The organism is Williamsia muralis, from assembly GCF_051487485.1.
In the GTDB taxonomy this organism is placed as follows: domain Bacteria; phylum Actinomycetota; class Actinomycetes; order Mycobacteriales; family Mycobacteriaceae; genus Williamsia; species Williamsia muralis_B.
The window spans coordinates 57672-173014 of record NZ_JAHVCV010000008.1 but is presented as its reverse complement, the minus strand read 5'-3'; the positions used below and the strand labels follow the sequence as shown (position 1 = coordinate 173014).

103 protein-coding genes and 1 pseudogene (2 of these 104 cut by a window edge) are annotated in these 115343 nt (G+C 65.4%); 44 read left to right on the top strand and 60 right to left on the bottom strand.

Features of this window, described 5'->3' with window-relative positions:
• Positions 1-975: the 5' portion of a DUF445 domain-containing protein gene (locus tag KXR83_RS21220; RefSeq protein ID WP_437426610.1), read on the bottom strand. Its footprint begins 243 nt before the window's first position; the window shows 975 of its 1218 coding nt (coding positions 1-975); the start codon lies at positions 973-975; its stop codon lies beyond the left edge, outside the window.
• A 304-nt stretch (positions 976-1279) separates the two neighbouring features.
• On the opposite strand from KXR83_RS21220, the gene KXR83_RS21215 reads away from it, so the two are divergent.
• From KXR83_RS21215 to KXR83_RS21205, 3 genes are read left to right on the top strand one after another with little or no spacing between them, the layout of a single operon-like run.
• Positions 1280-2068 carry a TetR/AcrR family transcriptional regulator gene (locus KXR83_RS21215; RefSeq protein ID WP_437426526.1) on the top strand — a complete coding sequence of 263 codons (789 nt, stop codon included), beginning with the start codon at positions 1280-1282 and terminating at the stop codon, positions 2066-2068.
• A 54-nt stretch (positions 2069-2122) separates the two neighbouring features.
• Positions 2123-2515 carry a DUF4873 domain-containing protein gene (locus KXR83_RS21210; protein WP_437426525.1) on the top strand — a complete coding sequence of 131 codons (393 nt, stop codon included), beginning with the start codon at positions 2123-2125 and terminating at the stop codon, positions 2513-2515.
• On the top strand, positions 2512-3345 hold the full coding sequence (locus tag KXR83_RS21205) for an SDR family NAD(P)-dependent oxidoreductase (protein WP_437426524.1): 834 nt from the start codon (positions 2512-2514) through the stop codon (positions 3343-3345). The genes KXR83_RS21210 and KXR83_RS21205 overlap by 4 nt, the downstream gene beginning before the upstream one ends.
• A gap of 578 nt (positions 3346-3923) precedes the next feature.
• Here the strand turns inward: KXR83_RS21205 and KXR83_RS21200 are convergent.
• The 3 genes from KXR83_RS21200 to KXR83_RS21190 all read right to left on the bottom strand — a co-directional run bounded on the left by KXR83_RS21200 (position 3924) and on the right by KXR83_RS21190 (position 7440).
• The gene (locus KXR83_RS21200) at positions 3924-4811 is read right to left on the bottom strand and encodes a 3-hydroxybutyryl-CoA dehydrogenase (RefSeq protein ID WP_437426523.1); all 888 of its coding nucleotides are present in this window, start codon (positions 4809-4811) and stop codon (positions 3924-3926) included.
• A 203-nt stretch (positions 4812-5014) separates the two neighbouring features.
• Positions 5015-6310, bottom strand: a complete 1296-nt coding sequence (gene aceA / locus KXR83_RS21195) for an isocitrate lyase (RefSeq protein ID WP_437426522.1) — start codon at positions 6308-6310, stop codon at positions 5015-5017.
• A gap of 419 nt (positions 6311-6729) precedes the next feature.
• Positions 6730-7440, bottom strand: coding sequence for a hypothetical protein (locus KXR83_RS21190; RefSeq protein ID WP_437426521.1), 711 nt, complete (start codon positions 7438-7440; stop codon positions 6730-6732).
• A 131-nt stretch (positions 7441-7571) separates the two neighbouring features.
• Here KXR83_RS21190 and ramB point away from each other — a divergent pair, with 131 nt between their 5' ends.
• Positions 7572-8981, top strand: coding sequence for an acetate metabolism transcriptional regulator RamB (gene ramB / locus KXR83_RS21185; protein ID WP_437426520.1), 1410 nt, complete (start codon positions 7572-7574; stop codon positions 8979-8981).
• Between the two features lie 17 nt (positions 8982-8998).
• Here ramB and KXR83_RS21180 read toward each other — a convergent pair whose 3' ends face one another.
• Positions 8999-9778: an amino acid ABC transporter ATP-binding protein gene (locus tag KXR83_RS21180; protein WP_437426519.1), complete on the bottom strand. Its 780-nt coding sequence runs from the start codon at positions 9776-9778 to the stop codon at positions 8999-9001.
• Complete coding sequence (locus KXR83_RS21175) at positions 9775-11193, bottom strand: ABC transporter permease subunit (RefSeq protein ID WP_437426609.1); 1419 nt, start codon at positions 11191-11193, stop codon at positions 9775-9777. Before KXR83_RS21175 ends, KXR83_RS21180 begins: the two co-directional genes overlap by 4 nt.
• 200 nt (positions 11194-11393) lie before the next feature.
• On the opposite strand from KXR83_RS21175, the gene KXR83_RS21170 reads away from it, so the two are divergent.
• Positions 11394-11924 (top strand): carboxymuconolactone decarboxylase family protein, encoded by a 531-nt coding sequence (locus KXR83_RS21170; RefSeq protein ID WP_437426518.1) that lies wholly within the window; start codon positions 11394-11396, stop codon positions 11922-11924.
• A gap of 26 nt (positions 11925-11950) precedes the next feature.
• Entirely contained in the window at positions 11951-12670 is a 720-nt protein-coding gene (locus KXR83_RS21165) for a class I SAM-dependent methyltransferase (RefSeq protein ID WP_437426608.1), read from the top strand.
• A gap of 26 nt (positions 12671-12696) precedes the next feature.
• Here the strand turns inward: KXR83_RS21165 and KXR83_RS21160 are convergent, their stop codons facing one another.
• Positions 12697-13275: a sterol desaturase family protein gene (locus tag KXR83_RS21160; RefSeq protein WP_437426607.1), complete on the bottom strand. Its 579-nt coding sequence runs from the start codon at positions 13273-13275 to the stop codon at positions 12697-12699.
• 112 nt (positions 13276-13387) lie between these two features.
• Positions 13388-14149: a FadR/GntR family transcriptional regulator gene (locus tag KXR83_RS21155; RefSeq protein ID WP_437426517.1), complete on the bottom strand. Its 762-nt coding sequence runs from the start codon at positions 14147-14149 to the stop codon at positions 13388-13390.
• A gap of 72 nt (positions 14150-14221) precedes the next feature.
• On the opposite strand from KXR83_RS21155, the gene KXR83_RS21150 reads away from it, so the two are divergent.
• Positions 14222-15664 carry an amidase gene (locus KXR83_RS21150; protein WP_437426516.1) on the top strand — a complete coding sequence of 481 codons (1443 nt, stop codon included), beginning with the start codon at positions 14222-14224 and terminating at the stop codon, positions 15662-15664.
• A gap of 24 nt (positions 15665-15688) precedes the next feature.
• Here KXR83_RS21150 and KXR83_RS21145 read toward each other — a convergent pair whose 3' ends face one another.
• The 4 genes from KXR83_RS21145 to KXR83_RS21130 all read right to left on the bottom strand — a co-directional run bounded on the left by KXR83_RS21145 (position 15689) and on the right by KXR83_RS21130 (position 20745).
• On the bottom strand, positions 15689-17797 hold the full coding sequence (locus tag KXR83_RS21145) for a RecQ family ATP-dependent DNA helicase (protein WP_437426515.1): 2109 nt from the start codon (positions 17795-17797) through the stop codon (positions 15689-15691).
• Positions 17798-18171: 374 nt separating this feature from the next.
• Positions 18172-19080 carry a DNA-3-methyladenine glycosylase family protein gene (locus KXR83_RS21140; RefSeq protein ID WP_437426514.1) on the bottom strand — a complete coding sequence of 303 codons (909 nt, stop codon included), beginning with the start codon at positions 19078-19080 and terminating at the stop codon, positions 18172-18174.
• A gap of 7 nt (positions 19081-19087) precedes the next feature.
• Entirely contained in the window at positions 19088-20473 is a 1386-nt protein-coding gene (lpdA, locus tag KXR83_RS21135; RefSeq protein ID WP_437426513.1) for a dihydrolipoyl dehydrogenase, read from the bottom strand.
• Positions 20474-20571: 98 nt separating this feature from the next.
• Positions 20572-20745: a hypothetical protein gene (locus tag KXR83_RS21130; RefSeq protein ID WP_437426512.1), complete on the bottom strand. Its 174-nt coding sequence runs from the start codon at positions 20743-20745 to the stop codon at positions 20572-20574.
• A gap of 178 nt (positions 20746-20923) precedes the next feature.
• Here KXR83_RS21130 and KXR83_RS21125 point away from each other — a divergent pair, with 178 nt between their 5' ends.
• Positions 20924-22126, top strand: coding sequence for an NADH:flavin oxidoreductase (locus tag KXR83_RS21125; protein WP_437426511.1), 1203 nt, complete (start codon positions 20924-20926; stop codon positions 22124-22126).
• A 3-nt stretch (positions 22127-22129) separates the two neighbouring features.
• On the opposite strand, the gene KXR83_RS21120 is transcribed toward KXR83_RS21125, so the two are convergent.
• On the bottom strand, positions 22130-23359 hold the full coding sequence (locus tag KXR83_RS21120; protein ID WP_437426510.1) for an RNA polymerase sigma factor: 1230 nt from the start codon (positions 23357-23359) through the stop codon (positions 22130-22132).
• Positions 23350-23718 carry a YciI family protein gene (locus tag KXR83_RS21115; RefSeq protein WP_437426509.1) on the bottom strand — a complete coding sequence of 123 codons (369 nt, stop codon included), beginning with the start codon at positions 23716-23718 and terminating at the stop codon, positions 23350-23352. The genes KXR83_RS21120 and KXR83_RS21115 overlap by 10 nt, the downstream gene beginning before the upstream one ends.
• Positions 23719-23828: 110 nt before the next feature.
• Between KXR83_RS21115 and KXR83_RS21110 the strand changes: the two genes are divergently transcribed.
• On the top strand, positions 23829-25910 hold the full coding sequence (locus KXR83_RS21110; protein WP_437426606.1) for a prolyl oligopeptidase family serine peptidase: 2082 nt from the start codon (positions 23829-23831) through the stop codon (positions 25908-25910).
• Positions 25911-25924: 14 nt separating this feature from the next.
• On the opposite strand, the gene KXR83_RS21105 is transcribed toward KXR83_RS21110, so the two are convergent.
• The 5 genes from KXR83_RS21105 to KXR83_RS21085 all read right to left on the bottom strand — a co-directional run bounded on the left by KXR83_RS21105 (position 25925) and on the right by KXR83_RS21085 (position 31389).
• Positions 25925-27445: a DUF2079 domain-containing protein gene (locus KXR83_RS21105; protein WP_437426508.1), complete on the bottom strand. Its 1521-nt coding sequence runs from the start codon at positions 27443-27445 to the stop codon at positions 25925-25927.
• A gap of 96 nt (positions 27446-27541) precedes the next feature.
• Positions 27542-28753, bottom strand: coding sequence for a DNA polymerase IV (dinB, locus tag KXR83_RS21100; RefSeq protein ID WP_437426507.1), 1212 nt, complete (start codon positions 28751-28753; stop codon positions 27542-27544).
• Positions 28754-28807: 54 nt separating this feature from the next.
• Complete coding sequence (locus KXR83_RS21095; RefSeq protein WP_437426506.1) at positions 28808-29632, bottom strand: hypothetical protein; 825 nt, start codon at positions 29630-29632, stop codon at positions 28808-28810.
• Between the two features lie 85 nt (positions 29633-29717).
• The gene (gene ppk2 / locus KXR83_RS21090; RefSeq protein WP_437426505.1) at positions 29718-30686 is read right to left on the bottom strand and encodes a polyphosphate kinase 2; all 969 of its coding nucleotides are present in this window, start codon (positions 30684-30686) and stop codon (positions 29718-29720) included.
• Between the two features lie 184 nt (positions 30687-30870).
• A complete protein-coding gene (locus tag KXR83_RS21085) occupies positions 30871-31389 on the bottom strand; it encodes a DUF6764 family protein (RefSeq protein WP_437426504.1) in 519 nt (172 codons plus the stop codon).
• A gap of 286 nt (positions 31390-31675) precedes the next feature.
• On the opposite strand from KXR83_RS21085, the gene KXR83_RS21080 reads away from it, so the two are divergent.
• Positions 31676-32113, top strand: coding sequence for an SRPBCC family protein (locus KXR83_RS21080; RefSeq protein WP_437426503.1), 438 nt, complete (start codon positions 31676-31678; stop codon positions 32111-32113).
• Positions 32114-32125: 12 nt separating this feature from the next.
• Here KXR83_RS21080 and KXR83_RS21075 read toward each other — a convergent pair whose 3' ends face one another.
• Complete coding sequence (locus KXR83_RS21075) at positions 32126-32557, bottom strand: PPOX class F420-dependent oxidoreductase (protein ID WP_437426502.1); 432 nt, start codon at positions 32555-32557, stop codon at positions 32126-32128.
• Positions 32558-32731: 174 nt separating this feature from the next.
• Between KXR83_RS21075 and KXR83_RS21070 the strand changes: the two genes are divergently transcribed.
• Both KXR83_RS21070 and KXR83_RS21065 read left to right on the top strand, forming a co-directional pair.
• Complete coding sequence (locus tag KXR83_RS21070; RefSeq protein WP_437426501.1) at positions 32732-34324, top strand: FAD-binding protein; 1593 nt, start codon at positions 32732-32734, stop codon at positions 34322-34324.
• Positions 34321-34668, top strand: coding sequence for a 4Fe-4S binding protein (locus tag KXR83_RS21065; protein WP_437426500.1), 348 nt, complete (start codon positions 34321-34323; stop codon positions 34666-34668). The genes KXR83_RS21070 and KXR83_RS21065 overlap by 4 nt, the downstream gene beginning before the upstream one ends.
• Positions 34669-34702: 34 nt before the next feature.
• Here KXR83_RS21065 and KXR83_RS21060 read toward each other — a convergent pair whose 3' ends face one another.
• The 3 genes from KXR83_RS21060 to KXR83_RS21050 form a co-directional block, all read right to left on the bottom strand.
• Positions 34703-35584: an aldo/keto reductase gene (locus KXR83_RS21060; RefSeq protein WP_437426499.1), complete on the bottom strand. Its 882-nt coding sequence runs from the start codon at positions 35582-35584 to the stop codon at positions 34703-34705.
• Between the two features lie 52 nt (positions 35585-35636).
• Positions 35637-35933 carry a WhiB family transcriptional regulator gene (locus KXR83_RS21055; protein WP_023957568.1) on the bottom strand — a complete coding sequence of 99 codons (297 nt, stop codon included), beginning with the start codon at positions 35931-35933 and terminating at the stop codon, positions 35637-35639.
• Between the two features lie 111 nt (positions 35934-36044).
• Positions 36045-36311 carry a hypothetical protein gene (locus KXR83_RS21050; protein WP_437426498.1) on the bottom strand — a complete coding sequence of 89 codons (267 nt, stop codon included), beginning with the start codon at positions 36309-36311 and terminating at the stop codon, positions 36045-36047.
• Positions 36312-36487: 176 nt separating this feature from the next.
• On the opposite strand from KXR83_RS21050, the gene KXR83_RS21045 reads away from it, so the two are divergent.
• Positions 36488-37708 (top strand): LLM class flavin-dependent oxidoreductase, encoded by a 1221-nt coding sequence (locus tag KXR83_RS21045; protein WP_437426497.1) that lies wholly within the window; start codon positions 36488-36490, stop codon positions 37706-37708.
• Positions 37705-39045: an NtaA/DmoA family FMN-dependent monooxygenase gene (locus KXR83_RS21040; protein ID WP_437426496.1), complete on the top strand. Its 1341-nt coding sequence runs from the start codon at positions 37705-37707 to the stop codon at positions 39043-39045. The genes KXR83_RS21045 and KXR83_RS21040 overlap by 4 nt, the downstream gene beginning before the upstream one ends.
• A gap of 11 nt (positions 39046-39056) precedes the next feature.
• Here the strand turns inward: KXR83_RS21040 and KXR83_RS21035 are convergent, their stop codons facing one another.
• Entirely contained in the window at positions 39057-39728 is a 672-nt protein-coding gene (locus KXR83_RS21035; RefSeq protein ID WP_437426495.1) for a DUF4166 domain-containing protein, read from the bottom strand.
• A gap of 145 nt (positions 39729-39873) precedes the next feature.
• Here KXR83_RS21035 and htpG point away from each other — a divergent pair, with 145 nt between their 5' ends.
• Together htpG and KXR83_RS21025 are read left to right on the top strand one after the other, a co-directional pair.
• Positions 39874-41853 (top strand): molecular chaperone HtpG, encoded by a 1980-nt coding sequence (gene htpG / locus KXR83_RS21030; protein ID WP_437426494.1) that lies wholly within the window; start codon positions 39874-39876, stop codon positions 41851-41853.
• 239 nt (positions 41854-42092) lie between these two features.
• Positions 42093-43256: an LLM class flavin-dependent oxidoreductase gene (locus KXR83_RS21025; protein WP_437426493.1), complete on the top strand. Its 1164-nt coding sequence runs from the start codon at positions 42093-42095 to the stop codon at positions 43254-43256.
• A 114-nt stretch (positions 43257-43370) separates the two neighbouring features.
• Here the strand turns inward: KXR83_RS21025 and KXR83_RS21020 are convergent, their stop codons facing one another.
• From KXR83_RS21020 to KXR83_RS21010, 3 genes are all read right to left on the bottom strand, one after another.
• Positions 43371-44036, bottom strand: coding sequence for a DsbA family oxidoreductase (locus KXR83_RS21020; RefSeq protein ID WP_437426492.1), 666 nt, complete (start codon positions 44034-44036; stop codon positions 43371-43373).
• A gap of 57 nt (positions 44037-44093) precedes the next feature.
• Complete coding sequence (locus KXR83_RS21015) at positions 44094-44489, bottom strand: hypothetical protein (protein ID WP_437426491.1); 396 nt, start codon at positions 44487-44489, stop codon at positions 44094-44096.
• Between the two features lie 113 nt (positions 44490-44602).
• The gene (locus KXR83_RS21010) at positions 44603-45499 is read right to left on the bottom strand and encodes an MSMEG_6728 family protein (protein WP_437426490.1); all 897 of its coding nucleotides are present in this window, start codon (positions 45497-45499) and stop codon (positions 44603-44605) included.
• A gap of 683 nt (positions 45500-46182) precedes the next feature.
• On the opposite strand from KXR83_RS21010, the gene KXR83_RS21005 reads away from it, so the two are divergent.
• The gene (locus KXR83_RS21005; RefSeq protein WP_437426489.1) at positions 46183-46797 is read left to right on the top strand and encodes an endonuclease domain-containing protein; all 615 of its coding nucleotides are present in this window, start codon (positions 46183-46185) and stop codon (positions 46795-46797) included.
• A 221-nt stretch (positions 46798-47018) separates the two neighbouring features.
• Here KXR83_RS21005 and groL read toward each other — a convergent pair whose 3' ends face one another.
• The 3 genes from groL to KXR83_RS20990 all read right to left on the bottom strand — a co-directional run bounded on the left by groL (position 47019) and on the right by KXR83_RS20990 (position 51600).
• Entirely contained in the window at positions 47019-48644 is a 1626-nt protein-coding gene (gene groL / locus KXR83_RS21000) for a chaperonin GroEL (RefSeq protein WP_062795225.1), read from the bottom strand.
• Positions 48645-48903: 259 nt separating this feature from the next.
• Positions 48904-50853 (bottom strand): acyl-CoA thioesterase/BAAT N-terminal domain-containing protein, encoded by a 1950-nt coding sequence (locus KXR83_RS20995; protein ID WP_437426488.1) that lies wholly within the window; start codon positions 50851-50853, stop codon positions 48904-48906.
• Between the two features lie 174 nt (positions 50854-51027).
• A complete protein-coding gene (locus tag KXR83_RS20990) occupies positions 51028-51600 on the bottom strand; it encodes a TetR/AcrR family transcriptional regulator (RefSeq protein ID WP_437426487.1) in 573 nt (190 codons plus the stop codon).
• Between the two features lie 94 nt (positions 51601-51694).
• Here KXR83_RS20990 and KXR83_RS20985 point away from each other — a divergent pair, with 94 nt between their 5' ends.
• Positions 51695-52972: an MFS transporter gene (locus KXR83_RS20985; protein WP_437426486.1), complete on the top strand. Its 1278-nt coding sequence runs from the start codon at positions 51695-51697 to the stop codon at positions 52970-52972.
• Here the strand turns inward: KXR83_RS20985 and KXR83_RS20980 are convergent.
• On the bottom strand, positions 52935-53717 hold the full coding sequence (locus KXR83_RS20980; RefSeq protein ID WP_437426485.1) for a DNA-formamidopyrimidine glycosylase family protein: 783 nt from the start codon (positions 53715-53717) through the stop codon (positions 52935-52937). The two genes, KXR83_RS20985 and KXR83_RS20980, sit on opposite strands and share 38 nt — an antisense overlap.
• 124 nt (positions 53718-53841) lie before the next feature.
• Here KXR83_RS20980 and KXR83_RS20975 point away from each other — a divergent pair.
• Positions 53842-55051 (top strand): annotated as a pseudogene (locus tag KXR83_RS20975) (benzoate/H(+) symporter BenE family transporter).
• Here KXR83_RS20975 and KXR83_RS20970 read toward each other — a convergent pair.
• Positions 54955-56565 carry an ABC-F family ATP-binding cassette domain-containing protein gene (locus KXR83_RS20970; protein ID WP_437426484.1) on the bottom strand — a complete coding sequence of 537 codons (1611 nt, stop codon included), beginning with the start codon at positions 56563-56565 and terminating at the stop codon, positions 54955-54957. The pseudogene KXR83_RS20975 and the gene KXR83_RS20970 sit on opposite strands and share 97 nt — an antisense overlap.
• 208 nt (positions 56566-56773) lie before the next feature.
• Here KXR83_RS20970 and KXR83_RS20965 point away from each other — a divergent pair, with 208 nt between their 5' ends.
• Positions 56774-57220 carry a GNAT family N-acetyltransferase gene (locus KXR83_RS20965; RefSeq protein WP_437426483.1) on the top strand — a complete coding sequence of 149 codons (447 nt, stop codon included), beginning with the start codon at positions 56774-56776 and terminating at the stop codon, positions 57218-57220.
• Between the two features lie 51 nt (positions 57221-57271).
• Positions 57272-57598 (top strand): hypothetical protein, encoded by a 327-nt coding sequence (locus KXR83_RS20960; protein WP_437426482.1) that lies wholly within the window; start codon positions 57272-57274, stop codon positions 57596-57598.
• Between the two features lie 46 nt (positions 57599-57644).
• Here the strand turns inward: KXR83_RS20960 and KXR83_RS20955 are convergent, their stop codons facing one another.
• The 7 genes from KXR83_RS20955 to KXR83_RS20925 form a co-directional block, all read right to left on the bottom strand.
• A complete protein-coding gene (locus KXR83_RS20955; RefSeq protein ID WP_437426481.1) occupies positions 57645-58718 on the bottom strand; it encodes an MSMEG_0565 family glycosyltransferase in 1074 nt (357 codons plus the stop codon).
• Positions 58719-58759: 41 nt separating this feature from the next.
• Entirely contained in the window at positions 58760-59596 is an 837-nt protein-coding gene (locus tag KXR83_RS20950) for a carbon-nitrogen hydrolase family protein (RefSeq protein WP_437426480.1), read from the bottom strand.
• 50 nt (positions 59597-59646) lie between these two features.
• Positions 59647-59958, bottom strand: coding sequence for an MSMEG_0570 family nitrogen starvation response protein (locus KXR83_RS20945; RefSeq protein WP_437426479.1), 312 nt, complete (start codon positions 59956-59958; stop codon positions 59647-59649).
• A 44-nt stretch (positions 59959-60002) separates the two neighbouring features.
• On the bottom strand, positions 60003-61412 hold the full coding sequence (locus KXR83_RS20940) for an MSMEG_0567/sll0787 family protein (protein ID WP_437426478.1): 1410 nt from the start codon (positions 61410-61412) through the stop codon (positions 60003-60005).
• Between the two features lie 2 nt (positions 61413-61414).
• Positions 61415-62482, bottom strand: a complete 1068-nt coding sequence (locus KXR83_RS20935) for an MSMEG_0568 family radical SAM protein (protein WP_437426477.1) — start codon at positions 62480-62482, stop codon at positions 61415-61417.
• Between the two features lie 48 nt (positions 62483-62530).
• Positions 62531-63055 (bottom strand): MSMEG_0572/Sll0783 family nitrogen starvation response protein, encoded by a 525-nt coding sequence (locus KXR83_RS20930; RefSeq protein WP_437426476.1) that lies wholly within the window; start codon positions 63053-63055, stop codon positions 62531-62533.
• 183 nt (positions 63056-63238) lie between these two features.
• On the bottom strand, positions 63239-63910 hold the full coding sequence (locus KXR83_RS20925; protein WP_437426475.1) for a TetR/AcrR family transcriptional regulator: 672 nt from the start codon (positions 63908-63910) through the stop codon (positions 63239-63241).
• Between the two features lie 188 nt (positions 63911-64098).
• Between KXR83_RS20925 and KXR83_RS20920 the strand changes: the two genes are divergently transcribed.
• The 3 genes from KXR83_RS20920 to KXR83_RS20910 all read left to right on the top strand — a co-directional run bounded on the left by KXR83_RS20920 (position 64099) and on the right by KXR83_RS20910 (position 66980).
• Positions 64099-65271, top strand: coding sequence for an acyl-CoA dehydrogenase family protein (locus KXR83_RS20920; RefSeq protein ID WP_437426474.1), 1173 nt, complete (start codon positions 64099-64101; stop codon positions 65269-65271).
• Positions 65272-65355: 84 nt separating this feature from the next.
• On the top strand, positions 65356-66498 hold the full coding sequence (locus tag KXR83_RS20915; protein ID WP_437426473.1) for an acyl-CoA dehydrogenase family protein: 1143 nt from the start codon (positions 65356-65358) through the stop codon (positions 66496-66498).
• A gap of 26 nt (positions 66499-66524) precedes the next feature.
• Entirely contained in the window at positions 66525-66980 is a 456-nt protein-coding gene (locus tag KXR83_RS20910) for an SRPBCC family protein (protein ID WP_437426472.1), read from the top strand.
• A gap of 4 nt (positions 66981-66984) precedes the next feature.
• On the opposite strand, the gene KXR83_RS20905 is transcribed toward KXR83_RS20910, so the two are convergent.
• Complete coding sequence (locus KXR83_RS20905) at positions 66985-67773, bottom strand: HAD-IIA family hydrolase (RefSeq protein ID WP_437426471.1); 789 nt, start codon at positions 67771-67773, stop codon at positions 66985-66987.
• Positions 67774-67910: 137 nt separating this feature from the next.
• Here KXR83_RS20905 and KXR83_RS20900 point away from each other — a divergent pair, with 137 nt between their 5' ends.
• Genes KXR83_RS20900 through KXR83_RS20880 form a run of 5 tightly spaced genes read left to right on the top strand, consistent with a single transcriptional unit; the run spans position 67911 to position 74501 of the window.
• Complete coding sequence (locus tag KXR83_RS20900; RefSeq protein ID WP_437426470.1) at positions 67911-69272, top strand: dipeptidase; 1362 nt, start codon at positions 67911-67913, stop codon at positions 69270-69272.
• The gene (gene moeA / locus KXR83_RS20895) at positions 69272-70507 is read left to right on the top strand and encodes a molybdopterin molybdotransferase MoeA (protein ID WP_437426469.1); all 1236 of its coding nucleotides are present in this window, start codon (positions 69272-69274) and stop codon (positions 70505-70507) included. The genes KXR83_RS20900 and moeA overlap by 1 nt, the downstream gene beginning before the upstream one ends.
• 28 nt (positions 70508-70535) lie before the next feature.
• Positions 70536-71249 carry a phosphatidylserine decarboxylase gene (locus tag KXR83_RS20890; RefSeq protein WP_437426468.1) on the top strand — a complete coding sequence of 238 codons (714 nt, stop codon included), beginning with the start codon at positions 70536-70538 and terminating at the stop codon, positions 71247-71249.
• Complete coding sequence (locus KXR83_RS20885; protein WP_437426467.1) at positions 71246-72217, top strand: CDP-alcohol phosphatidyltransferase family protein; 972 nt, start codon at positions 71246-71248, stop codon at positions 72215-72217. Before KXR83_RS20890 ends, KXR83_RS20885 begins: the two co-directional genes overlap by 4 nt.
• Positions 72218-72269: 52 nt before the next feature.
• Positions 72270-74501 (top strand): AAA family ATPase, encoded by a 2232-nt coding sequence (locus tag KXR83_RS20880; RefSeq protein ID WP_437426466.1) that lies wholly within the window; start codon positions 72270-72272, stop codon positions 74499-74501.
• A gap of 15 nt (positions 74502-74516) precedes the next feature.
• Here KXR83_RS20880 and KXR83_RS20875 read toward each other — a convergent pair whose 3' ends face one another.
• Positions 74517-75038 (bottom strand): hypothetical protein, encoded by a 522-nt coding sequence (locus KXR83_RS20875; protein ID WP_437426465.1) that lies wholly within the window; start codon positions 75036-75038, stop codon positions 74517-74519.
• Positions 75039-75231: 193 nt separating this feature from the next.
• Between KXR83_RS20875 and KXR83_RS20870 the strand changes: the two genes are divergently transcribed.
• Complete coding sequence (locus tag KXR83_RS20870) at positions 75232-75795, top strand: dihydrofolate reductase family protein (protein WP_437426464.1); 564 nt, start codon at positions 75232-75234, stop codon at positions 75793-75795.
• Positions 75796-75919: 124 nt separating this feature from the next.
• On the opposite strand, the gene aroQ is transcribed toward KXR83_RS20870, so the two are convergent.
• The gene (aroQ, locus tag KXR83_RS20865; protein WP_437426463.1) at positions 75920-76522 is read right to left on the bottom strand and encodes a gamma subclass chorismate mutase AroQ; all 603 of its coding nucleotides are present in this window, start codon (positions 76520-76522) and stop codon (positions 75920-75922) included.
• 69 nt (positions 76523-76591) lie between these two features.
• A complete protein-coding gene (locus KXR83_RS20860; RefSeq protein ID WP_437426462.1) occupies positions 76592-77014 on the bottom strand; it encodes a hypothetical protein in 423 nt (140 codons plus the stop codon).
• A gap of 277 nt (positions 77015-77291) precedes the next feature.
• Here KXR83_RS20860 and KXR83_RS20855 point away from each other — a divergent pair, with 277 nt between their 5' ends.
• From KXR83_RS20855 to KXR83_RS20825, 7 genes are read left to right on the top strand one after another with little or no spacing between them, the layout of a single operon-like run.
• Entirely contained in the window at positions 77292-80189 is a 2898-nt protein-coding gene (locus KXR83_RS20855; protein WP_437426461.1) for a Na+/H+ antiporter subunit A, read from the top strand.
• Positions 80186-80752: a Na(+)/H(+) antiporter subunit C gene (locus tag KXR83_RS20850; protein WP_437426460.1), complete on the top strand. Its 567-nt coding sequence runs from the start codon at positions 80186-80188 to the stop codon at positions 80750-80752. Before KXR83_RS20855 ends, KXR83_RS20850 begins: the two co-directional genes overlap by 4 nt.
• Entirely contained in the window at positions 80749-82362 is a 1614-nt protein-coding gene (locus KXR83_RS20845; RefSeq protein WP_437426459.1) for a Na+/H+ antiporter subunit D, read from the top strand. The genes KXR83_RS20850 and KXR83_RS20845 overlap by 4 nt, the downstream gene beginning before the upstream one ends.
• Positions 82359-83120, top strand: a complete 762-nt coding sequence (locus tag KXR83_RS20840) for a Na+/H+ antiporter subunit E (RefSeq protein WP_437426458.1) — start codon at positions 82359-82361, stop codon at positions 83118-83120. The genes KXR83_RS20845 and KXR83_RS20840 overlap by 4 nt, the downstream gene beginning before the upstream one ends.
• A complete protein-coding gene (locus KXR83_RS20835; RefSeq protein WP_023955466.1) occupies positions 83117-83380 on the top strand; it encodes a monovalent cation/H+ antiporter complex subunit F in 264 nt (87 codons plus the stop codon). The genes KXR83_RS20840 and KXR83_RS20835 overlap by 4 nt, the downstream gene beginning before the upstream one ends.
• Positions 83381-83382: 2 nt before the next feature.
• On the top strand, positions 83383-83715 hold the full coding sequence (gene mnhG / locus KXR83_RS20830; protein ID WP_023955468.1) for a monovalent cation/H(+) antiporter subunit G: 333 nt from the start codon (positions 83383-83385) through the stop codon (positions 83713-83715).
• On the top strand, positions 83715-85103 hold the full coding sequence (locus KXR83_RS20825; RefSeq protein ID WP_437426457.1) for an ABC1 kinase family protein: 1389 nt from the start codon (positions 83715-83717) through the stop codon (positions 85101-85103). Before mnhG ends, KXR83_RS20825 begins: the two co-directional genes overlap by 1 nt.
• Here KXR83_RS20825 and KXR83_RS20820 read toward each other — a convergent pair.
• The 4 genes from KXR83_RS20820 to KXR83_RS20805 all read right to left on the bottom strand — a co-directional run bounded on the left by KXR83_RS20820 (position 85093) and on the right by KXR83_RS20805 (position 88060).
• Positions 85093-86175 carry a glutamate--cysteine ligase gene (locus KXR83_RS20820; protein ID WP_023955470.1) on the bottom strand — a complete coding sequence of 361 codons (1083 nt, stop codon included), beginning with the start codon at positions 86173-86175 and terminating at the stop codon, positions 85093-85095. The genes KXR83_RS20825 and KXR83_RS20820 overlap by 11 nt on opposite strands.
• A 56-nt stretch (positions 86176-86231) precedes the next feature.
• Positions 86232-86912 carry a superoxide dismutase[Cu-Zn] gene (gene sodC, locus KXR83_RS20815; protein WP_437426456.1) on the bottom strand — a complete coding sequence of 227 codons (681 nt, stop codon included), beginning with the start codon at positions 86910-86912 and terminating at the stop codon, positions 86232-86234.
• A 104-nt stretch (positions 86913-87016) separates the two neighbouring features.
• Positions 87017-87637 carry a LytR C-terminal domain-containing protein gene (locus KXR83_RS20810; RefSeq protein ID WP_437426455.1) on the bottom strand — a complete coding sequence of 207 codons (621 nt, stop codon included), beginning with the start codon at positions 87635-87637 and terminating at the stop codon, positions 87017-87019.
• A gap of 75 nt (positions 87638-87712) precedes the next feature.
• On the bottom strand, positions 87713-88060 hold the full coding sequence (locus KXR83_RS20805) for a DUF3263 domain-containing protein (protein ID WP_023955476.1): 348 nt from the start codon (positions 88058-88060) through the stop codon (positions 87713-87715).
• Between the two features lie 153 nt (positions 88061-88213).
• Here KXR83_RS20805 and KXR83_RS20800 point away from each other — a divergent pair, with 153 nt between their 5' ends.
• Together KXR83_RS20800 and KXR83_RS20795 are read left to right on the top strand one after the other, a co-directional pair.
• Complete coding sequence (locus KXR83_RS20800; protein WP_116916496.1) at positions 88214-88822, top strand: peptide deformylase; 609 nt, start codon at positions 88214-88216, stop codon at positions 88820-88822.
• Between the two features lie 39 nt (positions 88823-88861).
• Complete coding sequence (locus KXR83_RS20795) at positions 88862-89824, top strand: N-acetylglutamate synthase, CG3035 family (protein WP_437426454.1); 963 nt, start codon at positions 88862-88864, stop codon at positions 89822-89824.
• A gap of 16 nt (positions 89825-89840) precedes the next feature.
• Here KXR83_RS20795 and KXR83_RS20790 read toward each other — a convergent pair whose 3' ends face one another.
• Positions 89841-90272, bottom strand: coding sequence for a protein-tyrosine phosphatase family protein (locus KXR83_RS20790; RefSeq protein ID WP_437426453.1), 432 nt, complete (start codon positions 90270-90272; stop codon positions 89841-89843).
• Between the two features lie 89 nt (positions 90273-90361).
• Here KXR83_RS20790 and KXR83_RS20785 point away from each other — a divergent pair, with 89 nt between their 5' ends.
• Entirely contained in the window at positions 90362-90934 is a 573-nt protein-coding gene (locus KXR83_RS20785; RefSeq protein ID WP_437426452.1) for a hypothetical protein, read from the top strand.
• Between the two features lie 100 nt (positions 90935-91034).
• On the opposite strand, the gene eutC is transcribed toward KXR83_RS20785, so the two are convergent.
• The 5 genes from eutC to KXR83_RS20760 are packed head-to-tail and all read right to left on the bottom strand — an operon-like array spanning position 91035 to position 95943.
• The gene (eutC, locus tag KXR83_RS20780; RefSeq protein WP_437426451.1) at positions 91035-91757 is read right to left on the bottom strand and encodes an ethanolamine ammonia-lyase subunit EutC; all 723 of its coding nucleotides are present in this window, start codon (positions 91755-91757) and stop codon (positions 91035-91037) included.
• Positions 91757-93178, bottom strand: coding sequence for an ethanolamine ammonia-lyase subunit EutB (locus KXR83_RS20775; RefSeq protein ID WP_437426450.1), 1422 nt, complete (start codon positions 93176-93178; stop codon positions 91757-91759). Before KXR83_RS20775 ends, eutC begins: the two co-directional genes overlap by 1 nt.
• Positions 93179-93182: 4 nt before the next feature.
• Positions 93183-94592: an ethanolamine permease gene (gene eat / locus KXR83_RS20770; RefSeq protein ID WP_437426449.1), complete on the bottom strand. Its 1410-nt coding sequence runs from the start codon at positions 94590-94592 to the stop codon at positions 93183-93185.
• 33 nt (positions 94593-94625) lie between these two features.
• Complete coding sequence (locus KXR83_RS20765; protein ID WP_437426448.1) at positions 94626-95807, bottom strand: N(5)-(carboxyethyl)ornithine synthase; 1182 nt, start codon at positions 95805-95807, stop codon at positions 94626-94628.
• Between the two features lies 1 nt (position 95808).
• On the bottom strand, positions 95809-95943 hold the full coding sequence (locus tag KXR83_RS20760; RefSeq protein ID WP_023955493.1) for a hypothetical protein: 135 nt from the start codon (positions 95941-95943) through the stop codon (positions 95809-95811).
• Between the two features lie 77 nt (positions 95944-96020).
• Between KXR83_RS20760 and KXR83_RS20755 the strand changes: the two genes are divergently transcribed.
• Positions 96021-96821, top strand: a complete 801-nt coding sequence (locus KXR83_RS20755) for an exodeoxyribonuclease III (protein ID WP_437426447.1) — start codon at positions 96021-96023, stop codon at positions 96819-96821.
• Between the two features lie 10 nt (positions 96822-96831).
• Here the strand turns inward: KXR83_RS20755 and KXR83_RS20750 are convergent, their stop codons facing one another.
• Together KXR83_RS20750 and KXR83_RS20745 are read right to left on the bottom strand one after the other, a co-directional pair.
• The gene (locus KXR83_RS20750) at positions 96832-97269 is read right to left on the bottom strand and encodes a MarR family winged helix-turn-helix transcriptional regulator (RefSeq protein ID WP_023955497.1); all 438 of its coding nucleotides are present in this window, start codon (positions 97267-97269) and stop codon (positions 96832-96834) included.
• 181 nt (positions 97270-97450) lie between these two features.
• Complete coding sequence (locus tag KXR83_RS20745; protein WP_156045404.1) at positions 97451-97615, bottom strand: hypothetical protein; 165 nt, start codon at positions 97613-97615, stop codon at positions 97451-97453.
• A gap of 56 nt (positions 97616-97671) precedes the next feature.
• Between KXR83_RS20745 and KXR83_RS20740 the strand changes: the two genes are divergently transcribed.
• The 3 genes from KXR83_RS20740 (at position 97672) to KXR83_RS20730 (ending at position 100738) form a co-directional block, all read left to right on the top strand.
• The gene (locus KXR83_RS20740; protein ID WP_437426446.1) at positions 97672-98373 is read left to right on the top strand and encodes a siderophore-interacting protein; all 702 of its coding nucleotides are present in this window, start codon (positions 97672-97674) and stop codon (positions 98371-98373) included.
• A 20-nt stretch (positions 98374-98393) separates the two neighbouring features.
• Positions 98394-99377 carry an ABC transporter substrate-binding protein gene (locus KXR83_RS20735; RefSeq protein ID WP_437426445.1) on the top strand — a complete coding sequence of 328 codons (984 nt, stop codon included), beginning with the start codon at positions 98394-98396 and terminating at the stop codon, positions 99375-99377.
• 68 nt (positions 99378-99445) lie between these two features.
• Positions 99446-100738, top strand: a complete 1293-nt coding sequence (locus tag KXR83_RS20730) for a SagB family peptide dehydrogenase (protein WP_437426444.1) — start codon at positions 99446-99448, stop codon at positions 100736-100738.
• 32 nt (positions 100739-100770) lie between these two features.
• Here the strand turns inward: KXR83_RS20730 and KXR83_RS20725 are convergent, their stop codons facing one another.
• The 5 genes from KXR83_RS20725 to KXR83_RS20705 form a co-directional block, all read right to left on the bottom strand.
• Complete coding sequence (locus KXR83_RS20725) at positions 100771-105330, bottom strand: amino acid adenylation domain-containing protein (RefSeq protein WP_437426443.1); 4560 nt, start codon at positions 105328-105330, stop codon at positions 100771-100773.
• Complete coding sequence (locus KXR83_RS20720) at positions 105327-111245, bottom strand: amino acid adenylation domain-containing protein (protein ID WP_437426442.1); 5919 nt, start codon at positions 111243-111245, stop codon at positions 105327-105329. The genes KXR83_RS20725 and KXR83_RS20720 overlap by 4 nt, the downstream gene beginning before the upstream one ends.
• Before the next feature lie 45 nt (positions 111246-111290).
• Positions 111291-112016, bottom strand: a complete 726-nt coding sequence (locus KXR83_RS20715; protein ID WP_437426441.1) for a hypothetical protein — start codon at positions 112014-112016, stop codon at positions 111291-111293.
• 113 nt (positions 112017-112129) lie between these two features.
• Positions 112130-115327 (bottom strand): nocobactin polyketide synthase NbtC, encoded by a 3198-nt coding sequence (gene nbtC, locus KXR83_RS20710; protein ID WP_437426440.1) that lies wholly within the window; start codon positions 115325-115327, stop codon positions 112130-112132.
• On the bottom strand, positions 115320-115343 hold the 3' portion of the coding sequence (locus KXR83_RS20705; protein WP_437426439.1) for a polyketide synthase. The gene runs 1311 nt beyond the window's last position; the window shows 24 of its 1335 coding nt (coding positions 1312-1335); its start codon lies off the right edge, out of view — the gene reads right to left on this strand; its stop codon occupies positions 115320-115322. The genes nbtC and KXR83_RS20705 overlap by 8 nt, the downstream gene beginning before the upstream one ends.

Sequence of the window (115343 nt, the reverse complement as noted above, 5' to 3'; positions counted from 1 at the left end):
CTCGTCGTCCCGGATGCGGACGGCCACCTGGATGATCGAATCGGTCAGTGTGGCGCGCAACGTCCCGTTGGGGTCGGCCAGCAACTGCTCGATGAGTGCCTTGCCCGCATTCCAGGCGGTCGAGGCCGCGCCGGTGACCTCGTCCCGTTCGAGCATCTCGGTCTTGATCGCCTCGAGCCTCGCGATGGTCGCCGGGTCGTTCTGCAGGTCGGTCGCGAGTTGGACGAGCATGGCGGTCATCGCTTGCCGCACCTGATGATCCGGATCCGACCTCACCTTGAAGGTGAACTCGACCAGCTCACGGTAGAGACGGTCGCCCACCAGGGAGTTCACGAACTTCGGGGCCCACGCGGGCCCGTCCTTGTCGATCACCCGGTCGATCAGATCCTGGCTGCCCAGAGCGAAGTCGTGGGCCCGGTCGCAGACCATCTGGATCACCGGCTCCAGCCGGTTCTCCGCGATCAACTGTTCCAGCACGCGCCCGGCCGGCGGTCCCCATTCAGGTTCGGCGGCCCAGCGCATGCCCGCCATGATGAGCTGCTCGATGTCCTCGTCGTCGAGCATCTCGGCAGCGAAAGCGATACCCCGCGCCGCTTCGGCCCCCACCCGAGGTGCGTTCTTCGGATCGGCGAGCCACGACGAAACCCGGGTGGGCAAAGCCAGTTGCGACACCTTGTCTTCGATGACCTCAGGGGTCATGAAGTTGTCCTCGATGAAGTCGCCGAGCTGTTCGCCGATCTGGTCCTTCTTCTTCCGGATCAACGCGGTGTGCGGAATCGGGATCCCCAGTGGGTGTTTGAACAGCGCGGTCACCGCGAACCAGTCGGCGAGCGCACCCACCATCCCGGCCTCCGACGCCGCGCGTACGTAGCCCACCCAGGCAGCGACGTTGTCGCCGTCCCGATCCTCGATCCAGCGACAGAAGAAGTAGACGGCAGCGGCGAACAGAAGGAACCCGGTGGCCACCATCTTCATCCGGCGAAGCGCGGCCTTGCGTTCGGCGTCGGCTCCGCTGAGCCCGGCGATGGTCCGTTTCGGGGCCTCACCGGACGGCAAGGACGAAGGCCGGCCGGACGGCAGCTCACCGGGCAGCCGGTGGCGTCCACCCGAGTCGATGGCCGGCGGCGTCGCTTGAGTCGGATTCATTCATCCAGTCTTACCCAAAGTCGGGGTACAGAATCGCGCCGGCGAAGGTGACTCGGCTCTCTTTGGGTGTTGCGCAGTGCCAGGGAACATAAGCTGGACGCGACCACCCACGACCAGAAACGACTCTGCACCGATGTCACCACGTCCCAACCCGGCCGCCGCCGCCCGCGCGGCCGTTGCTGCCGCCGCCGTCGCGGCCAGCAAAGGTGTTGCGTTGCCTCAGGCGATCCGCCACCAGGTGGGCGCCGACGACGTCAAACCCGACGGCCGCAAACGCCGATGGGAAAGTCACAAGGAAGCCCGGCGCAGCGAACTGGTCGACGGCACCCTCGCTGCGGTACGCACTCTCGGCGCCGATGCCGGGATGGACGAGATCGCCCAGGAGATAGGCGTTTCCAAAACCGTCCTCTATCGGTACTTCACTGACAAGAGTGACCTCACCACTGCCGCGATGATGCGATTCATCGAGACCGTCCTGGTGCCACGCCTCGGCAGTGCGATCAACGAGGATGTCGGCGAGTTCGAACTGACGCGGATGGTCATCTCGGTCTACGTGCAGACCGTCGCCGACGAACCGCAGATCTATTCGTTTGTGATGTCGGGCGGATCGGGCTCGGAGGTGGTGGCGGACTCCCAGAAGCTGATCGCCCAGATGCTCACGTTTGTCATGATCAACCGGCTCGTGGAGCAGGGCTCGCAAACCGGTGGTGTCGAGACCTGGGCCTACAGCCTCGTCGGGGCCATCCAGCTCGCAGTGCACTGGTGGATGGTCGAGCACCGGCTGGGCAAAGAACAGCTGATCGATTACCTCACGATGATGGTGTGGTCCTCGATCGCCGGCATCACCGCAGCCGGGGGCTCGGCCGAGTACTTCAACTCCCTGGACCATCCCCTTCCGAAGGCGCCGGGCGCTTCGGAGTGACCGCTGTCGGCGATCGTTGTCGGGCGCCGGTGGCCGCGGGATAGGTTTGTCCGCATGGCTGAGCACGAGGACAACGGGGCGCACGAGGACGACGGGGCCGGGTCCTACTCGGGTCCGGCGACGGTGACGATCGACGGGAACGAGCCCGTGCAGGTTCAGGTGGCTTTGTCGGGGCATTTCGATCCGCTGGCAGGTCGTTACGTCTGGGCCGGACGCATCCGCGGGCTCGCGCAGGCACTGCCCGCCGACGTGGTGATAGCCGCCGGAACCCGGGCCATCGTCGAGACTCCGGAAGGGGCGGGCGAGGGTGAGCTGTCCGCGGTGGACCTGTTCGGCGGTTTCACCATCGCGGGCGTCACCGCTCCCCCGTTTGCCCAGCTACCCGACGACGTCGATCGCGACGACATCCACGTCCCGGGGACGTCGACCGGAGAGGACATCCGGTGACCGAACGCGTGGCGCTGGTGACCGGCGCGAGCCGTGGCGTCGGCAAGGGTGTGGCGACGGCATTGGGTGCCTCCGGCTGGACCGTCTACGTGACCGCACGCGGTGGTGTAACGCCGGATGAGCCACTGGGACAGACGGTGTCGGAGATCAACGCGTCCGGCGGCGCCGCGGTCGGCGTGAGCTGCGACCACTCCGACGACGCCTCGGTGTCCGCCTTGTTCGACCAGATCTCGGCCGACCATGGTCGACTCGACCTGCTGGTCAACAATGTCTGGGCGGCCCCGAAAGGGTTCGGCGGATTCAGCGACAAGTTCTGGGAGCGGCCGGTCGGTGATTGGGACACCCTGATCACGGTTGGTTTGCGGGCACACTACGTCGCCTGCGTCGAGGCCGCGAAGATCATGGTTCCGCAGGGCAGCGGGCTGATGGTCAACATCTCGTCGTTCGGGACCCGCGGACACCTGCATTCGGTGCTGTACGGCATGAGCAAAGCCGCCCTCGACAAGATGGCCTTCGACATGGGCCACGAACTCTCCGGCACCGGAGTGTCCGCGATCTCGTTGTGGCTGGGCCTGATTCAGACCGAGCTGCTGATGTCGCTGGGCATCGAAGAGTTCGCCGGTTTTCGTCTCGACGAGGCAGAACATCCGCAGTTCGTCGGCCGCGTCATCGACCGTCTGTGGCAGGACCCCTCGTTGCCCGAGCGCAATGGCCACACCCTGGTGACCGCGGAACTCGGCGCGCAGTACGGGTTGGTGAACAACGACGGGACGCCACCGAAATCCCACCGCGAACCGTTCGGTGGCGGACCACTGTTCCCACCCGCCTGAGCCGCGCACCGAGGACTCACACAGGCCGTCAGACGGCCCGCGTGCTCTGGACAGAGGAGCGAGGGAGCGCTGCGACCGAGTCGACGAAGGAAGTGCACGCGACACAGGCCGTCAGCCCGCGAGCGAAGCGAGCCAACAAGCACAGCCGGCTTGACAGGCCGAGCATCCCCGCAAACCCACCACAAACGTCCCCCTCAACGTGCATGGACGGGAATGCGCCCTCGATGCAAGGTCTTGGGGACGATGTTGGTGGAGAACCCCAACCGCGTCCCGACTGTCGCTTCCCGCATCTACTCCCGCACCTGTCTGTGCCTCACGCCCATGTTTGGACACGGGCGCGAGGCACAAACGCGTGCGTCGGCAAGCACTGCTGTCACCGATGGCTCACACCGCCCGGCAGACGGCCCGCGTGCTCTGGACAGAGGAGCGAGGGAGCGCAGCGACCGAGTCGACGAAGGAAGAGCACGCGACACAGGCCGTCAGCCCGCGAGCGAAGCGAGCCAATTACACAGCAGCCGCCGCCTTCACCGCGTGACTGACCTCCGACCGCAATGCGTTGTACTCGGGCGTCCAGCCTGTCAGTTCTTGACGCCGGTCTTCGTGGACTCGTACTTGTAGAACCCGTGGCCGGACTTCTTGCCGAGCCGGCCCGCCTCCACCATGCGCAGCAACACCGGGGGTGGGGCGTACAGCGGTTCCTTGAACTCTTCGTACATCTTGTCGGCGATCGCCTTGACCGTGTCGAGACCGACGAGGTCACTCAGTTTGAGCGGTCCCATCGGGTGGGCACAGCCGAGCACCATGGCCTTGTCGATGTCTTCCACCGTGGCAAATCCGCTCTCCACCATGCGAATTGCGGAGAGTAGGTAGGGAACCAGGAGTGCGTTCACAACAAATCCGGAGCGATCTGCCGATCGGACCACTTCTTTGCCCAGGATGTCGCGTGCGAATTGTTCTGCGCGCGTGGTCACCTCGGGCGAGGTCATCAACGTGGTCACCAGTTCCACGAGTGGGAGTACCGGAACCGGGTTGAAGAAGTGCATGCCGATCACGCGGTCGGCATTGGCTGTGGCCATGCCGAGCTTCATGATCGGGATCGAGGAGGTGTTGGAAGCGAGCACGGCATTCGGGTCGGTGACCACTTTGTCGAGTTGCTTGAAGATCTCGGTCTTGATCGATTCGTCTTCGATCACTGCCTCACACACCATCTGCCGGTCAGCGAAGTCGCCCAGATCGGTGGTGAACCGCAGCCGCGCGGAGGCCTGCTCCCGTTCGCGTTCGGTGAGCTTTCCGCTGCTCACACCGCGATCAAGGGATCGCAGGATGCGGGATCTTCCGGCGGCTGCGAGCTCGCGGGTCGTCTCGTACACCAACACGTCGGCGTGCGCCCGGGCACAGACCTCGGCAATGCCTGCGCCCATCTGACCGGCACCGATCACGCCGACCCGCGAAATCTTCTCGCTCACAACAAGCTCCTCAAACTACTTGCAAAACAACATCTTTGACTGCGCAGTGGATCTCTGCACATTCAGAATCAACACCAAAGGCGAGAGGAGGGTAACCCTTGTGGGGCATGCCCAGAACTCACCCGAAAACCAGCAGGCGGCCCGCAACGGTAGTCGCGAGCCGCCTGACTAGTTCGCCAAAGTCCCAGAGAGGTGGTCCAGCTCTAGTGGAATTGGCCTTCTTCGGTGCTTCCTGCCAGCGCGGTGGTGCTGCTGGTGGGATCGACGGTGGTGGCGATGTTGTCGAAGTAGCCGGCGCCGACCTCACGCTGGTGCTTGACGGCGGTGAAGCCACGCTCGTCGGCGGCCTTGAACTCGCGGTTCTGCAGGTCGACGAACGCCGTCATCTGCTCGCGGGCGTAACCGTAGGCGAGATCGAACATGCCGTAGTTGAGCGAGTGGAAGCCGGCCAGGGTGATGAACTGGAACGTGAATCCCATGGCGCCGAGCTCGTTCTGGAACTTCGCGATCGTGGAATCGTCGAGGTGCTTGCTCCAGTTGAACGACGGGCTGCAGTTGTAGGACAGCAGCTGGTCCGGGAACTCGCTCTTGACGGCCTCGGCGAACTTGCGAGCCAGTTCGAGGTCGGGGGTACCGGTCTCCATCCAGATCATGTCGGCGTACGGCGCGTACGACTTGGCGCGCTCGATGCACGGCTCGATGCCGTTCTTGACGTGGTAGTAGCCCTCGGCGGTGCGCTCGCCGGTGACGAACTTCTTGTCCCGATCGTCGACGTCGGAGGTGATCAGTGTTGCGGCCTCGGCGTCGGTGCGGGCGATGACCACGGTCGGGACGTTGGCGACGTCTGCAGCCAGGCGCGCGGCGCTCAGGGTGCGGATGTGCTGCTGGGTCGGGATGAGCACCTTGCCACCGAGGTGGCCGCACTTCTTCTCCGAAGCCAGCTGGTCTTCCCAGTGGGTGCCGGCGGCACCAGCGGCGATCATGGCCTTCTGCAGCTCGTAGACGTTCAGCGCGCCACCGAAGCCGGCTTCACCGTCGGCGACGATGGGGACAACCCAGTTGTCGACGGTGTTGTCACCCTCGACGCGGGCGATCTCGTCGGCGCGCAGCAGAGCGTTGTTGATGCGACGGACGACCGAGGGAACCGAGTTCGCGGGGTACAGCGACTGGTCCGGGTAGGTGTGGCCCGAGAGGTTGGCGTCGCCGGCGACCTGCCAGCCGGAGAGGTACACGGCCTTGAGGCCGGCGCGAACCTGCTGCACAGCCTGGTTACCGGTCAGGGCACCGAGTGCGTTGATGTAGCTGCCGTCACCCTGGGTGACACCCTCCCAGAGGATCTCGGCGCCACGGCGCGCGAGGGTCTGCTCTTCGACCACAGAACCCTGGAGGTTCGCGACCGACTCCGCGGTGTAGTCGCGGGTGATGCCCTTCCAACGAGGATTGGTGTCCCAGTCCTGCTGGATCTCTTCGGCAGTCCTTGGTTTTCCGACGGTGCTCATATCTCGCACTCCATTTTCGTTAGCTTGCTGGTGTAGTGGCCCGCTCCGGTGGGTCCGGAGCCCAGCCGAACCTGATCGGGGCAAATTAACAACTTCTTCACCCTGGCGAGGCGGTGCCTTAACCGAGAGTGCCACACACAAATCCGCAGGTCCACAGGTTGTCTCGTGTGAATTCGGGCCAGCTTTTCCCACTGTTTTGCAAACTTTGCGAAGATCCGGCTGTGAACCGGCCGCAATTAACTACTCTCCAGTACACAAAAAGTACGCGCGTACTGGGATTTTGCAGCAGGGCCTCCCACTCGATTCCTGTGACCGTGAGCAACACTCAACCGGCGCCGACGACCGGCCGCAGAGCAACTGGGGTGACCATAATCACACACAGAATCAGACACCAGCAGTGCCCGGCCGATGCCAGAGAGTCAGGCCGCAGCGCGGAGGACCGCGCGCTTGAACAAGTCCGAGAAGCCGAGGTCGCTCATCCCACCTTCGGACGAGATGGCCACCACTTGCACCGTGGTCCCGTCGACGACCGCGTAGCCGGCCAAGGTCTGCTGGACGTCGGTACGGCCACCGGGATACGTCGTCGTCGCGGTCGACTTCACCAACAACGACACTGACGTCGGCAACGGCGGCGGGCTCAGCCGCTGATTGTCGGTCACCACCGTGGTGCCCGCAGTGCTCCCCTGCGTGATCGTGACGGTGACCCTGGCGCACGCGCCGGTACTCGTCCGGACATCCGCGTCGATGTCCCTGACCGCAGTGGTCACGAGCTCGGTAATCGTGTTCCCGACCGGGGATTGGCGTGCCGACACGGCCGCGTTGGACCCATCGAGTTGTTCGTTGAGATCGGCGTCGGCGGTGGGCCGGCACTGCGCCAGTTCGAACACGGCGGTCTGCGCCGCGGCCAGGGCGGCCGCGTTCTGATCGCGGAGATCGATGATTCCCAACTCCGTCGGCTGATATCCGTCCGGGAACTCACGGGCCGGCAGCAACTTGTCCGCAAGACTTGTCGGTTCCTCCGACGAGGACGATGCGGGATCGTCATCTGTGGAATCGTCGCCGCATGCGGCACTGATCAGGGCCAGCACCGTCAGGACGATGACGCCTGCACCTGCTCGTCTGCGCAACACCCCCACAGGTTAGACAGTCCCGCCGGCGACCACGTCAGCACAGCCACCGCAGCGCATCCGTTCGGGCAACTCGCTGGTCGACCTCGTTGCGGCACACCTGGCGTCGATCGCGAGCCGCCTACGCTAGAAGGATGCCCAAGACCTACGTCGGCGCCCGACTGCGACAGCTGCGCTCCGAGCGCGGCATCTCCCAGGTTGCCCTGGCGCAGTCACTGGACATCTCCCCGTCGTATCTCAACCAGATCGAGCACGACGCACGACCTCTGACGTCTCCCGTGCTTCTCAAGATCAGCGAGGTGTTCGGCGTCGACACCTCATTCTTCGATTCTCAGGACAATGCGCGACTGATCGCCGAGGTGCGTGAGGTGGTGATGGACGAGGACGTGGGCGCCAACGCCGACGCTCAAGAGATCACGGATCTGGTCGCCAGCCATCCCGAGCTCGCCAAGGCCATGGTGAACCTGCACCGCAGGTATCGGAACGCCACCGATCAGCTCGCAGCCGCAACCGACGACCGGGGCGACGGCAGCATGCGCGGTTCGATCAGCGCACCGCACGAAGAGGTGCGCGACTACTTCTATCAGCGCCACAACTACCTCCATGAGCTCGACACCGCTGCCGAGGAGCTCACCACCCGCATGCGGATGCACTCCGGCGACGTCCGGCACGAGATCACCGACCGACTGCAGACGGTGCACGGGGTACAGATCGTGCGACGCGTCGACCTGGGTGACACCGTGCTGCACCGATTCGACCCGGACACACGACGTCTGGAGATCTCGGGGCACCTCTCCCAGGGACAGCGGGTGTTCAAGCTGGCGGCCGAACTCGGGCACCTCGAGTGCGGCGACCTCATGCGTCAGATGGTCGACGAGGGCAACTTCACCTCCGACGAGGCCCGGCGGCTGGCCCTGCTCGGGATGGCCAACTACTACGCTGCCGCCGCGGTGCTGCCCTATTCTCAGTTCCACGGTGCCGCAGAGGATTATCGCTACGACATCGAGCGACTCTCGGCGTTCTTCTCGGTGTCGTACGAGACGATCTGCCATCGGCTGTCCACCCTGCAACGTCCCAACCTGCGCGGTGTGCCGTTCACGTTTGTGCGCGTCGACCGCGCCGGCAACATGTCGAAACGGCAGTCCGCCACCGGTTTCCACTTCTCGAATAGCGGCGGGACGTGCCCGCTGTGGAACGTGTACGAGACGTTCGGCTCACCAGGCAAGATTCAGATCCAGATCGCCCAGATGCCCGACGGTCGCAACTACCTCTGGGTGGCGCGCACCGTCGAGCGGCGGGCGGCCCGGTTCGGCCAGCCCGGCAAGACTTTTGCTATCGGGCTGGGTTGCGAGCAACGTCATGCGGCGCGGCTCGTGTACTCCGACGGTCTCGAGATCGGTCCGCAGGCCAACGTGACCCCGATCGGTGCCGGGTGCCGGGTCTGTGAACGGGTCAATTGCCCGCAGCGAGCCTTTCCTGCGCTCGGCGTCAAGCTGGACATCGACGAGCACCGCAGCACCGTCTCGCCGTACCTGGTGCGCTGAACCCGAGCCGTCAGGACCTAGACCGGATCGAGGATCCGCCGCAGGAACTGCTTGGTCCGTTGGTGTTTGGGTGCGCCGATGACCTCAGCAGGTGGTCCCTTCTCCAACACCACCCCGCCGTCGGCGAACAGCACCTGGTCGGCGACCTTCTGCGCGAAGTGGATTTCGTGGGTCACCACGATCATCGTCCAACCCTGTGCGGCAAGGTCTTTCATCACCCCGAGCACCTCCCCCACCAGCTCGGGGTCCAGGGATGACGTGGGCTCGTCGAACAGCATCAGTTTGGGCTTGAGTGCGAGCGCCCGGGCGATTCCCACGCGCTGCTGCTGGCCACCGGACAGTTGGTGCGGGTACTGGTCCCGCTTGTCGGTGAGGCCGACTTGCTCCAGCAATGCCTTGGCCTCGGTGATGACCTCGTCGCGCGGGCGCTTCTGCACGATCGTCGGGCCCTCGATGATGTTCTCCAGCACCGTCTTGTGCGGAAACAGATTGTGTCCCTGGAACACCATGCCCGACTGCGCGCGGTAACGAACCAGCAGAGGCTTGGCGACCGGTGCGTCGAAGTCGACCGCGACGTCGGCGATGGAGACCTGGCCGCCGTCGGGGATGTCGAGTGCGTTGAGCGAGCGCAGGATGGTCGTCTTGCCTGATCCGGAAGGGCCGATCAGCGTGGTGACCGATCCGGTCGCAACGGTGAAGTCGATGCCCCGGAGTACGTGGTTGTCGCCGAATGATTTGGAGAGACCGGTGACGGTGACCAGGTCGCCGGTGGGCTGGGATTTACGGAGATCGGTCATTTGGCCACAAACCTGTCCAGTCGGAACTCGAGGCGTCCCTGCACAAAGGACAGTGCAAGGCACACAATCCAGTAATACAGGGCGGCGGTGCCGTAGAGGGCGAAGTACTCGAAGGCGGGGGCTGCCGCGATCTGTGCGGTCCGTAGAAGCTCGGTCACCAGGATCGTCGAGGCCAGCGAAGTGTCTTTCACCAACGAGATCAGAGTGTTGGAGAGGGGCGGAACAGCCGTGCGCAGAGCCTGAGGCAAGATGATGCGCCGGAGGGCGGTGGTGTAGCCCATCCCGATCGTCTCCGCGGCCTCCCACTGGCCCTTGGGAATGCTGCCGATGGCCGCCCTGATGATCTCAGCCGCGTAGCCACCGACGTTGAGGCTGAACGCGATTGCCGCGGCCGGGAACGGATTGATGAGGATGTTCAGTTCGGGCAGTGCGTAGAAGATGATGAATAGCTGCACCAGCAACGGGGTGCCTCGGATCAGGGATATGTAGATCCGGGCCACCGAGGAGATGGCACGGTTCCTCGACATCCTGGCCAGGGCGACACCGAGCGCGATGACCAATCCGAAGAAGAAGCTGATCGCCGTCAGCGGGATGGTGACGGTGATGGTGGCCTTGGCCATCGGCCAGAGGTTGTCGGCGATGAGTTCCCACGTGCTCGGTGCCGTCTTCTCCTCGGACGTGCCGGCTGCGTTGGCGTCGAGATAGGTCTGCGAGATCTCCTCGAGGGTTCCGTCCGCCCGGAGCTCGTCCAGCGCGCCGTTGATGTTGTCGAGCAGTCCGCTGTCCTTGCGGGCGGCAAACGCCTGTTCAGAGCGCTCCCCGATGTTCGCGGCGATCTTGATGCTGGTGTCGCCGGTGGTGGCCTGGTAGGCGAGCACCGAGAGACTGTCGTTGACCGTGGCCTGCACCCGGCCCTGGTTGAGCAGTTTGATCGCGGGAGTGAAACCGTCCACCGACTCGACGGTCGCCCCGGCGTCTCGCGCCACCCCGGCCCAGTTGCTGGTCTCCGTCTGCGCGGTGGTCTTGCCTCGGAGGTCGGCCAGCGACGTGATGGACGTGTCGTCGGCCTTGGTGACGATCACGCCCTCTCCGATCGCGTAGGGCTCCGACAGGTCGTATTTCGCCTTGCGCTCATCGGTGATGGTGACCTGATTGGCCACCACATCGAAGCGGTCGGCCTCGAGAGCGGCGAAGATCGAGTCGAAGGGCACCTCGACGAACTCCACCCGCAGACCGAGCTTGTCGCCCACAGCCTTTGCGACGTCGACGTCGTAGCCGACCAGTTCGCCGGTCTGGGAGTCGTGGTAGCTGAAGGGCGCATACGTGCCCTCGGTCCCCACCCGCAGCACACCTGATTTCTCGAGTTCGGCAAAACCACCGACATCGCCGCCGCCGCACCCGGCAAGAACGGCCATGGCCGCCAACGCGGCCCCGACCACGATCAGTATCCGACGCACGAGTTGCTCCACTCCTCGATCATCAAGCCGCCCCGATCAACTCTGCCCGAATCCCCCGCTCGGCGACATTCAGGTACACCGAATGCCGGCGACGCTGTTCAGGATCTCAAATGATTGTGTGCGACTCCGGGTCGGCGGCACTCCGATAGGTTGGCCTGGTGAGTTCACAACGGATCGACCCCGGAAACCTTCGTCAGCTCGGACCGGTCAACTGGGTGATCAGCAAGGGTGCCGCGCGCACCCTCGGCCTGTCCGACATGCACCTGTTCTCCACGCTGGGCCGCGGCAAGGGCCTCTTTCGTGGATGGCTGCACTATTCGTCGAAGATGATGCCTTTCGGCTCAATGGCTCGGCACGACACCGAAATGGTGATCATCAGAACCGCTCATCTGCGCACCTGCGAGTACGAACTCGACCACCACAAGCGTCTCGGTAAGCGAGCAGGCATCGACGAGGCGGAATTCTCGCGGATCCTCCAGGGGCCCGAGGCGGGATGGTCAGGCAAAGAATTGGCGTTGCTGCGCGCGGTCGACGAGCTGGTGGGTACCAAGGATCTGAGCGACGTGACGTGGAAAGAGCTGTCGGCGCATCTCGACGACCGCCGGCTCATCGAGTTCGTCCTGCTCGTCGGTCAATACGATTCGCTGGCCACCACGATCGGAACGTTGCGCATCGAGCGTGACCATTGAGCGCCGCCACCGACAAGATTCGCGACATGCTCGACCCGGCGCGGGTGCCCGGGCCCATCGACGACAGCCGGGGTTACCTCGACCTGCTGGGACCACCCGAGCCCGCTGCGAGCACCAGCTTGTCGATCATGCAGAACCCGGTGTTCGCCACCATCTATGAGCGGGCATGGCGGCCGGTGTTCACCCGACTGTTCAGCCTCGGCGGCACATCCACAAAAGAGTTCGACCGGCAACTGGTCGCGCGTCTGGGCCGCGCCGGCGACCGCACCATCCTCGACGTGGCATGCGGCCCCGGCAATTACACCCGCACACTGTCCGATCAGCTGACCGGGGAGGGAGTGTGCGTGGGTCTGGACTTCTCGGTTCCGATGATCGAACGGGCGGTGCGCACCAACAGCGGTCCACGAGTGGCATACATCCGCGCCGACGCACACGAAATACCGTTTCCCGACGGCACATTCGACACCGTCTGCTGCCTCGCCGCCCTCTACCTCGTTCCCGACCCCGGTGTGGTGCTCGATGAGCTCGCCCGGGTGACGGCGCCGCAGGGCGAGGTTGCGGTCTTCACCTCACTGCGCACCCCACTCACATCGCTTCCGGGCGTGTCGTTTGTCGCCGGCCGGAGCGGCTACCACCTCTTCGAACAGAACGAGGTGACCGACCGACTGCGGGCAGCCGGTCTTGTCGACATCGAACAGACCGTCACGGGCCAGGCCCAGTACGTCACTGCGCGCAAACCCGGCTGAACACCTCGAGCGCCGGAGCAACGGGGTCAACTCAGGGCGTGAAGGTTTTTCGCCGTCGGTGATTTCTCGACCGATTCGGGATCAGGGTCCGTTCCCAATAGCCGGTCGGCGGTACCGGAGGTGGTCACGGTGAACCAGTAGTGCTCGTTCTTGTAGTGATGAAACCGGTGATTGCGCCACGTCGCCTTGTACAGACGGCTTTTCGGCTTGTAGTCGGTATGGATCAGATAGTGCGTCCACTCGTAGACGAGCCCCAGCGCACCCAGCGTGGTCAGGAATGTCAGTCCCAGCCCGAGCGGTCCGAACGCGAAGACGCCGATCAGGACTGCGACCGGGATCACGACGCAGAGCACCTGCCACGGGATGAAGATCAGCGGTATGTTCCGCGGATCTCGGTGGTGTTCGCGGTGTTTGCGCGAGAGCAGTGAATCGACCTTCAGCGAACCGACCGATCTTGGGCGCCAGTGGAGAACACCGATGTGAATGATCCACTCCGCCAACGGGAATGACGCGACCATCACCGCCGGTATCACTGCATCGGTCCACTGCCAATCGGCCACCAGCACGCGGGCTGTACCGGAACCGGCGAACAGCACCGCGATCATCCACGGGGTGGGATGTCGCACGAACTCGCCGAACGCGGCCCCGAGGGTCAGTCCACGGCGAGTGCTCGATCGCCCCTGCTCGTCTTTACGAACCCGATCATGGGCTCGACGGTCAGATGTCATCGGTGTCCTCCGTATCGACTGTCCCCTCGCGCAGCAAGGTCTCCATGTCTCCGAACGCCGACATCAAGATCGATGTGGCGGGTTCGAGCAGAGTGGCGGCCGCCTTGGTGGCCGCCGCAGGATCGCGATCCGCGATCGCCTCGACGATCGCGCGGTAACCGTCGGCGTTGCCGACTTCGTCAGCCAGCGCCACCGCGAACGCTGACAACGCCGGCTCGTAAGCGGCCCGCATGGTGTTGTACAAGAGCCGGAAGGTGATCGAGTCGGCACCGTCGACCACCGCGTCCCAGAAGTCAAGCGCGGCAACCTGTTGCGCTACGGGCTCTGCAGTGTCGGCGAGCTTCTGCGCCGCCGACCGCGCGGCGCCTATCTGGGTGTCGTTCGCACGCTGTGCAGCCAGTTCGGCCACTTTGGGTCCGATGTGCGCCCTGGCCTCCACCACCGAGCGGGCCACGGACACATCGAGTTCGCCTCCTCGAAAGAGCAGTCGCGGAAGCAGGTCGAGCCCGCCGAACCTTCTGACGTCCTGGACTGTGGTGCCCCCACCCTGCTTGATGCTGACCAGGCCTGCCGCGGCCACACGCTTCATGGCCTCACGAATGGCCGGTCTCGACACACCCAGCACTCGGGCCAACTCCCGCTCGCTGGGCAGGTTCTGGCCTGCGGGCAGATCCCCGCTGAGCACTCCGTCGACGATCTGCTCGAACACGTCTTCGGGCACGCTGCGATGTTTGATCGGTTCGAACGGCATGGGTCCGACGATAGAAGCGACCCGGCTATAGGTCAAGTGGTCTTACCAATATGGGTGAGCTAGCGTGAGTCCATGACCGACCGAACCCACGTCCACGCGTTCACCGACGACGCGCTCGGCGAACACGACGCCACGTCACTGGCCGCAGCGATCGCCGCAGGTGAGATCAGCGCGCGCGAGGCAACCGAGGCCGCCATCGCCCGCGCGGAAAAGGTGAATCCCGAACTCAACGCAATCGTGGTGACGGACTACGACCGCGCCCGCACTGCCTCCGAGCGGCCGGCCGACGGGGTGTTCGCTGGAGTTTTCGCTGGGGTCCCGACCTTCATCAAGGACAACACCGATATCGCCGGCCTGCCCACGGGCCACGGCTCCGAAGCCGTTCGCCCGAAGGTCAAGGCCACCACGGAGCCGTACGCCGAGCAGTACCTCGCCTCAGGCATGACGATGCTGGGCAAGACCACCCTGCCCGAGTTCGGCTTCAACGCGACCACCGAGTTCCAGCACCTGCCGCCCACCCGCAATCCGTGGAACACCGCCTATTCCGCCGGTGCCTCATCCGGCGGGTCGGCCGCCCTGGTCGCTGCAGGCGTGGTGCCGATCGCTCACGCCAACGACGGCGGCGGGTCGATCCGTATCCCGGCTGCTGCATGCGGATTGGTCGGCCTCAAGTTGACGCGCGGCCGCGAGGTGCAGTCGTTGCAGGGCAAGCAGATGCCGGTCGACATCGTGTCGAACAACGCGGTGACCCGTACCGTGCGCGACACCGCCGCCTTCGTCGCAGCAATCGAACAGTTCCGGCCCGCCGCGAAGTTGCCCCGCGTGGGCAAGGTCGAAGGTCCATCCGAGCGACGTCTGCGGATCGGATTGATCACCGATTCCATCGCAGGCGAACCCACCGACGCAGAAACCAAATCGGCCGTCGACGACACGGCAGCGCTGCTGGCATCGCTGGGTCACGACATCCGCGACATCACGATTCCCACCGATCAGACCTTTGTTCGCGACTTCATCCACTACTGGGCCCTGATGGCGTTCTCCACCCAGCATTTCGGCGGTCGGGTGACGGGGTCCCCGTTCGACAAGTCGAAGACGGACTCGCTGACCAAAGGCCTTGCGCGGCAGTTCGTCCGCCGGCCTTGGCTGACGCCGTTGTCGATCCGTGGCCTCAAGAGAAGCGAACGCCAGTACCGCGAGGCATTCACCGACCTCGATATCGTGTTGTCGCCGGTTCTCGGACACACCACCCCGGAGCTCGGATACCTCTCCCCCGCAGCAGGATTCGACGTGATGTTCCCTCGCTTGGTCAACTACGTGAGCTTCACCCCGTTGAACAACGCTGCCGGTGGTCCGGCCATGTCGCTACCGATGGGTCGCACCACCGGCGGCCTGCCCATCGGAGTACATTTCTCGGCGGCACATGGTGACGAACGAACCCTTCTGGAGTTGGCGTTCGAGCTCGAGGCAGCGCGTCCCTTCGCCCGTATCCAGGACCAGGTGCAGGCAACCGGCTGAGCCACCCCCGCACTTCGGCGGCGCCTAGCTCACGCTTGCCAGCGCGAACGGCAACACCTCGATCGCACCGGCCCGGCGCACCTGGCGTGCGGCCATCGTCAAGGTCCATCCGGTGTCGGCGATGTCGTCGACCAACAGCACTGGCCCCGCCACTTCGGAGAGCACCGCCGGGTCCGGATCGACCCACGAGTCAGCAAGTGCGGCAACACGATATGCGGAGTTGGCGGCAGTCACCGGCCGCCGGTCCGGCGCATACCGCAGCGTGCCGAGGTTGGTCAGTCGGCCCAGTTCCGACAAGCGGTCGGTGACCGAACCGATCAGGATCGGGTGGGTGTCAGAGTCGAGCCCCATGATGGCTGTGGGCCGGTTCTGCCACGGCCAGGCCGCCAGAACCGCGACAGCTGCCTTGATCACCTCGTCCGGGGCCGGGGCGTCCGGCTCGTCGAGCAGCCGGCGCAGGCGCGTACCCCAGCCCAGGTCGGTGAGACGGCCGATGACGCGGCCCATCTCGGGACCGTCTTTGATCTTGCCGGACAGCTCCACACCGAGCTTCTTCATTCCCGATGGCCATTGCTTGCGTGGGGCCAGCTCGACGCCCGGCCGTTGCAACTGTTCGCGGGCCGCATCCAGTGCCGCCCGGTCGACGTCAGCCGAATAGCGTTGTCCTGCACAGTTGTCGCACCGTCCGCACTTGCTGCCAGACTCCAGTTCGGGGTCGTCCAATTGTTCCCGCAGGAACGCCATCCGGCACCCGTCGGTGTCCTGGTAGTCGAGCATCGCCTGCTGTTCGCGGCGGCGTGCCTGCTCGAGCTTCTCGTACCGCGCCTCGTCGTACGTCCAGGGCTGGCCGGTACCCAGCCAGCCGCCCTTGACCCGTCGAACCGCCCCGTCGACGTCGAGTACCTTGAGCACCATCTCCAGCCGCGACCGCCCGAGGTCGACCAGCGGCTCCAACGCCGGCGTCGATTGTGGTCGCTCGGTGTCGAGCGCCTCGATCACCCTGCGCACCAACGCTTCCGGAGGGAAGGCCACCGATGCGAAGTAGCGCCAGATCTCCTGATCTTCGCTGCCCGGCAGCAGGATCACCTCGGCGCTCGCCGTGGAGCGGCCCGCGCGGCCGACCTGCTGGTAATAGGCGATCGGCGACGACGGCGCGCCGAGGTGAACGACAAAGCCGAGGTCCGGCTTGTCGAAACCCATGCCGAGGGCCGAGGTGGCCACCAAGGCCTTCACCCGGTTGGCGAGGAGGTCGGCCTCGAGCTGTTCGCGCTCGGCCGCGTCGGTGGATCCCGTGTAGGCCGCGACCTGGTGGCCCATGTCGGTGAGCAGCGTCGCCACGTCGCGGGCCGCCGCGACGGTGAGCGTGTAGATGATGCCTGATCCTTCGATCGAACCGATGTGTGCGGCAAGCCAAGCCACCCGCTCGGCCGAGGTCGCGACCTTCACCACCGACAGGTGCAGCGACTCGCGGTCGAGGCCACCACACAGCACCAGCGTGTCTCCGCCACCCACCCCGAGCTGGGCGGCCACATCGTCGACCACCCGGTCGTTGGCGGTCGCGGTGGTGGCGAGCACCGGCACGTCCGTACCCAGTTCGGCAACCAGCGTGCGGATGCGCCGGTAATCAGGCCGGAAGTCGTGGCCCCAGTCCGACACACAATGCGCCTCGTCCACCACCACGAGCCCGGCGTCGGCGGCGAGGGACGGCAGCACGTTGTCGCGGAAGTCCGGGTTGTTCAAGCGCTCCGGACTCACGAGCAGGACGTCGAGGTCACCCTCGGCCACCCGCTGGTGGATGTCGTCCCACTCGGTGACATTGCCCGAATTGATGGTCGCGGCCTTGACGCCGGCCCGCTCTGCCGACGCAACCTGGTTGCGCATCAGGGCCAGCAGCGGCGAGACGATGACCGTGGCGCCGCGGCCCTCGGCACGCAGGAGTTTGGCCGCGATGAAGTAGACGGCGGATTTTCCCCAGCCCGTGCGCTGCACCACCAGTGCGCGGCGCCGCTGCACGACCAGCGCCTCGATCGCCGTCCACTGGTCGTCGCGCAACGTCGCGGCCGGGCCTGCCAGTTGCTCGAGGATCTCCTGGGCCTGCGCACGTGTGGCTGTGGTTCCGGTTCCCGTGGTCATTGCCCCATCGTGCCCTGCTTCTACGACAACGTCTCTATCGGCGGAAGGCCCCGCGCAAATCCGCGGTGCCATGCCGCACCAGAGGTCCGCGGCCGCTCACCCAATTCGTCGAAGCTCGCCCCGCAGACCGAGCAAACCCCAGAACCCCGCACAGCCCACCCGCCCCGCTCACGACCCTCGCCAAAGCTCACGCCGCCGACCGAGCAACCACCAGAACCCCGCACACCCCACCCGCGCAACTCACGAACCTCGCCAAAGCTCGCCCCGCAGACCGAGCAAACAGGAGCACCCCGCACAGCCCACCCGCGCAACTCACAAACCTCGTCGTCGCTCGCACTACAGACCGAGCAAACCCCAGCACCCCGAGCGCCGGATCACATGTTGCGGTAGTCCCGCGTGTACATCCTCGGACCGCGACGGGCGGGCATCGGCATGTACAGCTCGATGAGCCGGATCACCCGGTAGCGATGTCCCGCATAGGGTTCGAGTAGTTCCAGCATGCGGTCGTCGTCGATCGCCTCACCGATCAGCGCGTTGCCGACCTGGGACGGGATGTGATAGTCCCCGACCGGTACCGCGTCTGCGTCACCGACCGCGCGAACCCTCGTTTCGGCGGCCGTCCACGGCCCGACCCCTCGGAGCAGGTGGAGTTTGTCGGCCTTGCGTTCGACGTCGTACCCTGCGGCTCGGACGATGGTCTTGCGCCGGGCCGGTTCGGCGCCGCTGGCGTGCCATTCCCACTGCGGGATCTCGCGCCACACTTGTTGCGGCGGCGGCACCTTCATGCTCGGCGAGCCGGGTGCAGGTTCACCGTATTTACGCACGATGTATCGCCAGGCCCGCCAGGCTTCGCGGCCGGTCACCTTCTGCTCCAGGACGGCTGCCGCCAGTGCCTCCCACACCCGGTCGGTGCGGCCGATGCGCAGCCCCTGACCCTGATGTGCCAGTCCGGCGATCACATCGTGATGCGCGACGAACTCGTCGGCGTTGTCGTCGCTGCCCAGCATCTGGGGCATCTGGTGAAACAACCACTGCGCGCCGGGCCCCCACGCCCTGCCGACCACTGCATCACCCGACCGCGACACGGCCAGTGTGCCGGGCCCGTCGGGGGTGTGGATGGCCCGCCAGATCGACCCGTTCGGTGCGTACTTGAACGACGGATCACCGCTACCGCGACGATGCAGACTCAACGTGGCACGAATGTTCAACGGCCCCTGCGGAATCCACTCGCGGGACAAATGCGTGGGGCCCGGCGAGATCTCGCCGGGCCCTACGATCGACATGAGATGTCTAGAGGTTGATCATGTGCCCGATGGCACCGTGGAAGGTTTCCTGCATCGCCTCAGACATCGTCGGGTGGGTGTGCACGTTCCGCGCCAGCTCGGTCGCCGTCAGATCCCACTTCTGGGCCAGCGTGAGCTCGGGCAGCATCTCGGAGACGTTGTCGCCCACGAGGTGCCCGCCGATCAGCTCGCCGTGGGTGTTGTCGGTGATGAGCTTGACGAAGCCGGTGGGCTCGCCGAGCCCCTGCGCCTTGCCGTTCGCGGTGAACGGGAAGGCGGACACCTTGACGTCGTAGCCTTCTTCTTTCGCCTGGTCCTCGGTCAGTCCGAACGAGGCGACCTGCGGCTGGCAGAAGGTGGCGCGCGGCATCATCCGGTAGTCGTCGATGATCATCGTCTCGGCGCCGCCTATGGTCTCTGCGGCCACCACACCCTGCGCTTCGGCGACGTGGGCCAGCATCAGCTTCCCGGTCACGTCACCGATGGCGAAGATGCCGTCGACGTTGGTGCGCATGTAATCGTCGATCGCGATCGCGCCGCGGTCGGTCACCTCGACACCGGTCTTGTCCAGGCCGTAGCCGTCGAGGCGCGGCGCGAAGCCCACCGACATCAGCACCTTGTCGACGGTGAGCTCTCCGTCTTTGTCCTTGGCGTCGGTGTACTTGACGACCACCTGCGATCCCTGGTCGTCGATCGACTGCACCCGGGTGGAGGTGAGGATCTTGACACCGAGTTTCTTGTACGCCTTCGCGAGTTCCTTCGACGAGTCCTTGTCCTCGTTGGGCAGGACACGGTCGAGGAACTCGACGATGGTGACGTCGGCCCCGTAGTTCGCCAGAACGTAGCCGAACTCCATACCGATGGCGCCGGCGCCGACGATGACAATCGAGTCGGGCAGCTCACGGGTGAGGATCTGGTCTTCGTAGGTGACCACGTTCTCCGACAGCTCGACGCCGGGAAGAAGTTTCACGGTGGCGCCCACCGAGATGATCACATTGTCGAACGTGATCTCACGGTCGCCGACCTTGATGGTCTTCGCGTCGGTGAACTCGCCGAAGCCGTCGATCTCGGTGATCTTGTTCTTCTTCATCAAGAAGTGAACGCCCTTGACCATCTTGTCCGCGACCTGGCGGCTGCGGTCGAACGCAGCACCGAAATCGAAGGTGACGTCGCCGGAGATCCCGAAGGTCTTGGCCTGATGATTGAAGACGTGCGCGAGTTCTGCGTTACGCAGCAACGCCTTGGATGGGATGCATCCGACGTTGAGGCACACCCCGCCCCAATATTTCTCTTCGATTACTGCGGTTTTCTGTCCGAGTTGCGCCAGCCGGATCGCGGCGACGTAACCTCCCGGACCTCCGCCGAGGACAACTGTGTCAAAGTGTTCAGCCACGACGTCCACCCTACGTCGCCGCACCTGCGGGCGCTGACAGATACCCCTAGTGGGAGCAGTCTTCGTTCACAGCGAACACGTCCGGGCACAGCGGGCGTTCAACACGTAGGAATCCACAGCCAGCGGTCAGGACGCTTGGGCATGTCAGAGTCATCGGTGTCCGCGACCGCGTCGTCGACACCGGGGTCGAACGGGAGATCGGTCACGTACCGGCGTAGCTCGTCGTCCCGACCGTCCTGCCCGTGCTGTCCTCGATCTCGCTGTGAACTCATCTGCATGCTCCTGCTTGGTGCGCGTGCGGGACATCGCCCTGTGTCCACGGCCATTCGCCGACACCACGAAATCGTCTCATCAAAGGTTCGGCGCCGGGCGGCACACGGATTGAATCGGCAGAAAACCAACTAGAACGTGTTCTTGTTTGCGATCCCAAACCGCGCTACGGTCCCAGGGGTGCAGCCCACACCGTTCGAACCAGCCTCGCTAGGTCCTCTGCGATTGAAGAATCGCCTGATCAAGTGCGCCACTTTCGAGGGCGCCACGCCCGAGGCGCTGGTCACGCCCGAGTTGATCGAGTTCCACCGGGAGGTGGCAGCCGGCGGGGTGGCGATGACAACGGTCGCCTACTGCGCCGTGTCGCCCGAGGGCCGAACCGACCGCCATCAGATCTGGATGCGACCGGAGGCGATACCCGGGCTACAGAAACTGACCGACGCGATCCACGCCGAAGGCGCGCTCGCCGCAGCTCAATTGGGTCACGCGGGACCCGTGGCCAACCCCATCTCCAATCAGGCCAGAGCCTTGGCGCCGTCGCGGATTCCCGCGCCGATGGGCATGACCCTGTGCCGCAAGGTCACCACCGACGACATCGCATCGATGCTTGTGAAGTTCCGCCGCGCGGCCCGCATAGCGGTGGACAGCGGTTTCGACGGCCTCGAGATCCACTTCGGCCACAACTATCTGGCCAGCAGCTTTCTCAGCCCGCTGCTCAACCGTCGCCATGACGAGTACGGCGGAACCTTGGTGAACCGCGCCAGGTTCTGCCGCGAGATCGCCGAGGCGGTACGCGATGAGGTCGGCGATGAGGCCGCGGTATGGGCGAAGCTCAGCATGTACGACGGCTTCCCCGGAAGTCTGCAGGTCGACGAGGCCTGCCAGGTCGGCAGACTCCTCGAATCCGACGGCCACCTCGACGCCCTCGAACCGACCGCGGGCAGTTCGCTCCTCAATCCGATGTATCTGTTCCACGGCGATGCGCCCCGCAAGGAGTTCGCTGCCTCGTTCAAGGGCGTGATGCGGTGGGGGCTCAAGGCAGTCGGCCCCTTCTTCCTCAAGGAGTACGACTACCACCCCGGCTATCTCCTGCCGCTCTCCCGGCAGTTGCGTGAGGCCGTCTCCATGCCGCTGATCCTGCTCGGCGGAATCACCGACCGCGCTTCGATGGACACGGCCATGGCGGAAGGCTTCGAGTTCGTGGCGATGGGCCGCGCGCTGCTTCGCGAACCCGATCTGCCACTGCGCATCGAGGCCGACCCGTCGACGGTGTCGCAGTGCATCCATTGCAATCTGTGTATGCCGACCATCTACTCCCACACCCGGTGTCCCATCCGCACCGGTGAACGGGTTGCGCACGGCAATGTCGTGGCGCCGGCCTGATCCTCATGTGAGCCGGGCGAGCCGGGTCTGAAGATATGCGCGTTCGGCCGGGTCGGCTGTCAGCGAGATCGCCTTGCCGTAGGCGGCCACCGATTCGCTTGCGCGCCCGACTTCTTCGAGCAGGTGGGCCCGGGTGGACCAGGCCGGCTGAAAGTGTCCGGTCTTGTCGCCGAGGTCGTCGAGCATGGTCAGCGCAGCTTGCGCGCCATCGACCTCGGCCGTGACCGCTGCCAACGCGACGGCACCCCCGAGGGTCGGCGCCACGGCCCGCAAGATGAGGTACAGATCCCGGATGGCAGGCCAATCCGTCGTGCCGGTGACCTTGCGCGCGCAGTGCAGTGAGCTGATCGCCGCTTCCAGCTGGAAACGTCCGAGTGCTCCGATGCGGTGCGCCGCGTGGAGATGCGACATCCCGCGATCGATCAGGTGCCCGTCCCACCGGGTCGTGTCCTGCTCGGCCAGCGGCACCAGCCGACCGTGGACGTCGAACCTGGCCAGCAACCGGGCATTCGACAGGTTGATCAGCGCCGCGAGGCCATGGGCTTCGGCGTCGTCGGGCGCCAGGGCGCTGAGGGTCTCGGCGAGGTGTAGCGCCTCGGCGGTCAGCGAGTCGCGTGTCGCCGTGCCCCCGCTGTGCCAATCGATGGCGAACGCGCCGTAGACGGCTTCGAGCACCGCCGCCATCCGAGACGGCAGCGCTGCCGCATCAGGTACGACAAAAGGAATCCGCGCCGCTTTGATGCGCCGTTTGGCACGTACCAGTCGGGCCGCCATCGCGGTGGTCGGCACGGAGAACGCGCCACCGATCTGATCGGCGGTGAAGCCGAGCACCGTGTTGAGCATGAGAGGCGTGTGCATGGCCGTGTTGATCGCCGGATGGGCGCACACCAGCATCAGGGCAAGCCTGCGGTCTTCGATCTCGTCGGGATCGATGTGGTCGATGTGGACCTGTGCGTCGCGAACCGGATCGAGGGTGGTGGTGGACCGTTCGGCCGCCGACCTCCACCTGTCTCTTCTGCGGTTGCGGGCGACGGTGAGCAGCCACGCGTCGGGATTGGCCGGCACGCCATCGACGGGCCAGCGTGTCAGGGCTCGCTCGAATGCGTCGGCGAGCGCGTCTTCGGCAGCGGGAACATCCCCATCTGCAGCGGCCAGTAGTGCGACCAGTCGACCGTATGAGGTGCGGGCGGCCTCTGCCGCCCGCACCTTCGCCGGTTCGGTGCTCAGGTCCACGAACCGTCGACGAAAGACGTGGCGGCAGGGCGGATCTCGATCACCCCGAACTGTGCGCCCGGGCATTTCTCCGCCCAGGCAAGCGCAGCGTCGAGGTCGGGGACGTCGATGACGAACACACCGGCAAGGGCTTCCTTGGTGTCGGCGAACGGTCCGTCCTGTATTTGCAGACTGCCGTCTCTGAGAGAGAGCGTTGTCGTCGCGGCCGCGGAGGCGAGCACTTCGGCGGCAATCAGCACCCCTGCCGATTCGAGGGCACGGGCGTACACCCCAAACGCCCGCTGGGCTTCGGCGATGTTCTCCTCCGACACCTCCCCCGGATTCGGCTCGGCGTAGTTCATCAGTAGCGAGTAACGCATGGGATCTCCTCGTGTTCTGCAGTCTCAGTGTGGTGGATCTGACGGTCGTGCACAGTGATGACGATCGAGATGGGGCCGAATCGACAGATCAGTTGCGGGGCACGGAACGCATGTGCGGCAGACTGGGTCCGGTGAGCGACACCGATCCCTATCTCTGGCTCGAAGACGTAACCGGCGAGAACGCTCTGACGTGGGTGCGCGAGCACAACCAGCCCACGATCGAGGCCCTCACCACCAGCAGTCGGTTCGCCGACCTGGAGGCTGCCGCGCTGGAGGTGCTCGACACCGACGACCGCATCGCCTACGTACGCCGCCGCGGCGAGCACCTCTACAACTTCTGGCGAGATGCGACGAATCCGAGGGGGCTGTGGCGCCGGACGACCCTCGAGGAGTACCGCACCGATTCACCCGAGTGGGACGTGCTCATCGACCTCGACACGGTCGCCGCCGACGAGGGCGAGAACTGGGTGTGGAAGGGCGCCCTCGTCCTACGGCCGGACCACCACCGGGCGCTGATCCTGCTGTCCAGAGGGGGCGCCGACGCGTCGGTCGTCCGCGAGTTCGATCTGCGTACGCGCACCTGGATCACCGCCGATCACGGTGGTTTCGAGCTCCCGGAGAACAAATCCGACATCAGCTGGATCGATGAGGACACCGTCTATGTCGGCACGGACTTCGGCGATCAGCCCGACGGCGAGTCCTCCCTGACCAACTCGGGGTATCCGCGGGTGGTGAAGCGCTGGTCACGGGGCACCCCACTCGAGGAAGCCGAGACGGTATACACGGGCGCAACGAGTGACGTTGCCGTACAGGCGATGTACGACGACACGATCGGGTTCGAACGACATTTCCTGATCAGGTCCACCGACTTCTTCAATCAGGAGTTCTACGAGCTCACCGACGGAGAGCCCACCCTGATCGACGTCCCGACCGATGCGCACACCAGTGTGCACCGCAACTGGTTGCTCGTATTCACCCGATCGCCGTGGAACCTCGCAGATTCCGGGATCGGCAGCCAGGATCAGAGCGAATCGACCTACGCCACCGGCACTTTGGTCGTGTTCGACTACCCGTCGTACCTTGCGGGCGACCGCTCAGGGACCGTTCTCTTCGAACCCGACGACCACACCAGCCTGCAGAACTTCTCGTTCACCTCCGCACATCTGGTCCTCGTGACCCTGCGCGATGTGCAGACCGAACTCCGATTGCTGAGCGTGACCGATTGGTCGGTGTCCGAGCTGTCCGGTCTGCCTGAACTGGCCACCATCTCCGTACTCGACACCGACCCCGACCACAGCGACGAACTGTTCTTGTCGGCAAGCAGTTTCACCACACCACCGAGCCTGCTGCACGGGTCGAGCACCGACGGCGTGGCCCCGATCAAGCAATCACCCGAGTTGTTCGACGCGTCCACGGTGTCCGCATCGCAACACTTCGCGACGTCCGACGACGGCACGCGGGTCCCCTACTTCGTGATCAAGCGGGACGATGTGTCGCAGGGCCCCACCCTGCTGTACGGATACGGGGGTTTCGAGAACTCGATGACACCCGCGTACGGCGCGATATCCGGTCGGAACTGGATTGCCCGCGGCGGTGTCTACGTGATCGCGAACATTCGCGGCGGCGGCGAGTACGGCCCCACCTGGCACACCCAGGCCCAGCTCGCGGGCAGGCATCTGGTGTACGAAGATTTCGCTTCTGTGGCAAGGGATCTCGTCGACCGGGGGCTCACCACCGCGGACAAGCTCGCGGCACAGGGTGGTTCCAACGGCGGGTTGTTGATGGGCGTGATGCTCACCAGTTACCCAGAACTGTTCGGCGCTTTGGTCTGCCAGGTTCCACTGCTCGACATGCGGCGCTACCATCTGCTGCTGGCAGGAGCGTCGTGGGTGGCCGAGTACGGCGACCCCGACGACCCCGAGCAGTGGGAGTTCATCTCCAAGTATTCGCCCTACCAGTTGTTGCGGGCCGATGCGACGTACCCGGCACTTCTGATGACAACCTCCACCCGTGACGACCGAGTGCATCCGGGCCACGCACGTAAGTTCGTCGCACGCATGGAGGAGCTCGGTCATTCGGTGAGCTACTACGAGAACATCGAAGGCGGGCACGGCGGCGCCGCCGACAACAAGCAGGCCGCGTTCAAGTCAGCCCTTGCCTACGAGTTCCTGTGGGAGAAATTGGGCGGGTGAGTCAGGCCGGCGGGTCAGCGGAGTTTGAGCAGCACCACACCGTCGTCGGCCGCCACGCGCACGTATTGCCCGCTGTTCTCGATCTTCTCGAGCGCCTTGTTGGTGTCCGCTTTGTTGGCCGGGAAAAGGCCCGAGATGTTGGTGTCCACCATGATCCACTGCGCAGTGGAACGATCACGCTTCTGTTTCGGGAACAGGGTCACCTCGTGATCGGCGACGAGATGCGGAGCCAGGTTGTTGGTGGTGGCCACGGATTGGCCGTCGGGGATCATCGCGCCGAACTCGTCGACGGCCTGCGCCTGGTCGCCGCGTGAATAGAAGTCGCGTTCGGTCAGCCGGTCCAACGGCCCGGCCCAGGCCAGGACCACCGCGATCGCTGCAGCCGCTGCAGCGAATCCGACGACGGTACGCTGCGACATCGACCGCCCCCGCAGTCTGATCAACGCGTCGAGCATCGCGACGATCATGATGGGCATCAACGTCGCGTTGTAGTGGAAGCCGAAGCCCCAGTACAGATGGTTCACGCTCAAGAAACGCCAGGCCAGGGTCGGCACCGCCACCAGGATGATCGGTGAGCGAACGGCCAAGAACAGCGTGATCACCAGCAGGAGAAATGCGGTGGAGGCGCGCGCGTCACCCTGCGACACCCCGATGATGAGCCCGCGCACACCCTCGGCGGGCGAGTCGGCGAACTTCGATTCGTAGGTGTAGTCGCCGCTGCCCATCGCCGGGATGATCACCTTGGCCGCGATCAGCGTCCAGGCGGCGCCCCAGATCGCGGTCCCGATGGCCCATCGATAGGACACGCGGCCGAATCGCAGCGCGACGACGGCAGCGATCACCACAACCGTCACGCCGAGATCCTCTTTGCAGAAGACGAGGGGCAGGGCGTACAGCAGGGCAGCCCGCCAGCGCTCTTCCACCACGGCGACGAGGCTGAACGCCAGCAGGGGCACCGCGAGCGCGATCTCGTGGAAGTCGAACGCCAGTGCCTGGGCGATCCCCCATGCCAGCCCGTAGGCGATCGCGATGAAGACCCCGACCGCCATGCCGAGTCGTGTGGCGGCCAGCCGCACGATCGGTATCGCGGCGAGCGCGAACAGCAAACCCTGCACGACGAGCAAGGTGACCGGCGTCGGGAACAGCCGATACAGCGGTCCGATCACCGCGATCCAGGGCTGGAAATGATCACCGAGGAGGTTGACGTCGGTGCCTTCGAGCGGCACGACGGGGGCGCGGAAGTGCCCGTAGGCCTTCACTGCCTGCGTGAAGATTCCCAGGTCCCACCCGGTGGAGCCGAACCGTTCGTGGCGCTGGATCGAATACAGGCAGTAGATCGTCGCCAACACGGCGAACGTGGCGAGCGCCAGAATCCACGGCGGCGTGCGGACCGCGATCAATATGTCGGCGAGTCGCTTCCGCGCCGAACCACTCCCGCCGGTGGAGGTCGACGAATCGGGAGCCGGTCCGTCCGGCTGCCGCGACGACACGTCTGTCGCAGTGCCGGTTGCGCGGACCTCGGTCTCCTCATCCATGGGTCGCCTGCCAAGACATTCAGCAACCGTAACCCGAGATTCTGTGTTCGCGCTGATGGGTCCCGACTCCCGATCGAGCCCACATCCCGACCGGTGTCAGTCGGGGAGCATCGGCGCAGCCATGCCCTGATCGCGTCCGATGAGAACGGCCCGGGTCACCGCACCCGCCCCGAAACGGTCTCTGAGCCCGTCGATGGTGATGTCCAGTTTCTCCTGATGATGCTCGTCGAACGGCAGCGCGAGCTGGATCGAGTCGTTGCTGTCGAGGTTCGTCAACGACAACCCGATCAGCGTGCAGCCCTTGTCCCGGATCATCGGCATGGCGTCATCGAGCAGCGCACGCGCGGCCGTCATGAGTACCTGGGTGCCGTCGGTGGGTTCGTACAGAGTTCGTGAACGCGTCACCCGGGTGAAGTCGTCGAACCGCAACCGCAGGATCACGGTGCGACACACGCGTTCTGCATTACGCAGGCGTTTACCGAGACGATCGACGATGCCCACCATGGACGCCTCGAGATCCTCCTGGGTTTTGGGCCGCCGACCCATCGCTCGTTGTGAACCGATCGACCGGCGACGACGCCCCACCTCCACCCGGCGTGGATCGCGCGCCATCGACAGCGCATACAGGTGCGAACCGGCGCCGCGCCCGAGCAGCGACGCGAGAGTCGGCTGACCAACGGCCGCGAGGTCGCCCACGGTGGACAGTCCCGCGTCGCGCAGCTTGCGCGACGTCACCGCCCCGACACCCCAGAGCCGTTCCACCGGTAATGGGTGAAGGAACTCGAGTTCACCACCCGGCGGCACCTCGAGCAGCCCGTCTGGTTTTCCCACCGCACTGGCGACCTTCGCAAGAAACTTGGTGCGCGCGATGCCGACAGTGATCGGCAGCCCGACCTCGATCCGCACCCGCTCGCGTAATCGGGCACCGATCTGGGCCGGTGACCCGCTCACCCGGTAGAGACCGCCGACATCGAGGAACGCCTCGTCGATCGAGATGCCCTCCACCAGTGGCGTGGTGTCCCGGAAGATGTCGAAGACTGCCTTGCTCGCCTCTACGTAGCTGTCGAAACGAGGACGCATCACCACAGCGTCCGGGCACAGCGCGACCGCCTCGCGCCCGTTCATCGGCGTGCGCACCCCGCGGGCCTTGGCCTCGTAACTCGCCGCGAGCACCACGCCTCCACCGCCCACGATGACCGGACGGCCGCGCAGCTCGGGGTGGTCACGCTGCTCGACCGAGGCATAGAAGGAGTCGAGGTCGGCGTGCAGGATGCTGGCCAGCTCCCGCGGCTCTTCGGACACGAACACATGTTCGCATGCCGGTCTGACACCACTCGTGGAGTGCGTGGCGCGACGCGAGGGTCAGTAGCGGCGACGCTCCAGCGCAACCGAGATCAGCAGGCCCACCGCGCCGAGGGCGACGCCGGCGCCGACTGCGATCAGGCCCACTTCCTGCATGTCACCGACGACCTTGTCGACGATGATGTCGGCGACCTCCCGGGCCGAGTCGTCGGCACCGGAGACCTCGTCGAGTGCCCGTCGTTGGACGCCCTCCCCGAGGAGCCATGTCGCGATCCCGCCGAGGATCACCCCGAAGCCCACGGCCAGGAGCACAAAGCCCCGCCGTCGTGCGACCACGAGGGCAAGCACCGTGGCGACCACTGCGATGACCAACGAGCTGATCGCGAGCAGACCGATCTGGTTGCCCAGATTGTGGTACCGGCCCGCCTCGAGTCCCGACTGGGCTGAATCGCTCAGCGGCACCAGGATCGGCCCCTTGATCTCGATGCCACCGAAACCCACGTCCGCGATGACTCGGTTGACCATCTCAGTCAGGTCGAGGGACATCACCTCGCCCTCGGTTTCGGGCGTGGCCTCTTTGAACAGCCAAACGTGCTGCTGGATCATCGCGTCGGCGAAGTCCTGCTCGAAGTTGTCGCTCTTGGTGTAGGCGTCGGCCAGCGGGGCGATCAGGCCGTCGGGGACAAGGGGTGCCTGCGACGACACCTGGGCGGTGATCTCGTCGGCGATGTACTGCTGCACGGTCGTGTTGTCGGCCAGCGGCGCCACGGTCTCCCGGAATCCGTCACGATCGACAACCCGCTCGTTCACGAAGTAGGCGGGCATGGCGACAGCGGCCGCGACGATGGCGACCAGGCACAGCACTGCGGCAAGGAAGGAACGCACCGGCTCAGGTTACAGATCGGGCGGCGTGAACCGCGGTAGGCGGGCCATGACCGTCACACGATCACTCGCGAGTGCCATCGATGGTCTACTCCCCCAGCAGATCGCGTGCCCGGCCGACGATGAGCGGATCCGGCTCGCCGACGATGTTGACGTCCTTGTCGTCGTAGTCGAACAGGTTGAGCACATACCGCATCGCGTTGATGCGGGCCCGCTTCTTGTCATTGCTCTTGACGACGATCCACGGCGCTTCTTCGGTGTCGGTCTCCGCGAACATCTCTTCTTTGGCCGCGGTGTACTTGTCCCACTTGTCCAGCGACGCGATGTCCATCGGAGACAACTTCCACTGACGCACCGGGTCCACCTGACGAATCGCGAAGCGGGTGCGCTGTTCCAGGGGGGACACCGAGAACCAGAACTTCACCAGATCCATACCGTCGTCGATCAGCATGGCCTCGAAGAGCGGGGCCTGCCGCAGGAACTGAGCGTGCTGTTCGTCGGTGCAGAACCCCATCACCCGCTCGACTCCGGTGCGGTTGTACCAGGAGCGGTCGAACATGACGATCTCGCCTGCGGCGGGCAGATGCTGTACGTACCGCTGGAAATACCACTGGGTCGATTCGCGCTCGGATGGCTTCTCCAGCGCGACCACCCGGGCACCGCGCGGGTTCAGATGCTCCATGAAACGTTTGATGGTGCCGCCCTTGCCCGCCGCATCGCGCCCTTCGAAGACGAAGACGTGCCGGCTGTTCGTGCGCTTACTCCACTTCTGGAACTTCAGCAGCTCGATCTGCAGCAGCCGCTTCTCCAGCTCGTACTCGTCGCGACTCATGCGCTCGTCGTACGGATAGTCCTCACGCCAGGTGTCGATGACGTTGCGCCCGGGAAGGGTCAGGAGCCGGGGATCGTCATCATCGCGGTCGTCGACGAGGAAATTGGTGGTGTCGGCGAGGTCGACGATCTTTTGGAGGGCCTCGCGGCCCGCGACGACGCTGAAGTCGGGACCGACGTCGGGGTGGTCGGGCCCGAAATCCGAGAGGCGCAGAATTTCATTCACCTCTCCAAGTTAAACCGGACGCACCGCAGTTACATGGCCGAAGGGTGAACTGGCGGTGATGCAGCGGTCGCGGTCGACATCGGCCGGACGCCGGTACCCAGACAGGGCAAAGGGCGACACCGTGATCGGCGCCGCCCTTCGCATGGATGTGCGGGGGTTTGTTTCTGCCCCCGCAGTGTGGGTTCTAAGAGGCCGGCCGCGGGGTGGAGAGCCAGATGCCGCCGGATCCGATGCAGGCCTGCCCGGTCGAGGTGTCGACCGCCGCGGCGAAACTGCCCGAACACGTGGTGCCGTAGGGGCCCGAGTAGGCCATGCCACCCCAGCCGGCAACCGCTATCGACGTACCGCCCGCACGAGCCTGGCTGACGGCCATCCCGCCGGGCCCGGTGGTGATCGAGTATCCCGTGCCACCCGTCACCGCACCGGACAGAGCCGACGTATTCGGTTGCAGGTTGTACGCATTGGCGTTTCCGCCGGTGTTCGACGATGCGACGGCGGTGCCGTTGCGACTGTGGTCCTCGGCATGCGCAAAGCTTCCGGGGCCGGCCTTCGCTCCACAGGCGCCGTACCCGTCTGTCCGAATCACGTTGTGCCCGTTGGCCGCAGTGCAGGTCAACGGGTCGGCCGATGCTCCACCCGCCCCTGCAAGACCGGCCAGCGCGAGAGCCGCGGTACCGATCAGCCCGGCCACCCCCGCCCGCACCAAGCCACGAGAACGAACACGAAAGACATTACTACTGAACAACATTGGTCCCATCACGAACGAAAAACACGTATCCAGTGCCCCCCGTCAAGGCATTGGCCGGCCGGTGCAGTGGTACCACGTCGGCCTTACCGAACAGACCATACTCCGGCCGGAGCGGACACAACCCCCGTTCTTGTGCATCGGTCTGATCACGAAAACTCCGTCGCCGACAATGCCCACGTCGCCGCGACTCCCCCGCGCAAAAACGAGGGGACGGCGCGCCGGCAGGTGTACTTTTTGGTCCATGCCTGTCAACGCGAAGACCGAATTCGACATCGACGCCCCTCCCGCCGTCGTCATGGAGATCTTGATGGACGTGGAGGCGCTGCCGCACTGGTCCGGCCCCCACAAGAAGGTCGAGATCCTCGAAGAACACGAGGACGGCGCACCCAAGAAGGTGAAGCTCGAACTGCAGGCGGTCGGCCTTACCGACCACCAGCTCCTCGACTACAGCTGGACCGAGAACACCTGCACCTGGGACCTGATCGAAGCCGATCAGCTGAGCTACCAGCACGGCCAGTACACGCTCACCCCCAAAGGCGACAAGACCCATGTCGAGTTCGTGCTCGACGTGGAACTGAAGGTGAAGCTGCCGGGGCTGATCGTGAAGCAGGCCCAGAAGACGGCGCTCAACACCGCGCAGAAGGGACTCAAGGAGGAGGCCAAGCGCCGCCAGCGCTGACGCCCCGGGCCGTCAGCCGATACGGCCGTACAGGTGCTCGGCGTAGAGACGGATGACCAGTCGCTTGTCCTCCACCATGGCGCGGGCGAAGTCGTCCCAGTCCGGATGTTCGCCGAGTACGTCGCGGTAGAGGTCGATCAACTCCGACACGGTGTCGTCCTCGGTGGTCGCAGCTGCCACCGGGCTCAGTTCCACCCGACCCTCGGCCACCGCGTAGTTCCATCCGTCAGCGCTGCTCACGTGGATACTGGCGCGCGGGTCACGACGCAGGTTGGCGACCTTGGCCCGATCCGCGGTGACCGAGATGCGTACGCACTGCTCTCGTGGATCGAAGGAGTAGCTGACGGTGGACAGTTGCGGGACCCCGCTGCGCCGGATGGTCGCCAGGGTCCCACGGGTGTGTTCGGTGATGAACTCGGACAGGTCAGCTCGGGCGGTGGGCATACCTCGACTATCGCCCCACGCGTTCGGTGCCGCAAGTATGCCGATCTCGGCGCCCGGTCCGTGATCAAGCCGGGGCCAGAATCACCCTGACCGCAACGGTTCTGCCGTACCCCGTGCCGCCATAACCTCCGATGTACACCCGCGTCGCCGTACGCCAGTCACATCAGGAGCCCGATGTCAGCACCACTGGAATTGTCCACCGACGTGCTCGTGATCGGCGGCGGCCCTGCCGCGGCGTGGGCGGCGCTGCACGCCCGGCAGGGTGGCGCCGAGGTGATCCTCGTGGACAAGGGATACTGCGGAACAAGCGGCGCCACAGCGCCTTCGGGCACCGGCGTCTGGTACGTGGCCCCCGATCCGGAGTTGCGCGGCGCAGCCAAGGCCAGCCGCGAAGCTCTGGGGGGATACCTCGCGGACCATACCTGGATGGACCGCGTCCTCGACCAGACCTACCTGAACATGAACCGCCTGGCGACCGAGGGCCGTTACCCCTTCCCCGTCGACCCCGACACCGGTCGGGAGAACCGCACGGGTGTGCAGGGTCCCGAATACATGCGGCGGATGCGAGCCTGGATCACGCGAGCAGGCGTCACGATCCTCGACCACTCCCCAGCCCTGGAACTACTGGTGGAACCCGACGGCTCGGTGCGCGGTGCGGCCGGGTACCAACGACATCACCATCGCGACTACTCGATCACCTCCGGCGCGGTGGTGCTGGCCAGCGGCGGTTGCGCTTTCCTGTCCCGGGCGCTGGGCACAAACGTCGACACCGGCGACGGAACGCTGATGGCCGCAGAGGTGGGAGCCCAACTCTCCGGGATGGAGTTCTCCAACGCTTACGGCATCGCGGCAGCCGGGTCCACGGTGACCAAGACCGCCTACTACGGATACGCCACCTTCTTCCATGACGACGGGCGCGTACTCGAGGGCGCCGGGTCTTCCGGTGGACGCTCGGTGATTGCACGAACGTTGCTCAGCGAGAAGGTGTTCGCCCAGCTGGACCGCGCGGACGACGACGTACAGCGCAGGATGCGTCTCGGTCAGCCCAACTTCTTTCTGCAGTTCGACCGCCGCGGCATCAATCCGTTCACCGACCGTTTCGAGGTGGATCTGATCGCGGAGGGCACGGTCCGCGGAACCGGAGGTGTCGACCTCGTCGACGACACCTGCGCCACCTCGGTGCGAGGACTCTATGCGGCAGGTGACGCGGCGACGAGGGAACGGATCTGCGGAGGCTTCACCGGTGGCGGTAGCCACAATTCGGCATGGGCCATGTCGTCCGGCACTTGGGCGGGTTCCGCTGCGGCACAGCACGCCTTGGCCCAGTCCCCGGTCGGTCACCACGATCTGATCGGCGCGGGCCGGGCCGGGCTGCGTCCCACGTCCCGCCCGGCGCTGCAGCCCAACGAGGTGATGGCGGCGGCGCGACAACAGTTGCTCCCGCTGCGCAAGAACTACCTGCGGCATGGAGATCGACTGGTGGAGGCGGTGAACGAACTCGACGCCCTGTGGGCCGGCCTGTCTGCCGAACTGGGTCCTCTCGCCGGCCCCGACCGCGTGCGGGCGAGACAAGCAGCCGCGGTCACCGCCGTGGGCCGGTGGATGTATCGGTCTGCGTTGAGCCGCACCGAAACTCGTGGCATGAGCAAGCGTGAGGACCATCCCGATCAGGACCCGCGCCAGCACCACCACATCCTGTCCGGCGGCCTGGACGAGGTGTGGACACGGCCGCGGGCCACCGCTCCGACACTGGCCCACGCGTCATGATCGAACTCGTCCTGGCGGACAAGTGCATCGGGTGCGACAAGTGCATCGACGCGTGCCCCACCGATGTGTTCGACCGCGGGACCGACGGGATCCCCCGTATCGCAAGGCAATCGGATTGCCAGACCTGCTTCATGTGCGAGGCGTATTGCCCCACCGACGCACTCTATGTGGCGCCGTCGTCCGAGCCGGTCGCCGACCGGACGACGCTGGCAAACGCGCCGGTCGGATCCTATCGGGCCGAGCTCGGCTGGGGTCACGGGCGGACGCCGGGGAGCCGTGTGGCCATCGGTCCGACCATCCCGCACGGAGCGCTGCCACCCAGGATCATCGCCGTCGGCGACTGACCAACCTCGCACCGCTCAGTGCTGCGTCAGATGATCATTCAGGAGCACCGACGTTGAACTCGTTGGGGTCTGCCCCCACGCGTACCCCGTCGTTCAGCGTGGCGATGTCACCGAGATCGGCGTCGGTGAGTTCGAAGTCGAACACGTCGATGTTCTGGGCGATCCGGTCGGGGTTGACCGACTTGGGGATGACAACGAGTCCGTTCTGCAGATGCCAGCGGATCAGGACCTGCGCGGGGGACTTGCCGTGCTGCTCACCGATCCGGGAGATCAGCGGATCGGTCAACAGGGTGTTCGGTTTGGAGTCCTTGCCCCAGCCCGAATTGCTGGTGCCTCCGAGTGGACTCCACGATTCGACGACGATGCCATGCTGGTCCGCGACGTCGCGGATCTGCTGCTGCGGCAGATGCGGATGCAGTTCCACCTGATCGACGGCCGGCAACGTTCCGCCCCGGTTCGCCAGCAGTTCGAGGTGGCGGGGTTCGAAGTTGCACACACCGATCGCCTTTGCGCGACCGCTCTGCGCGATCTCTTCGAGCGCGTCCCACGTCCTGAGCAATCGGTCGTCGTCCAGCAGAGGCCAATGGATCAGGTAGAGATCGACGTAGTCCAGCCCGAGCCGCGACAAGCTCTGGTCGAACGCCTGCTTCGCCGGCTCGAATCCCTGGTCGGCGTTCCACAGTTTTGTGGTCACGAACAGTTCGGAACGATCCACGGACGCGGCCGCAAGAGCACGGCCGACACCCTCTTCGTTCCCATACGCGGCCGCGGTGTCGATGTGGCGGTAACCGGCGTCGTCGATCGCAGACCGCACGGCCTGCTCGGTCTCCTCGTTGGACGCCTGCCACACCCCCAGGCCCAGCTGCGGAATGGACGTCCCCGAGTTGAGGTCGATGGTCGGAACATTTGTGGTCATGGAACCAGCGTAACGAGAAGCAACGGTACGGCCGTTCCACATCGTGGCCGCCTCACGCCGAACGGGCGTCACGAGCGACGGCCGCGATCTCGTCGACCGTCATCCCTCCCCAGATGCCGTGTTTCTCGTCGAACTCCACGGCATGGTCGCGGCACTGCCGCACCACGGGGCAGCCGTTGCACAGTGCTTTGGCCTCGGCCTCGCGGCGCCGTCGGACTGCGGCGGGCTCTCGCCCGGACGGTGCAAAGAAGATCTCCCAATCGATCCCCTGATCGCGGCAACGCCCGCGCACCCGCCAATCCCAGCCGCCCACACCTGATTCGGCGCCGAACGCAAACACTTCCACCACCCACTCCCCTTGGTTGACCGCTCTCTGCCGCCAAGCATTCATGACGACATGCGCCGAGCGGAGTGTTGTCGCCGACCGAGTCCGAACCATTGACATCGGTACGGCGAGCAGTCAAGCAGACTTACCGTGAGCGCTCAGGTCGCGACGGGAGTCGAGTTCTTCACGCAGACGGGCGAACCATCCGCACGAGGTTCCCCCGTAACGCCTGCTGTACTCGATCGCCCGCGCCGCGAGAGCCGAACGGGTGTGCCGATCATCGGGCCGCCCTTCGACGGGCGCGCACAGGTGCATCGTCGGTATTGCTTGTGGCGCTTCGGGATGCGCGGCCGCAGCCGCCATCATGAGGTGATCGGCGGACATCAGACTGCTCATGGGCATGGCACGCTCCAATAGACGGTTATCACCCATTGAGCCGGTGATCGTCGCAGTTGGCGAGGGTTAGAGTCACGCTGATCGAGACTCCGCCCACAGGAATCTCTGTCGTGACAGGTCCGTTGGCAGGACAACACGCCATCATCGAGTCCCGCCCGCCGACCTTCACCGGAGAGTTCTGAATGCCGATCACCGACAAACTGCATCTCGCGATCGCCCTCGAGGGCGCGGGATGGCATCCGGCCGCCTGGCGCGAGCCCACGGCAAGGCCCGCTGAACTGCTGACCGCGCGTTACTGGGCTGACCTGGTCGGCGTCGCGGAATCCGGGCTGGTGGACTTCGTGACGATCGAGGACACGTTCGGTATCCGGCCGGCCGCGCTCGATGCGCCCTCACCACGCACCGACCGAGTCAGCGGAAGGCTCGACTCGGTTCTGATCGCGTCACGGGTGGCACCCCTGTCGCGGCATGTCGGGTTGATTCCTGCCGCCACCGTCACCCATACCGAGCCGTTCCATCTGTCGAAGGCGATCGCGACCCTCGACTACGTCAGCAGCGGCAGGGCCGGCGTCCGGGTGCAGGTGTCGCCGCGACCACACGAGGCTGCCCTGTTCGGCAGGCGCACGTTCGCGGAGCTCGCGGTCGCCGATGCCGGCGACCCGGTGGTCGGTGAGCTTGTGGCCGACCTCTTCGAGGAGGCAGGCGATTACGTCGAGGTTCTCCGAAGGCTCTGGGACAGTTGGGAAGACGACGCCGAGATCCGCGACAAGGCCACCGGACGCTTCGTCGACCGCGACAAATTGCACTACATCGACTTCGAAGGCCGGTTCTTTTCGGTGCGAGGACCGTCCATCACGCCTCGACCACCGCAAGGTCAGCCCATCATCACCGCCCTTGCGCACCAGAACATCCCGTATCAGTTCGTTGCAACATCAGCGGACATCGGTTTCATCACCCCGTCCGACGTCGGCGACGCCAAGGCGAGCATCGAGATCATCCGTACGGCGCAGGACCAGGCCGGCCGCACCGACGAGATCGTCCACGTGTTCGCCGACCTCGTGGTCTTCCTCGGTGACACGACAACCGCAGCCGAAGCACACAAAGCGCGACTCGACGATCGAGCGGACATCCAATACACAAGCGACGCAGAGGTGTTCACCGGAACCGCAGAGACCCTCGCCGATCGACTCGCCGAACTGTCCGATGCCGGTATCACCGGCTTCCGGCTGCGGCCCGGTGCGATACCTGCTGATCTGGAAGCAATCACCCGCGACCTCGTCCCCGAATTACAACGTCGCGGCCTGTTCCGCGCCCACTACGAATCGAGCACTCTGCGAGGCCATCTCGGTCTCTCCCGTCCGGTGAACCGATTCCAGACCACAGCGGAGTTGATCAACCGATGACCAAGCAGGTACATCTGGCCGCGCACTTCCCGGGCGTGAACAACACGACGGTGTGGAGCGACCCCGATGCGGGCAGTCACATCGAGTTCGAGTCGTTTGTGCACTTCGCACGCACCGCCGAGCGTGCGAAGTTCGACTTCCTGTTCCTCGCCGAGGGACTCCGCCTGCGTGAGCAGAACGGGCTGATCTACGACCTCGACGTGGTCGGTCGGCCGGACACGTTCACCGTGCTCGCCGCACTCGCCGCCGTCACCGAACACCTCGGCCTGACCGGCACCATCAACTCCACGTTCAACGAGCCGTATGAGGTGGCCCGCCAGTTCGCGAGCCTCGATCACCTCACCGCCGGCCGGGCCGCGTGGAATGTGGTGACCTCCTGGGACGAGTTCACCGGAGAGAACTTCCGAAGAGGCGGTTACCTCCCGAAAGAGCAGCGCTATCACCGGGCCAGGCAGTTCCTCGAAGTCGCCATCGAACTGTGGGATTCGTGGCAGGACGACGACATCGTGGCCGACAAGGAGTCGGGGACGTACCTGCGGCGCCCTGACGCCGGCTCGTTCACCCACCGCGACGACCAGTTCGACATCTCGGGGCAGTTCAACGTCCCCCGCGGGCCCCAGGGCCGCCCGGTCATCTTTCAGGCCGGCGACTCCGACGAGGGTCGTGAGTTCGCTGCTGCGGGGGCGGACGCCATCTTCTCCAGGCACTCCACACTCGACGACGGCCAGGCGTTCTACAAGGACGTCAAAGGCCGACTGGCCACCTACGGCAGACGCAGCGACGACCTGCTGATCCTGCCGGCAGCGACGTTTGTTCTCGGTGACACCGACGCCGACGCCGCCGACCGCGCACACGAGATCCGGTTGCAACAGGTCAGTGGCCAGACCGCGATCAAGTTTCTCGAGCAGCTGTGGAACCGCGACCTCTCCGACCACGACCCCGACGGCCCGTTGCCGTCGATCGATCCCCTGCCGGGCGAGAACACGGTCGCCAAGGGGCGGGCCAGCGTGCGTATCCACCGCGATCCGCGCGATGTGGCGAACGAATGGCGAGCACGGGCCGAGGCGGACAACCTCACCACACGCGAGCTGATCATCGAGATGACCGGCCGGCAGTCCTTCATCGGGTCACCGGACACGGTCGCCCGCACCATCAACGAATTCGTCCAGGAAGATGCAAGCGACGGCTTCATTCTCGTTCCGCACATCACCCCCGGCGGGCTCGACGAGTTCGCCGACAAGGTGGTCCCGCTACTGCAGGAACGCGGCGTCTACCGGACCGATTACGAAGGCTTCACCCTGCGCGACCACCTGGGACTGACGCGTCCGGCGGGCTGAACAAACGTCGGTCAGTGTTCGCGTTCTTCGAGGCGCAGTGGCCAGGCCTCGTCCGGGATGTCACGCAGGCGGCAGGGCTCGTCGCGCGCGGTGAACCAACCGCGGTAGTGGATGAGCTCACCGAGGACCGGGTTGCGCACCGACGCGTCCACCCGGAACCGGTTGTGCCGTTCGTCCCAGCCCTCGATGTACCTCATCCGCGCCGCGAGGAGACCGCGCATGCCCACCTTCGGGCCGGCGAGCAGCCGCATCGGGCCACTCTCGAAGACCAGAGAACCACGGTCGTCGGCGTGTGCCTCGAGCGGCCACAGCAGTTCCGGGCCGTCGCCGAAGTAGTCGACCAGTCCTTCTCGGCCGTCGACGAGCAGCGAGTTCAGCCCATGTGAGCCGGTTGTGTAGTCGAACGAACGAAGCACCGCGAGGCATTCGCGCCCGAGCTCGTCCTGATAGCAGTAGTTGTGCATCGTGAACGGGACGAGCCTGCTGGTCTTGGTGGGCATCGCGTTGCGTTTACGCATGTGGAACAACATCGCGGGCAGCATCGCCGAGCAGTAGACCGACTCGAGCATCCCACCGGCCACCTGCGACAGTTGCGAGGTGGAATCGATCCCATACCGCCATTGCATGTTGGGATGCAGGTTCTCGAATTCCCGACCGAGAACATTCTGGATGACCGAACTCACCTATACCGACCGTCCCCCGTACCAGACATGAGGTCTGAATGTACTACGAGCGGCCTGCCTAAAATGTTTGGTCGGACCCCGCGACCGAATACTGCCAGCAACACCCTGTAACAACCGACATCTGCGACAACCGAAGGAGCATCACGTGAGCGCTCAAGTCGAAGAGATGGAGTTCGCCACCGAGACGCGGCAACTCCTGGATCTGATGATCCACTCGATCTACTCGAACAAGGATTCATTTCTCCGCGAGCTGGTGTCCAACGCCAGCGATGCCCTCGACAAGCTGCGCCTGGAGTCGTACCGGAACAAGGATCTCGAGGTCGACACCTCCGACCTCCATATCGAGATCTCACTGGATCCCGACGCCCGGACATTCACCATCACCGACAACGGGATCGGCATGTCCCGCGACGAGGTCGTCGACCTCATCGGCACACTCGCGAAGTCGGGTACGGCCGATGTCCGTCGCAAGCTGAAAGAGGCAAAAGAGGCCGAGGCTGCGGGCTCGGGCGCCGCTGAGGAGCTCATCGGCCAGTTCGGCATCGGCTTCTACTCGACGTTCATGGTGGCCGACAAGGTCACCCTGCTGACCCGCAAGGCGGGCGAGACCTCCGCCACGCGGTGGGAATCGGCAGGCGCGGGCACGTACACGATCGAGGACGTCGCCGAGGCACCGCAGGGCACCTCGGTGACGCTGCACCTCAAGCCCGAGGACGCCGAGGACGATCTGCACGACTACACCTCGGTTCCCCAGATCCGTCAGCTGGTCAAGAAGTACTCCGACTTCATCTCGTGGCCCATCCGCATGGACGTGACCACCCCCGTACCGCCGAAGGCCCCCAGCGACGACGACGCGGATGACGCGGCCGCCGACGCCGACGAGCCGACCGAGACCACCACCACAGAGGTGCTCAACTCACAGAAGGCGCTGTGGACCCGACCCCGGTCGGAGGTGACCGACGAGGAGTACGCGGACTTCTACCGGCACATCAGCCACGCGTGGGACGAGCCTCTCGAGATCATCCCGATGAAGGCCGAGGGCACCTTCGAGTACCAGGCCCTGCTCTTCATCCCGTCCACGGCACCGTTCGACCTGTTCATGCGCGAACGCCACACCGGCGTCCAGCTCTACGTCAAGCGTGTGTTCATCATGGACGACTGCGAAGAGCTCATGCCCGAGTACCTGCGCTTCGTCAAGGGGCTCGTCGACGCACAAGACCTGTCTCTCAACGTCTCTCGCGAGATCCTGCAGCAGGACCGGCAGATCAAGGCCATCCGTCGGCGGTTGACCAAGAAGGTACTCTCGACGATCAAGGACATGCGGGCCAATGACCGCGAGAAGTACGACACCGTGTGGTCGCAGTTCGGCCGGGTCCTCAAAGAGGGCTTGCTCCAAGACGCAGACAACCGGGACGCGCTCCTCGCGATCTGTTCGTTCAGCTCCACCCATTCGGTCGACACCGCCACGACGCTGGCCGAGTACGTCGAACGAATGAAGGACGACCAGAGCCAGATCTTCTACGCCACAGGCGAATCACGCGAGCAGCTGGAGAACTCGCCGCATCTCGAGGCGTTCAAGAAGAAGGGCATCGAGGTGCTGCTGCTCACCGACCCGATCGACGAGATGTGGGTCGGTCAGATCTTCGATTTCGAAGGTAAGCCGTTGCAGTCGGTGGCCAAGGGTGAGGTCGACCTGTCCGACACAGCGGACAAGGAAGATGACGACAAAGACAACAAGCAATTCGACGAGTTGCTCACCTGGTTGACCGGCGTCCTCATCGACGACGTCAGTCAGGTGCGGTTGTCGAGCCGGCTCACCGATTCGGCAGCTTGCATCGTCGGTGAGGCGCAAAGCCTTTCGCCTGCCCTCGAACGGATGTACCGGGAATCGGGCTACCCGATGCCGGACAGCAAGCGCATCCTCGAACTCAACCCTGATCACGCCCTCACCAAGGGACTCCAGGAGGCCTTCGCGGCTCGCGGCGACGACGAGTCGCTTCGACAGACAGCCGAATTGCTCTATGGCGCAGCGTTGCTGGCCGAAGGTGGCACCCCGAAGCAGCCGGCTGCCTTCAGCAAGACGTTGGCCAACCTGCTCACCAAGACGGTGTCAGCCGCCGAATAGGCATCGATGATCCCGCCGAGCGTGCGGCTCCAGCACGCTCGGCGGGATCACCTCGAGTTCTACCCGACGGCCCAGATGTGCCGTCGTACAACCGAAATGGTAGTTCCGCCAGGTTAATGTCCCGCGAGATTGTAAGTCGTCTCGCGGTGAGGACGCCGGTATCGTCGACAGTGGCTCGACCACCGGATCAGGAGTTGCTCGGCCGATCTGTGAGCAGCCATCGACCTCAGGAGCATTTCATGGGCACTGCCGTTCCACTGTCCGTCCTGGACCTCCTGCCGCGTTCGAGCGGATCCGACAACACCACCGCGCTGCGGAACGCCATCGACCTGGCTCAGCAGGCCGAGAGATTCGGCTATGCCCGCTACTGGTTCGCCGAACACCACCTGAACCCCGGTGTCCTGGGGTCGTCACCCGCGGTCGAGATCGCGCTCGTCGCCGGATCCACATCGACGATCCGATTGGGCTCGGCCGGTGTGCAATTCGGACACCGTTCCCCACTGGCCACCGTGGAAGAGTTCGGGCTCATCGACGCCCTCCACCCCGGCCGACTCGATCTGGGGATCGGACGCTCGCCCTCGCGGCCGGCCCCCGCTTCCGGAACTGAGAACGAGAGTGCGGCCAAGGCTTATCTGGCCGGACGTGGCGGCGCCGAACACGACGAGGACAGCCACACACCGAACGGCTTGCTGCTGCCCAAGCAGTACGACGTGTCCGCCGGCTATTCGAAGAAGGCTCTTGGCCATGTGCTGAACCTGCTCCAGCAACCGGGCGCATACGCCCCCGACTACGACGAGCAGGTCTCGACCGTGCTCGCGTTGCTCGACGGCACCTACGTGAGCTCGGACGGGCTGCCCGCCCACGCATCTCCCGGCGAGGGTGCCGATGTGCAGGTGTGGATTCTCGGTGCGTCCGGCGGCTCGAGCGCCACGGTCGCCGGGACGAAAGGACTGCGATTTGTTGCCAGCTACCACCACAGCCCGAGCACGGTGATCGACGCTGTCGAGGCCTACCGTGCAGCGTTTCAACCGTCGGCTGGCGTACCCGAGCCGTATGTTGCCGTCTCTGTAGACGCTGTTGTCGCCGAAACGGACGATGAAGCAGTCGAACTCGCCGGCGGTTACGCACCGTGGGTTCGCAGCATTCGACGCGGCGAAGGTGCAATCGCTTACCCCACCCCCGCCGAGGCCGCGGCAATCGAATGGACCGAAGACGACCGCGTTCTCGTGCGGGACCGTGTGCTGACCCAATTCGTGGGATCTCCGGGCACTGTCGCGGACAAACTCGAACAACTCCGCGACGCCACCGGCGCCTCCGAGCTGTCGATCACCACCATCACGCACGATCACCCCGCGCGGGTGCGCTCCTACGAGCTGTTGTCCAAGGAGTGGTTCGGACGGTGATCGCTCGTGCCGTTCTCGTTGTCGCTGAGGGCATCTCGCGGGACCGCGCAGAAGCCGTCGACACAGACTCCGGCATCGACCTCACCGACGAGTTCGAAGGGCTGGGCCATGTGGTCAGGCATCGGCGGTCACGTCTTTCGCTTCGTCCCGTGCACGCTCGAGCACCGATGTGAACGTTTCGGGAGCCTGGGCACCGGACACGCCGTAGCGGCCGTCGATCACGAAGAACGGGACCCCGTTGATGCCGTATTCACGTGCCTGCGCGATGTCGGCGTCCACCGCTGAGACGTAATCGCCTGCCGCCAGGACATTCTCGATGGCGCCGCGGTCGAGACCCACGTCGGCACCCAGCTCGGCGAGTTCCTCGTCACGACCCAGGTGACGCCCCTCGCTGAAGTAGGCGGCGAACAGTCTCTCGGCCACCTCCAGCTGCTTGCCCTGCTGCTTGGCGTAGTGCAGCAGCTCGTGCGCCTTGCGGGTGTTGGTGTGCAGCAGTGCATCGAAGTTGTACCGCAGACCCACCTCATCCGCGATGGCGCTGACCTGGTCGAGCATCTGGCGCACCTGCCCGGCCGGCATCCCCTTGTGCTGCACGAGGAAGTCGATCTCCGAGCCGTCGAAGTCCACCGGGGTATCCGGGGCCAGCTCGAAGCTGTGGTAGGTCACCTCGACGTCGTCGCGGCCGGCGAAATCGGCGAGCCCGACCTCGAACTTGCGTTTGCCGATGTAACACCACGGGCACGCGATGTCGGACCAGATATCCACGGTGATCGAAGCCATGTGACGTCCAACAGCCTGGCGTTGATCGGCATTCCCAGCGTTGCGTAGATGGGCGTGTCAGGAGGGCACGACGCTGCTGGCCAGTCCCGCGCCGAGTGCGAAGGTGAAGATCTGCAGGATCAGGCCCACCACCGGAACCCAGAACGCCACTCGGCGCCGGACCATCAAGATGGACGCGGCGATGATCGACACCACCACCGCAGCCACACCTCCGCCATCTGCGACGACGTACGCCCACAGCAGATTGTCCGTGTCACACCGATCGGCGTAGCAACTGTCGGTGGCCATGACGAAGAACAGGCTTATGTACACGCTGCCCACGAGAACGAGGACTTGCAGAGCCAGCAAGAAGAGCGTCGCGATGAGGTCGGCGACCAGGCCCGGACTGCGGGGTGGAATCGCCGGAACCGGGGTGGGGCGCGGGTACGTCATGGCGGGAGGACCGTAGGTCATGACGATGAGAGTAGGACCGCGCACCGAGGCCACGGCAGCGTGAAACTACTCAAATCCGCGGTTTGGTTGTCATCTCCGGTGGCGTGATCAGAATTGACACGAACCGGGTTCTGTCATCGAGTGGCGACCGGCACGGGGAAGAGCGCACGCGGATTCTGCAGCAGAGCCGGCGGCATGACATCGCTGCGGGCGAGTACGCCCTCCCACTGCACCCGCCTGCGGTGCGGAACGAGAGTCGTTGCGCTGCGGGAGAATTGATACTCGCCCGTCAGCTTCCCGACGTGCAGATCCGGCGTGTCCGGAATCGGCACCGCAATCTCGTCGCCCACGGACAGGTCACCGACAAACGATGCCAGGACACGCAGATCCTTGCCCGGCCGGCGTCCCGGAGCCCGTTCCTTCAGCAGCGTGCGGAGATCACCGCCTGCCGCCGCGATGACGTCGATACCGGATTCGGTCCCGAAACCGACGATGCCGCGGCGCCTGAACTCTTCGTACTGCTCGGCAGATGACGGCCGCACCACCCAGACCGTGCGGTCCCCGGTGCGCAGCTGCGTCGGCACTTCTGGAGGGTCGGGCCAGAAGTACGGCATGTCGACATCCATCTCCCCGAATGCGGGGACATAGAACTCCGGATCCTTCCGAACCAATGCGGCGCGGTGACTGAGGTAGAGGCGTTCGTCGTCCCACCACGGGGGCATCAGGCCATCGGCCACCAGCTCCGATTGAGGGCGCCCGACCACCTCCGGCGCGAACTCGGCGATCTGCCCCGCGGTGGTGTCGGCCCGCCCGCCGGCGGTCCACACCTCGACAAAGGTCAGTCCGTAGCAAACCAGGGCCGGAGTGTGTCCACGCCACATCTGAACCGCCGGATGGCTCCCCCACCCGTAGTCGAAGAGTTCGAGCGCTCGCAGGATCTGAAGAGTTTCGACCCGCTGCTTCCCCAGCCGCGGCACGTCCAACACCGCGGCCGAGCGCGCGAAGTCCGGATACGGCAAGAAGGTCTGCATGGAGTTCGCATACCCCCTCGCGGCGATTTGATGCGGTCGGGTGGTGCGGGCGCTGGCGTGCCTGGTTGCACACAAGTCGCTGTCGGGGGGCCGGATGTGACGTCAGCGGGGTACTTGTGTGCGCTCAGGCCCACCGCGCGTCCTTGGTTGCACACAAGTCGCTGCCGGAGGGTCGGGTGCGACGACACAGGCAAGCGTGTGTGCACTGAGGCCCATCACGCGCCCTTGATTGCACACAAGTCGCCGTCGGGGGGCCGGATGTGACTTCAGCGGGGTACTTGTGTGCACTCAGCCCCGGTGGCACGTGCTTGGTTGCACGCAAGTCGGCGTCGGAGGGCCGGATGTGACTTCAGCGGGGTACTTGCGTGCACTCAGCCTCGCCTTTACCACTTTTCGCGACGACACGTCGCCGGCTATCCACAGGCTGTGGATAGCCAGATGCGCGGATTGCGTTTTGCCGCAACCATGCTCGGATGGGGGAAGTACGAACACGCGCGCAGCTATTGGCGGGAGGGATGACCAAACGTGAATTGTCGCGTCTGAATCGAATATTGCCTGAGGTGTACTCGACGTCCGACCCGGGATACGTCGAACTTTGTACGGCAGTCAGCTTGTGGAAGCCGACTGCCGTTCTCAGTCACACCACGGCTGCTTGGTTATGGGGATTGCTGGAGGACGAGCCGATGACTGTCGAAGCCACCGTTTCGCCGAGCGTCTCGGTCCGCGGGCCGAGCTGGGTGCGATTGCATCGGCGTACCGGTGTACACGCGGTGCGCCGCAAAGGGCTGCCAGTGGTGCCGATCGAGCACTGCCTCATCGACGTCGCCACCACGCTTGACCAGCCGGCTCTCGAGGCTCTGTTCGACGCGGCAATCGGAACGCGGGTGAACTGGCGGGCAGTCGCTCGCCTCTGCGAGCGTTCAACAGGACGTCACGGCATCGTCGCTGTTCGCGAGCAACTGCGCACGTGCTGCCCTCTCACCCGCTCGGAACCGGAGAGACTGGTGGCTCGCGCATTGAGTGCGCGCAACTTCCCACTCGAGATCAACGTCAAGGTCGGCCGATACTACGGCGACTTGGTGTGTCGTCGCGCAAGGGTCATCGTCGAAATCGACGGACGCGAATTCCACACAGACCCTGCGACATTCAACAACGACCGAAAGCGCCAGAACGAACTCGTCGACGATGACTGGCGAATCCTTCGCTACTCGGCCGCGACGGCGATCGCCAACCTCGACGAAGTCGTCGACGACATCATCCGCGTCGTGCGTAAACGTCGCCGAAGCAGGCGGGCCTGAGTGCACACAAGTACACCGCTGACGTCACATCCGGCCCTGCGACACCGACTTCTGTGCAACCAAGCCGCGCCACCGGGCCTGAGTGCACACAAGTACCCCGCTGACGTCACATCCGGCCCTCCAACACCGACTTCTGTGCAACCAGGCCCCACACAAACGAAACCGGCCCACTCCCGAAGGAGTGGGCCGGTTCAGTTGAACGGTAGAGCGAGAAGCGTGGACTAGAAGCCCATGCCGCCCATCTCGTCGCCGCCCGGCATGGCCGGTGCAGCGTTCTTCTCGGGCTTGTCGGCAACGACGGCCTCGGTGGTGAGGAACAGAGCCGCGATCGAGGCTGCGTTCTGCAGCGCCGAGCGGGTGACCTTCACCGGGTCGTTGATGCCACGGGCCAGCAGGTCCTCGTACACACCGGTTGCGGCGTTGAGGCCGGTTCCCAGCGGGCTGTTGCGGACCTTGTCGGCGACAACACCGGGCTCGAGGCCTGCGTTGATCGCGATCTGCTTGGCCGGAGCCTCCAGGGCGACGCGGACGATGTTGGCGCCAGTGGCCTCGTCGCCTTCCAGGGTGAGTGCGTCGATGGCGGGCTCGGACTGCAGCAGAGCCACGCCGCCACCGGCGACGATGCCCTCTTCAACAGCAGCCTTGGCGTTGCGCACGGCATCTTCGATGCGGTGCTTGCGCTCTTTGAGCTCGACCTCGGTGGCAGCACCGGCCTTGATCACAGCAACGCCGCCGGCCAGCTTGGCCAGACGTTCCTGCAGCTTCTCACGGTCGTAATCGGAGTCGCTGTTCTCGATCTCGGCGCGGATCTGCGACACACGACCGGCGATGGCGTCGGAGTCGCCCGAGCCCTCGACGATGGTGGTCTCGTCCTTGGTGACAACGACCTTGCGGGCGGTGCCGAGGAGTTCGACGCCGGCGCTCTCGAGCGACAGGCCGACCTCTTCGCTGATGACCTCGCCACCGGTGAGGATGGCGATGTCGGCCAGCATGGCCTTGCGACGGTCACCGAAGCCCGGAGCCTTGACGGCAACAGACTTGAAGGTGCCACGGATCTTGTTGACCACCAGGGTCGACAGGGCTTCGCCCTCGACGTCTTCGGCGATGATCAGCAGCGGCTTGCCGGCCTGGATGACCTTCTCCAGCAGCGGCAGCAGGTCCTTGACGGTCGACACCTTGCCGGAGACCAGCAGGATGTACGGATCCTCGAGAACGGCTTCCTGGCGATCTGCGTCGGTCACGAAGTAACCGGAGATGTAGCCCTTGTCGAAGCGCATGCCCTCGGTGAGCTCGAGGCTCAGGCCGAAAGTCTGTGCCTCTTCGACGGTGATGACGCCTTCTTTGCCGACCTTGTCCATGGCCTCGGCGATGAGCTCGCCGATGGCCGGGTCACCGGCGGAGATACCAGCGGTAGCAGCGATCTGCTCCTTGGTGTCGATCTCCTTGGCGGACTTCAGCAGCGACTCGGTGACAGCCTCGACGGCCTTCTCGATGCCGCGCTTGAGGCCCAGCGGGTTCGCGCCGGCAGCGACGTTGCGCAGACCTTCACGAACGAGTGCCTGTGCCAGGACGGTGGCGGTGGTGGTGCCGTCGCCTGCGACGTCGTCGGTCTTCTTGGCGACCTCTTTGACCAGCTCTGCGCCGATCTTCTCGTAGGGATCCTCGAGCTCGATCTCCTTGGCGATGGAGACGCCGTCGTTCGTGATGGTGGGGGCGCCCCACTTCTTTTCGAGCACGACGTTGCGACCCTTGGGTCCCAACGTCACCTTTACGGTGTCGGCGAGGGCATTGAGGCCCCGCTCGAGGCCGCGACGGGCCTCTTCGTCAAACGCGATGATCTTGGCCATTACGAAGTGATCCTCCGATAGGGGGTGACACTGAAGTTCGGTGGTTGGTTCCGGTGCCCGCGACGGACGATCGGTCGTGTCATTAGGACCGATCTCACCGTTCCAACCTGGCACTCACGGTTGTCGAGTGCCAGCCACCGTTTTAGCACTCTCAGGTGCCGAGTGCAAGGTGGGAGACGGAGCCGGAGGTGGAGCTCGACCGCTGAAACAGACGGAGCTCGACCCTTTGCAGACCCGGTCTTTACACCGTGTACAAGGTCTAGACGAAGACTCCACTGAGGAAGCCGAGAACAGCGGTTGTCGCTGCCCGTTGTCCCTGGCCCTGACCGGCGGCGGTGCCCCCGAAAGCGATGCCTCCGCTCCACTGCGCGGTGCCGGGGAACATCCCGAGTCGAATCAGGTGGCCTGCATCTTCGAGCCGTAAATGCTGGTCCAAGGGATGGTTGCGGGCGGCGAGCAATTCATCGGCCATTCGCTCGGACGGCCACAGATGGTCATCGGTCCCAGAAATGCAGAGCAGGGGCACATCGATGACCTCGCTCCGTAACCGGGCGGGCGAGGTGGTGATCGGTCCGAGTTCGTCGAGACCTGCGGTGTACGCGTCGTGCAGCTTCAGCAGACTCGGGCGGCCGTGTGCGATGTCGCGATGAACGCGCCACGCATTGCGGATCAGCTGAGGCATCAGGGCACCGGTCGGAAGAGGCGCCCACGGGACGGCTTGTCCGCCTGATGTCCAGGTGGGGGTGTCGGGTATCTCGCCATCGGGTCCGATGGCCTGCCACGACACCGAGCTCGGGCTGATCAACACGAGGCCATTCACCGGCAGCTGCGTCACCGTCGCCGCGGCGAGCAGTCCTTCGGCACCCCTCGAGATGCCCATCGCGGTGATCCGCGCGCGGTCGATCCCGGGCAGCGACGTCAACGTGGCGACCGCGTCGGCGAATCGCTCGAGAGGGATCTGGGCCAGCGGCGCCTCGGCGTGTGCCGTCGACTCGTCGACCCAGGAGTAGGCGAGCGCTGCGAAGCCGTTTGAGGCGAGCGTCGCGATGGTCGCGCGCTGCGAGTCGACCCCGCCTTCGGAGCCGCCGAAGCAGGCGACCGCGGGCCAGCCCGCGTCGGGCGCAATGCCACCGGGAGTCGCCAGGAGCGCCGCTCGTCCGCCGATCTGTAGCTCGCGAACGTCGACGCCGACCTCGGACGGGAATCTCGACACCGTCCGCCGGGCCGACCTTCCGGCGGAGGTCGCCTCGATGGTCACGTGCCACGGACCAACCGGAGGAACGAACAGGTCCGGCGCCGTGGAGTCGGAGAGGTCGGGACGCATCGCCCACAGTGGTGCATCCGGATCCGCGACCGACCAGTCCCCCTCGACCGGGACATCCCGGGCGACATCAACTGTGCCGTCGGCCGATGCCGTGAAGGTTGCCTGTGCGCGCCAGCGGCGACCGAACAGGTCTGTCCCACTGACGTCGATGTCCACGCTTGAGCCGGGTTCGGCACCGGTGAGCTGGACGCCGAAACTCTCGTCATGCCGCGATGAGCTCGGCGCGGTGATCGTCAGACCGTCCGTGGTGTCGGGCGCGGGCGATGGCTGATCGACGATCGTCTCTGCACCCGCGTCCCGGGCGGACACCTCCACCGAGCGGGTCTCGAACCAGTTCGGGAACACCGACGACACCACCCCGGCGATGCCGAGCAACGTGAAGGGCGCCACCCAGTAACAAATGATCGAGAGTGCGTCGCCGTCGTCCTTGATGGTCGCGTCGCCGTCGACGAGCGGCGGGATGATCGAGAGCAGGGTCATCGCGCCGAAGGCAGCCACCCACATCCACGTCATGGCATTGGTGATGTAGCGAAATCCGTCGGTGGTGGCGGTTTTCGCATCCACCGAGTCCTCGGCGTACTCACGGACGAACGGCCGTCCGAGCAGGACACCGCCGAGTGCGATGAGGAACAGGCCGAGATTCGACAGCGGCTGCAGCCAGCGCTCCAGGACGTCGTCGTCGAGGGTGAGGGCGGCGATCACCAGGAGCACGAAGACGACGATCGTGCCGACCTCGAGGGAGCGGAAGGGCTCGCCACGCCAGCGTTGGAAGACCTGACCCGCGATGGTCAGCGCGAAGGCGACAAGCACCGCCGTCAGGAAACCGGCGTTACCCACCAGAACCCAGAACAGAATCCAGGGCGCGAACCCGATCACAAATCCCACGTTGCTTCCCTACCTGTTCGGTTGCCGCTCCCACCGCAGCGATCGGGCGGGTCGGACTCGCCGCTGCCTCGCGGTCACCGAAGGGACCCGCCGCCACAGTGCCCCGGAAAAATAAACACTAAGCCAATGAGGCGCCCTGAGCACGGTTTTCAGCGCGCAGGCGGTACGCACGTCTCAGGCTTCGCCCATCGCGAGCACGTCCTCGACCAATCGATCGGCGTAGGTGCGGTCGGCCGGGAGTCCGAAGACCACGTGGTGGTAGAGCGGAGCGACGATGTGGTCGAGGGCCCGTCGCGCCGACGGCACGTTCTCCCCGCGGCTTCGTGCGCGTTCGATCATCGACTGCAGTTGGGCGTCACGGGTGTCCCAGCAGGGGCATGTGCCGATCTCCTTGCGGGCGCCGACCATCGCTCGCAGGTAGGTGGTCCGCTCGGGCCGGGTGATGTCGTCGACGATCACCGTCGCCCAGGCACGCAGGTCCCCGGCGATGCTGCCGGTGTCCGGGAGCGGTTCGTTCTTGGTCAGCGCCGCGACGGCTACCTCTTCGAGCAACGCGTCCATCACACCCCACCGCCGGTAGATGCTCGTGGGGTTCACCCCGGCGCGTTCGGCGACCTGGGGAATCGTCATGGTCTCGCGGTATCCCTCGCTCACGAGTTCGCCGACGGCGGTGTAGACAGCGGACTGCACGCGAGCACTCCGACCACCGGGTCGGCGTGGGGCTGTTGATCGTGCGGGTGCGCTCATGCGACCATTATTGCAAATCGAATGGCTTTAATCCGCCAGATGGTGCTACCGTCTCCAAAAGCAAACATCGTTGCTTTAACCGTTGGGAGATGTCATGCACCGACCCACCCTGGGTTCGAAGGCAGCGTTTCGGCTGATCATCGTCACCACCATCGCCGTGATGTTCGGTGCCGCCGCTCCCTCGCCGCTGTATCCGGTTTATCAAGAGCTGTGGGGCTTTTCGTCGTTCACCCTCACCGTGATCTTCGCCGTCTACGTCATTGCGCTTCTCGCGGGCCTGCTGACCGTCGGATCCCTGTCCGACCACGTGGGCCGACGACCGGTGATCCTCGGTGCGCTCGCGGTCCTGACCGGTTCGATGCTGATGTTCGCCTTCGCCGACGGTGTTCCGATGTTGATCGCCGCCAGAGTTCTGCAGGGTCTTGCTGCCGGGGCCATCACCGGCACACTGAGCGCTGCCCTCGTCGACCTGCAGCCCACCCCACGGGCGGGTTCGATCGCCAGCTCCGCCTCTCCCCCAGGCGGATTGGCCCTCGGCGCCGTCGGGGCGGGAATTCTCGTGCAGTACGCGCCGATGCCTCGCGAGCTGGTGTTCCTGTTGTTGATCGCCACGTTTGTGCTCGTGGCAGCGGCCGTCGTGTTCGTCCCGGAGACGTCACCTCGCACCGGCTTCACCTCACGTCGCCACCTGTGGAGGGTTCTGCGCCCCAACGCGAGCCTGCCGCCTGCCGTGCGCGGAGCATTTCTCGCAGCGACCCCGGCCATGTTCGCCACATGGTCCCTTGGTGGCCTTTATCTTTCGCTGGGTTCGTCGATCGTCGCGCGCATCCTCAGCGTGGAGAATCGCATGGTGGCCGGTCTCATGATCGGCGCGTTCTTCGGATCGGGAGCACTCGGCTCGGCCGTCGCATCGGGGTGGGGGGCCCACCGCAAATTGGCTGTCGGTCTGAGCACGCTCGGTACCGGACTGATCGTCAGCCTCGTCGCGACGTTGACGGCCAACGTTCCGGCCTATGCCATCGGTTCGGTGGTCGCCGGGTTCGGCTTCGGCGCAACGTTTGTCGGCGTGATGGCGACGCTGATCGCGGTCACCGACCCCGCCGCCCGCGGCCAGGTGTTCTCCACCCTGTTCATCGTGAGTTACACCGGGTTCAGCATTCCGGCCGTCGTCGCCGGCTTCGCCGTGATCCATGTCGGTCTGCGACCCACGGCCGTCGGCTACAGCCTCTTCGTCTTGGCGATGGTGATTTTGGCTGCGAGCGCAGCCATTTGGCGTGCACGGGCCGACCGACAGACGTCACCGCCCCTTACGCCTGCAACCGACGCCGAACTCGTCACGGCGGCGGCTGACACGTCGGACACCAGTAGATGACGCGGTCGAGGTCGGTGGTCCCACCGAGATCTCCCCGTTCGATCGTGGTGCCGCAGCGACGGCAGGATCGGCCGGCGCGTCCGTAGACCCAGAATCGCTCGCCGTTACGATCGACGTTTGTGACCCTGTTCGCCCGCGTGCGGTTGTATTCGAGGAGCTGTTTGGCGAGGTCGACCCACTCGGCCAAATCACCCGCTTCGCCCGTGGGAACCGCCGGATGTACCCGCCTCAGAAAGCACATCTCCACGCGAAAGACGTTGCCGATGCCGGCCAGGTTGCGCTGATCGAGCAGAGCGAGCCCGATCGGCCGTTTGAGGTCGGCGGCCAGGTTGTCGATGGCTGTTTGCGCATTCCAATCGGGCCCGAGTAGGTCGGGGCCCAGGTGGCCCACCGCCTCGTCCTCGTGATCGCGCCGCAAGATCTCCAGTTTGCCCAGTTCGAAACCGACGGCCTGCACCTTCTCGGTCTCGAGGATGATCCGCGCCTTGAACCCGGGCCGGCGCCAGCGCGCACCTTTGGCGTAGATGTCCCAGCGACCCTCCATCTTTAGATGTGAATGTACGGTGCGGTCGCCGACACGGATGAGCAGATGTTTGCCGCGGGCGATCACCTCATCGACCGTTCTGCCACTGAGATCCACGGTTGCGTACCGCGGCACCCGAACATCGCAGCGCGTCAACACTTTCCCGGCAAGTGCGCGATGCAGCCGGGTGGCTGCCTGATGGACGGTGTCACCTTCGGGCATGAATCCATTGATACCCCATCCCACGGTCGGGCCAGGGTGAACGGCCACGCAGGGCGGCGCATCTTACGATGGGCCTACCCAGTCCCCACCGGATCGAGAGGCACGCGTGTCCTACGGACAACCGATGATCGCCGGTGTCGTCACCGCACTTGTCGGTTTCACCAGCTCGTTTGCCGTGGTACTCACCGGCTTGCGGGCGGTCGGTGCGTCTTCCGAACAAGCCGCCTCCGGGTTGTTCGCACTGTGCCTGGTGATGTCGATCGGAATCGCGTTCTTGTCCCTGCGATATCGGATGCCGATCACGCTCGCATGGTCGACGCCCGGAGCCGCACTGCTTGCCGGCACGGCAGCCCCGGATGGAGGGTTCGCCGCGGCAATCGGGGCCTTCGTCCTGGTCGGAGTGATGGTGGTGGCGACGGGCCTGTGGCCGCGGCTCGGCGCGTTTGTACAAGCAATTCCGGTGTCCATCGCCCAAGCGATGCTTGCGGGCATCGTGCTGCCCCTGTGCCTGGAGCCCGTGCGCGCGTTCGCCGACGAACCCTTGGCGATTGCGCCCGTGGTGGTGGTGTGGCTGGTGCTCACCCGGTACGCCAAACGCTGGGCTGTGCCGGCAGCGTTTGCGACGGCCGCGGCGGTGATCGCAGTTGACCTGATGACCTCGGACAAGTCCGTGTCTGCCGACTCCCTCATCCCACGATTGCAATTCGTGCAGCCCGAATGGACGTGGCAGGCAGCCGTCGGTATCGCGATACCGCTCTACATCGTCACCATGGCCTCCCAGAACCTCCCCGGCACCGCGGTGATGGCCAGCTTCGGTTACAAGATTCCTTGGCGCGCGGCGATGCTCACGACAGGCATCGGTACCGCTGTCGCCGCGCCGGCAGGCGCGCACGCAGCCAACCTTGCTGCGATCAGTGCCGCCTTGTCGGCCGCACCGAGCGCAGATCCCGATCCCCGCCGGCGTTGGATCGCCGCCGCCACCGGCAGCCCGATGTACCTGATCCTCGGCGTCGGCTCTGCAGCCATCACAGCGCTGGTCGCCGTGGCACCTGCCGGATTGGTGGAAACCGTTGCCGGACTGGCGCTCCTGGACACCCTGGCCGTCGCTCTGGCGACCAGTCTTCGGGACGAGAACTCGCGAACTGCGGCAGTACTGACGTTTGTGGTTGCCGCCGCGGGCTTTTCGGTCCTGGGGTATCGGTTCGGCGTTCTGGGCCCTTGTCGCAGGATTGGTGGTCTACGGCACACTGAAGCCGTCGGCCGAGGCGACGTCTCCGGATGACAGTGACAACCACCGGGTGACCCCGAGCCGGGACAAGAAATCTTCGTCGTGACTGACCACGAGTAGCCCCCCGCGAAAGCCCGACAACGCCTCGACGAGCTGGTCGACGCTGTCCATGTCGAGATTGTTGGTCGGCTCGTCCATCACCAGCAATTGAACGGGCGGTGAGGCAAGGAGCAACCGCGCCAGGGCAACCCGGAAGCGCTCGCCCCCCGACAGGTCACCGATCAGCCGTTCCACCGCATCCCCGCGGAGGAGGAATTGGGCGAGGCGCCCGCGGATCTTTTCCGGATCGGCGCCCGGGACAGCGGCGCTGACTGTGTCGAGGACGCTCTCGGACGGGTCGAGGTCGTCCAGACGCTGTGCCAGGTAACCGATCCGATCCGTGTGAGCCACCATGTGCGCATCGCCGACGGCCGGCTCGATTCCCCACAACGTCCGCAGCAGCGTTGTCTTGCCCGATCCGTTGGGCCCGGTGATGGCCACACGTTCGGGGCCTTGGATGATGGTTGTCTCTGTAACCGAACGGATCTCGGCCAGGCGCCGACCGGCGGGCACATCAGGATCAGGCAGTTCGATGCGGATGTGGCGATCATCGCGGATGGACTCATTCGCCGCGTCGATTTCCCCGCGGGCATCGCGGACCTTGTCGGCGGCCTGTGTCCGCACCCGGCCGGCGGTGTTCTCGGCAGCACGTTTGCGTTTGCCCAATAATATCTTCGGCAGATTCCCGTCTTTGGCGTCTTTCCGGCCGGACCGGGCCCGGCGGGCGAGTTTGGTTTCGGCTTCAACCCGTTGTCGCTGTTCGGTTCTCAGTTTCTGTTCGGCCACCCGCAGATCCCGGTGGGCCGCCTCCTGTTGTTGTCGGACGTATTCGCGATACTCACTGAGTGGGCCGCCGAACAGGGTGATCCGGTTCTCCCGCAACTCAGCGGTGGTGTCCATCAGCTCGAGCAGCGCCGGGTCATGTGAGACCACCAACAACGTGCCGGGCCAGGCGCGCACCATGTCGTACAAACGCTGGCGGGCATCACGGTCGAGGTTGTTGGTCGGCTCGTCCAGCAAGGTGATGGGTGCAGCCGCCAACCACAGACCCGCGATGGCAACCAACATCGACTCACCGCCCGACAACGTGCCCACCTCACGGTCCAGTTCGATGCCCTGCAGGCCCGCTTGGCGCAGCGCATGTTCGGCACCGGTGTCGATGTCCCAGGCATCACCCACAACGTCGAAGAGTTCAGGGGAGGTGTCCCCGGCCTCGATCGCCCTGAGTGCATCGACCCGGGCACCGATGCCCAGCAGATCGGCGACCGTACTGCGCACTTGCAAAGTCAGAGTCTGTGGCAGATAGGCGGTTTCGCCGTTCACGTCGACCGACCCCGACGTGGGTGTCATCTGCCCGGCGATGAGCCCGAGCAACGTCGACTTGCCGCTGCCATTTGCACCGATGAGTCCGGTGCGGCCATGCCCGAAGGTCGCTGTGACGTCGGACAGGGCGGGCGTGCCGTCGGGCCAGTCGAAAGAGATCTCGCGAAGGACAACGGCTGATTCGGTGTTCGGGCGCATGTGGCTCCCAGGGAGAGTGGTGGAGTCGCACCAACTCGATGACCGCTTGATAGCAGCGGTCGAGACAGGTCGGCGCGCTAGGACGCGGGGCCGTCGACTGTCTTCACTGCATTCCTCACTGCCGGGAACAGAACGTGATCGAGTGTGCGTGACGTCGGCGAGCGACGCAACTGCTTTCCGGCCCCTTCGGTATTGGCACACTGTTCTCATGACGATGATCCGTCCGGCCCGGCCCGACGATGCCGACGCGTTGACGCAGTTGATCGCGGTGTCCTTCGAGCCCTACATCGAGCGGATCGGCGCACGACCCGGGCCGATGTCGACCGACTACACATCGTTGATCGGACAAGGCTCGGTGTGGGTGGCCGACCGTGACGGCGACGCCGTGGGCACCATCGCGTTGACGGCGAAAGACGACCACTTGTTGCTCGACAATCTCGCCGTCTCGCCATCGGCACGCGGACTGGGTGTGGGTTCGCAGTTGCTAGAGTTCGCCGCTGACCACGCGCGTTCGTGTGGGCTCGGTGAATTGCGGCTCCACACGAACGTGGCAATGACCGAGAACCTGCGGTACTACCCGCGGCGGGGTTTCCGGGAGACCCACCGCGCCACCGTGGACGGGTTCGAGAGGGTCTACTTTTCCCGGACACTGTGACCGCCGGTGGTTACCCTCGATGGGGTAACTGCCAGCCACCGAAAGTGCCCGATGTATCTACAGGACTTCGAATCAGCCGGAACGCTGACATTCGACGCCGCCGAGAAGATCTCCTGGAAGACCTCGGAGTTCGACACCAAGATCATGCTGGTGGTCGATCGCCGCCGGGTGAATGCGAATTGTCTGGCCCTGTGCTGGGACGAGCTCGACATCCATCGCGGCACGCCGGTCGCGATCACTGTCGGCGAAGGGCCGACCCACAACGACGCCGAGGAACGCCGGGCGCTGGTCGCCATGGTCGACTACTTCCAATCCATGACCGTTCCCGAAACACCGAAGAGTCGCCGACGACGCCGGTTCTCCTTCGGCGGGCGCTGACCCGAGCCGGCACCCGATCCCCGCGAACGGCCCGCCTAGGCGACGGTCAGCCGTGTTGCCGATAGAACTCGAGGTGTTGTCTGGCCGCATGCGCCCAGGTCAAGCCGGCCGCGAGGGTGCGGCCACGGGCCACGCGACTCGGATCAGGTGTCAGCGCGGCGCTCAGCTCCGATGCCAGATCGGCCGGGGTGGCGGCGTAGCGAACCGTGTCGCCGAACACCTCGTGGAGCACCGGGAGGTCGCGCGTGACCACCGGGGTCCCGGCCGCGAGCGCTTCCATCGCCGCGAGACCGAACCCTTCCTTGGTGGATGGGAAGGCGAAGACCGACGCCTCGGCCACCAGTGCGGGCAACTCGTTGTCGTCGACAGGGCCCAGCACGATCGGCGAGGTGCCCAGGTCCGCCATCCGCTGGTCGAACTCCGCGCGGTAACCCCGGTAGTCGAACAGGGTCTCTCCCCCGGCGAACACGAGCTTCAGATCAGGGTGCTCACGAGCCATCAGCGCATGGGCGTCGAGCAGGTCGATGCTGCCCTTGCGTGGCTCGATGCCCCCGACCGCGAGCACGTACCGGCCCAGCCGCGACCGCCAACTGGCGCGCCCGGCCACGGCTTCGGACGAGTCGCCTGCGGCCGCCGCGAACCGGGCGGACTGAACCCCGTTCGGGATGACAACCGGCTGGTATCCCCAACCATCGTGAACCTCCTGTGCGACCGCTGCCGACACACAGATCCGCGCATACGGCTCGACGATCGCTTTTTCGTGGCATGCCGCGAGAACCGGGGTGGTGAACTGGTCGAGATGGTGGATGGTGCGGACACACCGTCCGACCGCATTCGCGCTGATGCAGTCCTGCGCGTGCACGATATCGGCTGCGTCACTGTCGAATTCGGCCCGCAGCACCTCGATCGACCGCACGATCCGGTCGGTGACGGTGTCGCCGTCGCGATCGGTGAAGCGGGCCAGCCGAACCGTGACAGCCGGGTCGACCGGTCGGAAGAACCCTGGATCGCCACCCCTGGCCAATGACCAGACCGTGACCTCCGCGCCTGCATGCGCCAGTGCCTCCGCAAGATTGAGGGTGTGCACCACACCGCCGCGAGGCTTGGTCGAGTAGGTCACGAGGGAAACTCTCGGCGGTCGCTCGCCGGCCCATGCCGCCGTCACGACTCCTCCCGCCAATACGTGTCGACCCGACGTTCCCGGAGATGATGAAGCACACGGCGCGCCCGGTCGACCTCCGCGTCGATGTCGATGTCACACACGGCCATTCCGCCTTTTGCCCACGTCTTGGCGAGCACTTCCCCGCCGGGCCCGACAACCTTCGCCTGGCCGAGGAACCGCAACTTACCCATCACGCCCGTTTGATTAGACGAGACCAGCACCACCTGATTTTCGGCTGCCCTCGCTGCGTCGTACAGATCGAACAGACGAGATTGCCGGTCGTTGGGAAGCCTTGAGGCACGGTCGGTCACGCTGGCGGGCCAGGCCGACAGCGCGGCGATGATCCGAGCACCGTCGAGCGCCAAGGTGCGCGCGGCCTCGGGAAAGGTCTTGTCGTAGTCGATCAGCATCCCGATTCGCCCAACCGGGGTGTCGAACGCCCCGAAGTGATCGCCTGCGGAGTACGCCAGCGATTCACCCGCAGGCTGATGAACTTTGCGGTGCACACCGAGTACGCCCTCGCCGGACAGGCACGCGGCCGCGTTGTAGCGTTGGCCATCAACGTCTTCGGTGTATCCGACGCACACCGTCATCGGTCCTGCGGCCTCAGCGATCCTAGCCATCTCCGGTCCGTCGATGGCCACCGCAGGAGGGAGGTGATCCACATCCGGCGCCCGGAGATCACCGATGTAGCCACCGAGTGACGCGTCGGGCAGGACAAGCAGATCAACGTTGTCTCGAGAGGCAGCTTCGATGATGCCGACAATCTTGCTCACCGCACGTTCGACGTCCCGACCGAAGTGGGCTGCCAGCGCGGCAACACGAATGGGTGGCATGGGAGAAGACTAGTGAACCGCGGCAGGTGTGGGCGCGATGCTCGCCGAAGTCATCGGCCGGCGCTCTTGGGCTCGATGAGATCAGCACCGGTCATCGCAAACACCTCGACATCGCCTTCGGGCATCCGGCGAGACACCGCTTGGATCTCCGACATCTGGGCGGCAGCCGACGTGCATGCGAACCCGAACTTCGCACGTACCCGGTCGCTCGCTTCGGTGAGCGCACGTGTGGTGAGGCTGACGAACTCGGGCACGGGGTAACGCCCACCCACCTCGAGGTGGTCATGCATCACCAAAGAAGGTGAATAGCACTGCTGTTCGGTTCCGTTCGGCCAGCGCACGGTGAAGGTCATCTCAGGCATGGGTCAGGCCCTCGGCTCGATGTGTCGGTGGTTTGTACTCACGCTCATGCTGTTCCCAACCCGGTCACGGTGCTGTGTACGGCGGTCGTGACAGCACCGTCGGGCCAGCGCAAGCCGACACCTGGTGTGTCGGTCAACCGACCACACGTCGCCGAGATCGCCGGTCCGGCATCGGGTATCGATCGTCCCGGATCATCGGCCGTGATCATCGCGAAGCCGGGGAACGCGGTGACCCATTCCCCCACCGTGACACCTGCGGGCCGCGGTATCGCGGCGACGTCGAGAATCGCTCCCGTGCCGCTGGCCTCCGCGAGCATGCCAGTGGTGCCGACCAGTCCCGCCATACTGACATCCTTGGCCGCGGCCGGCGCGGCTCGCCGGACGAAGGTGGCCATCCGTTCGAGTTCGTCCGGTCGACGAATTGACGTCGAATCCCATTGCTGCCCTGCGTAACCGCGGCGCCATCCGCCGCCCACATCGGCGGTGAGACGCAGGGTGTGTCCTACCTTCCCCCCGCCCGCCGGCACCGGCGAGTCAGTCCGGCCCAGAGCTGTCACCGACAACGACGCCGGCACCCCGGACTGTGTGTGACCACCGAGCACCGGGACATTCCACGCCTCGGCGGCTTTCGCCATTCCCCTGATGATGCGCGTCAGCTGCGAGCGGGTCGGCGCCCCCACCGCGTCGAGCAATCCGACGGGCGTGGCACCCATCGCCGACAGATCGTTGAGGTTGACCAGAACTGCGCACCAGCCGGCCCATTCGGGGTCTCGCTCCACCATCGAAGGGATGATGGCGTCGCATGCGGCGATCATGTCGGTGCCGGGCACAGGGCTGCCGTCATCTCCTCGGAAGCCTGCGGGGCCCAGACCGGAAGCATGACCGGACAGCGGCGCCAGCACGTCGGCGAGCATCGCCTTCGTCCCCGCCACCAAGCGCTCGATCTTGTTGATCGGCCAGCGCATTGCCGCGTGCGCGGTACCTGCGACGTCCACCTCGCCGGTGTGGTCCCACCCGAGTGATGCGAACATCGAGCGGTAACGCATTTGCACCGCCGCATCGAACCGCAGTACGCCTGCATTCTCGGCGTAGGCGCACGCCGCGCGTACCAGCGCAGGCCCGGCCCCGCGTGCCTGATCGGTGGGAAGTACCACCAGCCTGCTTCCCGTCCACCAGCCGATGTCCTCGGCAGTGGCCGGGGCCAATCGAACGCCGCCGAGTACTGTGCCGTCGTCGGCCACAGCACACAACACCACCGTGCGCGGATCGTCGTCGAGGTCATCGCGATCGGTATGGGTGAAGAGTTCTTGTGTACGCACGAACGCGTCGTGACGCAAAGCTCGATACGACGCCAATTGTGCTGCCGTGTCGGCAGGTTGGATGATGAACCCACCGGGGGCGGTGACGCGCCGCGGACCGGTGAGGATGGACAGATCCCTGGCTTCGGTACGCATCGTCAACCACCCACATTCTGCAGAACACTGCAGGCGCCACAGGCCGCACAGCCCGCCTTTTGGTCCGAACCGGCCATGCCGGCAGCCGTGAGTTCTTTGGCAACCCGCCGGGTGACGGCTTCGACCACATCCGCTCGCGGAGCCCGCGCGAAGTCCACATCGACCGCCAGTGAACCCGGGTGTGGACGGAACGGCACCACAAAGGGATACACGCCCATCTCGATCAATTCGCGTGCGCCGTCGACCAGTTCGTCGGGATCTTCACCGAGTCCGATGAGGAGATACGTGGACACCTGATTACGGCCGAACACCCGCACCGCCTCGGCCCATGCGGCCCGGTACTCGCCGATGGACACCGTGGCCTTGCCCGGCATCCATTGCGCGCGGACCGCGTCGTCGAGGGACTCGATGTGGATGCCGATCGACTCCGCGCCTGCCTCGCGCAGTTCCGTGAGCGTCGCCAGGTCGCCCGGAGGTTCACACTGCACCTGGATGGGCAGTTGCGGGACAACCGCTTTGACCGCTCGCACACACCGTGCCAGGTGCTTGGCACCACGGTCTCCGGCCGCAGACGTGCCGGTGGTCATCACCATCTGCTTCACCCCGTCCAGGCGCACCGCCGCTTCGGCAACCTCGGCGAGTTCAGCCGGCTTCTTCACGGCCACGGTGGCTCCCGCACGCAGCGATTCCTCGATGGTGCAGAAGCGACACCGCTGCGCCGGGTCGTAGCGGATGCAGGTCTGCATCACCGTGCTCGCCAGGACGTCCCGGCCATGCAGTTTGGCGATCTTCTCGTACTCCGTGCCCGAGTCGGTGCGAAGGTCGTAGAACGCCGGTCGGTCGATGGCCGACACATCGAGCCCCAGGTCTTCGGACGAACCATCCAGGAGGATCTGATCACCTTCAAGGACATACGGACTCAACGGGTTCCGCGGAATCGCTGCGTTGATCCCGTTGATGACAAGATGACCGTCGTCGCTCGGACCCGCTCCGGCCGAACGCCTGACCGGCAACGAACCCCGCACTCCGAGCAACGCAAGATCGACGCGTGCCGACAACGCTGAGTCCACTCGAGCTCCGCTGCGCTCCGTTTCCGATTCCGGCATATCGGATTGCCCTCAGACCATGTACGTGGAGTTGATGATGGCACCCTTACGGGCGTAATGGATCAACGCATCCTGCACATCAAGCGGATGAGCCGGAATCACACCCTCGATCAAATCCTCCTCACGACCACCATGCAACGCCAACCCGAACCGACAGCAATACACCGTCCCACCCTCACCGATGAACGTCCCCAACGAATCATTCATGTTCTGCTCCCCCGGAAAACCCGAATCACCCGTCGTCGGAAAACCACGCGTGGCCAGGCAATTGATCGCACCAGGACCATAAAAATACAACGCCGACTCAAACCCCTTCCGCAACGCCCGCGTCGCCTGCAACACCGCCACAAAACTCACCGACGACTCATGCGCAATCCCATGAACCAACGTGAAATACGACTCCCCACCCTCAGCCTGATAATCCGGGAACAACTTCGTCCCCCCATAAATGTTGCTGCCCTTCGGCAACGACGGATGCGGGATCTCAGCCAACGACTTCTTGATATTCTCGGCAATCAACTGATCGATATCGGACACGGGTCCTCCTGGAGGGCGAAGATAGATGCCGCCTCGGCCGCATTGCCGATGAGCGAGAGCCGAAGTGGGCTACGTGTTCAGTACAGAAGTCGCCTGTTTCCCGGTGGTTATCCAGGGAATAACACTGTGCTGCAGGAGTCTCACCGCTGTAACGAGCCGGTAATCACCGCTGCCGCACAGGCGTCAGAGACCACTCGCGGTGCGGTCGATGTTCTCCATGTGAACAGGTGCGAGATGTTTGAGTCCCGCGTGTGCAAGCGCCGTGGCAAAAAGTCCGACCTCGTGGGGCGGGAGCTCGAGGGCAAGAGCCTGCCGGCCGCCGTGGATGGCGATGCCGGCCAGCATCGAGGCGAGGAGTTCGGCGCTCTGCTCGGGCGCGGGCAGAGCCCGCAACGTGTAGTAGGCACGGATGCGCATGGCGATCTGCCCAGAGATGCTCAGCACCAGCTCGTCGCGGATCTCGGCGTTGGGACCGGAGGTGACATCACCGAACAGCAGCCCGAAGCCGGCAGGATGCTCTGACGCGTAGCGGAAGAAGGCCACCATGTCTGCCTTGACCTGCTCCTCCATCGACAATCCCGAGGCGGACTCGTACGCCGCGAACAACCACTCGCGAAGTTTGTCGGCCTCCCGGACCAGGCACGCCCGGTAGAGCTGCTCCTTGCTGCCGAAGTGGGAGTAGAGCGTCGGCTTGGTGGCATCGGCCTGCTGCGCGATGGCCTCCATGGAGGTTGCGTGATAGCCGTTGGCGTGGAACACATCTCGCGCTGCGTCGAGGAGTAGGTCATCGCTCGGCCGGTTTCCGTTGCTGCGACGGGACGGCGCAGCACCCGCTCGTTGCCGAACTTTGGCCATGGTCGCGATTTTACGTCACCGTCGCGCCTGCCAATCCTCGCGCTTCGCCCTTGGCACGACACCGTTCATCAGCTAGAATGGGCTTTGTTTGACCGACGAGTAAAACTCTGTGGCGCCGCGAGAAAAAATTGCGTTGGACCATGCCGGAGTTCCTTACGCACGCACACGATCGGGAGTATCAAGGAACAATGCACCTCAAACTGAGCGACGACGAAGTTGCCTTCCGCGAGGAAATGCGGACCTTCTTCACCACCGAGATCCCGAAGGAGATCCGCGAGCGGACCGCCGCGGGCACGCTGAACTTCCCCGACGACATGATCACGGTTCAGCGGATCCTGAACGAGCACGGTCTGGCAGTGCCGAAGTGGCCTTCCGAATGGGGCGGCCGCGACTGGACTCCCGTGCAGAAACACATCTGGCAGAACGAGATGAACCTTGCCTCGGTGCCCGAACCCCTCGCGTTCAACACCGACATGGTCGGCCCGGTGATCGCCAACTTCGGCTCACAGGAGATCAAAGAGCGTTTCCTCCCCGCCACAGCCAATCTCGACATCTGGTGGTGCCAGGGGTTCTCCGAGCCCGAGGCGGGATCCGACCTGGCGTCGCTCAAGACCCGTGCGGTGCGCGACGGCGACCACTATGTGGTCAACGGTCAGAAGACCTGGACCACCATGGCCCAGTACGCCGACTGGATCTTTGCGCTGGTGCGCACCGACCCCGATGCACCGAAACGCCAGGCGGGTATCAGCTTCCTGCTCATCGACATGAAGACCGAGGGCATCACCGTCAGGCCGATCCAACTGGTCGACGGCGGCTTCGAGGTGAACGAGGTCTTCTTCGAGAACGTCCGGGTGCCGGTGGAGAACCTGGTCGGCGAAGAGAACGCGGGCTGGGGATACGCGAAGTTCCTGCTCGGCAACGAGCGAACGGGTGTCACCCGGGTGGGCATCACCAAGAACCGCCTCGCGCTGGCCAAAGAACTGGCTGCCAAGACACCCGTCGGCGACGGCACCCTGCTGGAAGATCCCCTGTTCGCCGCACGCCTGGCCGAACTCGAAAACGAGTTGCTGGCACTGGAATTGACACAGTTGCGGGTGGTGGCCTCATCGGCAGACGGCAAGCCCGATCCGGTCTCCTCGGTCTTGAAGCTCCGCGGTAGCGAGCTGCAGCAGGCGTCCACCGAGATCCTGGCCGACCTCGCGGGAGTCGACTCACTGGCTGTGGACGCGGCGGACATCGGGTCCCCGCACTGGGCGCAAGAGACCGTTCCGACGTACCTCAATCACCGCAAGGTGTCGATCTACAGCGGCTCGTCCGAGGTCCAGCGAACCATCATCGCGTCCTCCATCCTCGGCCTCTGACCACGACCTCCCCATCTACGGACTCCATCCCTGATGCCGACGTCGAGCGCTCGCGGCACCAACTAACGAAGGACTGCCTTCACCATGGATTTTGAACTCAACGAGGAACAGACGATGCTGCGCGACACCGCGCATGACGTCCTGACCAAGTTCTACGACATCGAGAAGCTGCGCGAGGTCACCGCCACCGACCTCGGCTGGAGCCGGGACGTGTGGAAGTCGTTGGCGGAGATCGGCATTCTCGGTCTCCCGTTCAGCGAGGACGACGGTGGCATGGGCGCCGGACCCGAAGAGGTCGCGGCCGTACTCGGCGAGATCGGCCGCAGTCTTGCTCCAGAGCCCGTGCTCGACGCGGTGTACGTGCCGGGCGGACTCATCGCCGAGAACGGCAGCGCGGAACAACGTGCCCAGTACCTTCCACAACTCGCCGCCGGTGAACTCCTCGCGGCATTCGCGCACACCGAACCGGGCGACCGGTGGCCGAGCGCGGCTGTCAGTACCACCGCCACGGAGTCGGGAGACGGCTATGTCCTCACCGGCCGTAAAAACCCTGTGTTGCACGGCGATTGCGCCGACATCCTGGTGGTGACCGCCCGCATCGACGCCCAGGGCCAAGGGCAGGGCGAGATCGGCCTGTTCCTGGTGGACGCCACCGCGACCGGCGTATCGCGCACCGCGTTCCGTACGCACGACATGCGACGTGGTGCCCAGGTGGAACTGCAGGACGCTCCCGCCACCCGACTGGCCGAGGGTGATGTGGCCGCGGCGCTGGTGCGCTCAGAAGTGGTCACGCAGGTTGCGCTGTGCGCCGAGGCAGTCGGCGCCATGGAGCAATCGCTGCGGTTCACCACCGAATACCTCAAGCAGCGCAAGCAGTTCGGCTTACCACTGGCGAAGTTCCAGACCCTGACCCAGCGTGCCGCCGACATGTACGTACTCCTCGAGCAGGCCCGCAGCATGAGTCTCTACGCCACGGTCACCCTCGCCGACGGCGACGTGAGCCCGATCGTCGCGTCGCGGGCCAAGCTGCAGATCTGCCGCTCCGCCCGCAAGATCGGGCAGGAGGCCATCCAGATGCACGGCGGTATCGGCATCACCGCCGAGTACCCGGTCGGGCACTACGTGAGCCGGCTGCTCGCCATCGAACACACCCTCGGCGGTGCGTCCGAACATCTCCGAACACTGTCGAATCAGATCGCGGACTATGACAAGATCCTGATCGGATAGTGACAACGTTCATTGACAGGAGTTCCATGGCTGCCCCACTGCTCGAAGCTTCCACTCACATCAAGGCCACACCTGAGCAGGTGTGGAAAGTGGTGTCCGACCTCAAGCGGATGGGCGAGTGGAGCCCGCAATGCCGCAAGGTCGTGGTCCGCGGGGGCGGTCCCGTCACTCTCGGCACCAAGACTGTCAATGTGAACAAGCGCGGTCTGCTGGTCTGGCCGACCACCGCGAAGGTGGTCCGGTTCGAACCGAACAAAGAGATCGCGTACAGGATCAACGAGAACAACAGCGTGTGGAGCTTCACCATCACCCCCACCGAGGACGGCGTGGAACTCACCGAACGTCGTGAGGCGCCCAATGGCACCACCAAGGTGTCGTCGACGCTGATCAACCTGGCGTTCGGCGGCGAGAAGTCGTTCGACGCCGAGCTCACCGACGGGATGCAGCAGACGCTGGGCAAGATCAAGGCGTCGGTGCGCTAGCGCCCTACAGTTTCTTGAGCAGTGCGGGCAGGTCCGCGATCGAGTCGATGACGTGATCGGGGACCTGCCCGAACTCGTCTTTGACCAAGGCGTCGAGTTGTTCGGGCAGGAACTTGCCGGTGCGGACCAACACGCCGGTGATCGCAGTCTTCTGGGCGCCCAGCACATCGCTGTACATGTCGTCGCCCACCATCACCACCCCACCCGGATCACCCACGCCAAGCATCTCCACGGCCGAACGAAAGCCCAGCGGCGAGGGCTTGCCGATCGCGCGGATCTTCTTTCCGGTGGCCTTCTGGAGGCCTTCGAGGTACACCCCCGTGTCGATCTTCGGCCCGCTGCTGGTCGACCACGTGAGCGACCGGTGCATGGCGATGGTCGGCACGCCCTCGATCATCCAGCCGAGGGCTCTCGACATCAGCTCGTGGGTGAACGACGGGCCCGCGCCCCCGAAAACCACCACCTCGGGGTCGTCGTCGACAAGATTCACCCCAGCCATGTCCTCGTTGACCGCGCCCTCGTTGAACACCACAACCCGCTTGCCGGGGTGTTTGGCACGCAGGTACTCGGCCGTCAACACGGCGGCAGTGACGATTTCGTCGTCACGCACCTTGAATCCCACGTCGGTGAGCGCCTCGGCGATCTGCGCTCGCGACTTGGATGTGGTGTTGGTCAAGAACATTCGCGGCAGTCCGGTATCGGCGATCTCCTCGAGGGCTTCGACGGCACCGGGCAGGGCTTTCCACGAGGTGACGAGCACCCCGTCGATGTCGAGCAGCAACCCTTCGGCCATACCTGAGAAACCTAGTCCTGCCAACGGTCGATCGCACGCGGGAGCCGGCAGGTCCGACAATTCTCACAGCGCCGCCCGATCATGCCGAACTCGACTTTTCTGGCGGTCGTGGTGGTCCTTCCGGCATGCTTGGCACCATGGCCGACCAGCTCTCGACGCAGTACTCGACCCTGTCCAAACGTGTGACCGGCCTGATGTCGCGCGCTCACTCCGACCTCGCCGACCTCGTGTCGTTGCCGTCCGTGCACATCGACGCCGACAAGCGGGATGACTGCCGGGCCAGCGCCGCCTGGGTTCGTGGCGCGTTCGCCGACGCCGGGATCGAGACCCAGGTGTACGACACCGTCGACGGCAGCCAGGCCGTCATCGGCCATCGCCCTGGCCCGCCAGGATCGCCGACCGTCTTGCTGTACTCACACCACGACGTGCAGCCGGCCGGTCCCGAAGACCTCTGGAACTCGCCGCCGTTTGCACTCACCGCGCACGACGGTCGCTGGTTCGGGCGAGGTGCGGCGGACTGCAAAGGCAACGTCGTCGCCATCCTCACCGCGTTGCGCTCATTTTCGGCGCTGCCCGCGTTGGGCATTCGGGTGGTGATCGAGGGCTCGGAAGAAGCCGGCGGCGAGGGTCTGGACCAGCTCGCCCACAGGCAGCCAGACCTCTTCGATGCGGACATGATCCTGATCTGCGACACCGGGAACGTGGCCCCGGGTGTACCCACGCTCACCACCAGCCTGCGTGGGGTCGCGGGCGTGAAGGTCTCGGTCGAGACCCTCGCATCGGAAGTGCATGCGGGACAGTTCGGCGGCGCTGCCCCCGATGCGCTTGCCGCACTCATCGCCGGGTTGGCGACACTGCGAGATGCGGACGGCAACACCACGATCGACGGGCTGCCCACCAGTCAGTCCTGGCCGGGGGCAACCTACGATCCTCTGCAGTTCCGGGCCGACTCCACAACGCTCGACGGTGTGGACATCCTCGGCTCGGGCACCCCGGCAGAGATGGTGTGGGCACGGCCGGCGGTGACGGTGATCGGCTTGGACGCACCTAGTACCGACGACTGCGTGGCCGCCATCAATCCACGCGCCTCGGCGATGCTCAACCTGCGCGTGCCACCCGGCGTGAACCCCGGCGTGGCCGCCCTGGCACTGGAAGGCCATCTGCACAAACACATTCCGTGGCACGCCAAGGTGCAGGTCGACACCGTGATGACCGGAGCGCCGTTTGCTGCCGACACCTCGGGCCCTGGATACAAGGCGCTCACCGAGGCGATGAGCAAGGCATACCGGGCCGAGGTGGTCCATTCCGGTCAGGGTGGATCGATACCCCTGTGCACGGTGCTCGCGGAGATCTGTCCCAGGGCCGAGATCGCGTTGCTCGGCGTCGAGGAACCGAATTGCCGGATCCATGCACCCAACGAGAGTGTGGATCCGGACGAGATCTCGAAAACCGCACTGTCCCTTGCCCTGTTCCTCGCCACGTACACGGTGGACGCCTGATGCGCACAGTCGAAGAACACCAGGCCATCGTTGCAGCTCTGTTCCCCGAGCCCCGGCCTGTCACTGTGCCTGCCGCGGCCGCCCTCGGCCGGGTGCTCGCCGACGATGTCGTCGCGGGGGTCACGCTGCCCGGCTTCGACAACTCGGCGATGGACGGATACGCCATCATCGCCTCGGACATCGCGCACGCCACGGAGACCGATCCCGTCATCCTGCCTGTTGCAGAAGACATCCCGGCGGGACGAACCGATCAGCTCACCCTGACTCCTGGCACAGCCCACCGCATCATGACCGGGGCACCCGTGCCGTCTGGAGCGGACGCGGTGATCCAGGTGGAGCTCACCGACGGCGGCGTCTCCGAGGTGAGGATCAACGCGCCGGTCCCGGCCGGAGCCGCCATCCGCTCCGCCGGTTCCGATATCGGTGCAGGGACCCGTGCCCTCTCGTCCGGGCGCGTTCTGCACGCACCGCAGTTGGGTTTGCTGGCGGCGCTCGGTATCGCCGAGGTCGCCGTGTTCGCGCCGCTGCGGGTGCTCGTCCTGTCGACCGGAAGTGAGTTGGTGCCAGCAGGGACGCCGCTGGAGTACGGACAGATCTACGAGTCCAACGGCGCGATGCTGACCGCCGCGGCCATCGAGGCCGGGGCGATCTCCGAACAGGTGCACTTCGTGCCCGATGACGTCGGCCAATTCCGGGCACGACTCGACGAGTACGTCGACGGCGCAGACGGTACCGCTGTCGATCTCATCATCACGTCCGGCGGGGTCAGCGCCGGCGCCTACGAGGTCGTCAAGGATGCGCTGGTCGGTCACGGGGTGGAGTTCGCCAAGGTGGCCATGCAGCCAGGCATGCCGCAGGGTTGCGGCACCTATACGAGTTCGGGGGGCACGGGTGTCCCGATCATCACCTTGCCCGGCAATCCGGTGAGCGCTCAGGTGTCCTTCGAAGTGTTCGTCCGTCCGGCCCTGCGCGCAGCAATGGGCCTGCCCGCCTCACGGCGCACCACCACCGCGTCGGTCACCGAACCGATCACCTCCCCCAGAGGCAAACGCCAGTTCCGCAGGGGTGAACTCACGATCGCCGACGGTGTCGCCACGGTGCGACCCATCGGGCCACCGGGTTCACATCACCTGGCGTTCATGGCATCGGCCAACGCGTTGCTCGACATCGCCGCGGAGACCGACAGGGTCGAGACCGGCGCCGACGTCGAAGTGCTGATCCTGGAGGACAGCTGACCGATGGGCACCTGCGACAATTGCGGCCATGGCCAGACGACCCAGACCTACTGAACCCGAGAGTGTGACCCGCCTGGCACATTTTGCCGACCTCGTGCGGGAAACCGTGCCGCCGATCCACCGGGCCGGGGTGCCGTTCGTGGCGGCCGGCGCTGCCGTGGCCCTCGCCGGCCGACGCCACGGCTGGATTCGGACACCGGCAACCGCAGCCACACTCGCCACCGCCGCGTTCTTCCGTCACCCGAGCCGGGTGCCTCCGAACGCTGCCGGAGTTGTGGTCGCGCCGGCCGACGGACAGGTCGCCTTGGTGGACAATGCCGCGCCACCGCAGGAGCTCGGGTTGGGCGACACCCCCCGACCACGCGTGTCGATCTTCCTCTCGATCTTCGACGTCCACGTGCAACGGATCCCGATCGCCGGCACGGTCGAGTCGGTCGAATACCGCCCAGGCAAGTTCGTCAGTGCCGACCTCCCCGATGCAAGCGCGGAGAACGAGCGCAACTCCATGCTGATCCGGACCGCCGACGGCACCGAATTGGTGGTGGTGCAGATCGCCGGGCTCATCGCCAGGCGCATCGTGTGTGAGGCCCGCCCCGGCGACCCGGTGACGCTGGGCGACACCTATGGCTTGATCCGGTTCGGTTCCCGCGTCGACGTCTATCTGCCCGAGGGCACCCGCCCGCTCGTCGCCGTGGGCCAACGCGCCGTCGGCGCGGAGACCGTGTTGGCGCAGCTGGGATGAAGGAGTCCGTTCGCAAGGAACCTGGCCGAAAGGAACCCGTCCGCAAGGACACCGTCCGCCGGTCCGGCAGCCGGGTGGTGCCGGCAGGGAGTTCCCGGCGCCGCCGCCGGCCGAGCCGCGCCGGAACGCTGAACACCGGCAAGCTCCTTGTTCCGTCGGCGCTCACCGTCCTTGCCATCTGCGCCGGCCTGTCGGCCACCAAGTTCGCTCTCGATGGCCGAATCCACCTGTGCGTTGCGATGATCGCAGCTGCCGCGCTACTCGACGGCCTCGACGGCCGGGTGGCCCGCCTGCTGGGGGCGACCACTCGTATCGGCGCCGAACTGGATTCTCTTGCCGACGCCATCAACTTCGGGGTGGCCCCCGCGCTGACCCTCTACGTCCTCCTGCTCGAGGGCAACGACGTGGGGTGGCTGCTGTCGCTGATCTATTGCTGCGCAATCGTTTTGAGGTTGGCGCGGTTCAACACACTGATCGACGAAGACGACACGCCGCAGTACACCAAGGATTTCTTCGTGGGTGTGCCCGCTCCTGCCGCTGCTCTCATCGCGATGTTGCCCATCGCCCTCGAGGAGCAATTCGGAATGGGCTGGTGGACCTCGGATGCAACCGTGGGCACATGGATGACCATCACCGCGCTGCTGGCCGTCAGTCGCCTGCCGACCGCCTCCCTCAAGTCGTATGCGGTGCCGCCGAATGCGTTGGTGCTGGTGCTCATCGGCGTGGCCCTGTTCGCCGCCGCGCTGCTGACCTACCCGTATCTGCTCATGGTGGTGGCGATAGGTCTCTACCTGCTGCACATCCCGTTCGCCTGGCGCACCAAGCGATGGGTCGCCAGCCGCCCGGAGACCTGGGATTTTCACCCCCGGGAACGCCGGGCCGAACGACGCGCCATCCGGCAAGTGCGGCGCGGCAGGCCGACCAAATCGTCGGCACGTCTGGGCCTGCGACGCCCCGGCGACCAGTAACGGGTAGCGAGCACCGGCCCGCGCCGATGGCCGCAGACGGTAGTTTTGCCCTGTGACTCCCGCATCTGCCGCGTCTCCGCAACTGACGCTGACCGCCCGGCTCAACCTCTCGGCGGCCGAGGCGCGCCGCGGCATCGTCAGGGTGCATCCCGAGGTCCTGGCCGCGTTGGCGCTGCGTGAGTGGGATGGGGTGGCCGTGATCGGCTCGCGTACCACCGGCGCGGTGATCGCAGCCACCGACGCGTCCGCACCCACAGGCATCGCGCTGCTCGACGAGTTGACGCTGTCCAACGCGGGGCTGAAGTCCGACGCCCCCGTGGTGTTGTCCCCCGTCGTGGTGCACGGCGCTACCCGCGTGATGGTGCGCGGGTCGCGGCTGACCGCCGATTCGGTGGACGAGACCACCCTGCGCCGCGCACTTCTGGGCAAGGTGGTGTCGGCCGGAGATGTGGTGTCGCTCTTGCCGCGCGACCTCGGTCCCGATTTCGCGACGTCCGACGCCACTCGTTCGCTGGCGAGGTCGGTGGGCATCACCTGGACCAACGAACTGCTCACCGTGGTGGACGCCGACCCGTCCGGCCCGGTGAGCGTGCAACCGAACACCGCGGTGCTGTGGGCGGACAAGAGTGCCGGACTGCCGTCGACCACCGAAGCGGCCAGCACCGCATCCGCCCGGCACGCACCAGCCAAGGCGACCGTCAGCACTGCTCCCCCGGCTCGGACCGTCGACGAACTCGTCGGCGTGGACGCGCAGGTGGACAAGCTCACCGAATGGCTCGGCCTCGCCCTCGACAACCCAGAACTGCTCACTGCCCTCGGCGCGCAAGCCCGACTCGGTGTGGTGCTCACCGGCCCGCCCGGAGTCGGCAAGGCAACCGTCGCCCGGGCCGTGTGCGCCGGGCGAACTCTCGTCTACCTCGACGGTCCGGTCACCGGCGCGCTCGAGGCATCCGGGCGGCTCACTGCTGTCAAAGATGCGGTCAGCCAACTGGTGTCGGCAGCGTCCGACACGGGCGCGGTGTTGCTCATCAGCGATGTCGAGGCACTGCTGCCCGCCGAGGCCGACCCCGTCTCGGCGCTCATCCTCGACGCCTTACGCACGGCCATCACCGCTGACCGCGTGGCCCTGATCTGCACCAGTTCGGCGCCCGAGAACCTCGACCAACGGCTCCGTGATCCCGACCTCTGCGACCGCGAGCTGTCGATCGGATTGCCCGACAACAAGATCCGGCGAGGACTCCTCGGCGCGCTCCTGGAGTCCGTGCCCACCGGAACCATCGACCTCGGCGCGATCAGCGCCCGCACACCGGGATTCGTCGCCGCCGACCTCGCCGCTCTCACCCGCGAGGCCGCGTTGCGGGCAGCTGCCCGCAGCGCCCGCGACGGCGAGCCACCTACCCTCATCGAGGCCGACCTGCTGGGCGCGCTGGAGGTGATCCGGCCGGTGTCCCGGTCGGCATCGCCCGAGGTCGCGGTCGGCAGCCTGACGCTCGACGAGGTCGGCGACATGGTGGAGACCAAACAGGCGCTCACCGAGGCCGTGCTCTGGCCGCTACAGCACCCGGACACTTTCACCCGGCTCGGCGTCGACCCGCCCCGCGGGGTGCTGCTCTACGGTCCCCCCGGATGCGGCAAGACCTTTGTGGTGCGGGCACTCGCCGCGTCCGGACAACTGAGCGTGCACAGCGTCAAAGGTGCTGAGCTGATGGACAAATGGGTCGGGTCATCGGAGAAGGCGGTCCGCGACCTGTTCAACCGGGCACGCGAGTCGGCGCCATCGCTGATCTTCCTCGACGAGATCGACGCTCTGGCCCCACGCCGCGGTCAGTCGTCGGACTCGGGTGTCGGCGATCGTGTGGTCGCCGCGCTGCTCACCGAACTCGACGGTGTCGAACCCCTGCGGGATGTGGTGGTCCTCGGCGCGACCAACCGTCCCGATCTCATCGACCCGGCATTGCTGCGTCCCGGCCGTCTGGAACGGCTTGTGTTCGTGCCGCCACCTGATGCCGATGCCCGCGCTGCGATCCTGCGGACGTCGAGCAAGTCGGTACCACTGGCAGAGGACATCGACCTGGACCAGCTGGCCGCACGCCTGGACGGATATTCGGCCGCCGACTGCGCCGCACTGCTCCGAGAGGCTGCTCTGGCCGCGATGCGCCGGAACATCGACGCAGCCATCGTCACCGCCGAGGACGTCGGGGTGGCGCAGGACAAGGTTCGGCCGTCCCTCGATCCAGCCCAAGTGGAGAACCTGCGTCAGTACGCCGAAAAGCGCGGAGCCTGAAGCTCTCTGCGACCCTCAGTGGGCCATCGACGGCGTCTTGGCCGGCGACGCCGTTGGTCCAGTGCGATGCAGACGCGCGGCCAAGGCCGTGCCGACGAGCAATCCGAGCAACGGCAGCGCAGTGAAGACCACGCCTCGCGACAGGGTGGTGCCATGGCCCGCGATGTCCTGGAACACCAACTGCTGGGGAATGAGCCAGACCGCACCTGCGGCGCCGGCGCCCCCGGCCGTGCACCCCGCGATGAGCAGAGCATCGCGTACCCGCGGGGTCACCAATATGTTCGCTCGCTCGAGAAGACTCTGTACCGCCAGTCCCGCAAGACCGAAGGTGGCCCCGAAGATGTAGGGCAGCCACCAGATCACGTCAGGTGTGTCCATCGACTGATACTGACCTGCGGCCTGAACCGGAGCACGCTGATGCCCGTTGTCGGTGACAAACCATGCGCCGGCCGCCACCACACCGGTGCACAAGCCGATGAGGCCGGACCAGTCCCACAACCGATACACCTCGAGCTCAGGCGGATTTGACGCTTTCACTACCTCAGTATTGTCGAGGCATTCTTAATTCGCTGGCGAACGCGGTGGCGGAAACAAGGGGTGCACCGGCGTCGCGTGTCTCTTCTCGTGTGATTCCTCTGCAAAACGTGTCGATTTCCGGTTCTCTCGTTCGACGTAGGGATGAGAACAGCTTCGGCACGGGCCGAGGCACCACCCATCACGGAGGTTTGTCATGCGCACATTGATCGTCACCGCATTCGTCTCGCTGGACGGTGTCATGGAAGGACCGGGCGGTGAGCCCGGGTATCGCAATTCGGGGTGGACCTTCAAGGACGTCGAGTTCGATGAAGCTGCCTACGAGATCAAGGGGCGCGAGCAGGAGGAGACCACAGCACTACTGCTGGGCCGCACGTCGTACGAGGCGTTCGCTCCGATCTGGCCGACCATGAACGAGTTCGCCGAATACAACGCGATGCCCCGATACGTCGTCTCCACAACATTGGAGAAGGACGACCCCCGTTGGCCGGCCACGATCCTGCGGTCGGTTGACGATGTGGCAGCACTCAAGGACACCGAAGGTGGCCCGATTGCCGTGCACGGCAGCGCAACCCTCGGCCGCAGCCTCGCCGACGCCGGCCTCGTGGATCGCTACCACCTTCTGGTGTTCCCACTCCTTCTCGGCGCCGGCAAGCGCCTGTTCAGTGAGTCGGACAAAGACACCACCAAGCTCAACCTGGTCGAGCACGAGGTGTACGGCAACGGCATCCAGAAACAGATCTTCGATGTGATGCGGTAGGTCGAGCCGATAGCGGCTGCAGCGCAATCAAACACAGGAGTTGTGTTTGTCTGCAGGTGTTGCAGCGCCTGCAGACAAACACAAAGCCTGCACGGATCCGAGACCTCCGGCCCGGACACCTATCTCAGCAAATACGTTGCACTGCAACCTGCATCGCAGTCACGATGCTCGGAATCATTGCGGGATCGCCGGCATCGGCGATGACCCGTGCAACGGTCGGACCGCTTGCCGCGACTACCGACAGTTGGCAGAGCTGCGGTGAGGTGTTCGTCAACACCACCTCGGCGAGGTCGGTCAGGAGGCGTGCGGAGATGCTGTCGAGCTTGGCCCGTAGATCCGACAGCGGCGGGTTCGGGATGGACAACTGCGCTTGGTCCGCGAGGGTCCATATAGAGAAATACGCGTATTGAACACCGGTCGCCGCCTGTACCTGATCAGTGAAGAAAGCCGCCACCTGCGCCCGATCCAGCCCATGAGCGGCCGCCGAATCCGACGCCGCCTGGATGACCGTGGCCGCGCGAACAGGGTCGTTGATCGGGCTGCCGGAGTGCCACTTCGACTGGGCGACCTCATGAGCCACGATCAGACGGTCACCAATGGTGTTGACCAACTGGACGACTCGATCGTGCCCTACCGGCGTCGCATGAGCTGCCGGGCCCGCCAACACCGCACCGACTGCGGCCAACGACATCACCAGGGACGACGCAACAATTCGTACTGCCCGCATTCTTCCTCCGACCCGTCCAGCCCAATTCCCGGTCGTCGCGCGCCACGGCTTCGCGAGCGACGAGCAGCGTCAGCGTTGCGACACGAGATAGGTGATCGACGTCGGGCCGCTCGGTGAGCCGGCCGTGGTCCCGATCACCACCGTGTAGCGCTTGCCGTCTTTGTCGGCGCCATACCCGACGACGGTCTGGCCACCTTCCTGCCGACGGAACTCCTCGGTGAACCCGGCGTCGGTGAGGACCTTGCCTGCGTTGTCGAAGGGGTTCCCCGCGTCGGGCTTGCCGGCGACGGTGAGGTTCCAGCCCTCTTGCGCGGTCCCGCCCGCAGCAAGTATCGAACCCTCGATCAGCGGTACCTGATCCGGGAAATCTTGCGGCAGATTCACCGACCCGATCGTGGTGGATTCAGCCTCCTCGCTGTCCCCGCCACACGCTCCCAACACCAGCGCAAGACCCGTGATCATCAGCACCAAAACCACTCGCACCCGACTCATGCGAACAGAGTAGGGGGTGGGGTCCGGTTGTGCCCGATCGGCTGCGATCTTGTCGGGAACACCAACTTGTCCGTTTTGCGGTGACCAGCGACGAGAGGCCATCTCGGTGGCCGCCTCATCCCCGAATACGGCACCTAGCAGCAGCAACGGTAGACTGGGTGACAACAAACCGGAGCTAATCCGTCTTCGGTGAACGGTCGCAGGCGTTGTTCGGTGTGCCTGTCCCCGTTGTCACGACCCACCCGACACCCCGCCCATTCGATCGACGGAGTGCCTCTTGATCGCAGTCTTGGCCGCCCTGGCCATCACGGCTGTGCTGGCCCCTGCGATCATCACCGCCCTGGGCAGGCGTGGCTTCTACCTCCTCGCGCTCGCCCCGCTGGGCGGCCTGGTGTGGGTGGTGCTCAACTGGCCCGACGACGAACACGGCGTCCGGACGGAATCCTTCAGCTGGGTCCCTGCCCTGCAGATGAACATCGACTTCCGCTTCGACACCCTCGCGGCGGTCATGTCTGTTCTGGTCCTCGGGGTCGGAGCCCTGGTGCTCTGTTATTGCGCCGAGTACTTCAGTGAGGTGCGACGTCGGGTTGCCGGTTTCGCGGCCGAGATGGTGGCGTTCGCCGGCGCGATGTTCGGGCTGGTCATCAGCGACAACATGCTCGTGCTCTACATCTTCTGGGAACTGACCACGGTGCTGTCGTTCCTGCTGGTCGGCTTCTACGCCGTCCGCGCGACGAGCCGCCGCGCCGCCACTCAGGCCCTGCTGGTGACCACGGCCGGTGGACTGGCGATGCTGGTCGGCATCGTGATGCTGGGCGAGAAAGCCGGCTCCTACCTGTTGTCGGACATCGTGGCCGACCCCCCGGTCGGGTGGACGGTCACCGTGGCCATCGTCCTGATCCTGATCGGTGCGCTCAGCAAGTCGGCGATCTTCCCGTTCCACTTCTGGCTTCCCGGTGCCATGGCGGCCCCCACCCCGGTCAGTGCCTATCTGCATGCCGCAGCCATGGTCAAGGCCGGAATCTTCCTGGTGGCCAGGCTCGCCCCGGGCTTCTCGGACCTCGTGTCGTGGGACGTCCTGGTGGTCGGGCTCGGCTGCGCCACCATGGTCCTCGGCGGATTCCGGTCGCTGCGCGAATACGACCTCAAGTTGGTGCTCGCCTTCGGAACGGTCTCGCAGCTGGGGTTCCTGATGGTGCTCGTCGGCATCGGCGACGAGGATGTCGCGATGGCTGCGATGGCGATGTTGGTGGCCCATGCGCTGTTCAAAGCGTCATTGTTCATGGTGGTCGGCATCATCGACCACTCCACCGGTACCCGCGACCTGCGCAAACTTGCCAGACTCGGTCACAGCACCCCCGTGTTGGCGGGCATCGCCGCACTCGCGGCCGCCAGCATGGCGGGCCTCCCCCTCACCCTGGGATTCGTCGGCAAGGAGACCGCCTTCGCCGAGATCTGGGACACGGGCGCCCTGAACGAGTGGCAGGGGCCGGTGGTGGTCTTGGTGCTGGTACTCGGATCCACTCTGACCGTCGCCTACTCGCTGCGATTCCTGTGGGGCGCCTTCGGCCGCAAACGCAAGGCCGAGCCCAGCCCAGCAGTGGCGCGCATGCACCGTCCGAGCGCCGCGTTCCAGGCGCCGGCGGCGATACTCGCTCTCGCCGGGGTGGTCTCCGGACCACTCGCCGGACTCATCGGCAAGCGCGTGGAGCCCTACGCCGAAACGGTTCCCAGCTACGACGAAGGCATAGCCCACCTTTCGCTGTGGCATGGCTTCAACCTCGCCCTCGGTTTCACGGCCATCGCAGTGGTCGCGGGTACCGCACTGTTCCTCCTGGTGCGCGAACTCGGCCGGCTGGGCTTTGTGCGTCCGGCGCTCGGTAACGCCGACCGGATCTACGACGCGGTGCTGCGCGGCGCGGACACCATCTCGATCAACCTGACCCGCAACACCCAGCGGGGATCGTTGCCACTCACCCAGGGTGTCATCGTGATCACGCTGGTGCTCCTGCCCACGATCGTGCTCTTCCTCGGCCAGCGGAACAGGCTGGAGATCAACGGCTTCGAGTCTCCCGTGCAGTTCGTGATCGGCGGGATCATGGTGGCCGCGGCGATCGCCGCCACAGTCCTGCGCAACCGGCTCGCGGCCGTCCTCGTCGTCGGGGTCACCGGCTACAGCTGCGGCGTGCTGTTCGCCTTGCACGGCGCACCCGATCTCGCGCTCACCCAGTTCCTGGTGGAGACACTGACGCTGGTCATCTTTGTACTGGTCCTGCGAAAACTCCCCGCCGAGGCGGAGAACCGCCACGCCACCGGGTTCAAGCCGTTGCGGGCCCTGCTCGGCCTGGCCTTCGGCGCACTGCTCGTGGTGGTCGGCCTGTTCGCCGCCGCCGCCCGCAACACCATCCCGATGTCCACCGAGATCCCCTACGCCGCATACAAATACGGCAACGGATCCAACGCGGTGAACGTGCTGCTCGTGGACATCCGGGCGTGGGACACCCTCGGTGAGGTGTCGGTTCTGATGGTCGCCGCGACCGGGGTCGCGTCGATGGTGTTCCGGCACCGCCGATTCGGTGCGGCGCCGCGTGTGGCCGACGCGACCAGGGCGCGCACTCCCCGACCTGAAACCGAAGGCGAGCAGCTGTTCGGTGAACGCACCACGTGGTTGCGCGGCAGCGACTTCCGCGATCCACGCCATCGGTCGATGGTGCTCGAGGCCACCACACGTCTGCTCTTCCCGACGATGATCGTGTTGTCGCTCTACTTCTTCTACGCCGGTCACAACGCTCCGGGCGGCGGATTCGCAGGTGGCCTGACGATGGGCCTGGCGCTGGTCTTGCGTTACCTGGCCGGCGGCCGATACGAACTCGGCGAGGCGCTACCGATCGACGCGGGGCGCATCCTCGGTGTCGGGCTCGGCCTGTCGGCGGGCACTGCGGCCGCGTCAATTCTGCTCGGCGCACCTGCCCTCTCGTCGGCGACGTTCGAGTTCACGCTGCCGATCTTCGGCGACGTCAAGCTGGTGACGGCCTTGTTCTTCGACCTGGGTGTCTACCTCATCGTCGTGGGCTTGGTGCTCGACGTACTGCGCAGTCTCGGGGCCCGGCTCGACGAGGACAGTCCACGGGTGCGCCGCAACGTTGACGAGCCCGAGGAGGTGGCGGCACGATGACCATCAACCTCGGCCTGATGATCGTGGTCGCCCTCATGGCCGCCTGCGGCGTCTACCTTTTGCTCGAACGCAGTCTCATCCGCATGCTGCTCGGACTCCTGTTGGTGGGCAACGCGATCAACCTGATGATCGTCACCGTCTCGGGAGCCATGGGCAATCCGCCGATCATCGGCCGCACGTCAGAGGGCCGCACCGGAGACGCCGATCCGCTGGCGCAGGGCATGGTGCTCACGGCCATCGTCATCACGATGGGCATTGCCGCCTTTGTCCTGGCCTTGGCCTACCGCTCCTTCATGATCAACACCGACGACGAGGTGGACGACGATCCCGAAGACCTCAAGGTGAAGTCGCAGTCGAGCGCCACCGCACCCGACCGCGACCGCAGCGATGACCCGGTCACCGGTCTCGACACGTTCCGCGGCGACCTGTTCGACGACGACGGCAACCCGCTGACCGACGAGCAACTGCGCGCCCGTGCCGAATTGCATCAGACCGACCTGCTGCACAGCGCCGACGACAGCGATGACTTCGAGTCGACCGACCGTGACGGTGATCGCCGATGACCTTGTCGCACGAGTGGTTCCCGACGCTCATCGTCGCGCCCGTACTCGCCCCGATGATGGGCGCCGTGCTGACCCTGATCATGGGGCGGTACCCCCGTTTCCAGCGTGTGGTCACGGTCGCGGCGATCACGGTCGCGTTTGTCGCCTCATGCCTCCTGCTCTATCTGACGAACCGCGACGGTACGTACGCCTTGCACGTCGGCGGCTGGGATTCCAAGGGCGGTGACCTCGGTCCCCTGGGCATCACCCTTGTGGCTGACCAGCTCTCGGCGTTGATGCTCGTGGTGTCCACCGCCGTCCTGCTCTGCGTCATGCTCTACGCCGTCGGGCAGGGTATCCGCGACGGCACCACCGAACAGCCGGTGTCGATCTTCTTGCCGACCTACCTGCTGCTGTGCACCGGCGTCTGCAACGCCTTCCTCGCCGGCGACCTGTTCAACCTGTACGTCTCGTTCGAGGTGCTGCTCGCCGCGAGCTTTGTGCTGCTCACCCTCGGCGCCAGCGCTGACCGAGTGCGCGCCGGCGTCTCGTACGTGATGGTCTCGATGGTGTCGTCGCTGATCTTCCTGGCAGGCATCGCGTTTGCGTATGCAGCCACCGGCACGCTGAATCTCGCTGAGATGGCGGTCCGGCTCGAGGATGTTCCCGACGGGACCAAGGGTGCGCTGTACGCGGTGCTGCTGGTGGCGTTCGGCATCAAGGCCGCAGTCTTCCCGCTGTCGACGTGGCTACCCGACTCCTATCCAACAGCTCCCGCCCCGGTCACCGCGGTGTTTGCCGGCCTGCTCACCAAAGTCGGTGTGTACGCGATCATCCGCGCGCACACCCTGCTGTTCCCCGGAGGCGCGATGGACCGGGTGCTGTTGGTGGCCGGACTTCTCACCATGCTGGTGGGGATCTTCGGCGCCATCGCACAGTCCGACATCAAACGTCTGTTGTCGTTCACGCTGGTCAGCCACATCGGGTACATGATCTTCGGCATCGCTCTGTCCACCGAGTTCGGTTTGTCGGGCGCGATCTACTATGTGGCCCACCACATTTTGGTCCAGACGACGCTGTTCCTCGTGGTGGGGCTGATCGAGCGGCAGGCGGGCTCGGCGTCACTACGACGTCTCGGGGGTCTGGCGGCCAGTCCTCTACTCGCTGCGTTGTTCCTGATCCCAGCTCTGAATCTGGGTGGCATCCCGCCGTTCTCAGGTTTCATCGGCAAGGTCGCGCTCATCGAGGCGGGTGTACAAGAGGGCAGCGTGCTGGCCTGGATCCTGGTGGCCGGTTCAGTGGTCACCAGCCTGCTGACCCTCTACGTCGTCGCCCGCGTCTGGACCAAGGCGTTCTGGCGGCCGCGCGCCGATGCCCCCGACGGCGAGATGGCCGATGCGGGACCGGCGGCGCTTCTCGAGGGCTCGGCCGACGTGTCGTTCGACGACCGCGCCGACGTGGGCCGCATGCCGATCGGCATGGTGGTCCCGACCATCGCCATGGTGGCAGCCGGGCTCGTGTTGACGTTGTGGGCCGGGCCGTTCTTCGAGTTCACCGAATCGGCGGCCGCCGACCTGATCGACTCCAGCATCTACCTCGACGCCGTCCTGGGCGCAGGAGGTCCCCGATGACCGACAGACCTGACCCCGGACAGCGGCCACAAGCGCCTGCTCCCCGAGGCCCCATCCGGGCGCACCTGGTGAACGCCTGGCGTTACTCGGTGATCTTCCTCGCGTGGTACTCGGTGAAGACCTTCCTCTTCCTCAAGTCCCACATCCACATCAAGCGCTGGTTCGGTGGAGATGCACGCGAGGTGGCCGTCCGGCTGTGGACGATGGCGTGGCTGACGTTCGTGTGGGTGCTGTTGTGGGGTACCTACGACATCGCGACGGTGGTCAGTGGTCTCGGTATCGCACTCCTCGTGCTGATCGCGCTGCCATTGCCGCGGGTACCGGTCGAGGGCCGGATCCATCCGCTGACGATCCTCGAGCTGGTGATCAGGCTGGTGATCGACCTGTTCCGATCGAGCCTGCAGGTGGCGTGGCTGTCGGTGCGCCCCCGCAAGCCACCCTTGAGCGCAGTGGTTCGGGCACGGCTGGCCATCAAATCCGACATGGTCCTGACCCTCGCGGTCGACTACCTCAATCTTGTACCCGGCACCATGGTCGTGGAGATCGATCACAGTCGCCGCCTGCTGTACGTGCACCTCATAGACGCCAGCTCACCGGAGAAGGTGAAGGCGTTCTACGGCCAGGTCGCCACCATCGAGAGGCTGTTCATCAAAGCCTTCGAGCGTGAGAGCGAATGGCACGCGAGTCCCTACCATGGGATCGACGATGAAGTCGGTGGCCAAGACAGCCAGGATCTTCGGAGCGGAGCGAAGTCATGAACGTGGTCTGGATGATCGCCGCCGGTCTGCTGTTGGCAGCATCGGTACTCACCACCGCACGGATCCTCATCGGCCCCAACACGCTCGACCGTCTGGTGGCCCTGGACACCGGGGTCGCGATGGCAATGTGCTCGCTGGCCGTGTGGGCCGCGTATTCGATGGATTCGACAGTGGTGTCCGGCCTCGTCGCCTTGTCACTGTTGAGTTTTGTGGGCACGGTTGCAGTCGCCCGATTCCGCGTCCGGGACAACGAGGTTTAACGATGGTCTCCGACATCTTCGTCGCCGTGCTGGTGCTGTCCGGTTCAGGTCTGGCGTTCACGGCATCGGTGGGTATCTTGCGATTCCCCGACACCCTCACCCGTATGCACGCCGCCACCAAACCGCAGACCCTCGGTCTGTTGCTGGTGCTGATCGCGGCGATGATCCGTCTCTGGGACACCGTCGATTTCGGAATGCTGGTGCTGACCGGGATCTTCGCACTGATCACCGCACCGGTGATCGCGCACCGCGTCGGCAAACTGGCGTATCAGGAGCAACGGGTGCGGGACGACCTGATCGACAGCAGCGAGCTCGAATCCCCCCGCAGCGACTGATGACGGGCGACGATCAGCTTCCCCCGACCTCTCGTGTGCGCCGCGGGAGTGAGCTGGGAAAGGTTGCCGCCCATTCGGTTGCCCGGCGCGTCCGCTCGCGTGCCGCCGGAGTGGGTGCCACACCCGACGAGCGGCGTTCGCGCGCCGAACTCGACGCCCTTGCTGCCGCAGACGAACTCATCACCGTGCTCGGGTCGATGAAGGGTGCAGCGATGAAGGTCGGGCAGTTTCTGTCGATGATGGACCTTGGCATGGTGCCGGCCCACGCGCGTGAAGGCTTCCACCGCAAGCTGGCGATCCTGCGCGACAACGCCCCTCAGGTCTCCTCGGAGACGATGCTCGAGGTTGTCCGAAAAGAGCTCGGCTCGAACATGTCCCACATCGAGTCCATCGATCCGGCTCCTATCGCTGCCGCTTCCATCGGCCAGGTCTACCAGGCCAGATTGGTCGACGGGCGCGACGTGGCGATCAAGGTGCAGTACCCGGGCATCGACCGGGTGGTCCGGGCAGACCTCAAGAACCTCGCGATGGCCCTGCGCCTCTACAAGGGCCTGCTGCCGACGGTGGACCCACAGTCATTTGTCCGGGAGATCTCCGGGGACATGTTGTCAGAGCTGGACTATCGGGCCGAGGCGGCCAATCACCGTCGTCTCGCGGACCGCTACGCCGGGCACCCGTTCATCCAGATCCCCGATGTCGTCGAACGCCTGTGCACATCGAAGGTCCTCACCTCCGAGCTGATCACCGGGATCCCGTTCGACGAGATCACCACCCTCGACGCCGACACCCGAGACCAGGTCGGCGAGGTGATCTATCGCTTCTACTGCGGCAGTATCCATACCGACGCCACCTTCTGCGGCGATCCACATCCGGGAAACGTGATGCTCGCCGACGACGGCCGGGTGGCATTCCTCGACTTCGGATCCTGCAAGACCATGTCGGCCGATGCCCGAGACCTGGAACGTCGTGCGGTCCTCGCGGCCCGCGCCGGTGATGCCGCCGAGGTGGCGCAGATCCTCCGCCAGGGACAGGTGTTGATCAGCGAGGAGTCCATCGACGACGCCGATGTGCTGTCCTACGTTAGAGACGCCACCTGGTGGCACATGGACGACGCCCATCTGACCATCACCCCGGACATCGCCAACGGCGTCATGATCTCCGCGGTGCACCCTGCCACCGAGTACGGCAGCGCGGCTCGGGAACAGCATTTCCCCGAAGACAACCTGATCGCGCGCCGCGTCGAGTTCTACACCTGCGCAATGCTCGGACAACTCCGGGCAACGGCGAACTGGTGTCGAATCGAAGCCGAATGGCTGACCGGGGCCGAACCCGAAACCGAACTGGGACAGATCGATCAGTGGTGGAAACGGCGAACGTTCAGCGATTGAGTTCCGACACAACCTGATCGACCACGGCCACCATGTCGCCGGTGTCGGCAAAGGTACGCCGCTGACGCTGGTACGAGCCCCCGTGGCCCGGGATGTCGGCGACCGACGCCAACTCGTCGGCGCACCCGAGGTCGACGGCGACCGGAGTGAGTCGCTCGAGCATGTCGTAGAGGTCGTCCGTCACCAACCGCTCATTGCAGTCCGAGTCGGTGATGATGATCGCATCGAGTCCGTAACGGGCTGCGCGCCATTTGTTTTCCTGCACCAGCCAAGGCGCCATGTCGGGCAATGTCTCCCCGGCATCGAGGCGCCGATCGAGATCCACCACCAGGCAGTGGATCAGCGCCACGAGCCCGGCCAATTCGGCGATGGTCGAGACGCCGTCACACACCCGGATTTCGACGGTACCGAGGTTCGGAGAAGGCCGGATGTCCCAGCGGATCTCGTTGAGGTTCTCGATGATGCCGGTGGTCATCTGGTCGCCGACGAACTTCTCGAACTCACTCCACCGCTGGAACTGGAACGGAAGGCCGGCTGTGGGCAACTGCTGGAACATCATCGCCCGGTTGCTGGCGTACCCGGTGTCCTGCCCCGACCACATCGGTGATGACGCCGACAGCGCCAGAAGATGGGGATACTGGTTCAGCAGCGACGACACGATGGGCAAGACCTTGTCGCGGTGGTTGATCCCGACGTGAACGTGGACACCCCAGATCAGCATCTGCCTGCCCCACCACTGGGTCCGCTCGATCAACTCGGCGTACCGCGGCGACGGGGTCAACTGCTGGGTGGACCACAGTGCAAACGGGTGGGTGCCCGCGCCGAACAGGTCCACACCGAGATCGTCGGCGATCAAGCGCACCACCGACAGCGACTCTTCGAGATCGGCGATCGCCTCACCCGTGGTACGGCAGATACCCGTCACCAATTCAACGGTGTTGCGTAGCAGTTCCTTGTGGATCCGATCGCCGGAACTGGGGTTGTCCAGTTCGCTCACACGCTCGAACAGCTGCGCCGCAGAGTTCGACAAATCTCGCGTCTGCTTGTCGACAAGCGCGAACTCCCACTCCACGCCCAGCGTGGGCTGCGGGGAAGCGTTGAAATCGATCGAGCGAACGTTGTTTATTCTCAGCTCTTTTCGATGACGCCGCAGGCGATCCGCTTGCCCGCGTCTCCGGTGGCGAGGGTTTCCTCATCAGGGGCGGGAGCGTACTTGGTGGGGATGTTGCCGAAGTTGTCCGGCTTCTCGTGGATCATGATCGAGGTGTCGATGATGTCCTCGATGCTGAAAGCGTCACTGGCAGTGGTGGTCTCGCCATGGCCGGCTTCATCGATGAAGATCGAGACCAGGTCGCCACTCGCCGGGTGGCCGGAGTGACCCTCGACCTGCAGGTGCCCGCCCGCGGAGAGGAAGTCGCCGGCCGCTCCCCCGGTGGGAGGCGTCGAGTTGGCTTCACACTTGCCGACCGCGTGAAGGTGCATGCCGTGGAATCCCGGGGCGAGGTTCTCGGCCTTCACACTCACGATCACCGAACCCTCCGCGGTGGTGAACGTCGCCTCACCTGCCGGTTCACCACTGGGGGTCTGGAGTTCGGCAGTGGCCTCGCCACCTTCGCTGGGCGCACCGATCGCGCCCACATCCTCGGGTGCCTTGTCACCGGTGAGCACACTGGGAGTGGTTCCCTTGGCGTCGGTCGGCTCTTCGTCCGGACTGCAACCCGCAACCAGCAGCGCGACGACGGCGGCGGGTGCCACCAGCGCGGCGATTCGCCGGGTGCCGGTCAAGTTCCTGAGCGAACGCTGCGCCATGGTTGAGCTCCCTTGCAGTTGGCGGTCGAGTGCAGTTCTACCGTTGGTAGTAGTCAGCGAAATCATATCGGTTCCCCGCACACGGTTCGCCGCCGGTTGACCGGCTAACGCGTCACGACAATCAGGGCAAGGCCACCCTGACATTGACTGAAGGCGGCCGGACGGGGATCCACCGAGATGTCGCCGCCGAGTTCTTCAGCCAGCTGATCGGCGTACTCCTGCTGCGTCCCGGTGTAGAAGATGGTGTTCTCGGTGATGCTGGCCGACTGCAGATTGGACGGCGTCGCCGTGGTCCAGCCCGCATCGTCGACGAGCTTGCGATACGTCTGCCCGAGCCCGCCGACGGTGCCAGCGTTGAAGATGCACACACGCGGCCGGTCGGGGTCCACCGACGTCGACGTGCTGCTGCTCGCCGAAGTCTCGGCGCCACTTGAAGTGGTGGTCGCTGGTGACGACGATGTGGGCTGGCGGCTCTGAGCTGCCTCGAGGCCCGCCTCGGGATCGGAGTCACCGGTGGCCGCCGAGTGCCATCCGAGTCCGATGAACACCACTGCGATCGCCAGCAACAGCATCGCCCCAGCACGTAACGGCAGGTGAGCCGCCTCCGAGCGGGCCGGAGCGGGGGGCCGCGCACGACGCGAGCCCGTCGTGCCCGAGTCCGGACTGTTCGTGCCGGTCCCGCTCGGGTCTTCCCCGGGCTGGTCTGGACGGTCGGACGTGGTCATTGGACCAACCTTACGAAACTTGCCAACCTTACGAAAATTTGCGGCCCGACCCCGCGCGGCGGGTCAGCACACCCATCAGGTGACGTCGAACCCGAGCCGGCGAGCCGCCCGGGCCTTCTGCCGGCTCGCACGCAGACGACGGAGTCGCTTCACGAGCATCGGATCCGCGGCCAACGCCTCCGGCCGGTCCACCAAGGCATTGAGCACCTGGTAGTAACGGGTCGCAGACAAACCGAATAGTTCTTTGATGGCCTCTTCCTTGGCACCGGCGTACTTCCACCACTGCCGCTCGAAGGCCAAGATGTCATGCTCACGCCGAGTCAATCCGTCGGCCCCGACCTCGCCCGGACCGAGCTCTGCGTGGTCTTGGTGTGAGTTGTCCGCCTGCCCGGATTGCTGGTCTCGCGCGGTTGCGCCGTCCATCTCGCTCCCTTGAGAATCGGTCCTGCTCCACCCCGTCGCCACACCGGAGTTCGTCGCGTTCAACGGTGTGAATTACAACAGTGTGGTTCGCAATACATCTAACCACGCCGCCAAAGGAATTCGCGCGATGGCGTGCCGAGTAATCTGACCCCCATGGCAATTCTTCCCATCTGCATCGTCGGTGATCCGGTGCTGCACAACCCGACTGAAATCGTCGCATTGGACGCCGAGGGCAAGGCCCCCGCCGACGTGGCCGCGCTGCTCGACGACATGTACGAGACGATGGACGCCGCCAACGGTGTCGGACTCGCCGCCAATCAGGTCGGCGTGGCCAAGCGCATGTTCGTCTACGACTGCCCCGAGGGCGACGGCCGCACGGGTCCTCGTCGTCGCGGAGAGGTGATCAATCCCGTCCTCGAGACGTCGGAGATCCCCGAGACGATGCCCGACCCCGACGACAACGACGAGGGGTGCCTGTCGGTACCAGGCGAACAGTTCCCGACCGGCCGGGCCGACTGGGCCAAGGTCACCGGGGTGGACCGCAACGGCGACCCGGTGGAAATCGAGGGCAAAGGGTTCTTCGCCCGGATGCTGCAGCACGAGACCGGCCACGTCGACGGCTTCCTCTACGTCGACGTGCTGATGGGGCGCAACGCACGCGCGGCCAAGAAAACCATCAAGCGCAACGGCTGGGGTGTGCCGGGGCTCTCATGGCTACCCGGCGAAGACGCCGATCCCTTCGGACACGATGACGAGGACTGACCGCATCGGTTGGGTTCGGCGTGTGACCGGCCGCCGCGCGTGACCACCCCGTCACCCGGGGACCGCGTGGTTGTCCGCTTCCGCAAGGGTCCCGGCGCCCCCGCCGACTGGCGCGCCGACGAGTCGGCCACGTTGAGCGATGTCACCGGGGTCTTGGAGTCGAGCGATTCGTCCGTGCTGGTGGTCCGGCGCGGAGACGCGTCGGTCCGGGTACCCACCTCATTGGTGCAGGCCATCAAGGTCCTGTCGATCAAGCCGGTCCGAAATTCCGAGATCCGGTCGCTCGAGGTGGCCGCGGCCCGAGGCTGGCCGGGCCTCGAGTCGGAGATGATCAGCGGCTGGCGCGCCCGTGCGGGCGGCGGGTTCAGCCGCCGTGCCAATTCGGCGGTGCCGCTGGAGATGGGCGCGAACGTCGACGGCGAAACGATCGAGCGGCTACGACAGTGGTACGCCGAGCGCGATCTGCCGCTGAAGCTGGCTGTGGTGACACGGCTGGTCCCGGGTTCCCATGTGCCGGTTGACGACTACGTCATCACGGTTGAAGCACTCACCGCTCCGATCGGCGTATTGGCATCGTCCCCCGAACATCGGGTCGACATCACCGACAGCCCCACCGAACGATGGGCTGCGAAATACTGCGCCGCACACGGTGACTCCGACGCCCCGCTGGCAGCCGCCGTGGTGTCCGCGGTAGACGGCGGCACCCTGGCGTTCGCGGGCATTTACGACTCCGACGGCGCCCTCGTGGCAATCGGCCGAGGTGCAGTGACCGACGGACTCCGTGACGATCGGTGGCTGGGCCTGTCGGCTCTGTGGACCGCACCCGAGAGTCGGGGCCGCGGGCTCGGGCGGTCGATCCTCGCCGCACTGGAGCAGTGGGGTGAGGCGCAGGGCGCCACCTCGATCTACCTGCAGGTCGAAACCCGGAACAACACTGCACGGGAGTGGTACCGCCGCTTGGGTTTTGGCCTGCACCACAGTTACGGGTACATCGACTACTGACGCCCCGTCGCGGGGATCAGGACCTGAAGCGCGTCACAAACCGGCGCTGCCACGGGGTCTCGACCGCTCGCGGCGAGTACGTGGCCCGCACGTACGCCACGGCGTCGGCAGCGGGCACACCGTCGATGATCGCCAGGCACGCCATCGCAGTACCGGTGCGTCCGTATCCGCCGCCGCAGGCGATCTCGACCCGCTCCGACATGGCGCGTTCGGACAGCTCGTGCAACGCCGACCGGAAGTCGACCGGGTCAGCCGGCAGCCAGAAGTCACGCCACCGGACCCATCGGCTCTCCCAGTCCATTGCGGGAGGCCTGGCCCCCAGCAGGTACAGCCCCAAGTCAGGGTCTGATGCAGAGATCGTGTCGTGTCGCAGACCGCGACCGCGAATCACTCGGCCCGACGGCAGGCGCATGAGGCCTGGCTCGGGATCCTCCCAGGTGAGGGGCATACCGCGAGCCTAGCGCTCTGCCGACAGCGAACGACCTCGACGGCGGTCTGTAACGGTGTAATCATGTAATCACCTACCGAGGAGACATCATGAAAAACGAACACAGAGGCTCGCGCGGACCAGGAGCGGGGCGTCGCGGCGGCTGGCAACAGGCTGAACTACCCGACGCCGGCGACGCTGCCGCCTGGTTCGCCGGGCGACTTCCCGACAACTGGTTCTCGGGACCTGTCGAGGTCACCGTCGACCGAGACGAGATCACCGTGATCGGCACACTCACACCGCCGGACACAGGCGAGGAGGGGAACGCGGCTGCAGCAGCAGAGGGTCGGGCGTCGCGCTTCCGAGAGGACACCCGCGGTGAGCGGATGGCCATCGCCGACGAGGCACAGGTCCGCTATGCGCGCAAGGTGTCATGGGGCGTCAAGGTCGGCGACCAGCGAATCCTGTTCACCCACATCGCTGTTCCGGTGATGACCCGGCTCCGCCAGCCAGAACGTCAGGTGCTCGACACGCTCGTTGATGCCGGGGTTGCCCGCTCCCGCGCCGACGCGCTGGCGTGGTCGGTCAAACTGGTCGGCGCTCATACCGACGAGTGGCTGGGCAAACTCCGAACGGCGATGGACGAGGTCGACAACCTGCGCGCCGAGGGCCCCGGGCTCTGACCCACCCGCCGAATTCGCTCCACCTGCTTGCGTTCGAGCCCGGTGCAACCGGATCGAACGCAAGCACGTGGAGCGAGTTTGAGTAGAGGTGAGGGTCAGGTCAGGTGAGGGCCCGGCTGTTGTCCTTGAGATCCACCCCGCTGCGCCCCAGCTTGCGGGCACCTTCGACCAGCGCGGCACAGACGCGTGCGGCGTCGGCATACCCCAGGCCACCGGGCGGGTGAATGTTCGAAATGCAGTTGCGCATCGAATCCGCCCGGCCGGGCTCGGGGAGGTGGGTGAGGTAGATGCCCACACTGTCGGCCACTGACAGCCCCGGCCGCTCGCCGATGATGACGATCAGGGTCCCGACCTTTTGAGCCGCACCTATATGGTCGCCGAGCGCAACCCGCGCCTGGGTCGCGATGACCGGCGGAGCCAGCGAGTAGCGAGGCGCGAGAACGTCTTTGAGTGCGGAGAGCAATCCGGCTCCATGTTCGGACAAGGCAATCGGCGACAACCCGTCCGCCAGGACGAAGCCGATGTCCGCGCCGACGTCCGAGACTGCCGTCAGGTCGTCCGGTGCGCGGCCCAGATCCGGGCGCCTCAGGTATTCGCTGCGGTCGGATGCCTTGCTGGTGACCACGATGGGCTCGCCGAGACCCACCTCGGTCACCGCGGCCGCGAGGCCCCCGACATCCAGTGGCTGATGGACCGCGTCGCGAGCGGCGGCATGCGCGGCGGCGAACTCCAGCACTCGGCTGGTAGGTAGCGAATCGCCGGTGCGCCCCAACCCTATTCGAGCAGCGGTCCGCAAACGCAGACCGTCCCACAAGTCGCTCATCAGGCCACCGGCCCCGTCAGACTGCGCAGCGGCGACGACTCGGGTGCCAGGTCGAGCACCCGACCGTCGGCTCCCAGCATTCCCACCTTGTCGAGCCACGCCTCGAACTCCGGAGCCGGCTTCAGCCCGAGCGTCCGCCGCGCGTACAGGGCGTCGTGGAACGACAGACTCTGGTAGCCGAGCATCACGTCGTCGGCTCCGGGGACGGTGATGACAAACGGCACGCCGGCAACCCCGAGCAGGGTGAGCAGATCGTCCATGTCGTCCTGGTCGGCCTCGGCGTGGTTGGTGTAGCAGACGTCCACACCCATCGGCAGCCCCAGCAACTTCCCGCAGAAGTGATCTTCGAGTCCTGCCCGCACGATCTGCTTGCCGTCGTAGAGGTACTCGGGACCGATGAAGCCGACGACCGTGTTGATCAGCAGCGGATCCAGTTCTCGTGCAACGGCGTACGCCCGCGTCTCCAAAGTCTGCTGATCCACCGGCCTACCGCCGGTTCCGAGGTGCGCCCCCGCCGAGAGTGCCGATCCCTGGCCGGTTTCGAGGTACATCACGTTGTCGCCGACGGTCCCGCGCGACAACGACCTTCCCGCTTCGTTGCCCTCGCGCAACAGCGCCAGATCCACGCCGAACCCCTTGTTCGCCCCCTCGGTTCCCGCGATCGACTGGAACACCAGGTCCACCGGCGCACCGGCTTCCACCAGACCGATGGTGGTGGTGACGTGCGACAGCACGCACGACTGCACGGGGATCTCGAACCGCTGGCGGATGTCTTCGAGCAACAGCAGCAGTTCAGATGTGGCGTGTGGTGAATCGGTGGCCGGATTGATCCCGATCACCGCGTCGCCGCATCCGAGCAGCAGACCATCCAGCGTCGCCGCAGCGATCCCGGTCGGATCGTCGGTCGGATGATTGGGCTGCAACCGTGTGGCCAGCCGTCCCGGAAGGCCGATCGTGGTGCGAAACGCCGTCACCACCGAAACCGCCTTGGCGACAGCGATGAGGTCCTGATTGCGCATCAACTTGCTCACCGCCGCAACCATTTCCGGCGTCAGACCCGGCGCAACGTTCCGGAACGTCGCCGCCGCGACGTCTGCGGGCCTGGCCGCGACCTCGAGCAGCCAGTCACGAAGACCACCGACGGTCATCGACGAGACCGGCGAAAATGCTTCGCTGTCATGCGAATCCATGATCAACCGCGTGACCTCGTCGGATTCGTACGGCACCACCGCCTCCAACAGGAACACGGTCAGCGGAACGTCGGCCAGCGCCCACTGCGCTGCCGCCCGCTCGGTGTCCGACTCGGCAGCACACCCGGCCAACTCGTCGCCGCTTCGGCGTGGAGTGGCCTTTGCCAGCAGCTCGACCAAGCCGTCGAAGGCGTAGGTGGTGCCGGCAAGCGTGTGTCGATAGACGGTCACACCCTCATTCCATTTCTTTGTCGACCTCGGCAAGCAGAGCGAACTCCTCGTCGGGCGAGGACGCCACCAAGTGCTTGCGGCTGTACAGGCCAAAGTAGGCCATGAACGCGACGAACGCTGCCAGACACCACAATGCCGCGGTGGTGTCCACCAGGAACGTGGCGATCACCGATGCCACCGCGATGACCAGCGCGAATCCGGTCGTGACGATGCCTCCCGGCGTCCGGTAGGGCCGTTCCATCTCGGGCTCGCGAACGCGCAGCACGATGTGGCTCACCATCATCAACACGTAACTCAGCGCCGCCCCGAAGACCGCCATGTTGAGCAGGATCGCGCCCTCACCGGTGAAGGTCAGGGCGAACCCGATGACACCCGGGATGATCAGCGCCCAGGTGGGCGCCTTGCGGCTGTTGGTCACCGACAGCACGGTCGGCAGGTAGCCCGCACGCGACAGCGCGAAGAGTTGGCGCGAGTACGCGTACATGATCGAGAAGAAGCTGGCCACCAGACCGGCCAACCCGATGTAGTTGACGACGGTCGCGGTGGTGCCGTCGAGCGCGTCGACCAGCGGGTTGGCGGACTCCCCCACACCCTGGGCCCCGAGCGCTCCGGTCGCGAGGAACAACACCAGCGCGCAGGTCAGGAGCAGCACACCCATTGCGGCGATGATGCCCCGCGGCACATTCTTCTCCGGGTTCTCGGCTTCCTCCGCGGCGAGCGGAACACCCTCGATCGCGAGGAAGAACCAGATGGCGAAGGGAAGCGCAGACCAGATGCCCAGGTATCCGAACGGCATGAAATCCGACGATCCTGCGGCGTCGGGGTCCGGGGCGATGTCGGTGAGCAGGCCCGCATCGAACTTGCCGAGCGCGGCGATCCCGAAGATCACCAGGCCGACCAGTGCGATGGCGGTGATCACGAACATCGCCTTGAGTGCTTCACCGGCCCCGACCAGGTGGATGCCGATGAAAACCACGTAGACGACCAGGTAGACCCACCAGCCGTCGGAGATCCCGAACAGGTCGAGCGATTCGACGTAACCCCCGATGAAGGTGGCGATCGCCGCAGGCGCGATGGCGTACTCGATGAGGATGGCCGTGCCCGTGGCGAAACCGCCCCACGGGCCCATCGCCCGACGGGCGAAGGTGTAGCCACCTCCGGCCGCAGGCAACGCAGAGGACATCTCGGCCATGCCGAGGACCATCGCGAGGTACATCGCCGCGATGATGATCGAGGCGATGAGCAGTCCACCGAAGCCACCCTCGAGCAGCCCTGCATTCCAGCCGGCGTAGTCGCCGGAGATCACATAACTCACGCCGAGCCCGGCCAGCAGTACCCAGCCGGCCGTGCCCTTGCGTAGTTGACGCTTTTCGAGATAGTCGGAGGTTTCCGACTGTGCAACGGTTTCAGTCATGCCGCAAGGTATCCGGCGACTGAAACCGCACCGTTAGCGTGAGTTTTCGTACGTGTTTCGTCTTTCGGCCGCTTCCACCCCATGCGGGAATTCGGCGGACCGGTGCTGGAACGAGAGAATGCTCGGATTCTTGACAACACCCTCGCGGATCTCGATTGCCCGGAACACGGTCGGGACGCGGTCCCACGCTGCGGGCCCCTGCAGGATCGTCTCGAGATGCGGCAGCAGCGCCGAACTGATCTCCCACGTGGCCGAGTCCCACAGATAGGACGGACTGTGGTCGACCGCGTAGTACAGAACGTTGTTGCCGACCATGAACGAAGGATCGGTGAAGGTGGTCGGCCGCGCCCAGCTGAAGCCCATTCCCTCGTCGCAGGACACGTCGACGATGATGCTGCCGGGCGCGAAGCCCGCCAGATCGGATTCGTCCAGGAACGTCAACGGCATGTCGGTGTTCTGCAGGACGCAGTTGACAACGATGTCGTTGCCGGCGAGGAACTCGGCCACCGGAACCCGGCCGTCTGCCGACTCCGCCCACATGCCCTGGGGCTTGCCCGATTCGTTGTGCTCTAGCTGGACGATCTGGGTCGAGTGGATGGGTGAGCCGACAGCCGCGACGTCACGGTTGGTCAACACAGTGACGTCGTCGACACCGTGGGCGTTCAGTGCGGTCACTGCGCCACGCGCGGTGGCGCCGAACCCGATCACGGTCGCCTTGAGCCTGCGGCCGTAGTCACCCGTCTTGCCCGCCAATTCGAGTGCGTGCAGTACCGAGCTGTATCCGGCCAGTTCGTTGTTCTTGTGGAAAACGTGCAGCGCGAAACCACCCTCGGCGGTCCAGTGGTTCATCGCCTCGAAGGCGATCAGCGTCAGTCGCCGGTCGATCGCCACCTGCGTGAGCGCCTCGTCCTGCACGCAGTGCGGCCATCCCCAAACCGTTTGTCCCACACGCATGTCCAGCAGATCTGCGGCCTGGACCTTGGGGAGCAACACCACGTCGCAGTCGGCGATGAGCTGTTCGCGGGTGCCGATGTTGCCGACCAGCGGGCGCAGGTCGGCATCGGTCACCCCGAAATGCCGGCCATAGCCGTGCTCCAGCGAGATCCGACTCCGCACGTCCGGCTCGATCTTGCGGAAGTGCTGGGGATGAATCGGTAGCCGTCGTTCGTTTTCTTTTGCCGAGTGAGCGAGTATGCCGATCGAAAGATTTTGCAAGTCAGCGCTTTTTGTTGCCGCTGAAGATGGTCTCGCCCGGGGCGGACTCGGTCTTGCCCTTCTTGATGGCACGCTTTTCTTTGAGGGACTTGCCGGATTTCTTTGACATTCCTTGACGGGGCGATTTGTCGGCCATGTGGCGATCCCTTGATTGAGAACCTGATAGGTCCCGGTGTCGCCAGCCTACCCCTCCGGTATGAAAAACTCGGAGGCATGCGTATCGCCACCTGGAACGTCAACTCCATCCGGGCCCGGAGTGAAAGGGTCGTTGATTGGCTCGAACGGGCCGACATCGATGTGCTGGCCATGCAGGAGACCAAGTGCAACGACGACCAGTTCCCCGCCATGGGGTTCGCGGCGGCAGGATATGACCTCGCCACGATCGGATACAACCAGTGGAACGGCGTGGCCATCGCGTCGCGGGTCGGGCTGACCGACATCCGCACCGCATTCGACAACCAACCGGGGTTCAGCAAAGACGCCGACGTGGATCCCGCGGTCGAGGCCCGGGCCATCGGTGCCACGTGTGGTGGGGTGCAGGTATGGAGTCTCTACGTGCCCAACGGCCGCAGCCTCGACGACCCCCACTACACGTACAAGCTGGAATGGCTTGCTGCGCTGCGTGATACTGCGGCGGGATGGCTCACCGACGACCCGGCGGCGCAGATCGCGCTCACCGGCGACTGGAACATCGCCCCCACCGACGACGATGTCTGGGACCCCGCGCTCTTCGCCGACAAGACACACACATCCGAGCCCGAGCGCAAGGCGTTCCGTGCGGTGGTCGATGCCGGGTTCTCCGATGTGGTGCGCCCCCACACACCTGGTCCGGGGGTCTACACGTACTGGGACTACACGCGGTTACGGTTCCCACGCAAAGAGGGGATGCGCATCGACTTCGCACTCTGTTCACCGGCGTTGTCCGCGCGGGTGACCGGTGCCGAGATCGACCGTCAGGAACGAAAGGGCAAGGGCGCCAGCGATCACGCGCCCGTGATCGTCGAACTCGGCTAGGACGGGCGGGTCACTGGTCGCGATCTTCCACCAACTCGTCGGCGACCACGCGCAGGGTGCGGCCCAGCACTTCACGCTCGGCGGAGTCGAGTCCATCGAGTGCCTTCTCCAAAGCCTGGATACGACGCGATCGGCTACCGTTCACCAGTTCGTTGCCGGCGTCACTGAGGGCGAGCAGACTCGCCCGGCCGTCGGCCGGATCGGCGGTCCTGGCCACCAGACCGTCCCGTTCGAGAGCGGTCACGATCCGCGACATCGTTGGCACCGTGACGTTTTCACGTTCGGCCAGTTCGGAGAGCCGAATCGGCGCCTCGGCGGCCATCAGGACCCACATCGCCGACAAGGCACTGAGCGGCTGCGAATGCTGGCCGGTCCGCTGACGCAGTGCCCGGGTGATCCTGGTCAAATCGCGGTACAGCGACGATGCGGTGGTGGTCTGGCCAGTCATGACTTCGATCCTGTCAGTTCGGTACTCGGCGCCTTCGAGAGATCATCGTTCACTGAGCTCTTCGGCGCCATCGGAGGACGCCATGGACGCAGTGACCATCATGACGGTCATCGGCGGCATCCGACCACCCCTCACACAAACTCGTCACCGGGGCGACACAGCCTGTGCAACTGACGGTGACTCACCGGGTGTGGAGGATGAGGATCAAGACGAGGCCGCTGGTCACGATCAGGGCGGCGACCACGGCCGAGACCCCCACGGCCACGAGAACGGTCGCCGTGTTGACGCCTGATTCCGGTTCGACGGCCCGGATCTCCTGCGTCGGATCGTCGTCTTGCGGCTGCATTTGCCCATTACAACACGGCAACACGATCCATAGGGAGCTTAGGCTAAGCTCACCCCATGACCAGAGGACTGTCAGGTTTGGCCCTCAAGGCGTTCGGGGCGAACGACTACCGACTCACGGTGACGGGCAAACAGCAGATCACCGACCGCTACATCCGTCTCGGATTCGCAGCCGGGGGGTTGCTGGAACACCACCCGAGTCACCCGACCCAGTGGGTCCGGCTGTGGATCCCGAACGGTGACAAGGTGCAGCAACGGGGATACACCCTCGTCGACCCCGACCCGGCGGCCGACCGCTTCGACATCGAGTTCGCGCTCCACCCCGGCCCGGCATCGGACTGGGCGACCTCCGCGGGGGCCGGCGACGAGATCGACGCGTCGGTGATGGGTTCGAAGTTCGAGATCCCGACACCGCCCCCAGCCGAGTACCTCCTTTTCGGTGACCCCGCGTCCCTGCCTGCGATCAACTCGCTGCTCGACGTCGTCGGCGACGTGCCGGTGCGCGTCTGGCTCGAGTGCCAGCACGACTCGGATCGCGATCTACCGCTGCGCTCCACTCCCCGCACAACTGTGCAGTGGCTCGACCGGGGAGACAAGGGGCAGGCCCTGCGAAGGGCTGCAAGCGAGTTGAGTTGCGGCCCAGGGGCATACGCATGGGTTGCCTGCGAGTTCCACACCACGCGCGACATCGTCAAGTCGCTCAAGTCGATACACAAGATCCCCAAGTCCGCGATCAAGTCGCAGGCCTACTGGAAATGACCGTCAGCGAAAGAGTGCAGATGTCCACCCGCTTCACCCGCCTCGGGGCCCCGGCCCTCACCGCAGTGTTCGCCGTCTTGATCCTGCTCATCTCCGCCTGCAGTTCGCCCGAGGAAAAGGACGACTCCGCAGGCGGTCCCATCCAGGTGAACACCTCGATGGGCCAGGTCACCATCGACGGCACACCGGAACGGATTGTCACCCTCGGTACGCAGTGGACCGATGTTGCCCTCGCGTTCGGTGTGACGCCGGTGGCCTACCTCGACAACGTCGAACTGCTGACCAAGGAACCCACGCCGTGGGTGGGGGAACGCCTTGCCTCGTCGCAGTCGGTGGACCCTGCTCGCGACGTCGCCAGTCAGGTCGCGGCCGTCGATCCACAGCTCATCCTGTCGACGAACTTCGGCGAACAGCAGGAGACCTACGAGAAGCTGAACAAGCTCGCCCCCACCATCCCGTCGATCACCGGCCAGCAGGTCGATCCGTGGGAAGACATGGTGACCTTCATGGGTACCGTGCTACGCCAGCCCGACAAGGCCAAGGAGATCATCGACGGTGTCCACGCCAAGGTCGACCAGATCAAGCAGGACCATCCCGGGCTGAACGGCAAGACCTTCTCGTTGGCGTACATGTTCACCAATGACCAGATCCAGGTCTTCGGTGATCCCAATGACGGTGCGGCCACCCTGTTCTCGTCACTCGGTATGGCGATGGCCCCCAGCTTGCTCGACACGTTCAAGAAGAACGGTGAACCGCGTTTCCCGATCTCCACCGAGAACGTGCCGCTGATGAACTCGGATCTGCTGGTGGTGACGGCCAATTCGCCGCAGATGCGGGGCGCCCTCGAAAGTCTGCCGGGATACAAGAACCTGACTTCGGTCAAGGACAAAGCCGTGTCGTGGCTCAGTGTCGCCGAGATCAGCGGCATCAATCAACCTTCGCCGCTGTCACTTCCGTACGTCCTCGACAAGATCACGCCCGCATTCGACGCCGCTGCCCAGTGACCGGGGCGAGCCCACCTCCGGTGGGTGACTTGCAGTTCGTCTACGCCTTCCGGCCGGGAGCGTCCTGCATGACCGCCCCCGGCGGCGTGGCGGTGTTGTTGCCCGACAAACAGCGCCTCACCGGGCTGTCACCCGAACAGATCCGGCTGCTCAAAGCGCTGGGCCGAGAGCCCGCCCTCCTCGACCCGGCCGACACCCGTGTCAGCCCTCTGCTCGATCGTCTCCTGACGGCAGGACTGCTGACGGTCACCGTCCGGTCGGGCGGAGTGGACCTGTACTCGCTGCTGCCGTTTGCGCCTCCGCCGGCGCGAACGGCCCCCGAGGCCGGCCGGGTACCGATCACCCTGTCGAAGTTCGCCGTGATCCATCGGATCGACGACCGTTGTGTTGCAGAACATCCGATGTCGTGGTGTGACATCGAGATACACGACGGACGGGTGCTCGCGGCCATTGGAGGGCTGTCCGCCACCGGAGAGCTCTCTGCCGATGCCCTGTCGAGGTTGGCCGACGACCTGGGCTGGGCGGGCTTTGTCACCGACCCGCGATCCGAGCACGACGACTTCGCCACCCGCAGTTGGGGTCCGCACGAATTGTGGTTCCATCGCCGGAGCACGTTCGGTGTGCGCACCCGCGACTGGGGACGCTTCGGGCCGACCAAATGGGCGGCCGGCACGTTCCCGCCACTGCCCGCTCGCAAGACCGCGTATGCCACCGAGCCGATCGCCCTGCCCGCCCCCGACCTGGACAGCCTGCGCGTCGCCGGGGATTCACTCACCACCGCGATCGAGGACCGTACCTCGTGCCGCGACTTCGTGGCTCAATCTCCGCCCAGCGTCGACCAACTCGGAGAGTTCCTCTTCCGCACGGCACGGAACCGGACGCTGCGGGTGATCGGGGACGAGGAGTTCCCGTCCCGGCCGTTCCCGTCGGGCGGGGGTCTGTACGAGATGGAGGTGTATCCCGTTGTGCGACAGGTTCATGGACTCGCTCCCGGGATGTACCACTACGACGCCTTCGATCACGCATTGCGTCCGGTGGCCGCCATCGACCATCCGGCGATCAGCCGACTGCTCACCCCGTCGTCGCTGACTCTCGCCGACGGACAGCTGCCGCAGATCCTGTTCGTCTTCGCCGCCCGCGTAGGCCGGGTGATGTGGACCTACGAGCAGATTCCTTACGCCGTCATGCTCAAACATGTCGGGGTCCTGACCCAGACGATGTCGCTCGTGGCCACCGACATGGGCCTGGGCTCGGTGGCGCAGGGCTATTGCGACACTGCCGCATTCGCCGAACTGGCCGGCGTCGATGAGATGACCGAATGTGCCATGGGCAGTCTGGTTCTCGGCTCCCCGCGTCGGTAGGCAACCAGCCCAGTCGCGGCCGAGAGTCGACGTCAGAGGGTGCGGGCCAGCGCGGCCACGGACTGCTGCCAGATACCGGCGAGATCGTCGGCTTGCCTGGCGTTCATCAGCGACTCACTCCAGCGCAGGCTGGTGACCAATTGCGGCCCCTCGGCCGTGCCCCGGACCACTGCGACCACGTCCAGTGCGTACCGGAGCGGCAGCTCGGGTTCTGGAGCGGTGGGCAGATGGCCGTTAAGTTCGAGGTCGGTGATGGCCGACCACGGTCGGGGGTTGTCCGTCGCTCCGGCCGAACTCAGATCGAACCGGCCAAGATAGTTGAACTCGATCTGCGGGTCGGCAAGATCCACGAGTCCCGGAACCCGCTCGACATGGCGCAGCAAGCCATAATCGATCCCGCGACGCGGGATGGCGTTGACATGCGAGGTGACCGAATCCAACAGGGCAACTGCAACTTCCGGTGCGCGTGTGACCGCGTCGAGGTCAACCGGATTGCCCGCACCGAGCCGGACCGGGAAGACGCTGGTGAACCACCCGACGGTCTCGGAGGTGTCCACTTCGCCTGCCACCACGCCGTCTTCGCGGCCGTGTCCCTCGAGGGCGATCAAAGCACCGCCGGTGTTGTCCTGCCCATTGACGGTTCGCCACGTCGTCACGGCAATGGTGAGGGCAGTCAGCAGGAACTCGCGCATCCCGGCGTCCTCACCCGCCAGTTTCGCCAGCACACGGCCGGTGATCTCGGTGGTGGTGTGTGCGTCGGTGGTCTGCAGGGACGACCAGTCGTCGACGGCCGGATCGGGCACCCGCTCCCCGATCTCCGGATCGGGCCCCGCGAGTTGACCGATCCAATAGTCCTGCTGCGCAAGAACGTCCTCGGATCCGCTCCGCTCGGTGAGCAAGTGCGTCCAGCGACGATAGGAGGTGGACACACGTCCCAGAACGGGCACCGATCCTTCGCTCAGCATGCGTCCGCACTCGGCGAGATCGCCGAAGAGTATCTGCCAGGACACCGCATCTGTCGCCAGATGGTGGATGGCGAGGAGCAACACGTCGCCACCGACCGGGTTCTGCAATCGAACAGCGGCCATCATGGCGCCGGCCTCGGGGTCGATCCGTCCCGCTGCGATCCGGGCGGCGTCCTCGACTGCACGGCCCAGGTCCTCGCCGACCACAACCGTGTCGATGATGTCCGCCCCGCTCACCGATCCGATCTCTCGCGTCACGAGCCGGTGGCCAGACGGATCGGAGTACAGCTTCGACCGCAGCATGTCGTGACGGTCGAGCAGCGCTTGCAGCACCGACTGCACGTCGCCGTCCGTCACACCCTCGGGCAACGCGATCAGGGTCGTCTGGGTGAACCGGCGGAAACGGCCGTAGTCGTACATCCAGCGGACGATCGGCAGTGCAACCACCTCGCCGGGACCGTCGTGCTCACCGTCGCCGTCGACCACTGCCACCTCACCAGCATCGATGGCCGCGGCAAGAGAGCGCACCGAGGGGTTCTCGAGAACCGCTCGCGGACTGACGTGCACGCCGAACCGTCTGAGCGCGTTCACCAGCGACATGGCGACGATGCTGTCCAACCCGAGATCGAAGAAGTCCTCGTCGACGCCTGGTGGGGGCCCACCGATCAGTTCGGCGAACGCCGTGCACAAGGCTCGCTCGGTGTCCGTCGTCGGCAGCGCATCGGCGCCTGTCCTGGCCGCGAGAGCATCTCGGGCCAAACTCGTCAGGATGTCGTTGTCCAGCTTGCCGTTTGATGTCATCGGCAAGGACTCGAGCGTCAGCACTCGGGCGGGAAGCATATGGGTGGGCAGGCGTTCGGCGAGGAACGCACGAATCTGTTGATCCGAGACGGACGTCCCCACAACAATGCCGACCAGCGTGGCCCCGGCCGCGCGTCGAAGCACCACCACCGCAGCCGTTTTCACACCCGGCACGCCGCGCAAAGCACTCTCGATCTCGCCGATCTCGATGCGATATCCCCGGATCTTCACCTGACTGTCAGCGCGGCCGAGAAAGGTCAGCTTGCCGTCGGGCAGGTGCCGGACCAGGTCCCCGGTTCGATACATCCTGTCGCCGGCACCGGTGGGGTCGGCGACAAACCGACCGGCGGTCATCCCGGGCTGCGCTGCGTAACCGCGGGTGACCTGATCGCCGGCGAGATACAGCTCCCCTGCCACACCACGCGGCACGGGCCGCAGAGCGGAATCCAGAACGTGCGCCGTCATGCGGTCCACGGCCTGACCGACCGTGGGGGTGGGTGATTCCTTGACCGTTGCGACCACGGCTTCGACAGTGGTCTCGGTGGGTCCATAGCAGTTGTAGACGTCCAGATCGTCGAACTCTTGCAACTGTTTCCACAGTGCCGCGCTGATGGCTTCGCCGCCGAGCGCCAGCACAGACAGCGGTGTGCGTCTACTGTTCGCCGGAATCAACCCGGCACCCCAGAGTTGCCCGAACATCGACGGGGATGTGTCGATCATGTCGATTCCGTGCGTGATGATCCCCTCGACCAGAGCGTCGGCATCACGCATGTCCTCGGAGTCGAACAGGTGGACGCTGTGCCCGTCGAGCAGACCGACCAGTGGTTGCCACGACGCGTCGAAACTGAGCGACCACGCGTGAGCGATGCGCAACGGGCGGCCGAGGCGATTCTTCGCGGGCGCGTACACCCGGTCCCGGTGGTCGGCAAAGTAGCTCAGCACGGCGCCATTGGTACCGATGACACCTTTGGGTTCACCGGTCGAACCGGAGGTGAAGATGAGGTACGCGCTGAGATCTGCCTCGCCCGGCACCGACGGCGGCACGGGTTCTCGGCGTGCGATCGAATCGATGACCGCCGGGTCGTCGAGTCGCAGTACGGTTGCGGCACCGTTCGGGAGCTCCGCAGGTATCACAGCCGACGTGGTGATCACGAAAGTGGAATTCGACTGTCGCAGAATCGATCCGATCCGCGCCGCCGGCAACGAGACATCCACGGGGACGTATGCCGCACCCGCCGCCAGCACACCGAGAATCGAGATCACCGAATCGGCCGACCGCTCCAGCGCGATCGCGACCACGTCTTCCGGACCGACCCCGCGGTGGCCGAGTTCCTGGGCCACACGCAGTGCGCGGTCGCGTAATTCGGCATAGGTGAACGTGGCGGTCGTGGTGGTGAGTGCGGTCGCGTCTGGGGTCACCGCGGCCTGGCGGAGGAACGCGGCAGCGATGGTGCCGGTGGGCACGTCATCGACAGCGGTACTGCGTTGCACGGCAGTGCGCTCGGTGGGTAGGAGCACGTCGAGCGTGTGGGGGCCGGCAGATCCGGAATCGGGAATCTGCCTGAGGACGTGCAGGATCCGCTCGGCGATGTCTGCGGCGGACAGATGCGGAAGGGCCTCGTCGATGGCCTCGGCCATCACCACCAGGGAACCGTTCTGCAGGTACGCAGCGATGGTCAGAGGGTAGTGCGCGAGGCTCTCCATCGCCACGGGCAGAAACCGCGTCCCATCGCTGGTGCTGAGAGGGTCGGTCACCGCACCGATCGGGGCGTTCTCGAAGACGAACAGGGTGTCGAAGAGACTGCCGTGCCCCGCGGCACGCTGCACCGCAGACAGACCGAGATAGCCGAGATCACGCATCCGCGCAGAGTCTCGCTGCAGTGTCGCAAGACTTTCCGCCACCGATGTGCCGGGTTCGAAGACGACCACAGAGGGAACAGTGTTGATGAACAGACCGATCATGCCCTCGACGCCGGGCAGGGAGTCCGGTCGGCCCGAGATGGTGGTGCCGAACACCACATCACGCCGATCGGTCAGCCGTCCCAACACCACTGCCCAGGCGTATTGGACAACGGTGTTCACCGTCAGTCCTTGGGTCCGCGCCCACGAAGTCAGCCTGGTGGTGTCGGACCGGTCCAGCTGGACTCTCGTGCGCCGCGGGACCGAATCCGGCTGGGCCCCTCGGCCTTCGGCCAGCATCAGCGGACCACGCAACGGCGCGAGGTAGTCGACCCAACTCGCCAACGCTGAGTCATCGTCCTGGGCTGCCAGCCAGCCGATGTAGTCGCGGTATGGACGCGGCAGAGGCAATGACCGGCCATCGCCGCCCGCCTCGTACACAGCCAGCATCTCCTGGAAGAAGATCGCGACGGCCCATCCGTCCATCAAGATGTGGTGCGCGGTGATCAGCAGTCGCCGGCGGTCGTCGGGCATGTTCACCAGCACCACACGCAGTGCGGGGCCCTGGGACAGGTCGAACTTTCGTCGCCGCTCGGATCCGGCGATGGAATCGAACTCGTCCGGGGTCGCGGAACGCTCGGTCCACGGCAGTTCGACCCAGGTGGGAACGATTTGTACGGGTTTCGGGATGTCGCGGTCCCAGAAGGAGACCCGCAGGTTCGGGTGGCGCTCGAGGATCACCTCGACGCTTCTGCGCAACAACTCAGTGTCCACATCGCCGCTGATGTCGACGATGAATTGCATCGTGTACAGATCCAGGTCGTCGCCCGCGATCTCGGCGAGCGAGAACAGGCCCTCCTGAAGGGGACTCAGTGCCAGAACGTCCTCGATGGCGGGTGCGGAGCGGTTGACCACGTCCTCGGTCATGAACCCGGTTTCCACGAGGCGGTGAGGGCTGCCAGAGCGTCGTCACTCAACCCGGAGACAGACATCGGCGCATGGGTCGGTGCGGAGGCCTCGGGCCGGCCGACCACGGGGTCCTCGTCCGGTCCGGGAACTGCGGCACGGGCCTCATCGACCGCGGCGGCCACTTCGGCGATCGTGTGGTGATCGAAGATCATCTGCGGCGTGAGCGGGATGTTCTCCGCTGCAAGCTTTCCGGCGAGCTGGATGGAGATGACGCTGTCGCCACCTAGTGCAAAGAAGTTGTCATCGCGACCCACTCCGTCGATCTCGAGTAACTCCGCGAGTACATCGCAGATCGCGCGCTCGGTGTCGGTCTGCGGCTGTTCGCCACCGCCGGCGACGCCCACGACCCCACCGGCCACCGTGGCCTCGGACTGCATCTGGAAGACAAGCGAACCGGTGCGGTCCCACCTCGCCTTGTCACCGGTGCGCACGAGTTCCGACCCCGCCACCTGGACGTGGACGTCGCCCACCACCCCCCGCGGAACCGGGTCGAGTTGTGCGCCCAGCACCAGTACCTTCGAGCCTGGGACCGGACGTCCGGAGTGGGGACCGGACAGTTCGCCCGTCACCAGGACGGCGTCGAGATCCCCTGCCGTGTAACGATACTCAGCAACCGAGCCAGCAGACAGGGACCCGAGCGTCTCGCCCAGAGATGGTTGGGTGCTGACCGAGGCAGCCACCCAAGTCCGCACCGACGGCATCATCGACACCCCCGAGTGCGGGAGCATGCCGAGCATGTCCGGTGAGGCGACCACCCTCTGCGCCGACTGCCCGGCGACCGCAGCGGCCAGGGCGGCCGGATCGGTGCGTTCGGAGTCGGTGGCCAGCACCACGGTCGCTCCGTCCGACAATCCGGCGAGAAGTTCCGAGACCATCACCGGGTCGCCGGACCGAACAGCGATCAACCGAATGGCGTCGGTGCTCGGAACCGGAAGATGACACGGATGTCCGTGCAGCGCACTGCGCACAACCGAGACGACATCGGACAGAGGGCCACTTGAGTCGTTGCGCGCCAGATCATCGGCGAGCGAACGGTAGTCGAGGACATCGTCGCCCCGCCGGATCGCAACAGTGTCGCTGTCGGCAGGGAGGGCATTCATCCTGGCCCGGAAGGCCTCGACATCAAGCGGTCCTCCATCGCACCACTGGTCGAGCAGGCGGTGGCGCTCGTCGGCAAGAAGCACATCCGCCTTCTCCACCGGGGTGTCCACGTGGTGGGCAAAGTGCTCGAGCATGACGACCATTCGGCGGGCCATCTCTTCGGCGGTGTCGCGGTCGTAGAGATCCGTCGACGCCACGAGACGTGCGGCCAGACCGCCGTCGGCCTGCGAGGCGAAGATGATGTTCAGGTCGAGGAACGATGTCTCGAAGTCCACCGGCAGCAACGAGATCGTGGTGCCGTCGGTCAGTGCCGATGCGCCGGAGCCACTGCTCTCTTCGCGGCCGTGCTCATCTCGACTGTGCTCATCCCGAAAGTGCATCATTACCTGGAACAGTGGATTACGCGACCGGGTGCGGCGCGGGTTGAGCGCTTCGACGAGGCGCTCGATGGGCACGTCCTGGTTGGCGTACGCTCCCAGCGCTGCATCCCTCCCGCGGACGAGGACGTCGTGCAGGGTCGGGTCGCCGCTGAAGTCGTTGCGTAACACCACCATGTTCGCGAACAGCCCGACGATGTCGGCCGTGGCCTCGTCGGTCCGGCCGGCGACCGGCGTACCGATGGTGATGTCGTCGCCACCGCCCAATTTGTGCAGCAGGGTCGCCACCGCAGAGTTCAGCAACATGAACTCGCTGACGCCGACGCGATCGGCCACCGCACGCAACTTCGCGCGCAGATCTGCGGGCACCGCGAAAGTCACGATCTCGCCGGTCTTTCCGAGCACCGCGGGCCGGGGACGGTCCGCTGCGACGGTGATGTGGTCGGGAATGCCCGCCAACGTCGACCGCCAGTACTCGAGCTGCGCATCACCCACGTCGTGCGCCACCGCGCCTGGCTCGAAGAGGTCGCGTTGCCACAACGCGTAATCGCTGTACTGGATCGGCAGAGGCAGCCAGGGCGGCGCCGACCGATGGTCGAGGCGGTGGCGGTAGGCGGTGACCACGTCGGCCAGCAGCACAGTGAACGACCAGTGGTCGATCACCATGTGATGCACCAAGATCGACAGCACATGCGAGTTCTCGCCCAGTGAGAACAGCTCCGTACGGATCAGCCGTTCGGATTCGATCGCAAAAGTGTGGCCGGCCACCCGGTCGAGTTCGGCGCTCAGCTGCGCTTCCTTCTCGGCAATCGACGTACCGTTCACCACCGTGAGTGGCAACACTGCGGGCTCGACGGGTCCGACAACCTGATACGGCACACCTTCTCGCTCGACAAACGTTGTCCGCAGAGCCGAGTGGCGAGCGATCACGTCGCCCAGTGCGTCGGTCAGGGCAGGCACATCAAGCGGACCATCGATCCGCACCGCCATCGGGATGTTCCCGACCGCACTCGGTCCTTCGAAGCTACGGGCGAACCACATCGCGAGCTGTGAGTACGACAGGGGCACGTTTTCTGGCGCCTCGGTGTGAGCAGAGATCGCGGGCCGTCGCGGTGCCCCGGTCAGAGTTTGCGCCGCAGCCTCCCCGATCGAACTGCTGCCGAGATCCCAGTCCCCGCCGTCGTCATCGTCATGCGCGTCGAGGTCGATGCCGAACTCGCTGCGCACCTGGGCCACCAGCCACGTTGCCAAGCCGGCAACGGTGGGCGTGTCGAACGGTGCCCGGACGTCGATGTCCACTCCGAACTCGGTCCGGATCTGCGTGACCAAGCGCGCCGCCAGCAACGAGTGCCCGCCGAGTTCGAAGAAGGAGTCATCTGCGCCGATGTCATCGCGACCGAACAGGGACGCGAACAGTGCGGCAACACGGATCTCGGTCGGGGTGGTGGGTGCACGTGACTCGGTAGGCCGGCTGCTCACCGGTTCCGGAAGCGCTCGGCGATCGAGTTTCCCGTGTGCGGTGAGGGGTATCTCGTCGATCAGGGCAAAGCCGCTCGGCACCATGTATTCCGGCAACACCGAAGCAGCGTGGTCCCGGACGGCTCCGATCTCGATGGTCTGATCACGTTCGGCGACAAGGTAAGCCGCCAGCGAGGCGCCCATACGTGGATCGTCGGTGACGATGACCAAGGCCCGGGCAACCGCAGGGTGGCCGGCGAGCGCCGACTCGACCTCGCCGAGTTCGATCCGGAAGCCGCGAATCTTCACCTGCTCATCGATCCGGCCGACGAACTCGATGTCGCCGTCGACGTTCCAGCGCGCGAGGTCGCCCGTCCGGTACAACCGGCCACCCGGCGACATCGGATCGGCGACGAACCTCTCGGCGGTCAGTGCCGGACGGCCGAGGTATCCACGCGCGAGTTGCTCTCCGCCGATGTAGATCTCGCCGACCACTCCGGTCGGCACGAGGTGCAGCGCGGGGTCGAGGATGTACACCGTCACGTTGCGGTTCGGCACACCGATCGGCACGATCCGGACACCCTGGGGTCCGTCGACCGGGTAGTGGGTGGCCGCGACAACGGCTTCGGTGGGGCCGTAGTTGTTGCGCAACTGGGCGTCGAACACCGTGCCGAACTTGTCTGCGATCTCACCGGGCAGTGCTTCGCCACCGACGGGGATCTGGCGCAGCGTTGTCCACTCGTTGACCCCGGGCAGCAACAGGAACATCCCCAGCATGGAGGGAACCATGTGCATGACGGTGACGCCCTGGCGCACCAACAGGTCTGCCATGTACGGGATATCTTGCAACCCATCGGGTTTGGGGATCACCAGCGTGGCCCCCAGGGTGAGCGTGCAGAACACCTCGAACAGCGAGGCATCGAAGCTGACCGACGATGTCTGAACCAGCCGGTCCTCGGCGGTCATCCCGAATTGGGCATGGAAGCCGGCGAGATGGTCCGCGATCGCGGCATGGGGCACCGGCACACCTTTGGGCCGGCCGGTGGAACCGGAGGTGTAGATGACGTACGCCAGACCAGCCGGGAGCAGAGGACGGATTCGGTCCGCGTCCACTGGGTCGACGACGGACAGAGCCTCGGCCGCCCGCTCAGCAGCGGCCAGATCAGCCTGGGACAACACGATTCGCGGCCTGGCGTCGTCGACGAGGAAGTCGATCCGGTCCTGCGGGTAGGACGGATCTATCGGCAGGTACGCGGCGCCCGCCTTGAGCACGGCGACCGCCGCCACGACGAACTCGACCGACGCGGCCAGACTCAGTGCCACAAGGTCTTCGGGTCCGATGTCGCGTGAGATGAACCAGCGGGCCAGACGGTTGGACCGGGCGTTGAGATCGGCGTAGGTGAGGGTGTGGTTGTCGTCGATGATCGCGGGATGGTCCGGATGTGCCCTGACCCGACTCTCGAACATCTCCGGCAGCGTGGCGGGTATCGCGGAGACCTGATCACCGTGCGAACGCTCGATGAGTTCTGCTCGCCGCTCCCCCAGGATGTCGAGGTCGACGATTGGTGTGCCGGGCGACGCGACAGCCTCGTGGAGCAACCGCACGTAGGCGGCCAGCATGTCGTCGACGACTGCGTGGTCGAGCACATCCGTGAAGTACTCGGCTTCCACAGATGCGCCGTCGTCATCGCGCACCACCGTCAGCCCGAGAGGCATCTGGGTCACCGAAGCGGCAAGGTCGAGCTGTTCGGCCGTCACGCCGTCGAGCGCGAACCCGACCGCACTCTTGCGCGTGGAAAAACTCAGTCGGACAATCTGTTCGAGCCCGTCGCCACCAGACCGCTCCGGGTTCAGCTCGCGCACCACCCGGTCGATGCCGACATGCTGGTGACCGAAGGCACCGAGAGCGTTGTCTCGAGTGGCTGCGATGAGGTCGGCGAAGGGGGCCCGGGGGTTGATGGTCGTCCGCACCAGCACCGTGTTGCCGAAGTACCCGATCGCCCTGTCGGCGCCAGACTTCCGGCGGTCGGTGATGGGTACGGCCACCAAGAAGTCCGTCGCACCGGTGTACCGGTGGATCAATGTCCCGAAGGCTGCCAACAGCACTGTGAAGGGTGTTGTCGAGGCCGCGCGAGCGAGCTCGTTCACCGCCTCCATCACATCCGAGGGCATCGACCTGGAAGCGCGCCCTGCGTTCTTGGACGCGACACCGGGTGTCTCCGCCGGAAGTTCCAGCCATTCCGGAGCCGGGCTGAGCAATTCGCGCCAGTACGCGATCGCTGGGTCGTCCACGTCGAGGGCGGCAGGATCGGTTGCCACGTCGAGGAACTGGGTCGGCGCCCGGGGTGCGGAGCGCCCGCCGTAGGCCGCATTCAGGTCGTCGAAGAAGACCGCCCACGAGTCGTCGTCCCAGCAGATGTGGTGGACGACAAAGATGAACACCCACTCGTCGCGGCCGGTTCGGACCAGTGTCGCCCGCATCAGCACGTCCCGGGCGAGGTCGAACGGCCGTCCGAACTCACGTCGGGCGAGTACCTCGAGACGGCGAGAGCGACTCTGCTCGGCAAGATCGGTCAGGTCGTGTTCACTCCAAGGCACCTCGACGTGCTCGGCAGCCGACTGGTACGGGACCCCATCGTCGCCCACGCCGTAGGAGGTGCGCAGGATCTCGTGGCGTCCGACCACGTCGGAGAGCGCCGCGCGTAGCCGACCGACGTCCAGGCGGCCCGACAACCGGTATGCCACACAGACATTGAGGGTGGTGTCATCAGGGTCGCGGGTCTGTAGGAACCACAGCCGCTCCTGTCCCACCGACAGCGGCGAGCGCTCGCCGGCCGATCGAGTGCGAACCGGAGCGGTGACGTCGGATGCGAGGCCGCTGTCGACGAGCTTTCGGCGGAGCAGTTCTTTGCGGCGGGCTATCAGGTCTTCTGGCATGGAACGCCCCTAGCGATCACGGTCCGACGGCAGATGCAGGCGGCGCTACAGCGCGCACGGAACCTGCGCGTACCCGGCGACCTCACAGGCGCTGGTGTTGGACAGCTTCCACTTGTTGTCTTTCCACACCCAGGTCAGGCCCATCGTCGCGTCGTTGAAACCCGGCGACGAGAGGATGAGGTTGGCGGACATGGTGTTTCCGTTGACAGTCACCGGGCCCGCGATTCGCCATTTCACACCGGCGGGCTCGAACGTCCGCAGCGTGTTGCCGATCCCCTCACCCACCGGCACGCCCCGGGTGCCCGCCTCGAGTTCATCGGCTTTCTGCGCACTCGAGCCGTTCAGCACCAATTTCAGTTTGTTCTGCAGTTCTCCTGCGGACAACGCCGCGGGCGCAGCCGTTTCGGCTGCGGGCGCCTCGGTTGTCGCCGGTGCCGCGGGGGCCTGCGGTGCGTAGCCGCCACCCGAGGTGGTGCCACCTCCGACCGCGGGTGCGGGTGCAGCGGCCGCGGTGGTCGGCGCAGGAGCGGCGGGTGCGGCGGTGGTCGGCTGAGCCGTGGCTCCGGCCTGCACGGTTCCCTGCGGGTTCGCCGCGGCCCCGAGATTCACCACGGTGGGTTCGACGGAGTTCGACGCCGAATTGTCGGTGTCGACCGCGAACAAAACCCCCACCACACCGATGGACACTATGAGCGCAGAGATGACCGCCGACACACCGGCAGCCACGAACACTGTCGGCACGTTGACACTCGAGTTCGATTTCTCGGTCACCACATCTGCTTTCTGTTCACTTCATGATTTCCCCACATGTACGCGCTATTGAACCACGACACGGGCTTAAATGGTAAGCCTGTCCTTACCTGCGTTCAGGAGTGCGACAACCGTTACCCGCCGACGGCGGTCTCAGACCCCACATCCATCAACCTGACCACCTCGTCGAACGATGCGCCGCCCAGGATCGCCTCCACCGGAAGGTCCCGATCGAGTTCGGATTTCACCCGGCGACGGAAATCGAGCGCCTGCAGCGAGTCGAGCCCGAGCGCGACCAACGGCACGGTCCGGTCGATGTCACCCCCGTCGATGCCCATCACCCGGTTGAGCTCGGTGACGACCAATTCGGCAAAAACCGCGCCGTCCGCCGGCGCAGCGGGACTCTCGGGTGCGGCCGGTTCCGACGCCGTGGGCGAGCCGGCCGCCAACGGCGAAGGTGTAGCCGGCAACTCGGAAGAAGCCAACTGAGCCGGCGGGCGTTCGGGGACCAGCCCGGCGATCAGGGGCCCATGTCCGAACAGGGACACGATGTCGTGTAGCTCGGCCCAGTCGGCTGCGGCGACGATCGTGTCCGCCGCCGCGCCGGTGAAGGCCACAGACAAGGCGTCCGCAGGCCGCATGGGGATGACGCCTGCCCCTTCGACCCGATCGACGCCGGCCGTGTCGAGCGGACCCTGCACGTTCCACAACCCCCACTGCACCGATGCCGCACGCATGCCCTGTTCGCGCAGGGTGCGCGCCAGCACATCGAGCATCCGGTTGCCGGCCGCGTACAGGATCTGTCCGCGACCACCGAGGGTTGCCGCGATCGATGAACACAGCACAACACGACATCTCGGCGCCAGCGGTGTCGCCGCCAGCACCTGCATGAGCCCGACGACCTTCGACCGTGTCGCTGCCGCAACGAGATCGGGTGTGATGTCACCGGATTCGGCGTCCACATAGTTCACCGCAGCGTGCACCACCACGTCCACCGGCTCGGTCACGTGATCGGACACGAACTGCAGAACCGATGCCTCGTCGCCGACGTCACACGCCACAACGTCGACCCTCGCTCCACCCAGACCCCGGATGTGCTGCAATCGACCTGCGGTGGAAGCGGTTTCACCTGACCGACTGAGAAGAGTGATCCTGGTTGCGCCGCGCGTGGCGAAGTACTCACAGAACTCCAGACCCAGCTTGCCGGTTCCACCGATGATCATCACGTGATCGTCAGGACCCGAACCGATGGCCGGATCGTCGAACCCGAGCGGTGCGTCGTCCGCGAGCACGGGTGCGGGGCGTCCGTCTACAGAGTCGACGTAGGCAAGGCGTTTTGCGTAGACCTTGGCGCCGCGCAGTGCCAACTCCGGCTCGGCAGCGATGTGCAGCGCGCCGATCACTGCGGAAGCCGACGGTGCACCGTCGCCGGGCAGATCGAGGTGCCGGAACGTCGTGCGCGGGTACTCGGCTGCCAGACAGCGGAATCCGGCGTTGGCAGCGGCATGGAACAGGTGCGGGACCGGGTCGTCTGGCACGACGTGTTCGCCGGCTGCAGTCACGAGCCAGCATTCGGCGGCGTCGGTGACCGCGGCCGACAGCCAGGCCCGGTTCCCGAAGAAGTCGGAGAGATCCGCGATCGCTTCGGACACGGTGTCACCGGAACCACTCGGCAACAGGATCACCACCGAATCGAACTGCGCTGACCCCGACGGTCCCTCCGATCCGTACATGCTGGCGGTGGCGCCGTGGGCCGGCGCTGCGGCGCACAGGTCGGCGGCCCATTGCTCACACCGCCCGGTGTGGTCGACCAGCAGGATGGAACGCGGTGGCACCAGTGTGCGGCGCGCCAGCCGCGTCCACGTCTCGGTGATACGACGGGGCACCAGTGCCGAATCGTTCTCAGGCACTGCCGATTCGAGTTCCTGCCCAGGCGCCAGATGCGAGGCCCACAGCGACCGCCGCGCCATCTGCACGTGAGGGAAATCGGGCAGCGGGGGTACGGGCTCCTCGTCGGCGACAGCGAGGGACTCCCACCGATAGCCGGAGTCGTTGACGGCGACGGTGGCCAGATTGTGTGTGAACTCGCGCAGATCTTCTGCGCTGCGCCGCGACGTCCCGATCACGGGCACCGCCGCGTCAGGCGCTGCGGTCGCAATGTTCTCCTGGATGGCAAGCGCCAGCGTCGGGTGCTCGGCGATCTCGATGAAGGTGTCCGCCCCACTGCGCACGGCGCCGCCGACCGCGAGATCGAACCGGACACGGTTACGAAGGTTCCAGAACCAGTAGTCCGACAGCGATTGTGACGGCGACATCGCCTTGCCCAGGGTGCCGCCGAAGCATGGGGTCGACGTCTCTGTGAATCTCGAGTTCTCGAGCTTGTCGGCCAGCGCCTCGCCGAGTTCGTCTCGGAATCTGCTGACGATGGAGGTGTGCGCCGGGTAGTCGACCCGGATCTCCTTTGCGAACTTCCCTGCGGCAGTCAGCGTTCCGACCATGTCGTGCACCGTCGAACGGTCACCTGAGATGCACAGGATGTGCGGAGAATTGACCACCGACAGCTCGGCCCACCCCGAATGTTCGGCCAGTAACGCCTCGCACTCATCTCGGTCGATGGCGACGACCGCCATCGAATAGCCGGTCGGTGAGAACTCGACGACCAGATTCGCCCGGGTGGCCACCACGTGGATGACGTCCGTCAACGACATCGCTCCCGAGATGTACGCCGCGGCGATCTCACCCTGACTGTGCCCCACCGTCAGCATCGGTTCCACGCCGAACGAACGCCACATCTGCGCCAGGGCGATCATCTGCATCAGAAGTGCGGGCTGTACCACGCGGATGTCTTCGTGCACACGCCCGTCCGCGTCGATCGAGCGCTCCTGCTGATCAAGCAGATAGTCCCTGGGGGAGATGCCGTACAACTCGACGAAGATGTCGTTCATCCGGTCGACCTCGTCCCGGAAAACCGGTGACGCATCGTAGAACATCTTCCCCATACCGGGGTACTGACTGCCCTGCCCCGGAAAGACGAAAGCCGTTGTGCGCCTGGTCGCCGGGCCGCGGCCACGCACCACGTCCGGATGGTCGCCACCGTCTGCGAGGGCCTGCAGACCGGCGGCGAGCCGATCCCGGTCGGAGGCCATCACGAGTGCCCGATGCCTGCGAACCACACGGGTGCGCATCAGCATTGCCGCGACAGCACTCTGGGTCACCGTCGGGTTGTCGCGCACGTACGCCGACAACGCGCCGGCCTCGGCCGCCAGGAGCTCCGGCGAATCAGCAGACAGCAGAACCGCGGTCCGGCCGTCGGGCAGGCGATGATCACGCATGGCGGGCTCCCGCTGT

What these genes read in the sequence shown, in the direction of transcription:
- KXR83_RS21180 (WP_437426519.1), bottom strand. Translation starts at nt 9,778, where the DNA reads ATGACCGATCTCCGTAAATCCCAGCCCACCGGCGACCTGGTCACCGTC.
- KXR83_RS20835 (WP_023955466.1), top strand. Translation starts at nt 83,117, where the DNA reads ATGAACGTGGTCTGGATGATCGCCGCCGGTCTGCTGTTGGCAGCATCG.
- KXR83_RS20785 (WP_437426452.1), top strand. Translation starts at nt 90,362, where the DNA reads ATGAAAAACGAACACAGAGGCTCGCGCGGACCAGGAGCGGGGCGTCGC.
- KXR83_RS20980 (WP_437426485.1), bottom strand. Translation starts at nt 53,717, where the DNA reads ATGCCCGAAGGTGACACCGTCCATCAGGCAGCCACCCGGCTGCATCGC.
- KXR83_RS20905 (WP_437426471.1), bottom strand. Translation starts at nt 67,773, where the DNA reads ATGGCCGAAGGGTTGCTGCTCGACATCGACGGGGTGCTCGTCACCTCG.
- KXR83_RS20945 (WP_437426479.1), bottom strand. Translation starts at nt 59,958, where the DNA reads ATGCCTGAGATGACCTTCACCGTGCGCTGGCCGAACGGAACCGAACAG.
- KXR83_RS20720 (WP_437426442.1), bottom strand. Translation starts at nt 111,245, where the DNA reads ATGCCAGAAGACCTGATAGCCCGCCGCAAAGAACTGCTCCGCCGAAAG.
- KXR83_RS21110 (WP_437426606.1), top strand. Translation starts at nt 23,829, where the DNA reads ATGTGCGGCAGACTGGGTCCGGTGAGCGACACCGATCCCTATCTCTGG.
- eutC (WP_437426451.1), bottom strand. Translation starts at nt 91,757, where the DNA reads ATGAGCGACTTGTGGGACGGTCTGCGTTTGCGGACCGCTGCTCGAATA.
- KXR83_RS21040 (WP_437426496.1), top strand. Translation starts at nt 37,705, where the DNA reads ATGACCAAGCAGGTACATCTGGCCGCGCACTTCCCGGGCGTGAACAAC.
- KXR83_RS20925 (WP_437426475.1), bottom strand. Translation starts at nt 63,910, where the DNA reads ATGGCCAAAGTTCGGCAACGAGCGGGTGCTGCGCCGTCCCGTCGCAGC.
- KXR83_RS21070 (WP_437426501.1), top strand. Translation starts at nt 32,732, where the DNA reads ATGTCAGCACCACTGGAATTGTCCACCGACGTGCTCGTGATCGGCGGC.
- KXR83_RS20870 (WP_437426464.1), top strand. Translation starts at nt 75,232, where the DNA reads ATGCGCACATTGATCGTCACCGCATTCGTCTCGCTGGACGGTGTCATG.
- KXR83_RS20825 (WP_437426457.1), top strand. Translation starts at nt 83,715, where the DNA reads ATGACGGGCGACGATCAGCTTCCCCCGACCTCTCGTGTGCGCCGCGGG.
- KXR83_RS21175 (WP_437426609.1), bottom strand. Translation starts at nt 11,193, where the DNA reads ATGGCCGTTCTTGCCGGGTGCGGCGGCGGCGATGTCGGTGGTTTTGCC.
- KXR83_RS20950 (WP_437426480.1), bottom strand. Translation starts at nt 59,596, where the DNA reads ATGCCACCCATTCGTGTTGCCGCGCTGGCAGCCCACTTCGGTCGGGAC.
- KXR83_RS20940 (WP_437426478.1), bottom strand. Translation starts at nt 61,412, where the DNA reads ATGCGTACCGAAGCCAGGGATCTGTCCATCCTCACCGGTCCGCGGCGC.
- KXR83_RS21045 (WP_437426497.1), top strand. Translation starts at nt 36,488, where the DNA reads ATGCCGATCACCGACAAACTGCATCTCGCGATCGCCCTCGAGGGCGCG.
- KXR83_RS20965 (WP_437426483.1), top strand. Translation starts at nt 56,774, where the DNA reads ATGACGATGATCCGTCCGGCCCGGCCCGACGATGCCGACGCGTTGACG.
- KXR83_RS21010 (WP_437426490.1), bottom strand. Translation starts at nt 45,499, where the DNA reads ATGCAGACCTTCTTGCCGTATCCGGACTTCGCGCGCTCGGCCGCGGTG.
- KXR83_RS20960 (WP_437426482.1), top strand. Translation starts at nt 57,272, where the DNA reads ATGTATCTACAGGACTTCGAATCAGCCGGAACGCTGACATTCGACGCC.
- KXR83_RS20750 (WP_023955497.1), bottom strand. Translation starts at nt 97,269, where the DNA reads ATGACTGGCCAGACCACCACCGCATCGTCGCTGTACCGCGATTTGACC.
- KXR83_RS21160 (WP_437426607.1), bottom strand. Translation starts at nt 13,275, where the DNA reads ATGATCGCGGTGCTGTTCGCCGGTTCCGGTACAGCCCGCGTGCTGGTG.
- KXR83_RS21020 (WP_437426492.1), bottom strand. Translation starts at nt 44,036, where the DNA reads ATGGCTTCGATCACCGTGGATATCTGGTCCGACATCGCGTGCCCGTGG.
- KXR83_RS20740 (WP_437426446.1), top strand. Translation starts at nt 97,672, where the DNA reads ATGACCAGAGGACTGTCAGGTTTGGCCCTCAAGGCGTTCGGGGCGAAC.
- KXR83_RS21150 (WP_437426516.1), top strand. Translation starts at nt 14,222, where the DNA reads ATGACCGACCGAACCCACGTCCACGCGTTCACCGACGACGCGCTCGGC.
- KXR83_RS20990 (WP_437426487.1), bottom strand. Translation starts at nt 51,600, where the DNA reads ATGAGCGCACCCGCACGATCAACAGCCCCACGCCGACCCGGTGGTCGG.
- eat (WP_437426449.1), bottom strand. Translation starts at nt 94,592, where the DNA reads ATGACTGAAACCGTTGCACAGTCGGAAACCTCCGACTATCTCGAAAAG.
- groL (WP_062795225.1), bottom strand. Translation starts at nt 48,644, where the DNA reads ATGGCCAAGATCATCGCGTTTGACGAAGAGGCCCGTCGCGGCCTCGAG.
- mnhG (WP_023955468.1), top strand. Translation starts at nt 83,383, where the DNA reads ATGGTCTCCGACATCTTCGTCGCCGTGCTGGTGCTGTCCGGTTCAGGT.
- KXR83_RS20985 (WP_437426486.1), top strand. Translation starts at nt 51,695, where the DNA reads ATGCACCGACCCACCCTGGGTTCGAAGGCAGCGTTTCGGCTGATCATC.
- KXR83_RS20730 (WP_437426444.1), top strand. Translation starts at nt 99,446, where the DNA reads ATGACCGCCCCCGGCGGCGTGGCGGTGTTGTTGCCCGACAAACAGCGC.
- KXR83_RS21145 (WP_437426515.1), bottom strand. Translation starts at nt 17,797, where the DNA reads ATGACCACGGGAACCGGAACCACAGCCACACGTGCGCAGGCCCAGGAG.
- KXR83_RS21015 (WP_437426491.1), bottom strand. Translation starts at nt 44,489, where the DNA reads ATGACCTACGGTCCTCCCGCCATGACGTACCCGCGCCCCACCCCGGTT.
- KXR83_RS21060 (WP_437426499.1), bottom strand. Translation starts at nt 35,584, where the DNA reads ATGACCACAAATGTTCCGACCATCGACCTCAACTCGGGGACGTCCATT.
- KXR83_RS20790 (WP_437426453.1), bottom strand. Translation starts at nt 90,272, where the DNA reads ATGCCCCTCACCTGGGAGGATCCCGAGCCAGGCCTCATGCGCCTGCCG.
- KXR83_RS21005 (WP_437426489.1), top strand. Translation starts at nt 46,183, where the DNA reads ATGACTGTCGAAGCCACCGTTTCGCCGAGCGTCTCGGTCCGCGGGCCG.
- KXR83_RS20755 (WP_437426447.1), top strand. Translation starts at nt 96,021, where the DNA reads ATGCGTATCGCCACCTGGAACGTCAACTCCATCCGGGCCCGGAGTGAA.
- KXR83_RS21140 (WP_437426514.1), bottom strand. Translation starts at nt 19,080, where the DNA reads ATGTCGATCGTAGGGCCCGGCGAGATCTCGCCGGGCCCCACGCATTTG.
- KXR83_RS20885 (WP_437426467.1), top strand. Translation starts at nt 71,246, where the DNA reads ATGAAGGAGTCCGTTCGCAAGGAACCTGGCCGAAAGGAACCCGTCCGC.
- KXR83_RS20800 (WP_116916496.1), top strand. Translation starts at nt 88,214, where the DNA reads ATGGCAATTCTTCCCATCTGCATCGTCGGTGATCCGGTGCTGCACAAC.
- KXR83_RS20850 (WP_437426460.1), top strand. Translation starts at nt 80,186, where the DNA reads ATGACCATCAACCTCGGCCTGATGATCGTGGTCGCCCTCATGGCCGCC.
- KXR83_RS20915 (WP_437426473.1), top strand. Translation starts at nt 65,356, where the DNA reads ATGGATTTTGAACTCAACGAGGAACAGACGATGCTGCGCGACACCGCG.
- KXR83_RS21080 (WP_437426503.1), top strand. Translation starts at nt 31,676, where the DNA reads ATGCCTGTCAACGCGAAGACCGAATTCGACATCGACGCCCCTCCCGCC.
- KXR83_RS20860 (WP_437426462.1), bottom strand. Translation starts at nt 77,014, where the DNA reads ATGAGTCGGGTGCGAGTGGTTTTGGTGCTGATGATCACGGGTCTTGCG.
- KXR83_RS21075 (WP_437426502.1), bottom strand. Translation starts at nt 32,557, where the DNA reads ATGCCCACCGCCCGAGCTGACCTGTCCGAGTTCATCACCGAACACACC.
- KXR83_RS21155 (WP_437426517.1), bottom strand. Translation starts at nt 14,149, where the DNA reads ATGCCGTTCGAACCGATCAAACATCGCAGCGTGCCCGAAGACGTGTTC.
- KXR83_RS21105 (WP_437426508.1), bottom strand. Translation starts at nt 27,445, where the DNA reads ATGGATGAGGAGACCGAGGTCCGCGCAACCGGCACTGCGACAGACGTG.
- KXR83_RS21130 (WP_437426512.1), bottom strand. Translation starts at nt 20,745, where the DNA reads ATGAGTTCACAGCGAGATCGAGGACAGCACGGGCAGGACGGTCGGGAC.
- moeA (WP_437426469.1), top strand. Translation starts at nt 69,272, where the DNA reads ATGCGCACAGTCGAAGAACACCAGGCCATCGTTGCAGCTCTGTTCCCC.
- KXR83_RS20745 (WP_156045404.1), bottom strand. Translation starts at nt 97,615, where the DNA reads ATGCAGCCGCAAGACGACGATCCGACGCAGGAGATCCGGGCCGTCGAA.
- KXR83_RS20845 (WP_437426459.1), top strand. Translation starts at nt 80,749, where the DNA reads ATGACCTTGTCGCACGAGTGGTTCCCGACGCTCATCGTCGCGCCCGTA.
- KXR83_RS21210 (WP_437426525.1), top strand. Translation starts at nt 2,123, where the DNA reads ATGGCTGAGCACGAGGACAACGGGGCGCACGAGGACGACGGGGCCGGG.
- KXR83_RS20920 (WP_437426474.1), top strand. Translation starts at nt 64,099, where the DNA reads ATGCACCTCAAACTGAGCGACGACGAAGTTGCCTTCCGCGAGGAAATG.
- KXR83_RS21065 (WP_437426500.1), top strand. Translation starts at nt 34,321, where the DNA reads ATGATCGAACTCGTCCTGGCGGACAAGTGCATCGGGTGCGACAAGTGC.
- KXR83_RS20970 (WP_437426484.1), bottom strand. Translation starts at nt 56,565, where the DNA reads ATGCGCCCGAACACCGAATCAGCCGTTGTCCTTCGCGAGATCTCTTTC.
- sodC (WP_437426456.1), bottom strand. Translation starts at nt 86,912, where the DNA reads ATGGCGCAGCGTTCGCTCAGGAACTTGACCGGCACCCGGCGAATCGCC.
- KXR83_RS21025 (WP_437426493.1), top strand. Translation starts at nt 42,093, where the DNA reads ATGGGCACTGCCGTTCCACTGTCCGTCCTGGACCTCCTGCCGCGTTCG.
- KXR83_RS20890 (WP_437426468.1), top strand. Translation starts at nt 70,536, where the DNA reads ATGGCCAGACGACCCAGACCTACTGAACCCGAGAGTGTGACCCGCCTG.
- nbtC (WP_437426440.1), bottom strand. Translation starts at nt 115,327, where the DNA reads ATGCGTGATCATCGCCTGCCCGACGGCCGGACCGCGGTTCTGCTGTCT.
- KXR83_RS21115 (WP_437426509.1), bottom strand. Translation starts at nt 23,718, where the DNA reads ATGCGTTACTCGCTACTGATGAACTACGCCGAGCCGAATCCGGGGGAG.
- KXR83_RS20805 (WP_023955476.1), bottom strand. Translation starts at nt 88,060, where the DNA reads ATGGACGGCGCAACCGCGCGAGACCAGCAATCCGGGCAGGCGGACAAC.
- aroQ (WP_437426463.1), bottom strand. Translation starts at nt 76,522, where the DNA reads ATGCGGGCAGTACGAATTGTTGCGTCGTCCCTGGTGATGTCGTTGGCC.
- aceA (WP_437426522.1), bottom strand. Translation starts at nt 6,310, where the DNA reads ATGAGCACCGTCGGAAAACCAAGGACTGCCGAAGAGATCCAGCAGGAC.
- KXR83_RS20725 (WP_437426443.1), bottom strand. Translation starts at nt 105,330, where the DNA reads ATGACCGAGGACGTGGTCAACCGCTCCGCACCCGCCATCGAGGACGTT.
- KXR83_RS20840 (WP_437426458.1), top strand. Translation starts at nt 82,359, where the DNA reads ATGACCGACAGACCTGACCCCGGACAGCGGCCACAAGCGCCTGCTCCC.
- ramB (WP_437426520.1), top strand. Translation starts at nt 7,572, where the DNA reads ATGCCCAAGACCTACGTCGGCGCCCGACTGCGACAGCTGCGCTCCGAG.
- KXR83_RS20810 (WP_437426455.1), bottom strand. Translation starts at nt 87,637, where the DNA reads ATGACCACGTCCGACCGTCCAGACCAGCCCGGGGAAGACCCGAGCGGG.
- KXR83_RS20900 (WP_437426470.1), top strand. Translation starts at nt 67,911, where the DNA reads ATGGCCGACCAGCTCTCGACGCAGTACTCGACCCTGTCCAAACGTGTG.
- KXR83_RS20735 (WP_437426445.1), top strand. Translation starts at nt 98,394, where the DNA reads ATGTCCACCCGCTTCACCCGCCTCGGGGCCCCGGCCCTCACCGCAGTG.
- KXR83_RS21165 (WP_437426608.1), top strand. Translation starts at nt 11,951, where the DNA reads ATGCTCGACCCGGCGCGGGTGCCCGGGCCCATCGACGACAGCCGGGGT.
- KXR83_RS21050 (WP_437426498.1), bottom strand. Translation starts at nt 36,311, where the DNA reads ATGCCCATGAGCAGTCTGATGTCCGCCGATCACCTCATGATGGCGGCT.
- KXR83_RS20760 (WP_023955493.1), bottom strand. Translation starts at nt 95,943, where the DNA reads ATGGCCGACAAATCGCCCCGTCAAGGAATGTCAAAGAAATCCGGCAAG.
- KXR83_RS20910 (WP_437426472.1), top strand. Translation starts at nt 66,525, where the DNA reads ATGGCTGCCCCACTGCTCGAAGCTTCCACTCACATCAAGGCCACACCT.
- KXR83_RS21215 (WP_437426526.1), top strand. Translation starts at nt 1,280, where the DNA reads ATGTCACCACGTCCCAACCCGGCCGCCGCCGCCCGCGCGGCCGTTGCT.